Origin of the sequence: Dactylosporangium cerinum (genome assembly GCF_042653625.1) — a bacterium.
Classification (GTDB): Bacteria; Actinomycetota; Actinomycetes; order Mycobacteriales; family Micromonosporaceae; genus Dactylosporangium; species Dactylosporangium cerinum.
Genome location: NZ_JBHSIU010000002.1, coordinates 1 through 81109 on the forward strand (window position 1 = coordinate 1; position 81109 = coordinate 81109).

Annotated in this window: 3 protein-coding genes; all 3 read left to right on the forward strand. The window is 71.7% G+C overall.

Features of this window, described 5'->3' with window-relative positions; genetic code table 11:
• On the forward strand, nt 1-19222 hold a 19222-nt coding region (locus ACFPIJ_RS00485; RefSeq protein ID WP_380112504.1), incomplete at its 5' end, for a type I polyketide synthase.
• 34 nt (nt 19223-19256) lie between these two features.
• A complete protein-coding gene (locus tag ACFPIJ_RS00490; RefSeq protein ID WP_380112506.1) occupies nt 19257-43283 on the forward strand; it encodes a type I polyketide synthase in 24027 nt (8008 codons plus the stop codon).
• 195 nt (nt 43284-43478) lie between these two features.
• Nucleotides 43479-81109, forward strand: a 37631-nt coding sequence (locus ACFPIJ_RS00495; RefSeq protein ID WP_380112507.1) for a type I polyketide synthase, incomplete at its 3' end; no start/stop codon positions are given.

The window sequence follows — 81109 nt, forward strand, 5'->3', positions numbered from 1 at the left end:
CCCACGCGAAGCCCTCGCCATGGACCCCCAACAACGCCTCCTCCTCGAAGCATCCTGGGAGGTGCTCGAGCGGTCCGGGATGAGCCCCGACGCCCTGCGCGGGCAGCCCGTGGGCGTGTTCATCGGCGCCTCGACCTCCGGCTACGGCGTCGGTGGGCAGATCCAGGCCGGCACCGAGGGACACCTGCTCACCGGCAGCGCGCCGAGCATCATCTCCGGCCGGGTCGCCTACACGTTCGGCCTCGAAGGCCCCGCCGTCACCGTCGACACCGCCTGCTCCTCCTCACTCGTCGCGCTGCACCTGGCGGCCCAGGCGGTCCGGCAGGGCGAGTGCACGATGGCGCTTGCCGGCGGCGTCACCGTCCTGGCCGGACCCGACATCTTCGCGGAGTTCTCCCGGCAGGGCGGCCTCGCCGCTGACGGGCGCTGCAAGGCGTTCGGTGACGGCGCGGACGGCACCGGCTGGTCGGAAGGCGTCGGCGTCCTGCTTGTCGAGCGTCTCTCCGACGCCCGGCGCAACGGTCACGAGGTGCTGGCTGTCGTGCGAGGCAGCGCGGTGAATCAGGACGGTGCCTCGAATGGCCTTACCGCGCCGAACGGTCCGTCGCAGGAGCGGGTGATCCTGCGGACCCTGGCCAATGCCCGTCTGGCACCGTCCGATGTGGATGTCGTGGAGGCACACGGCACGGGCACGAGGCTGGGTGACCCGATCGAGGCGCAGGCGTTGCTGGCCACATATGGGCAGGGCCGCCCGGCCGATCGTCCGTTGTGGTTGGGTTCGGTCAAGTCGAACATCGGCCACAGCCAGGCGGCTGCTGGTGTCGCGGGTGTCATCAAGATGGTCATGGCGTTGCGGCACGACACCATGCCACCGAGCCTGCACGCCGATTCGCTTTCCCCGCACGTCGACTGGTCGGCCGGGGCCGTCAGCCTGCTCACGGAGGCCCGCCCCTGGCACCGCGGCGATGTTGCCCGCCGGGCTGGCGTGTCGTCGTTCGGGGTCAGCGGGACCAACGCCCACGTCATCATCGAGGAGGCTCCAGCGCCGGCCGAGCCGGTGACCGCCCTGCGGCCCGTGGTCGCCGCGCCGGCGTCCGTGCCGTGGCTGCTGTCGGCGAAGACGGCCGAGGCGCTGGCCGGTCAGGCGGCCCGGCTGCGTGCGGCGCTGGAGCACGGCGCCCTTCCCGGGGCCGTCGACGTCGGGCACTCGCTCGCGCACACCCGCGCCAGGCTCGAGCACCGCGCTGTCGTGTTCTCCGCGAGCGCCGCGGATGCCCTCGTCGCGGTCGAGCGCGGTTCGGGTTCGGCCGATGCCATGCTCGGTGCTACCGCCCCCGGGCGTCTCGCACTGCTGTTCACGGGCCAGGGCGCGCAACGCGCCGGGATGGGCCGCGAGCTGTGCGCCCAGTTCCCGGTCTTCGGCGAGGTATACGACGGGATCCGCGCCAGTTTTGACGCGGTGCTGGACGTGCCGCTGAGCGAGGCGGACGTGCACCAGACCGTGTATACGCAGGCGTCGTTGTTCGCGTTCGAGGTGGCGCTGTTCCGGCTGCTGGAGTCGTTCGGGGTCAAACCGGCCTTCCTGCTGGGTCACTCGATCGGTGAGCTGGCCGCCGCGCACGTCGCGGGGGTGCTGTCGCTGGACGACGCGGTGCAGCTGGTCGCGGCGCGGGGCCGGTTGATGCAGGCGTTGCCGGCTGGTGGGGCGATGCTGGCGGTGCAGGCGACCGAGGCCGAGGTCCGGGCGGCACTGGAGCCGTTCGCCGGCCGGGTCGACATCGCGGCCGTCAACGGCCCGACCTCAATCGTCATCTCCGGTGCGGCCGAGGTGATCGACGAGCTCTTCAAGGACCGGAAAACCTCCCGGTTGACGGTCTCCCACGCGTTCCATTCGCCGCTGATGGAGCCGATGCTGGACGAGTTCCGCGCCGTCGCTGCCGGCATCCGGTATCAGGCGCCGCGGATCCCGATCGTCTCCAACCTCACCGGCGAGCCGGTCGAGGAGTACACCGCGGACTACTGGGTCCGGCATGTGCGGGAGGCTGTGCGGTTCGCTGATGGGGTCGGCTGGCTGGCCGGGAACGGGGTGACCCGGTTCCTGGAGGTCGGGCCGACCGGTGTGCTCACCGCGATGGTGCAGGCGTGCCTGGCCGAGCAGGCGGGTGTGGTCGCGCTGCCCGCGGTGCGGCGTGGGCGTGCGGAGGTCGAGTCGCTGCTGCGGGCGGTTGCGCAGCTGTACGTGAACGGCGTCGACATCGACTGGACCCGGCTGTACGCCGACTGGGGCGGCCGCCGGGTCGACCTGCCGACGTATGCGTTCCAGCGGGAGCGGTACTGGCTGTACGCACCCGCGGATGGCCCAGCCGAGGGCGCGGCGGAGCGGCGTTTCTGGGACGCGGTCGAGGGCGGCGACGTCGATGCGGTGGCGGCAAGTCTCGACCTTGCTCCGGCGGATCCGTTGAGTTCGGTGTTGCCCGCGCTGTCTTCGTGGCGCCGGCAGCAGCGGGACGGTTCGGCGGTGCTGCCGTGGCGGTACACCGTCGATTGGCGTCCGTCGACTCCGGCTGGTGTCGTGTCCGGGACGTGGCTGGCGCTGATGTCCTCGTCGGACGGTTGGGGTCTGGAGGCTCTGGCGGCGGTTGCGGCGAGCGCGGATCGTCTGGTGCGGCTGGAGCTGGATGCCGCCGGCGTCGATCGGCTGACGTTGGCCGCGCGCCTGCGGGATGCGGTTGCCGGCGTGCCCGACTGTGCCGGAGTGTTGTGGCTGCCGCCGGCGGATGCCGGGTTGGACGCGACGGTTGTGGTGGTGCAGGCGCTCGGTGATGCCGGGGTGGACGCTCGCTTGTGGACGTTGACCCGGGATGCGGTTGCGGGTGTCGGGCCTGCGCAGGTGTGGGGCTTCGGTCGGGTGGCCGCGCTGGAGTATCCGCAGCGTTGGGGTGGTCTCGTTGCCGGCCCGGCGGTGTGGGACGCGGACACGCTTGCCGGTCTGACCGCGGTGTTGGGCGGCTCTGAGGATCAGGTGTCGTTGCGTTCGTCGGGGCCGCTGGCGCGTCGGTTGCGCCGTGCCCCTGAACTGCCGGCGGAGACCGGGTCGTGGCGGCCGGGCGGCACGGTGGTCGTGACTGGTGGGACCGGTGGCCTCGGTGCTGAGGTCGCCCGGTGGCTGGCCGGTCGGGGCGCGCCCGGTCTGCTGCTGCTGAGCCGGCGTGGCCTGGCCGCTCCCGGCGCTGCCGAGCTGCGCGATGAGCTGTCTGAGCTGGGCACGCAGGTCACGGTGGTCGCGTGTGATGTCGCCGACCGTGCCTCGCTGGCCGCGGCGCTGGCGACCGTGCCGGTGGAGCGTCCGGTGACCGGTGTCGTGCACGCCGCCGGCGTGGATCCGGTGTTCGCGATCGAGGACGCGACCCCTGAGCGGGTGGCGGCGGTGCTTGCCGCGAAGGTCGACGGTGCCGTGCACCTGGACGCGTTGCTGGCCGATACGCCGCTGGAGGCGTTCATCCTGTTCTCGTCGATCGCTGGTGTGTGGGGCAGCGGCCGGCAGTCTGCGTACAGCGCGGCGAATGCTGCCTTGGATGCGCTGGCGTGGCAGCGGCGGGCGCGAGGTGTGCCGGCGACGGCGGTGGCGTGGGGTCCGTGGGCGGATGCCGGGATGGCCGCCGGTGACGGTGTCGGTGAAGCGTTGCTGCGGCACGGGTTGCGGCCGATGCCGGCCCGCCTCGCCCTGATCGCACTGGGTCAGGCTGTTGATGGTGACGAGACGTGTGTGACCGTCGCCGACGTTGACTGGGACCGGTTCACCGCGACGTTCACCGCCGGCCGCCAGAGTCCCCTGCTGGAGGACCTGGCGCCGGCCGGCGCGCCCGCCGTGGTGGACGCCGTGGGCGGGGAGCTTCGTGGCCGCCTCGCCGCAGCGTCGGACTCGGAGCGTCGTCGCATGTTGTCGGACCTGGTCCGCAGCGGTGTGGCGACCACGCTCGGCTACGCCTCGGCCGGGAACGTCGAGGAGTCGCGTCCGTTCAAGAGCCTCGGGTTCGACTCACTGACCGCGGTCGAGCTGCGCAACCTGCTCAACGCGGCGACGGGCCTGGTGCTGCCGGTCGGGCTCGTGTTCGACCACCCGACCCCGCTCGCGGTCGCGAACTACCTGTTCAGCGAGCTGTGCGCCGAGGGCGCCGGCGATCCGCAGGAGACCACGGCAGAGGTTCCGGGCAGCGACCTGGAGCCGATCGCGATCGTCGGGATGAGCTGCCGCCTGCCGGGTGGGGTGTCGTCTCCGGAGGATCTGTGGCGTCTGGTCGAGGGTGGCTCGGACGCAATGGGTGGTTTCCCGACCGACCGCGGTTGGGGCGAGGTGGCTGGTGACTTCGCGCGAGTCGGCGGGTTCGTCGCTGATGCGACCGGGTTTGACGCGGGCCTGTTCGGGATCAGTCCGCGTGAGGCTGTGGCGATGGATCCGCAGCAGCGGCTGCTGTTGGAGGCTGCGTGGGAGGTGGTGGAGCGGGCCTCGGTCGATCCGCTGTCGCTGCGTGGCAGCCGCACCGGTGTCTTCGTCGGCGCCTCGACGTCGGGTTACGGGTTCGGCGGGACCGGCGAGGGTGATGGGCACCTGCTGACCGGCACGGCGAACAGTGTGATCTCGGGTCGGGTGGCGTATTCGCTGGGCTTGGAGGGCCCGGCGGTGACGGTGGACACGGCGTGTTCGTCGTCGTTGGTGGCGTTGCATCTGGCGTGCCAGGCGCTGCGAGCCAATGAGTGCACCCTGGCGGTCGCGGGTGGGGTGACGGTGATGCCCAGCCCGGCCGTGTTCGGGGAGTTCGCCCGGCAGGGTGGCCTGGCCGGTGACGGCCGGTGCAAGTCGTTCGCGGCCGGCGCGGACGGCACCGGCTGGTCTGAAGGTGTCGCGGTGCTGCTGGTCGAGCGACTGTCGGACGCGCGCCGCAACGGGCATGAGGTCCTGGCGGTGGTGCGGGGCAGCGCGGTCAATCAGGACGGTGCGTCGAACGGTCTTACCGCGCCGAACGGTCCGTCGCAGGAGCGGGTGATCCGCCAGGCCCTGGCGAACGCGCGGCTGGCCCCCGATGACGTGGACGCGGTCGAGGGCCACGGCACGGGCACGAAGCTCGGTGACCCGATCGAGGCGCACGCGCTGCACATGGCATACGGGCGGGCCCGGGAGTCCGGTCGGTCGCTGTGGTTGGGGTCGTTGAAGTCGAACATCGGGCACACGCAGGCTGCGTCTGGTGTCGCGGGTGTGATCAAGATGGTGATGGCGATGCGGCACGGGGTGTTGCCGCGGACCCTGCACATCGACGCGCCGAATCCACACGTCGACTGGTCCTCGGGTTCGGTGGAACTGCTCACCGAGGCGCGGTCATGGCCCGACGCCGGGCGTCCGCGCCGCGCCGGGGTCTCGTCGTTCGGGATCAGCGGCACCAACGTGCACACCATCATCGAGCAGGCTCCGGAGGTCGAGCCGGTCGAGCCGCCGGCGGTGGTCGTGCCGGCGTTGCTGCCGATCGTGGTGGCGGCCAGGTCAGGGGCGGCACTGCAGTCGCAGGCACGCCGGTTGCGGGAGCTGCTGGCCGAGCCGGGTCCGGACCTCGTTGACGTGGCGTGGTCGCTGATGACCACCCGGGCGGCGCTGGAACACCGGGCCGTGGTCCTGGCCGGAGACCGGGCCGAGGCGGTGCGGGGGCTTGACGCCCTCGCCGCCGGTGGTAGCGGATCGCACCTGATCACCGGCACGGTCACGCCGGGCCGCACGGCGTTCCTGTTCACCGGTCAGGGGGCCCAGCGGGCGGGGATGGGCGCCGGCCTGCACGAGCAGTTCCCGGTCTTCGCCGAGGCGTACGACGACATCTGCAGCCGTTTCGCGGCGTTGCTGGATGTGCCGCTGGGCGAGGCGGATCTGAACCAGACGGTGTACACGCAGGCTTCGCTCTTCGCGGTCGAGGTCGCCCTGTTCCGCCTGGTCGAGTCGTTCGGTCTGCGGCCGGACTTCCTGCTGGGTCACTCGATCGGTGAGCTGGCCGCCGCGCACGTCGCGGGAGTGCTGTCCCTGGACGACGCGGTGGCGCTGGTCGCCGCGCGGGGCCGGCTCATGCAGGCGCTGCCGGGCGGTGGGGCGATGCTGGCCGTGCAGGCGACCGAGGCCGAGATCCGGGCGGCATTGGAGCCGTTCGCCGGTCGGGTCGACATCGCGGCGGTCAACGGTCCGACCTCGATCGTGGTGTCCGGCGACGCCGAGGTGATCGACGGACTCTTCAAGGACCGGAAGACCTCCCGGTTGACGGTGTCGCACGCGTTCCACTCGCCGTTGATGGAGCCGATGCTGGAGGAGTTCCGCACGGTCGCCGCGGGCTTGTCGTATGCGCCGCCGCAGATTCCGGTCGTGTCGAACCTGACCGGGCGGCCGGTCGAGGAGTACACCGCCGACTACTGGGTCCGCCACGTGCGCCAGGCGGTCCGGTTCGCTGACGGCGTGGCGTGGCTTTCGGAGAACGGGGTGACCCGGTTCCTGGAGGTGGGCCCGTCCGGGGTGCTGACCGGGATGGCGCAGGGCTGCCTGACCGGCGAAGCGGTGCTGGCCGCGGCAATGCGCAAGGACCGGGACGAGCCCGCCACCCTGCTGCACGCGTTGGCCACCCTGCACGTCAACGGCACCGACGTCGGCTGGCACCCGATGCTGCCCCACGGCACCCGCGTCAGCCTGCCCACCTACGCCTTCCAGCGGGAGCGGTTCTGGCTGCAGGAGACGACCCATTCGCCGGCCGACCCGGACGAGGTGCGGTTCTGGGATGCGGTGGAGGGTCAGGATTCGGGGGCCTTGGCCGGAACGTTGGGGTTGGATGACGCCGGGGTGCTGGACTCGGTGCTGCCGGCGCTGTCGTCGTGGCGTCGCGGCCGCCGTGACCGGTCCACGGTGGATGGTTGGCGCTACGCGGTGTCGTGGGAGAGCCTGCCGCGGACCACGGCCGCCCTGGCCGGCACGTGGGTGGTCGCCGCCGAGCCGGATGCCGCCGCCGCGGATGTGGTGGAGGCGTTGCGGCAGGCCGGCGCCGACCCGGTGGAGCTGCCGCTGACCGAAGCTGATCTGGACCGTGCCGCCCTGGCCGGCCGGCTGGCCGGGGTGCAGGAGCCGGTCGGAGTCCTCGTGGTGTGCGGTGCCGGCACGGGGTCGGTGCCGCCGTTGGCGGTGTCGGCAACGGTGGTTCTCATCCAGGCGCTGGCTGATCTCGGTTCCCCGGCGAAGGTCTGGGGTGTCACTCGTGGCGCGGTTGCGGTTGATGCGAGCGAGCACGTCACGGCCGCGGCCGCGGCGCAGTTGTGGGGTCTGGGCCGGGTGGTGGCGTTGGAGCAGCCGAACCGTTGGGGTGGCCTGATCGACCTGCCGGAGCAGGTCGACGCAACGCTGGCCGGTGTGCTGGCGCAGACCGCTGAGGACCAGGTCGCGGTCCGCCGCAGCGGTGTGTTCGCCCGCCGGCTGGTTCCCGCGCCGGCACTGGACCCGTCGGCTCGCCGTGCCTGGCAACCGCGCGGAACGGTGCTGGTGACCGGTGGCACCGGCGGCCTGGGCGGTCATGTCGCGCGGTGGTTGGCCGGTGCGGGTGTGCCGCATCTGGTGTTGACCAGTCGTCGTGGCCCGGATGCGCCGGGTGTCGCGGACCTGGTGCAGGAGCTGACCGCGCTGGGTTCGCGGGTGACTGTCGCCGCCTGTGATGTGGCCGATGGTGACGCTCTGGCGGCGTTGCTCGCCGATCTGCCGGTGACGGGTGTCGTGCACGCGGCCGGGGTCGATGACGCGGCCGAGGTCGCGGATCTGGACCTGGACCGGTTCGCGGCGGTGTTGCGCGCGAAGGTTGCCGGTGCGGCGCACCTGGACCGCCTGCTCGCCGGGGTTGATCTGGACGTCTTCGTGGTGTTCTCGTCGATTGCCGGTGTGTGGGGCAGCGGCGGCCAGGGCGCCTACGCGGCCGCGAACGCGTTCCTCGACGCCCTCGTGCAGCAACGGCGGGCGCGTGGTGCGGCGGGCACGGCGTTGGCGTGGGGTCCGTGGGCTGAGGCCGGGATGCTGGTCGACGCGGGCGCGGAGTCGTATCTGCGGCGTCGTGGCCTGGTGCCGATGGCGCCGGCGCTGGCGGTGCAGGCGCTCGCGGCGGCCGTCGGGCACAACGTGAGCACTGCGGTCATCGCGGATGTGGACTGGCCGCGGTTCTGTGAGGTGTTCACCGCTGGTCGTGCCAGTCGTCTGTTCGACCTGCTGCCGGGTGTCGCGGTGCCCGCTGTCGCGTCTGATGGCGCGGATGCGGTGCTGCGGCGTCGGCTGTTGGAGGTTCCTGGGGCGCAGCAGCGTCAGGTGGTGTTGGCGGTGGTGCGCTCCGAGGTCGCCGCCGTCCTGGGCCATGCCGATGTTGCGGCGGTCGAGCCCGGCAAGCCGTTCAAGGCGTTGGGTTTCGACTCGCTCACCGCGGTGGAGCTGCGCAACCGCCTGAACACGGTGACCGGCTTGACGTTGCCGGTCGGGATGGTGTTCGACTACCCGACCCCGCTTGCCCTCGCCGAACACCTCCGCAGCACCCTGCTCGGCGAGGCAGCGGCGGCCGGCCCCGCCCAGCCGGAGCCGGCGGTTGCGCGGACCGTTGATGAGCCGATCGCGATCGTCGCGATGAGTTGCCGGTACGCCGGCGGCGTCGACAGTCCCGAGGACCTGTGGCGGCTGGTGCGTGACGGCGAGGACGGCATCACCGGGTTCCCGGCCGATCGTGGTTGGGACGTGGAGGCGTTGTACCACCCTGACCCCGACCACGCGGGCACGTCCTACACCCGTGAGGGTGGGTTCATCGACGGTGTCGCGGACTTCGACGCGGAACTGTTCGGTATCTCCCCGCGTGAAGCCCTCGCCATGGATCCGCAGCAGCGGCTGTTGCTGGAGTCGGCGTGGGAGGCGTTCGAACGCGCCGGCCTGGACCCGCGTTCCCTGGCCGGCACCCGCACCGGCGTGTTCGTCGGTTCGAACAGCCACGACTACCTGGCCCTGCTCGCCGGCGGTTCCTCCGACGCGGAGGGGTACCTCGCCACCGGCACCGCCGCCAGCGTCATCTCCGGCCGCATCGCGTACGCCTTCGGGCTGGAAGGCCCGGCCGTGAGCGTCGACACGGCGTGCTCGTCGTCGCTGGTGGCGCTGCATCTGGCGGTCCAGTCACTGCGGGCGGGGGAGTGCTCCCTGGCCGTGGCCGGTGGCGTGGCGGTCATGTCGACCCCTGGGATCTTCACCGAGTTCTCCCGCCAGCGCGGTCTGGCCACCGACGGCCGGTGCAAGGCGTTCGCGGCCACGGCGGACGGCACGGGCTGGGGCGAGGGCGTCGGCCTGCTCCTCGTGGAGCGGCTCTCGGACGCGCGGCGCAACGGTCATCAGGTCCTGGCCGTCGTGCGTGGGTCGGCCATCAACCAGGACGGTGCGTCCAACGGTCTGACCGCCCCGAACGGTCCCGCGCAGCAGCGCGTCATCCGCCAGGCCCTCGCGAGCGCCGGCCTCAACCCGGTCGACGTCGATGCGGTCGAGGCACACGGCACCGGCACGAGGCTCGGCGACCCGATCGAGGCAGAGGCGCTGCTCGCCACGTATGGGCAGGAGCGCCCAGACGATCGGCCGCTGTGGCTCGGCTCGGTCAAGTCGAACATCGGCCACACGCAGGCCGCGGCCGGCGTGGCCGGCATCATCAAGATGGTCATGGCCATGCAGCACGACCTGCTGCCGCAGACGCTGCACGTCGATGCGCCGTCGCCGCACGTGGACTGGTCCTCGGGTGCCGTGCAGCTGCTCACCGAGGCGCGGTCCTGGCCGGCAACCAACCGCCCGCGGCGTGCGGGTGTGTCGTCGTTCGGTATGAGCGGCACGAACGCGCACGTCATCGTCGAGGAAGCCGAGCCGTCGCCCGCGCCGGCGGCGTCGGTCGTGACAGGCCCGGTGCCGTGGCTGATCTCCGGAAAGTCGCCGGCGGCGGTGCGGGCGCAGGCGGCCCAGCTGGCTGCCCTCACTGAGACAGGCGTTGACGTGGTGGCGGCGGCCCGGGCACTCGCGACGACCAGGGCTGCGCTGGAGCACCGTGCGGTGGTCGTGGCCGAGGACGCGGCCGGGTTCATCGCCGGTCTGGAAACGGTCGAGCCGACCAGTGTCGTTGCGGGCGGCGACGGTGTGGTCCTGCTCTTCCCGGGACAGGGCGGCCAATGGCTGGGCATGGCGGTCGACCTCCTGGAATCCTCGCCGGTCTTCGCGGCCCGCCTGCGCGAGTGCGACGCGGCCCTGGACTTCCCGCTGATCGAGGTCCTGACCTGCGGCGAACCGCAGTGGCTGGAACAAGCCGACATCGTGCAACCGGCCCTGTGGGCGGTCATGGTCTCCCTCGCGGCGGTCTGGGAGTCGTTCGGGGTCCAGATTGCCGGGGTGGTCGGTCATTCGCAGGGCGAGATCGCGGCGGCGGTGGTGGCCGGTGCGTTGACCCTTGCCGACGGCGCGCTGATGGTCTCGGCCCGGTCGCGGCTGCTGCGGGATCTGGCCGGCACCGGTGGCATGCTGGCGGTCGGCGTCCCTGCCAACGAGCTGGGTGAGCTGCCCGACGGGGTGGGCATCGCGGCGGTCAACGGCCCGAGGCTGATCGTGGTGTCCGGTGATGTCGCAGGGTTGGACGCGGTCGCCGCACGATGTGCCGAGCGTGGCGTGTGGGCCAAGCGGGTCTCAGTGGACTACGCGTCCCACTCCGCGCATGTGGAGGCGATCCGGACGCCGATGCTCGCCGCGTTGGACGGCCTGACCGCCCAGCCGGGCCGGTTCCCGTTCTACTCGACGGTGACCGGGGAGCGCGTCGACGGGACGGCACTGGACGCGGGGTACTGGTACGAGAACCTGCGCCGCCCGGTCCGTTTCGATGACGTCATCGCCGCACTGGTCGCCGCCGGGCACACCACATTCGTCGAGGTGAGCCCGCACCCGGTCCTCACCGGCGGGGTCGGCGAACGCGCCTCCGTGGCCATCGGGACGCTGCGCCGGGATGAAGGCGGCTGGGATCAGATGCTGCGCTCCGCCGGCGAACTGTGGGCGGCCGGCGTCGAGGTCAACTGGTCGGGAGCGCTCGGCGCAGCTACCCCGATCGTGGATCTGCCGACGTATCCGTTCCAGCGGCAGCGGTACTGGCCCTCAGGTGCGGGCGAGGCACTGCTGGGCGCCGGCGTACACCTGGCGGACGGAGACGGCACAGTATTCTCCGGGCACCTGTCGCTCAGCACCCAGCCGTGGCTGGCCGACCACCGGGTCCTGGACCGGGTGCTGCTGCCGGGGACCGCGTTCGTCGAGCTCGCGTTGCATGCCGGTGCCGTTCGGGAGCTGACGATCGAGGCACCGCTGACGGTTCCGGACTCCGGCAGCGTGCAGCTGCAGGTGCGGGTCGGCGCGCCGGATGAGACCGGTGACCGGCCGGTGCGGATCTCGTCACGCGGCGAAGGCACCGACACCTGGACGCACCACGCCACCGGCCTCATCGCCGCCGAAACCACCACCCCCACCTTCGACCTGTCCGCCTGGCCCCCGTCGGGCGCTGCGCCGGTCGACCTGCACGGCTTCTACGAACGCGGCGCCGAGGCCGGCTACGGCTACGGCCCGGCATTCCAGGGCCTGCGAAAGGCCTGGCGGCACGACGGCGACGTCTACGCCGAGGTGATCCTTCCCGACGCTGCCTCCGTAGCCGGGTTCGGCGTTCACCCGGCGCTGCTCGACGCCGCTCTGCACGCGGTGAGCCTCGGCGACTTCGTGGCCCCCGGCGAGATCCGGCTCCCGTTTGCCTGGACCGGCATCAACCTGCACGCAGTCGGCGCCGCGGCCGTTCGCGTCCGAATCACCGGCGCCGGCACCGACGCCGTGAGTGTCGACGTCGCCGACACCACGGGCGCCCCCGTCGCCACCATCGACAGTTTGACGTTGCGTCCGGTGTCGCAGGCGCAGCTCTCGGCCGGCCCGGCACTGCAGGATTCGCTGTTCCATATCCAGTGGACGCCGGTGGCGGCAAAGGCGACGCCGGGTCTGCTGTCCGACGGTGTCGTCGTCGTGCCCGTGGCCGATGCGGAGGCCGGTGTTGCGGGTGTCGAGGTGCGGGTCCGTGACGGCGTGCGTCGGGTGTTGTCGCTGACGCAGGAGTGGCTGGCGCAGGAGCGCCCGGCTGAGGACCGTCTGGTGATCCTCACCCGCGGTGCGGTGGCGGTTGATGGTCCGGTCACGGATCTGGTGGGTGCGACGGTGTGGGGCCTGTTGCGTTCGGCGCAGTCGGAGAACCCGGACCGCATCGTGCTGGTCGACACCGACGGCAGCGACGACTCCGTTGCGGCGCTGCCGGGCGCGGTTGCCCTGGACGAGCCGCAGCTCGCGCTGCGCAACGGCACAGTGTCGGCGTTGCGGTTGGTGCGGGCGCTGCCGGCAACCACCCTGCTCACCCCGCAGGATGACGCGGTGCCGCATCGGGTTGAGGTGGTCGGCGGTGGCACGTTGCACAGCGTGGCGTTCGTGCCCGCTGACGAGGCCGCCGCGCCGCTCGGGCCGGGTCAGGTCCGGGTGGCGGTCCGCGCGGCCGGGGTCAACTTCCGGGACGTGGCGATCGCGTTGGGCATGGTTCCCGACCAGCAGGTGATCGGTTCGGAGGCCGCGGGTGTCGTGGTCGAGGTCGGACCGGACGTTGTCGACCTGGCGCCGGGTGACCGGGTGTTTGGCCTGTTCTCCGGCGCGTTCGGGCCCCTCGCTGTCACCGACCGCCGGGTGGTGGCGCGGATGCCGCGGTCCTGGTCGTTCACCCAGGCGGCGTCGATCCCGGTGGTATTCCTGACCGCCTACTACGCGCTTCGGGACCTGACGAACGTGCAGCCCGGCGAACGGCTCCTCGTGCACGCCGCCGCCGGCGGGGTCGGCATGGCGGCCGTGCAACTCGCGCAACACTGGGGCGTCGAGGTGTACGGCACCGCCTCACCATCCAAGTGGGACGCACTCAGGAGCCTCGGCCTCGACGACACGCGCATCGCGTCATCCCGCGACCTGGATTTCGAGGCGACGTTCCGGGCCGCCACCGGCGGTCGGGGCATGGACGTCGTCCTGAACTCGCTCGCCGGTGCGTACGTCGACGCGTCGTTGCGGCTGCTCGCCCAGGGTGGCCGGTTCTCCGAGATGGGCAAGACCGACAAGCGTGATCCCGCCGAGGTTGCCGCGGCGTACGACGGCCTGTCGTATCGCGCGTTCGACCTCGCCGAAGCCGGCCTCGATCGCATCGGCGCGATGCTCACCGAGGTCATCGCCCTGTTCGACGCCGGCGCCCTGCACCTGCCGCCGGTTGCCGCCTGGGACCTGCGCGACGCCGTCGCCGCGTTCCGGTACATGGGCCAGGCCAAGCACGTCGGCAAGATCGCCTTCACGATCCCGGCCGCGCCGCAGGGCACGGTGCTCATCACCGGTGGCACCGGTCTGCTCGGTGGCCTGTTCGCCGAACACCTCGTGCGTTCCTACAACGTTCGTGATCTGGTACTGACGAGCCGGCAGGGCATGGACGCGCCCGGCGCCACAGACCTCGTCGACCGCCTCGCCGAGCTGGGTGCCCGCGCCGAGGTCGTCGCGTGCGACGCCGCGGACCGCGACGCCCTGACCGCGGTCATCACTGGTCGGAGTTTGGCCGGTGTCGTGCACTGCGCCGGCATCTTGGACGACGGGGTGTTCGCTTCGTTGACCCCCGACCGCCTCGACGGCGTGTTGCGTCCGAAGGTGGATGCCGCGGTACACCTGCATGAGCTGACGAAACACATGGACCTGGCCTGGTTCGTGGTGTTCTCCTCAGCATCGGCGACGTTCGGGTCCGCAGGACAGGCGAACTACGCCGCCGCCAACGCGTTCCTCGACGGCCTCATGTCCTACCGGCGGAGCCTCGGCCTGCCGGGCCTGTCACTGGCCTGGGGCCTGTGGGCCGAAGCCTCAACCATGACCGGGCACCTCGACGGCCGTGACAAGACCCGCATCGGCGGCGCCCTGTCCAACGACCATGGCCTCGCCCTGTTCGACCAGGCCATCCAACTCCCACACCACCACCAGGTCCCCATCACCCTGCACCTGGCCACCCCCCGCGACAACGCCTATGTCCCGCCACTGTTCCGTGCCCTCGTCACGCCAACCCGACGCCGCGCCACCGCCGCCGGCGCAAGCCCCGACACCGGCGGCACGCTCGCCGACCGGCTGACCAACCGGCCCGCCGGCGAACAACACCAGACCCTCCTCGACCTCATCACCGGCAACGCCGCCGCTGTCCTGGGGCACACCACCACCGACACCATCACCCCCGACCGACCCTTCAAAGAACACGGCTTCGACTCCCTCACCTCCGTCGAACTGCGCAACCGACTCAACACCGCCACCGGACTCCGACTCCCCGCCACCCTCGTCTTCGACTACCCAACCCCCACCACACTCGCCCAACACCTCCGCGAAACCCTCGTCGGTGACCGCGAGGTCGACAACCGCACACTCGAGGCGGCGACGCCGGCCCGGACCGCGGCCGTTGCCGGCGATCCGATCGCGATCGTGGGGATGAGCTGCCGGTTCCCGGGCGGGGTGGACTCACCGGCCGACCTGTGGCGGCTGGTCGCCGAGGGCGGCGACGCCATCGGGCCGTTCCCGGCCGACCGTGGCTGGGACCTCGCCGCGCTCTACGGCGCCGGCGGCGCCGGGACCGGCACGTCGGCGGCCCGCGAGGGCGGGTTCGTCCACGACGCGGCCACCTTCGACGCCGGCCTGTTCGGCATCTCGCCCCGCGAGGCGCTGGCCATGGACCCGCAGCAGCGGCTGCTGCTCGAGGCGGCATGGGAGGCGTTCGAACGGGCCGGGTTCGACCCGACGTCGTTGCGCGGCACGCAGTCCGGGGTGTTCATCGGCACGGCGGCTTCGACGTACGGGATGGGCATCAACCTTCCCGACAGCGTCGAGGGACACGTGCTCACCGGCACCGCCACGAGCGTCGCCTCCGGCCGCCTGTCATACGCATTCGGCTTGGAAGGGCCGGCGGTGACCGTGGACACGGCGTGCTCGTCGTCGCTGGTGGCGCTGCACCTTGCGGCGCAGGCGCTGCGGCAGGGCGAATGCGACCTGGCCCTCGTCGGTGGTGTCACCGTCATGTCCGGTGCCGGCATCTTCACCGAGTTCTCCCGGCAGGGCGGCGTCGCCGCCGACGGCCGCTGCAAGCCGTTCTCCGCCGAGGCCGACGGCACCGGGTGGGGCGAGGGCGTGGGCATGTTGGTGGTCGAGCGGCTGTCGGATGCGCGCCGCAACGGCCACGAGGTGCTCGCGGTCGTCCGCGGCAGCGCGGTGAACCAGGACGGTGCGTCGAACGGTCTGACGGCCCCGAACGGTCCGGCGCAGCAGCGGGTGATCCGCCAGGCGCTCGCGAGCGCCGGACTGAGCCCGTCGGACGTCGACGTGGTGGAGGCGCACGGGACCGGCACGAGCCTCGGCGACCCGATCGAGGCGCAGGCGCTGCTGGCCACGTACGGGCAGAACCGCCCGGACGACCGTCCACTGTGGCTCGGCTCGGTCAAGTCGAACATCGGCCACACGCAGTCCGCCTCCGGTGTCGCCGGGGTCATCAAGATGGTCATGGCGATGCGGCACGGGGTGCTGCCGTCCTCACTGCACGCGGACGCGCCGTCGCCGCACGTGGACTGGTCCTCCGGCGCGGTGCGGCTGCTCACCGAGGCCCGCGAATGGGACACCGCCAGCCGCCCGCGGCGAGCGGCAGTCTCATCGTTCGGCATCAGCGGCACCAACGCCCACACCGTCCTCGAACAGGTCGACGCCCGCACCGACGAGCCCCCGGCGAACCCCGGACCGTCGAGCGCGCCGCTGCCGTGGCCGGTGTCCGCGAAGACCGCCGACGGCCTGCGCGCCCAGGCGCGGCGGCTCCGCGCGTTCCTCGACGCGGATCCCGGCGTCGACCCGAACGACGTCGGCCGCGCGCTCGCCACGAGCCGCGCCGCCCTCGACCACCGCGCCGTCCTGCTCGCCGGCGACCGTGACGGGTTCGCGGCAGCCCTCGACGCGCTGGCGGCCGAGGACCGCCGACCGGACGTGATCGAGGGCATGGCCCGCGACCGCCGGACCGCGTTCCTCTTCACCGGACAGGGTGCACAGCGGGCCGGGATGGGTCAGCAGTTGTCCGAGCGATTCCCCGTCTTCTCGGAGGTGTACGACGGGATCTGCGCCCGTTTCAGCGCCCTGCTGGACGTGTCGCTGCGTGACGCGGACGTGCATCAGACGGTGTACACACAGGCGTCGTTGTTCGCGGTCGAGGTGGCACTGTTCCGGCTGCTGGAGTCGTTCGGGATCCGGCCCGACTTCCTGCTGGGCCATTCGATCGGTGAGCTGGCCGCCGCACACGTCGCGGATGTGCTGTCGCTCGACGATGCGGTGCGGCTGGTCGCGGCGCGGGGCCGGCTGATGCAGGCGCTGCCGACCGGTGGGGCGATGCTGGCCGTACAGGCGACCGAAGCCGAGGTCCGGACCGCGCTGGAGCCGTTCGCCGGCCGGGTCGACATCGCCGCCGTCAACGGCCCGACGTCGATCGTGGTCTCCGGTGAGGCCGAGGTGATCGACGAACTCTTCAAGGACCGAAAGACGAAGCGGCTCACGGTGTCGCACGCGTTCCACTCGCCGTTGATGGAGCCGATGCTGGACGAGTTCCGGGCGGTCGCCGAGGACGTGTCCTATGCCCCGCCGCGGATCCCGATCGTCTCCAACCTGACCGGGCGGCTCGTCGACGAGTACACCGCGGACTACTGGGTGCGGCACGTCCGGGAGGCCGTGCGCTTCGCCGACGGGGCCGCGTGGTTGCAGGAACGGGGCGTCACCGCATATCTCGAGCTCGGTCCCGACGGCATCCTGACCGCCATGGCGGCGCAGTGCCTCCGCGAACCGGCCGCCGGTGCCCCGGCACCGGTCGTCATCGCCTGCCAGCGCCGGGACCGCGACGAGACCGACACCCTGCTCCGCGCGACCGCGCAAGCACATGTCGCCGGGATCCGGGTCGACTGGGCGAAGGTGCACGGCACCGGCGGCCGCCGGGTCGACCTGCCGACGTACGCGTTCCAGCGGGAGCGGTACTGGCTGCAGGAAGCGGCCGTCCGCGTTCCCGCGGAGAGCGCGGCGGAACAGCAGTTCTGGAACGCGGTTGAGGGCGGCGATGTCGATGCGGTGGCGGCGAGCCTGGAGCTTGCCCCGGTGGACGCGCTGAGCAGTGTGTTGCCGGCGTTGTCGTCGTGGCGTCGGCAGCAGCGGGACGGCTCTGCTGTGTTGCCGTGGCGGTACAGCGTGGAGTGGCGTCCGTCGGTTCCGGCTGGTGGTGTGTCGGGGACGTGGCTTGCGTTGGCGTCGTCGTCGGATGGTTGGGGTCTGGAGGCCCTCGCGGCGGTTGAAGCGAGCGCGGACCGTCTGCTGCGGTTGCACGTGGATGTCGCCGGCGTTGATCGGGCGGTGTTGGCGTCGCGGCTTCGGGATGCGGTTGCCGGCACTCCTGCTTTGGCTGGGGTGTTGTGGCTGGCGCCGTCCGAGGCGGCGTTGGACGCGACGGTTGCGGTGGTGCAGGCGCTCGGCGATGCCGGTGTCGACGGTCGTTTGTGGACGTTGACGCGGGACGCGGTTGAGGGCGTCGGGCATGCGCAGGTATGGGGTTTCGGTCGGGTCGCGGCGCTGGAGTATCCGCAGCGCTGGGGTGGTCTGGTCGACGGCCCCGCGGTGTGGGACGCGGGTGCCCTCACGGGCCTGACCACTGCCCTGGGTGGTGCTGAGGATCAGGTGTCGGTGCGGTCGTCGGGGGTGTTTGCGCGTCGGCTGCGGCGTGCCGCGCAGCTGCCGGCGGCGGTGCGGTCGTGGCGGCCGAGCGGCACGGTCGTGGTGACGGGCGGCACCGGTGGTCTGGGTGCTGAGGTCGCCCGGTGGCTCGCGGGCCGGGGCGCACCTGGCCTGCTGTTGCTGAGCCGCCGGGGTCTTGATGCTCCTGGTGCTGTCGAGCTGCGGGATGAGCTGTCCGCGGTGGGCACGCACGTCACCGTCGTCGCGTGCGATGTGACTGACCGGGACTCGCTGGCCGAGGCGTTGGCGGCGGTTCCTGCCGACCGGCCTGTGTGCGGGGTGGTGCATGCGGCTGGCGTGGATCCGGTGTTCGCGATCGAGGATGCCACGCCGGAGCGGATGGCGGAGGTCCTGGCCGCGAAGGTCGACGGTGCCGTGCATCTGGACGCGCTGCTGGCGGACACCGCGCTTGAGGCGTTCGTGGTGTTCTCGTCGATTGCCGGTGTGTGGGGTAGTGGCCGGCAGTCGGCGTATGGCGCGGCGAACGCTGCGTTGGACGCTCTCGCGTGGCGGCGGCGGGCTCGGGGTGTGTCGGCGACGTCGGTGTCGTGGGGTCCGTGGGCCGGTGCGGGGATGGCCGCCGGCGACGGGGTGGGCGAGGTGTTGCTGCGGCATGGGCTGCGGCCGATGCCGGCCCGCCTGGCGCTGCTCGCCCTCGGACAGGCCGTGGATGGTGACGAGACGTGCGTGACGGTCGCCGACGTGGACTGGGACCGGTTCACCGCGACGTTCACCGCCGGCCGGCCGAGCCCATTCCTGGAGGACCTGGCACCGACCGATGCGCCTACGCCTGTGGTGGAGGCCGCGGGCGAGGAGCTGCGTGGGCGACTTGCCGCGGCATCCACGGCGGAACGTCATCGCCTGTTGTCGGACCTGGTCTGTGGCGGTGTAGCCGCGACCCTCGGTTACGCCTCTGCCGGGAGCGTCGAGGAGTCGCGGCAGTTCAAGGACCTCGGGTTCGACTCGCTGACCGCGGTGGAGTTGCGGAACCTGCTGAACGCGGCGACGGGTCTGGTGTTGCCGGTCGGGTTGGTGTTCGACCACCCGACCCCCCTCGCCGTGGCCAACTACCTGCACAGCGAACTGTGCGCCGACGACACCAGCGACCCGCAGGAGACCGCGCTGCGCGCTGCGCTGGCGAAGGTGCCACTGGCCAGGTTCCGCGACGCCGGGGTGCTGGACGTACTGATGCGGCTTGCCGGACACAGCACCACCGAAGAGTCCGCAGCCGAGCAACCGGGGATCGACGCACTCGACGAGCTCGACGTCGACGCGCTCATTCAGATCGCCCTGGAGAACTGAGACTTCTGATGCACCGCCTACGTGGGAGAACCTCATGAGCGACCGCGCCGAGAAGACCGTTGAGGCACTGCGCGCCTCCCTGAAGGAGATCGAGCGCCTTCGGCAGCAGAACCGGGAGCTGCTGAACGCCGAATCGGAGCCGATCGCGATCGTCGGGATGAGCTGCCGGCTGCCGGGTGGGGTGTCCTCGCCGGAGGAGTTGTGGCGTCTCGTCGACGGTGGCGTCGACGCGATGAGTGGGTTCCCGACCGATCGCGGCTGGGAGTCCGTGGATGGGGACTTCGCCAGGGTTGGTGGGTTCGTCGCGGACGCGGCCGGGTTTGATGCGACCTTGTTTGGGATCAGTCCGCGTGAGGCTGTGGCGATGGATCCGCAGCAGCGGTTGTTGCTGGAGGCTGCGTGGGAGGTGGTGGAGCGGGCGTCGCTGGATCCGCTGTCGCTGCGCGGGACCCGCACGGGTGTGTTCGTCGGTGCGTCGACGTCCGGTTATGGGTTTGGTGGGACCGGTGAGGGCGACGGCTATCTGCTGACCGGCACCGCGAACAGTGTGATTTCGGGTCGGGTGGCGTATGCGCTGGGGTTGGAGGGCCCGGCGGTGACGGTGGACACGGCGTGTTCGTCGTCGCTGGTGGCGTTGCATCTGGCGTCGCAGGCGTTGCGGGCTGGTGAGTGCAGTCTGGCGGTGGCTGGTGGGGTGACGGTGATGCCGAGCCCGGCGGTGTTCGGGGAGTTCGCCCGGCAGGGTGGTCTGGCTGGTGACGGCCGGTGTAAGTCGTTCGCGGCTGGCGCGGACGGGACCGGCTGGTCTGAGGGCGTCGCGGTGCTGCTGGTGGAGCGGTTGTCCGACGCGCGCCGGTTGGGGCATGAGGTCCTGGCGGTGGTGCGGGGCAGCGCGGTGAACCAGGACGGTGCGTCGAACGGGTTGACGGCGCCGAACGGTCCGTCGCAGGAGCGGGTGATCCGTCAGGCGCTTGCCAATGCGCGGTTGGTGGCGGATGACGTTGACGTGGTGGAGGGGCACGGTACGGGGACGAGGCTCGGCGATCCGATCGAGGCGCACGCGTTGCACGTGGCGTATGGGCGGGCCCGGGGGTCGGGTCGGTCGTTGTGGTTGGGGTCGTTGAAGTCGAACATCGGGCACACGCAGGCTGCGTCTGGTGTGGCTGGTGTGATCAAGATGGTGATGGCGATGCGGCACGGGACGTTGCCGCAGACGCTGCACGTCGACGCGCCGAACCCGCACGTGTCGTGGGGTGTCGGTGAGCTGGAGTTGTTGACCGAGTCGCGGTCGTGGCCGGAGACGGGTCGGCCGCGTCGTGCGGCGGTGTCGTCGTTCGGGATCAGCGGCACCAACGCACACACCATCATCGAGCAGGCCCCGCCGGCGGCGGAGCCGGAGCACGCCGGTGTCACGCCGCGGATGGGTGGCGTGCTGCCGGTGGTGGTGGCGGCCCGGTCGACGGCTGCGCTGCAGGCTCAGGCGGGCCGGTTGCGGGAACTGCTGCACGCCGACCCGGAGCTGGACCTCGTTGATGTGGCATGGTCGCTGATGACCACCCGGGCCGCGCTCGAGCAGCGGGCGGTGGTCCTGGCCGATGACCGTGACAGCCTCACCGCCGCCCTCGAAACCCTGGCCGCCGGTGGCAGCGGGTCGCAGCTGGTCACCGGCTCGGTTGCGCCGGGCCGCACCGCGTTCCTGTTCACCGGTCAGGGCGCCCAGCGTGCCGGCATGGGTGCTGGTCTGTGTGAGCGGTTCCCGGTCTTTGCCGAGGTGTATGACGACATCTGCGGTCGCTTCGCGGCGTTGCTGGATGAGCCGTTGCGCGAGGCGGACCTGAATCAGACCGTCTACACGCAGGCGTCGCTGTTCGCGGTCGAGGTGGCGTTGTTCCGCCTCGTGGAGTCGTTCGGAGTCAAACCGGACTTCCTGCTGGGTCATTCGATCGGTGAGCTCGCCGCCGCGCATGTCGCGGACGTGCTGTCGCTGGATGACGCGGTGGCGCTGGTCGCGGCGCGGGGCCGGCTGATGCAGGCGCTGCCGGCCGGCGGGGCGATGCTGGCGGTGCAGGCGACCGAGGCCGAGGTGCTTTCCGCGCTGGAGCCGTTTGCCGGTCGGGTCGACATCGCCGCCGTCAACGGTCCGACGTCGATCGTGGTGTCCGGTGAGGCGTCGGCGATCGACGGGCTCTTCAAGGACCGTAAGACCTCGCGGCTCAAGGTGTCGCACGCGTTCCACTCGCCGCTGATGGAACCGATGCTGGACGAGTTCCGCGCCGTCGCCGCCGGCCTCACCTATGCCCCGCCGCGCATTCCCATCATCTCCAACCTGACCGGCCTGCCGGTCGAGGTGCACTCCGCCGACTACTGGATCCGGCACGTGCGCGAAGCCGTCCGGTTCGCCGACGGCGTCGCGTGGCTGGAATCCAACGGCGTCACGAGGTTCCTGGAGGTCGGGCCGTCCGGGGTGCTGACCGCGATGGCGCAGCAGTGTCTGACCGGTGACGTCGTGCTGGCCGCGGCGTTGCGCAAGGACCGCGACGAACCCACCACCTTCCTGCACGCACTGGGCACGCTCCACGTCAGCGGCACGGGTGTGGACTGGGCCGGGGTTGTGCCTCAGGGCCGGGTCGTGGGTCTGCCGACGTATGCGTTCCAGCGGGAGCGGTACTGGCTGCAGGAGGCGGTTGTCGCGTCTGTTGATCCGGATGAGGTCCGGTTCTGGGATGCGGTGGAGGGTCAGGATTCGGGTGCGGTGGCTGGGGCGTTGGGGTTGGACGACGCTGGGTTGCTGGATTCGGTGTTGCCGGCGTTGTCGTCGTGGCGGCGGGGTCGTCGTGACCGGTCCACGGTGGATGGTTGGCGGTACGTCGTCTCGTGGGAGGGTCTGCCCCGGACGATGTCAGCCCTGGCGGGCACGTGGGTTGTTGCGACCGGCCCGGGTGACGCTGCTGGGGATGTGGCGGAGGCGTTGCGGCTGGCTGGCGCCGACCCGGTGGAGCTGCCGTTGACCGACGCCGATCTGGACCGTGCTGCCCTGGCTCGCCGGCTGGGGGCGTTGCCGCAACCGGCCGGAGTCGTTGTGGTGTGCGGTTCTGATCTGGAGCCGGTGATGCCGTTGGCGGTGTCGGCGACGGTGGTGCTGGTTCAGGCGCTGGCTGATCTGGGGTCGTCGGCGAAGGTGTGGGGCGTGACGCGGGGCGCGGTCGCCGTGGATGCGAGCGAGCGGGTCTCGGCTGTGGCTGCGGCGCAGCTTTGGGGTTTGGGTCGTGTGGTCGCCCTGGAGCAGCCGCATCGCTGGGGTGGCCTGGTTGATCTGCCCGAGCGGGTCGACGCGGACCTGGCTGGTGTGCTGGCTGGCGTTCTTGCTCAGGCTGGTGAGGATCAGGTTGCGGTGCGCCGGTCTGGTGTGTTCGCGCGCAGGCTTGTGACCGCCCCGGCGTTCGATGTGTCGGCTCGTCGGGTGTGGCGGCCGCGGGGAACGATCCTGGTGACGGGTGGCACCGGCGGTCTGGGCGGTCACGTCGCCCGTTGGCTGGCCGGGGTGGGTGTGCCGCATCTGGTGTTGACGAGTCGTCGTGGCCCGGACGCGCCAGGTGTTGCGGGCCTGGTGGAGGAGTTGACCGCGTTGGGTGCGCGGGTGACCGTCGCCGCCTGTGATGTGGCTGATGGTGACGCGGTCGCGGAGTTGCTCGCCGCGGTGCCGGCGGACCTGCCGTTGTCGGGTGTGGTGCACGCGGCGGGGGTGGACGACGCAGTCGAGATCGCGGATGTGGAGCTTGATCGGTTCTCCGCGGTGTTGAGCGCGAAGGTTGCCGGTGCGGCGCATCTGGACCGGTTGTTGGCCGGGGTTGAGCTGGATCTGTTTGTGGTGTTCTCGTCGATTGCCGGTGTGTGGGGTAGTGGTGGTCAGGGTGCTTATGCGGCTGCGAATGCGTTCCTGGACGCGTTGGTGCAGCAGCGCCGCGCGCGCGGCGAGGCAGGCACGGCACTGGCGTGGGGCCCGTGGGCTGAAGCCGGGATGCTGGTTGACGCTGGCGCGGAGGCATACCTGCGGCGCCGTGGTCTCGTGCCGATGCCGCCCGCGCTCGCGGTGAAGGCGCTTGCCGCGGCCGTGGAACACGCTGACGGCAGTGCCGTGGTCGCGGATGTGGACTGGTCCCGGTTCTGTGAGGTGTTCACCGCGGGCCGTGCGAGCCGCTTGTTCGACCTGCTGCCTGGTGTTGCCGTGCCCCCCGCCGCCGAGTCCGGCGGCGATGCGGCGATGCGGCGCCGCTTGCTGGAGGTTCCGGGTTCGCAGCAGCGTCAGGTGGTGTTGGCGTTGGTGCGCTCGGAGGTGGCCGCGGTGCTGGGTCACGCCGACGCTTCGGGGGTGGAGCCTGGGAAGCCGTTCAAGGCGTTGGGGTTCGATTCGCTGACCGCGGTGGAGTTGCGAAACCGATTGAGTGCGGTGACGGGGCTGACGCTGCCAGTCGGGATGGTCTTCGACTACCCCACCCCGCTCGCCCTCGCTGAGCACCTCCGTGGTGCGTTGCTGGGCGAGGCCGGTCCGGTGGAGGCGGAACCGGTGGTGCAGCGGCCGGTTGATGAGCCGATCGCGATTGTCGGGATGAGCTGCCGCTACGCGGGTGGCGTCGACAGCCCCGAAGACCTGTGGCGTCTCGTCCGCGACGGCGGCGACGGCATCACGGTATTCCCGGCCGACAGAGGTTGGGATGTGGAGGCGTTGTACCACCCCGACCCGGACAACCCGGGTACCTCCTACACGCGGGAGGGCGGGTTCATCGGCGGTGCCGCGGATTTCGACGCGGAGCTGTTCGGTATCTCGCCCCGTGAGGCCCTGGCGATGGATCCGCAGCAGCGGTTGTTGCTGGAGTCGGCGTGGGAGGCATTCGAGCGCGCCGGTCTGGACCCGCGCTCCCTGGCCGGCACCCGGACCGGCGTGTTCGTCGGTTCGAACAGCCAGGACTACCTGGCGTTGTTGGCTGGTGGTTCGTCTGATGCCGAGGGATACCTGGCCACGGGCACTGCGGCGAGTGTGATTTCGGGTCGGATCGCGTACGCGTTCGGGCTGGAGGGCCCGGCCGTCAGCGTCGACACGGCGTGTTCGTCGTCGCTGGTAGCGCTGCACCTGGCGGTGCAGTCGCTGCGGGCCGGGGAATGCTCCCTGGCGGTGGCCGGTGGTGTGGCGGTCATGTCGACGCCCGGGATCTTCACCGAGTTCTCCCGTCAGCGTGGCCTTGCCACGGACGGTCGTTGCAAGGCGTTCGCGGCCGCCGCTGACGGCACCGGCTGGGGCGAAGGCGTCGGGCTCCTCCTCATCGAACGACTGTCGGACGCCCGCCGCAACGGCCACCAGGTCCTGGCCGTGGTCCGCGGCACTGCTATCAATCAGGATGGTGCGTCCAACGGTCTGACGGCTCCGAACGGTCCGTCGCAGCAGCGGGTGATCCGGCAGGCCCTTGCCAGCGCCGGCCTGACCGCCGCCGATGTCGATGCTGTCGAGGCGCATGGCACCGGCACGAGGCTCGGCGACCCGATCGAGGCCGAGGCACTGCTGGCCACCTATGGCCAGGGCCGCCCCGAGAACAGCCCATTGTGGCTCGGCTCGATCAAGTCGAACATCGGCCACACCCAGGCCGCGGCCGGCGTGGGCGGCATCATCAAGATGGTCATGGCCATGCGGCACGACCTGCTGCCGCAAACCCTGCACGTGGACGCGCCGTCGCCGCACGTGGACTGGTCCTCGGGTGCGGTGGAACTGCTGACGGAGGCCCGGTCCTGGCCCCGTAGCGACCGCCCGCGGCGTGCGGGTGTGTCGTCGTTCGGGATGAGCGGCACGAACGCACACGTGATCGTCGAGGAACCCGAACCGTCGCCCGTGGTGGAGCCGTCGGTTGTGGCGGGTCCGGTGCCGTGGCTGATCTCCGGCAGGTCCCCGGCGGCGTTGCGGGCACAGGCGGCACAACTGGCGTCGCTCGCCGGCGCTGACGTGGTGGCGGTGGCTCGCGCTCTGGCGACGACCCGCGCCGCGCTGGAGCACCGCGCCGTGGTTGTGGCCGAGGACGCGGCCGGTTTCATCGCCGGTCTGGAGACGGTCGAGCCGGTGAACGCGGCGGCGGGTTCGACTGGTGTGGTGCTGGTCTTCCCGGGCCAGGGCGGTCAGTGGCCGGGCATGGCGGTGGAGCTGTTGGAGAGTTCGCCGGTGTTCGCGGCCCGGTTGCGGGAGTGCGACGCGGTGCTGGACTTCCCCCTGGTCGAGGTCCTGACCGGTGAAGATCAGGAGTGGCTGGAGCAGGTCGACGTCGTCCAGCCGGTGCTGTGGGCGGTGATGGTGTCCCTCGCGGCGGTGTGGGAGTCGTTCGGGGTCCAGGTCGCTGGGGTGGTCGGCCACTCGCAGGGTGAGATCGCGGCAGCGGTCGTCGCTGGTGCGTTGAGCCTGGCTGATGGTGCGTTGGTGGTGTCGGCGCGGTCGCGGTTGTTGCGGGATTTGGCCGGCACGGGCGGCATGCTGGTCGTCGGCGCCCCGGTGGACGAACTTGGTGAGTTGCCCGACGGTGTGAGTGTCGCGGCGGTCAACGGCCCGAGGCTGATTGTGGTGTCCGGCGACAACGCAGGCTTGGACACCGTCGCCGCAGCGTGTGCCGAGCGGGGTGTGTGGGCGAAGCGGGTCCCGGTGGATTACGCCTCCCATTCGGTGCATGTGGAGGCGATCCGGGAGCCGCTGCTCGCAGCTCTGGATGGGTTGACCGCGCAACAGTGCCGGTTGCCGTTCTACTCGACGGTGACGGGCGAACTGATCGACGGCAGCACGTTGGACGCCCGGTACTGGTTCGACAACCTGCGTCACCCGGTCCGGTTCGATGACGTCATCGCATCGCTGGTCGCCGACGGGCACACCGCGTTCGTCGAAGTCAGCCCGCATCCGGTGTTGACCGGCGGCGTCGGTGAACGCGCCAACGTGGTGGTCGGGACCCTGCGCCGCGATGAGGGTGGCTGGGACCGGATGCTGCGCTCCGCCGGCGAACTGTGGGCCGCGGGCATTGAGGTCGACTGGACAACGACGCTCGGCGAGAACACGGGAACCGTGGACCTGCCGACGTATCCGTTCCAGCGGCAGCGGTTCTGGCCGTCGGGCGCGGGCGAGGCATTGCTGGGCACCGCCGTACACCTGGCAGAAGGCGACGGCACAGTGTTCACCGGTCGCCTAACGCTGAGCACCCACCCGTGGCTGGCCGACCACCGGGTCCTGGACCGGGTGCTGCTGCCCGGAACCGCGTTCGTCGAACTCGCGTTGCACGCGGGTGCGGTGCGGGAACTGACGATCGAAGCACCCCTGGTCATCCCCGACACCGGCGGCGTGACCCTGCAGGTTCGGGTCGGGGCGCCGGATGAGACCGGTGATCGGCCGGTCCGGATCTCGTCCCGCAGCGAAGACTCCTGGACGCATCACGCCACCGGCCTCATCGCCGCCGAACCCACAAACGCCGCCTTCGACCTGACCGCGTGGCCCCCACCCGGCGCCGAGCCGATCGACCTGGACGGGTTCTACGAACGCGGCGCAGAAGCCGGATACGGATACGGCCCGGCATTCCAAGGCCTGCGCAAAGCATGGCGGCACGGCGAAAACGTTTACGCCGACGTGGCCCTGCCCGACCCCGCGACCGCAGCCGGGTTCGGTCTGCACCCGGCCCTGCTCGACGCCGCCCTGCACGCCGCGAGCCTCGGCGACTTCATCACCCCCGGCGAGATCCGGCTGCCGTTCGCGTGGACCGGCATCAACCTGCACGCCATCGGCGCGGCCGCCGTCCGGGTCCGGATCGCCAGCGCCGGCACCGACAGCGTGACCGTCGACATCGCCGACAACACCGGCGCCCCCGTCGCCAGCATCGACAGCCTGACCCTGCGCCCCGTGTCGGCGGACCGGCTGGGCGCACCCGAGGACGCCGCCCTGCGCGAGGCCCTGTTCACCGTGGAATGGGCGCCACAGTCGCACGACATGGCGGCGGCGACCGGTGACGCGCGGGCAGTGGTGCTCGGCGACCCCGACACCGCCGAACTCCTGGGCCTGCCGCACCTCACGGCACCCGGCGACCTGGCCGCTCCGACCACGGTCGTGCTGCCACTGCTGCGGCGGGAAACCGGACCCGACGCCGCCGCGGTCCACGCCGCCGCACGTCGGGCCCTGCAGGCGGTGCAGGAGTGGCTGGCGGACGACCGCACCGCCGGGAGCAACCTCATCGTGCTCACCGAGGGCGCGGTGCCGGCCGGCGGGCCGGTGTCCGACCTGGCCGGCGCGGCCGTCTGGGGCCTGCTGCGCTCGGCGCAGTCCGAGAACCCGGACCGCCTGACGCTGGTCGACATCGACGACACCGACGCCTCCCGGCGCCTCGTCGCCGGCGCCGGCGAACTCGGCGAGCCGCAGATCGCGCTGCGCGCAGGCCGGGCCTGGCGGCCGCGCCTCACGCGGGCGTTGCCCCCCACCGAACTGCGGCCCCCGGCCGGCAGCGACGCGTGGCGCCTCGACATCGTCGGCGACCGCACCCTTGAGCACCTCTCGCTCGTGCCCGCGCCCGACGCCACCGGGCCGCTGCTCCCGGGACAGGTCCGGGTCGCGATCCGCGCGGCCGGCATCAACTTCCGCGACGTCCTCATGGCCCTCGGGATGTATCCCGAACCGGCCCTCATGGGCTCCGAGGGTGCCGGTGTCGTCGTCGAGGTCGCACCCGACGTCACCGACCTCACCCCCGGCGACCGGGTCTTCGGCTCGCTCCATGGCACGTTCGGCCCGCTCGCGGTCACCGACCGCAACCTGCTCAGCCCGATGCCCGCCGGCTGGACGTTCGCCGAGGCCGCGTCGGTGTCGACCGCCTACCTGACCGCCTACTACGGACTGCGCGACCTGGCCGGCCTCCGTGCGGGCGACACGCTCCTCGTCCACGCCGCCGCCGGCGGGGTCGGCATGGCCGCGGTGCAGCTGGCCAGGCATTGGGGTGTCGAGGTGTACGGCACCGCGTCACCGTCGAAGTGGGACGCGCTGCGTGGTCTCGGGCTGGACGACGCGCACATCGCCTCGTCCCGGGACCTGGACTTCGAGGCGACGTTCCGGGCCGCGACCGGTGGCCGGGGCGTGGACGTGGTGCTCAACTCGCTCGCCGGGTCGTACGTCGACGCCTCGCTGCGGCTGCTCGCGCCCGGCGGCCGGTTCGTCGAGATGGGCAAGACCGACATCCGGGGCGCGGAGAGCGCCCGCCCGGACATCACCTACCGGGCGTTCGATCTGACCCAGGCCGCGTGGACCCGCGTCCGCGACATCCAGACCGAGATTGTCACGTTGTTCGAGCAGGGCGCGCTGTCGTTGTCGCCGGTGACGGTGTGGGACGTGCGCGAGGCCGCGGCGGCGTTCCGGCACATGAGCCAGGCCAAACACATCGGCAAGAACGTGTTCACCGTCCCGGCCGCGCCGCAGGGCACGGTCCTCATCACCGGTGGCACCGGTCTGCTCGGTGGCCTGTTCGCCGAACACCTCGTGCGTTCCTACAACGTCCGTGATCTGGTACTGACGAGCCGGCAGGGCATGGACGCGCCCGGCGCCACAGACCTCGTCGACCGCCTCGCCGAGCTCGGGGCCCACGCCGAGGTCGTCGCCTGCGACGCCGCCGACCGCGACGCCCTCGCCGCGGTCATCGCCGGTCGGGCGTTGGCCGGTGTCGTGCATTGTGCCGGGGTTCTGGACGACGGGGTGTTCGCTTCGTTGACCCCTGACCGGCTCGATGCGGTGCTGCGTCCGAAGGTGGATGCCGCGGTACTCCTGCATGAGCTGACGAAGGACATGGACCTGGCCTGGTTCGTGGTGTTCTCCTCAGCATCGGCGACGTTCGGGACCGCAGGACAGGCCAACTACGCCGCCGCCAACGCGTTCCTCGACGGCCTCATGTCACACCGGCGCAGCCTCGGCCTGCCCGGCCTGTCACTGGCCTGGGGACTGTGGGCCGAAGCCTCAACCATGACCGGCCACCTCGAGGACCGTGACAAGACCCGCATCGGCGGCACCCTGACCAACGACCACGGCCTCGCCCTGTTCGACCGTGCCGTCGACCACGCGAACCCGCACCTGGTGCCGATCGCCGTCGACCTGCCGGCGCTGCGCACGGCCGGCGTGCCGGTCCCCGCGCTGCTGCGTGGCCTGGTCCGGCCGCAGGTCCGCCGCGCCGCAGCGAGCACCGCCGCGGCCACGCCGTTCGCCGACCGATATGCGACGCTCGCCGCGGACGACCGGCGGCAACTGCTGCTCGACCTCGTCACCACCAACGCCGCCGCCGTCCTCGGGCACGCGGACCGGGGCGCCGTCGACGCCGACCGGGCCTTCCGCGACCTCGGCTTCGACTCCCTCACCTCCGTCGAACTGCGGAACCGGCTCGCCGCGGCCACCGGCACCCGGCTGCCGGCCACGCTCGTCTTCGACTACCCGACCCCGGCCGTCCTCGCCGCCCACCTCGACGAGCGGATCGCCGGTGCAGCGGCGTCCCCCGCCGCCCCGGTGCGCCACCGCGACGCCGGCGTCGACGACGACGCCATCGCGATCGTCGGCATGAGCTGCCGCCTCCCCGGCGGCGTGCAATCCCCCGAGGACCTGTGGGAGCTGCTCACCGCCGAGGCGGACGCCATCACACCGTTCCCGGGCGACCGTGGCTGGGCACTCGACGCGCTCTACGACCCCGACCCGGATCATCCGGGCACCTCGTATGTCCGGGAGGGCGGGTTCGTCGCCGACGCCGACGGCTTCGACGCGCGACTCTTCGGGATCTCCCCCCGCGAGGCCGTCGCCATGGACCCGCAGCAGCGGCTGCTCCTCGAGGCGTCGTGGGAGGCGTTCGAGCGCGCCGGGATCGCGCCGACCTCGGTACGCGGCAGCCAGACCGGCGTGTTCGTCGGCGGCGCGTCGTCGAGCTACGGCATCGGCGTCGACCTGCCCGACGGGGTCGAGGGGCACCTGCTCACCGGTATCGCCAGCAGCGTGATGTCCGGGCGGCTGTCATACCAGTTCGGCCTCGAAGGACCCGCGGTCACGGTCGACACCGCCTGCTCGTCGTCGCTCGTCGCGCTGCACCTCGCCGTCCAGGCGATCCGGCAGGGCGAATGCTCGCTCGCCCTCGCCGGCGGCGTCACCGTCATCACCAACCCCGGCATCTTCACCGAGTTCAGCCGCCAGCGGGGACTCGCCGGCGACGGCCGCTGCAAGCCGTTCGCCGCGGCCGCCGACGGCACGAACATGGCGGAGGGCGTCGGCATCCTCGTCCTCGAACGCGTCGCCGACGCCCGGCGCAACGGCCGCCGCATCCTCGCGGTCGTCCGTGGCAGCGCCGTCAACCAGGACGGCGCCAGCAACGGCCTGACCGCGCCGAACGGGCCCGCGCAGCAGCGGGTCATCCGGCAGGCCCTCGCCAGCGCCCGCCTCGCACCATCCGATGTGGACGCCGTCGAGGCGCACGGCACCGGCACCGAACTCGGCGACCCGATCGAAGCGCAGGCGCTGCTGGCCACGTACGGCCAGGACCGCACCGACGACCGTCCACTGTGGCTCGGCTCGGTCAAGTCGAACATCGGCCACACCCAAGCAGCCGCCGGTGTCGCCGGGATCATCAAGATGGTCCTCGCGATGCAGCACGGCGTCCTGCCGCCCTCGCTCCACGTCGACGCACCGACCCCCCACGTCGACTGGAGCGAGGGTCGGATCGAGCTGCTCACCGGCGCGGCGCCATGGCCGGAAACCGGGCGGCCGCGACGGTTCGGCGTCTCCTCGTTCGGCATCAGCGGCACGAACGCGCACGCCATCTTCGAGCAGCCGCCCGCGGATCCGGTGCCCGTGACCCCGCCCGCGACCGGCGACGCCGTTGCCTGGCTGCTGTCGGCGCGGACCGGGCCGGCGCTCGCCGCGCAGGCCGCCCGGCTGCGGGCCGTGATCACCGCGGACCCGTCGGTGTCACCCGCCGACGTCGCGGTGTCACTCGCCGCCGGCCGCGCGACGCTGGAACACCGGGCGGCCGTCGTCGCCGCCGACACCGACGCGTTCCGGGCCGGCCTCGCCGCGATCGAAGCGGAACACGGAGGCGCCGGCGTCGTGCGGGGCGTCGTCGGCACCGGCCGCACCGCGTTCCTGTTCACGGGCCAGGGTGCCCAGCGCGCCGGGATGGGTGCTGGTTTGTGTGAGCGGTTCCCGGTCTTCGCCGAGGTGTACGACGACATCCGCGGCCGATTCGCGGCGCTGCTGGACGAGCCGCTGCGGGACGCGGACGTGAACCAGACCGTGTACACGCAGGCGTCGTTGTTCGCGCTGGAGGTGGCGCTGTTCCGCCTGGTGGAGTCGTTCGGGGTCAAACCGGATTACCTGCTGGGACACTCGATCGGTGAGCTCGCGGCCGCGCACGTCGCGGGGGTGCTGTCGCTCGACGACGCGATCCAGCTCGTCGCGGCACGTGGCCGGTTGATGCAGGCGCTGCCGGCTGGTGGGGCGATGCTGGCCGTACAGGCCACCGAAGCCGAAGTCCGGACAGTGCTGGAGCCGTTCGCCGGCCGGGTCGACATCGCCGCCGTCAACGGCCCGACCTCGATCGTGGTGTCCGGTGAGGCGTCGGCGATCGACGGACTCTTCAAGGACCGAAAGACATCGCGGCTGAAGGTCTCGCATGCGTTCCACTCGCCGTTGATGGAGCCGATGCTGGAGGAGTTCCGGGCGGTCGCCGCAGGCCTCACCTATGCGCCGCCGCGGATCCCGATCGTCTCCAACCTCACCGGGCAGCCGGTGCAGGAGTACACCGCGGACTACTGGGTCCGGCACGTGCGGGACGCCGTCCGGTTCGCCGACGGCGTCGCGTGGCTGGCCGGGAACGGGGTGACCAGGTTCCTGGAGGTCGGGCCGTCCGGCGTGCTCACCGCCATGGCACAGACCTGCCTGCCCGACAGCGACCGCACGTTCGTCGCGGCCCTGCGCGCCGACCGTCACGAGCACGAAACCCTGCTGCTGGCGCTGGCGGCGCTCCACGTCGTCGGTGCGTCCGTCGACTGGGTGAGCCTCCTCGCCACGGACGGCGGCCGGACGATCGACGTGCCGACCTACGCCTTCCAGCGCGAACGCTACTGGCTCGACCCGGTGCGCCCGGGCGACCGGCCGGCCACCGGCGAGCCGGACGCCATCGAGGCGAGCTTCTGGGACGCCGTCGACCGCGAGGACCTCGAACGGCTCACCGGGGTCCTGCGCGCCGAGGACCCCGACGTGCTCGGCCCGGTCCTGCCGGTCCTGTCCTCGTGGCGGCGGCAGCACCGGGAGGCCTCCGTCGTCGACGCCTGGCGCCACCGCGCGCACTGGCGGGCGCTGACCGAACTGCCCGCCGGGCGGCTCACCGGCACCTGGCTGATCGTCGCGCCGGCCGGCTCAGACACCGGCCCGATCGCCGACGCGCTCACCCGCGCCGGTGCGACCGCGCAGCTCTTCGCCATGCCCGAGGTGGCAGCCGACCGGTACGAGCTCGCCGGCGCCCTGCTGGAGTACACCACCGGTCTGAGCGATCTCGCCGGCGTGCTCGCGCTCACCGGCCTCGCCGACGACCCGCACCCCGACCACTGCGCCGTCCCGATCGGGGTCGCCCGGACCCTGACCGTGCTGCAGGCGCTGGGCGACGCCGGCATCGACGTGCCTCTCTGGTGCGTCACGCGCGGCGCCGTCTCCATCGGCCGGGCGGATCCCCTGACCAGCCCAGCCCAGGCCCAGCTGTGGGGGCTCGGCCGGGTGGCCGCCCTCGAACTGCCGCACCGCTGGGGCGGCCTCCTGGACATTCCCGCCACCCTGAGCCCGCGGACCGGGGACCGCCTCGCCGGCGTCCTCGCGCAGCGCAGCGAGGACCAGGTCGCGATCCGACCGTCCGGCGCCTACAGCCGCCGTCTCGCCCCCGCCCCGGTCACCGGACCGGCCGCGCCGTGGCAGCCGCGTGGAACGGTACTGATCACCGGCGGCACCGGCGCACTCGGCGCGGAGGTCGCCCGCTGGGCGGCCGAACGCGGCGCCCCGCACCTGTTGCTCACCAGCCGGCGCGGCCTCGACGCACCCGGTGCCGCCGCGCTCGCCGACGAACTCACCGCGCTCGGCAGCCGCGTCACGGTCGCCGCCGTCGATGTGACCGACCGGGACGCGCTCGCCGCCGTCCTGGCCGGCGTACCGGCGGACGCGCCGCTGTCCGCCGTCGTGCACACCGCCGGCGTGACTGCCTCGGCCGAGCTCAACGACACCGACGTCGCCGCGTTCGCCGACGTCCTCGCAGCCAAGGTCGAGGGCGCACGCCACCTCGACGCGCTCGCCCCCGCCGACCTCGACGCGTTCGTCCTGTTCTCCTCCATCGCCGGTTTCTGGGGCAGCGGCGGGCAGGCGGCGTACGCGGCCGGCAACGCCTATCTCGACGCCCTCGCCGAGCAGCGCCACGCCCGCGGCGCCGCCGCGACGTCCGTCGCATGGGGTCCGTGGGCCGGCGCGGGCCTGGCCGCCGACGACACCATCCGGGACTATCTGCACAGGCGCGGCCTCGACGCCATGGCGCCGTCCCTCGCGGTGACCGCCCTCGCCCGAGCCCTCGACCACGGTGACGTCACCGTGGCGGTCGCGGATGTGGACTGGCCACGGTTCGCCGGCAGCTTCACCGCGGGCCGCCCCAGCCAGTTGCTCGCCGAGCTGCCCCAGCTTCGGGTGCGCCCGGCCGACACTGCCCCCGACACCGGCCAGGAGACGCTCATCCGGCGGCTGTCCGCACTCCGCCCGGCGGAACGGCAGCACACCCTGCTGGAGCTGGTCCGGGTCGAGGCCGCCGCGGTCCTGGGCTACGCCAGCACCGCGGACATCACGCCGACGAGCGCGTTCAAGGAGCTCGGCTTCGACTCGCTGACCGCGGTGGAACTGCGGAACCGGCTCGTCACCCACACCGGTGCGCAGCTGCCGGCGTCGCTCGTCTTCGATCACCCGACCCCGGTCGCCCTCGCCGAGCACCTGGCCGCGGCCCTGGGCCTGAACGAGACGGCCATAGCATCCGTCACCGTCCAGGCGTCTACTGTGGACGCTGATCCGATCGTGATCGTCGGCATGGGTTGCCGGTACCCGGGTGGTGTGGCCTCCCCGGAGGATCTGTGGTCGCTGGTTGAGTCCGGTGGTGACGGCATGTCGGCGTTCCCGGCCGACCGGCACTGGCGGATTCCAGCCGGCGCGAGCTACGCACAGGTCGGCGGCTTCGTCTACGAGGCGTCGCAGTTCGATGCTGCGTTGTTCGGCATTTCGCCGCGTGAGGCTCTCGCCATGGACCCGCAGCAGCGGCTGCTGCTGGAGGTGTCGTGGGAGACGTTCGAGCGGGCCGGGGTCGACCCGCGGTCGCTGCGCGGCCGTTCGGTGGGTGTCTTCGTCGGCGCGTCGAACTCCGGGTACGGCATCGGTGGCCGCCTCCCCGAAGGTGCTGAGGGGCATCTGCTGACCGGTGGTGCGAACAGTGTGATCTCGGGCCGGGTGGCGTACACGTTCGGTCTGGAAGGACCGGCCGTCACGGTCGATACGGCGTGTTCGTCGTCGCTGGTCGCGCTGCACTGGGCGGCTCAGGCGTTGCGGGCTGGTGAGTGTGAGCTGGCTCTGGTTGGTGGTGTGACGGTGATTGCTGGTCCGGAGGTGTTCGCGGAGTTCTCGCGGCAGGACGGACTCGCGTCTGACGGTCGGTGCAAGGCGTTCGCCGGCGCGGCGGACGGTACGGGTTGGGCCGAGGGTGTGGGTCTGCTGCTGGTGGAGCGCCTGTCCGACGCCGAGCGCAACGGTCATCAGGTCCTCGCCGTGGTCCGTGGGAGTGCGGTGAACCAGGACGGTGCGTCGAATGGTCTTACGGCGCCGAATGGTCCGTCGCAGCAGCGGGTGATCCGGCGGGCGCTTGCCGGTGCTGGGTTGACTGCTGCTGACGTGGATGTGGTGGAGGCGCACGGGACCGGGACCCGGTTGGGTGATCCGATCGAGGCGCAGGCGTTGCTGGCGACGTACGGGCAGGACCGGCCCGCGGACCGGCCGCTGCTGCTCGGCACCGTGAAGTCGAACATCGGCCACACGCAGGCCGCCTCCGGTGTCGCCGGGATCATCAAGATGGTGATGGCGATGCGGCATGAGTTGTTGCCGCGGACGTTGCACGTGGATGAGCCGACGCCGCAGGTGGACTGGTCGGCCGGTGCGGTGGAGTTGTTGACCGAGGCGCGGCCGTGGGTGGTGGGGGATCGCCCGCGTCGGGCGGGTGTGTCGTCGTTCGGTATCAGTGGCACGAATGTGCACACGATCATTGAGCAGGCCCCGGCGGCGGAGCATTCGACGTCCCCGGGCTGGACGGGCACGGTGCCGTGGGTGGTGTCGGCCCGTTCGGTGGAGGCGCTGCGTGGTCAGGCGGCGCGGCTGCGTGAGTTCGCGGCGGCGGATCCGTCGCTTGTTCCGGGTGTGGTGGGTGCGGCCCTCACGGTGTCTCGTGCGTCGCTGCCGCATCGTGCGGTGGTCCTCGCCGATTCGGTGGCGGGGTTCGTCGACGGTCTGGCGGCGCTGGAGCGGGACGCCGCGGCGGCCGATGTGGTGCGGGGTTCGGTAGGCGAGGGTCGCCTGGCGTTGCTGTTCACCGGTCAGGGTGCGCAGCGTTCCGATATGGGACGCGGTCTGTATGAGCGGTTCCCGGTCTTCGCCGACGCGTACGACGCGGTCTGTGCCCGGTTCGACCTGCTGCTGGACGTTCCGCTACGGGATGCGGATGTGAACCAGACCGTGTACACGCAGGCGTCGTTGTTCGCGCTGGAGGTGGCGCTGTTCCGTCTGGTGGAGTCGTTCGGTCTACGGCCGGACTTCCTGCTGGGTCACTCGATCGGTGAGCTGGCCGCCGCCCACGTTGCGGACGTGCTGTCCCTTGACGACGCGGTGGCGCTGGTCGCGGCGCGGGGCCGGTTGATGCAGGCGTTGCCGACCGGTGGGGCGATGCTGGCGGTGCAGGCGACCGAGGCGGAGGTCCGTTCCGCGTTGGAGCCGTTCGCCGGCAGGGTCGACGTCGCTGCGGTCAACGGTCCGACGTCGATCGTGGTGTCCGGTGACGCGTCGGTGATCGACGGGCTGTTCAAGGACCGTAAGACGTCGCGGTTGACGGTGTCGCATGCGTTCCATTCGCCGTTGATGGAGCCGATGCTGGAGGAGTTCCGGGCGATCGCTGCCGGCCTGACTTTTGCGCCGCCGCAGATCCCGATCGTGTCGAACCTGACCGGCCAGCTGGTTGAGGAGTACACCGCCGACTACTGGGTCCGGCATGTGCGTGAGGCGGTCCGGTTCGCTGACGGGGTCGCGTGGCTTTCGGGGAACGGGGTGAGCCGGTTCCTGGAGGTCGGGCCGTCCGGGGTGCTCTCCGCGATGGCGCAGGGCTGCCTCACCGGCGACGCCGTGCTGGCCCCGGCGCTGCGCAAGGACCGCGACGAGCCCACCAGCCTGCTGCACGCCCTGGCCGCCCTGCACGTCAACGGGGTCGGCATCGACTGGGCCCCGGCGTTGCCCGGCGGTGGGCATGTTGATCTGCCGACCTACGCGTTCCAGCGGCAGCATTACTGGATCGAACCGGCCGACGGTGTCGCTGCTGAGGCCGACCCGTGGCAGTACGAGATCGTCTGGAAGCCGCTCACCGGGCTCGACCGCGCCCAGCTCGCCGGCACCTGGCTTGTCGTTGCCCCCGGCGGCGACACCGATGTCGCCGCCGCTCTGGAACGGGCCGGGGTCGACATCGTCACGCTCACCGTCGACCCCGCGGACATCGACCGGTGGCGCCTTGCCGAAGAACTGCTGCAGCTCACCGAGGCCCGACCTGTCGCCGGTGTCCTCGCGGTTGTCCCGGACGACGACCGGGCGGTGTACCTGACCGCCGCGCTCGCCCAGGCCCTCGGCGACGCCGAGATCCCGGCCCAACTGTGGTGCCTGACCAGCGGTGCGGTCTCGACCGGCGCGGCTGACCCGTTGCGTGACGCGATCCAGGCTCAGGTCTGGGGTCTGGGCCGGGTCGCGGCGTTGGAGCTGCCGCAGCGTTGGGGTGGCCTGATCGACCTGCCCGAAACGTTGGATGGGCGGACCGGTGACCGGTTGGTCGCGGTGCTCGCGCAGCGTGTCGAGGATCAGGTGGCGGTGCGGGCCTCGGGTGTGTTCGGTCGCCGGTTGGAGCGGGTCCCGGCCGCTTCAGGCACGTCGTTCGCGGCGCCGTCGGGTGCGGTGCTGGTGACGGGTGGTACCGGCGCCCTGGGTGCGCACGTGGCGAGGTGGCTCGCCGCGGAGGGTGCCCCGGAGCTGGTGCTGACCAGCCGCCGCGGCCCGGACGCGCCCGGTGTGCCGGAGCTGGTCGAGGAACTCACCGCGTTGGGCGCGCACGTCACCGTCGTGGCGTGTGACATGGGCGATCGGGACGCGGTCGCAGCACTGTTGGCCGGTGTCGAGGACCTGGCGGGCGTGGTCCACGCCGCCGGCGTTCTCGACGATGGTGTGCTGGAGTCGTTGACTGCGGAGCAGTTCGAGGCGGTCCTGCGTGGTAAGGCTCTGGCGGCCGCGCACCTGGATGAGCTGACTGCTGGTCTGGATCTGTCGATGTTTGTGTTGTTCTCCTCGGTCGCCGGTACGGTCGGTAGTGCCGGTCAGGCGAACTACGCGGCCGCGAACGCGTTCCTGGATGCTTTGGCGCAGCAGCGTCGGGACCGGGGTCTGGTCGCGACGTCGATCGCGTGGGGTCCGTGGGCCGACGCGGGTATGGCGACCGACGACGTCGTCGCGCAGCGTCTGCGTCGTGGTGGGATGCCGCCGATGGACCCGGCCGGCGCCATCGCCGCGCTCGCGGCAGCGGCCGCCTCCGACCGGCCCGCCGTCATGGTCGCCGACGTCGACTGGACCCGCTTCGCCGCCGGTCGTGGCGGGCGGCTTCTCGCCTCGCTCACCCCTTCGCCCGTCGACGCCGAACCGGCCGCCGCGGACCCGGCAGCTGCCCTGCGTGCCCGGCTCATCGGAACGGGCGTCGCCGAACAGCGCCGCACCCTGCTCGAACTCGTCCAGACCCGGGCCGCAGCGGTCCTCGGCCACGCCACCGCACAAGCGGTCGAGCCGGGCACGGCGTTCCGTGACCTCGGCTTCGACTCGCTCACCGCGGTGGAACTGCGCAACCTCCTCACCGCCGCGACCGGCACCCAGCTTCCGGCCACCCTCGTCTTCGACCACCCCAACCCGGAGGCCCTTGCCGAACGCCTTCGCACCCTGCTGGTTCCCGACCACACCGCGATCGATGTCGTTTCTCCGTCCTTTGTGGATGGTGGGGATCCGGTGGTGATTGTGGGGATGTCGTGCCGGTTGCCGGGTGGTGTGGTGGATCCGGAGGGGTTGTGGGGTTTGCTGTCGGGTGGGGTGGATGGGTTGTCAGGGTTCCCGGTGGATCGTGGTTGGGGTGGGGGTCTACCGGTTGGGGTGGGTGGGTTTGTTGATGGTGTGACGGATTTCGATGCGGAGTTGTTCGGGGTTTCTCCGCGGGAGGCCCTCGCCATGGATCCGCAGCAGCGGGTGTTGCTGGAGCTGGTGTGGGAGGTGTTCGAGCGGGCGGGGATCGATCCTCGCGGGATGCGTGGTTCGCGGACGGGGGTGTTCGCGGGGACGAACGGTCAGGACTACGTGGGGGTGGTGGCCGGTTCGGGGGAGCGGTCGGTGGATGGGTTTGTGGGGACGGGGAATGCGGCGGCGGTGTTGTCGGGTCGGGTGTCGTATGTGTTCGGCCTGGAGGGGCCGGCGGTGACGGTCGATACGGCGTGTTCGTCGTCGTTGGTGGCGTTGCATTTGGCGGTGCAGTCGTTGCGGTTGGGTGAGTGTGGTTTGGCGGTGGTCGGTGGGGTGACGGTGATGTCGTCGCCGGGGGCCTTTGTGGAGTTCGCGCGGCAGGACGGTTTGGCTGGTGATGGCCGCTGTAAGGCGTTTGCGGCGGCGGCGGATGGGACAGGGTGGGGTGAGGGTGGTGGCGTGCTGTTGCTGGAGCGGTTGTCCGATGCGCAGCGCAATGGTCACCAGGTCCTGGCGGTGGTGCGTGGGAGTGCGGTGAATCAGGACGGTGCGTCGAATGGTCTGACGGCGCCGAATGGTCCGTCGCAGCAGCGGGTGATCCGGCAGGCTCTCGTCAATTCCGGTCTCAGTGCGTCTGATGTGGACGTGGTTGAGGCGCACGGGACGGGCACGAAGCTTGGTGATCCGATTGAGGCGCAGGCGTTGCTGGCGACGTATGGGCAGGATCGGCCGGTGGATCGTCCGTTGTGGTTGGGTTCGGTGAAGTCGAACATCGGGCACACGCAGGCCGCCGCCGGGGTGGCTGGTGTGATCAAGATGGTGTTGGCGATGCGGCATGGTGTTCTGCCGCGGACGTTGCATGTGGATGCGCCGACGCCGTTTGTGGATTGGTCGTCGGGCGCGGTGGAGCTGCTGACCGAATCTCGGCCGTGGGTGGGGTCGGGTCGGCCGCGGCGGGCGGGTGTGTCGTCGTTCGGGCTGAGCGGCACGAACGCGCACACCATCCTTGAGGCGTACGAGGACGCCGACGCGGTGGCCGATCAGGACCCGGTGACTGGCGTCGTGCCATGGACGCTGTCGGCGAAGACCGCAGAAGGTCTGCGGGGCCAGGCCGCCCGGCTGCGCCGGCACCTCGCGGTGCGGCCGGACGAACACCCCGCCGACATCGGTCGCGGACTGGTCACGGGCCGGGCGGTGCTCGAACATCGCGCCGTGATCGTCGGCGAGAACCGGGACGACCTCGCCGCGGGCCTGGCCGCCGTCGAACGTGACGAGCCCGCCCCGAACGTCGTCCGCGGCGTCGCGGGTGGCGGTCGCCTGGCGCTGTTGTTCGCCGGTCAGGGCGCCCAGCGTGCCCGCATGGGCGCCGGCTTGTACGAGCGGTACCCCGCCTTCGCCGATGCCTACGACGCGGTCTGCGCCCGGTTCGACACCCTGCTGGATCAGCCCCTGCGTGACGCCGACGTCAACCAGACCGTGTACACGCAGGCGTCGCTGTTCGCGCTGGAAGTGGCGCTGTACCGCCTCATCGAGTCGTTCGGTCTGCAGCCGGACTTCCTGCTGGGTCACTCGATCGGCGAGCTCGCCGCTGCCCACGTCGCGGACGTGCTGTCGCTCGACGACGCGGTCGCGCTGGTCGCCGCCCGTGGCCGGCTCATGCAGGCGCTGCCGACCGGCGGGGCGATGCTGGCCGTGCAGGCCACCGAAGCTGAAGTCCGGGCAGCGCTGGAGCCGTTCGCCGGCCGGGTCGACATCGCCGCCGTCAACGGCCCGACGTCGATCGTGGTGTCCGGTGAGGCCGAGGTGATCGACCAGCTCTTCACGGACCGCAAGACGTCGCGGCTGAAGGTCTCCCACGCGTTCCACTCGCCGCTGATGGAGCCGATGCTGGAGGAGTTCCGCACGGTCGCCGCCGGTCTGTCGTACGCACCGCCGCGGATCCCGATCGTGTCGAACCTGACCGGGCAGCCGGTCGAGGAGTACACCGCCGACTACTGGGTCCGGCATGTGCGCGAGGCGGTCCGGTTCGCCGACGGCGTCGCGTGGCTCGAAGCCAACGGCGTGACCCGGTTCCTGGAGGCCGGGCCGTCCGGCGTGCTCACGGGTATGGCGCAGGCCTGCCTGGCGGAGCACGACGGCGACCTCACGCTGGTGCCGTCCCTGCGTGCCGACCGCGACGAGACCACGTCCTTCCTCAACGCCCTCGGCGGCGTGCACACGGCCGGCGTCGGCGTGGACTGGCTGCGGCACTTCGGTGACCCCGGCCGCCGGGCGGACCTGCCCACGTATGCCTTCCAGCACCGCCGGTTCTGGCCCGAGTCCGTGACGAGCGGTCCGGCCGGCCCGGTCGACGGCGCCGAGGAAGACTTCTGGGAAGCGGTCGAACGCGAGGACGTCGCCGAGGTCGCCAGCAGCCTCGGCCTGGACGGCCCCGAGCGGGTCGCGCCGGTCCTGCCGGCGCTCTCGGCCTGGCGCCGCCGGCGCCGTGCCGACTCCACCGTGGACGGTTGGCGATACGAAGAAGCATGGAAGAGCATCACCGAACCGGCCGCCGCGACGCTCACCGGAACCTGGCTGCTGGTCGCCGGCGCCGACGAGCACACCGACATCGAGAAGGCACTGCACCTCGCCGGCGCGGACACCGTCCGGCTCCAGGTGCGGCCCGACGAAGACCGTGCCGCACTCTGCGACCGGCTCCGCGCCACCGCCCACCAGGCCGGCGGCCTCGCCGGCATCGTCTCGCTGCTCGCCGACGACGAAACGGGACACGGCCCGGGCGCCGTGGTGCCGGCCGGCGTCGCCGCGACGGTGCTGCTGCTGCAGGCCTTGGATGATGCGGGTCTGGGAGTGCCGGTGTGGTGTGTGACGCGTGGTGCGGTGTCGGTGGGTCGGGTGGAGTCGTTGCACAGCATGGTGCAGGCGCAGGTGTGGGGGCTGGGCCGGGTCGCGGCGCTGGAGTTCCCGCGGTGGTGGGGAGGGTTGGTTGACGTTCCGCGTCAGTTGAGCGGCGCTGCGGCCGGTCGGCTGGTGGGTGTGCTGGCTGGTGATGCCGAGGATCAGGTGGCGGTGCGTGCCTCGGGGGTGTTCGGGCGGCGGTTGGTGCGGGCGTCGGGGGTTGCGGCGCCGGCGGTGTGGGTGCCGCGGGGCAGTGTGTTGGTGACTGGTGGGACGGGGGCGTTGGGTGCGCATGTGGCGCGGTGGCTGGCTGGTCGTGGGGTGCCGCGGCTGGTGTTGACGAGTCGTCGTGGTCTGGACGCGCCGGGTGCCGCGGAGCTGGTGGATGAGTTGACGGCGTTGGGGGTGGTGGTGTCGGTGGTGGCGTGTGATGTGGCTGATCGGGATGCGCTGGCGGGGGTGTTGACGGAGATTCCGGCGGAGTACCCGCTGACCGCCGTCATCCACGCCGCCGGCGTGCCCGACACGACACCGCTGACCGACACGACCCTCGAGACCTTCGCCGAGGCGGTGCGGGCCAAGGTCGCCGGCGCCGTCCACCTCGACGCGCTGACCTCCGGCCTGGGCCTGGACGCATTCGTGGTCTTCTCATCCATCGCCGGCGTGTGGGGCAGCGGCGGCCAGGCGGCGTACGCGGCCGCCAACGCCTTCCTCGACGCGCTGATCCGGCAGCGCCGGACCCGCGGCCACGCCGGGACCGCGATCGCCTGGGGCCCGTGGGCCGGGTCCGGCATGGCCGCGACCGACGCAGCCGACGCGTACCTCCGAAGCCGCGGCCTGCTCCCGCTGGCGCCCGACCTGGCGATCGCCGCACTCGAGCGGGCCGTCGACGGCGGCGACGAGTGCATCACCGTGGCGGATGTCGCGTGGGGCCGGTTCGCCGAGACGTTCACGGCCGTCCGTCCGTCGCTGCTGTTCGCCGGCCTGCCCGAGGCGCAGCCAATCGAGGCGGCACCGTCGAACGCGCAAGCCGGCCCGGACGACGGCACCGGCCTGCGCGAGCGCATGCGGGTGCTGACCCGGCCGGAGCGGACCGACGCGCTGCTCACCCTCGTGCGCACCGAGGTCGCTGCCGTCCTCGGCCACACCTCGACCAGGGAGGTCCAGGCCGGCCGCGCATTCAAGGAGCTCGGGTTCGACTCGCTGACCGCGGTCGAGCTGCGCAACCGGCTCAACGCCGTCACCGGCCTGAAGCTGCCCACCAGCCTGATCTTCGACTACCCGAATGCGTCCGCTCTCGCGCAGTTCCTGCACGACGAGATCATCGGTGGGAACGTCAATTCGGTGGAGTCGTTCCTCAACCAGCTCGACGAGCTCGATGTGGCATTCTCCGACGCCGATCTCGACGGACTGGCCCGGGCAAAGGTCGCCGTGCGCCTGCAGTCATTGATGGCGAAATGGGCCACCGGCCAGCGCGCCGAGCAATCGTCGTCGGTCGACGAGACCCTGACGTCCGCCAGCGACGACGAACTGATCGACTTCGTCCGGCAGCAGCTGGGCGGCGCCTGAACGGCAGCTGCGATCCCGGCCCTGGCTGGGGTCAGTTTTAGGGGTGTCGACCCTGCCGCACCCGGCCATAGGCTGCCCGCAGCAGCATCTTCCGCATCCCCTCTCATTTCCTCACGCGTGCGGAAGATGCTGCGACTGATGCTGCCCACACATTGACGCGGGCCTTTTCGCCAGCCTGAGCAGGGGTGACCTCGAGTGGCAGATGAACAAAGGTACCTCGAATACCTCAAGCGGGTAACGGCCGATCTCCGGCACGCACGACGCCGTCTGCGGCTGGCGGAGGCCCGCGAGCGGGAGCCCATCGCCATCGTCGGGATGAGCTGCCGGTATCCGGGCGCGGTCGCGTCGCCGGACGACCTGTGGCAGCTCGTGGCCCGCGGCGGCGACGGCATCGGTCACTTCCCCGCGGACCGTGGCTGGGACGTCACGACCACCGACGGGCCGTACGCGCGCGAGGGCGGCTTCGTCTACAACGCCGGCGAGTTCGACGCCAACCTCTTCGGGATCTCGCCCCGCGAGGCGCTCACCATGGACCCGCAGCAGCGGCTGCTGCTGGAGTCGTGCTGGGAGGCCGTCGAACGGGCCGGCGTCGACCCGCATTCGCTGCGCGGCAACCAGGTCGGCGTCTTCATCGGCGCGTCGACCAGCGGCTACGGGCTCGGTGTCACCGACCTGCCGGAGGGCGCCGACGGGCACCTGCTCACCGGTAACGCCGCCAGCGTCGTGTCGGGCCGGGTCGCCTACGTGCTCGGACTGGAAGGCCCCGCCGTCACCATCGACACCGCCTGCTCCTCCTCACTCGTCGCGCTGCACCTCGCCTGCCAGGCACTCCGGCAGGGCGAGTGCTCGATGGCACTCGCCGGCGGCGTCACCGTCATCACCGGGCCGGGCATCTTCGCGGAGTTCTCCCGCCAGGGTGGCCTCGCCGCCGACGGGCGCTGCAAGCCGTTCTCCGCCGCCGCCGATGGCACCAACTGGTCCGAGGGCGTCGGCGTCCTGCTCGTCGAGCGCCTCTCCGACGCCCGACGCAACGGTCACCAGATCCTCGCGGTCGTGCGGGGCAGTGCGGTGAATCAGGACGGTGCCTCGAATGGTCTTACGGCGCCCAACGGTCCGTCGCAGGAGCGGGTGATTCTGCAGGCGCTTGCCAGTGCCCGTCTTGCTCCGTCCGATGTGGATGTCGTTGAGGCGCATGGCACGGGTACCCGGTTGGGTGACCCGATCGAGGCGCAGGCGCTGCTGGCGACGTACGGGCAGGGCCGCGCCGACGATCGTCCACTGTGGCTCGGGTCGGTGAAGTCGAACATCGGTCACAGCCAGGCCGCCGCTGGTGTCGCCGGTGTCATCAAGATGGTCATGGCGTTGCAGCACGACGTGATGCCGCAGAGCCTGCACGTCGACGCGCCGTCCCCGCACGTCGACTGGTCGGCCGGTGCCGTCAGTCTGCTCACCGAGGCCCGCCCCTGGCGTCGCGACGACGTCGCCCGGCGTGCGGGCGTGTCGTCGTTCGGGGTCAGCGGCACCAACGCCCACATCATCATTGAGGAAGCGCCCTCGTCCACCGACGCGGACGACCTCGCCGAGGACGAGCCGGTCGAGCCGGACACCGAACCCGCGACGCGGCCCCTGGTGACCGCGCCGGCTTCCGTGCCGTGGTTGCTGTCCGCGAAGACGGCCGGTGCGTTGGCCGGTCAGGCGGGCCGCTTGCGGGCCGCGCTTGAGCGCAGTTCCGCTCCTGGGGTTGTTGACGTCGGGTACTCGTTGGCGTCCAGCCGGGCGGTGCTTGAGCACCGTGCTGTGGTGTTCGCCGCGGACGCCGCCGGTGCTGGGGAGTCGCTTGCTGCGGTCGAGCGTGGGTCGGGTTCGGCGGATGTGGTGCTCGGCACTGCGGTGCCGGGGCGGTTGGCGTTGCTGTTCACGGGTCAGGGTGCTCAGCGTTCGGGTATGGGTCGGCAGTTGCATGCCCAGTTCCCGGTCTTCGCGGAGGTGTACGACGACGTCTGCGCCCGGTTCGATGCCCTGCTGGATGTGCCGCTGCGCGACGCGGACGTCAACCAGACGGTGTACACGCAGGCGTCGTTGTTCGCGATCGAGGTGGCGCTGTTCCGGCTGATCGAGTCGTTCGGGATCCGGCCGGACTTCCTGCTGGGTCACTCGATCGGTGAGCTGGCCGCCGCGCACGTTGCGGGGGTGCTGTCCCTGGATGATGCGGTGCGCCTGGTCGCCGCCCGTGGCCGGCTGATGCAGGCGCTGCCGGCCGGTGGAGCGATGCTGGCCGTCCAGGCTACGGAAGCCGAGGTCCGGGCGGCTTTGGAGCCGTTCGCCAGCAGGGTGGACATCGCGGCGATCAACGGTCCGACGTCGGTCGTGATCTCTGGTGAGGCCGCGGTGATCGACGGGCTGTTCAAGGACCGTAAGACGTCGCGGCTGAAGGTTTCGCACGCGTTCCATTCGCCGCTGATGGAGCCGATGCTGGAGGAGTTCCGGGCGGTCGCTGCCGGTCTGTCGTATGCGCCGCCGCAGATTCCGATCGTGTCGAACCTGACCGGTGAGCTCGTGGAGGCGTACTCCGCGGATTACTGGGTGCGGCATGTGCGTGAGGCGGTCAGGTTTGCTGATGGGGTTAGTTGGCTGGCCGGGAGTGGGGTGACCCGGTTCCTGGAGGTTGGGCCGTCTGGCGTGCTGACCGCGATGGTGCAGGATTGTGTCGCTGGGCAGGGCGGCGTGGTTGCGCTGCCGGGATTGCGTCGTGACCGGGATGAGGTCGCGTCGGTCCTGCGCGCCGTTGCGCAGCTGCATGTTGTCGGGGTCGATGTCGACTGGGTGAAGGTGTACGCCGACTGGGGTGGCCGCCGGGTCGACCTGCCGACATATGCGTTCCAGCGGGAGCGGTACTGGCTGCACGCAACGGCCGTCAGCGTGCCGAGCGAAAGTGCGGTGCTGCCGTGGCGGTACGCCGTGGAGTGGCGTCCGTCGGCTCCGGCTGGTGGTGTGTCGGGGACGTGGCTTGCGTTGGCGTCTTCCTCGGATGGTTGGGGTCTGGAGGCCCTCGCGGCGGTTGAGGCGGCCGCGGATCGTGTGGTGCGTCTTGACGTTTCCGGCGATCGGTTGGCTTTGGCGGCCCGGCTTCGGGAGACGGTTACCGAAACCCCTGGTTTGGCTGGGGTGTTGTGGCTGGCGCCGTCCGAGGCGGCGTTGGACGCGACGGTTGTGGTGGTGCAGGCGCTCGGCGATGCCGGTGTCGACGCGCCTCTGTGGACTCTTACCCGGGATGCGGTTGAGGGTGTCGGGCATGCGCTGGTGTGGGGCTTCGGCCGGGTCGCCGCCCTGGAGTATCCGCAGCGCTGGGGTGGTCTGGTCGACGGCCCCGCGGTGTGGGACGCCGGTGCGCTCGCGGGTCTGACCGCTGCGCTGGGTGGTGCTGAGGATCAGGTGTCGGTGCGGTCGTCGGGGGTGTTTGCGCGTCGGCTGCGGCGTGCCGCGCAGCTGCCGGCGGCGGTGCGGTCGTGGCGGCCGAGCGGCACGGTCGTGGTGACGGGCGGCACCGGTGGTCTGGGTGCTGAGGTCGCCCGGTGGCTCGCGGCCCGGGGCGCACCTGGCCTGCTGTTGCTGAGCCGCCGGGGTCTTGATGCTCCTGGTGCTGTCGAGCTGCGGGATGAGCTGTCCGCGGTGGGCACACACGTCACCGTCGTTGCGTGCGACGTTGCTGACCGTGACTCGCTGGCTGCCGCGCTGGCGACTGTTGCGGTGGACCGGCCGGTGTGCGGTGTCGTGCATGCGGCTGGCGTGGATCCGGTGTTTGCGATCGAGGATGCGACGCCGGAGCGGGTGGCGGACGTTCTCGCCGCCAAGGTCGACGGTGCGGTGCATCTGGATGCGCTGCTCACGGATGCGCCGCTTGAGGCGTTCATCTTGTTCTCGTCGATTGCCGGTGTGTGGGGTAGTGGCCGGCAGTCGGCGTATGGCGCGGCGAACGCTGCGTTGGACGCTCTCGCGTGGCGGCGGCGGGCTCGGGGTGTGTCGGCGACGTCGGTGTCGTGGGGTCCGTGGGCCGGTGCGGGGATGGCCGCCGGCGACGGGGTGGGCGAGGTGTTGCTGCGGCATGGGCTGCGGCCGATGCCGGCCCGCCTGGCGCTGCTCGCCCTCGGACAGGCCGTGGATGGTGACGAGACGTGCGTGACGGTCGCCGACGTGGACTGGGACCGGTTCACCGCGACGTTCACGGCGGGCCGGCCGAGTCCGCTGCTGGAGGATCTGGCCCCGACCGACGCGCCTGTAGGTGAGGCCGCGGGCGGGGACCTGCGTGCGCGTCTTGCCGCGGCTTCCACGGCGGAACGTCATCGCATGCTGTCGGACCTCGTCCGTGGCGGTGTCGCCACGACCCTCGGCTACGCCTCTGCGGGCAGTATTGAGGAGCAGCGGCCGTTCAAGGCTCTCGGGTTTGATTCGCTGACCGCGGTGGAGCTGCGGAACCTGCTCAACGCGGCGACGGGTCTGGTGCTGCCGGTCGGCCTGGTGTTCGACCACCCGACCCCCCTCGCCGTGGCCAACTACCTGCACAGCGAACTGTGCGCCGACGCCGCCGACGACCGGCAGGACCTCACCCCGGAACTGCTGGGCACCGACGCGGAGCCGATCGCGATCGTCGGGATGAGCTGCCGGCTGCCGGGTGGGGTGTCCTCGCCGGAGGAGTTGTGGCGTCTCGTCGACGGTGGCGTCGATGCGATGGGTGGGTTCCCGACTGACCGTGGCTGGGACGTTGCGGGTGGGGATTTCGCGCGGGTTGGTGGGTTCGTCGCGGACGCGGCCGGGTTCGACGCTGATCTGTTTGGGATCAGTCCGCGTGAGGCTGTGGCGATGGATCCGCAGCAGCGGTTGTTGCTTGAGGCTGCGTGGGAGGTGGTGGAGCGGGCGTCGCTGGATCCGCTGTCGCTGCGCGGAACCCGCACGGGTGTGTTCGTCGGTGCGTCGACGTCCGGGTACGGCCTCGGCGGGACCGGTGAGGGCGACGGCTATCTGCTGACCGGCACCGCGAACAGTGTGATTTCGGGTCGGGTGGCGTATGCGCTGGGGTTGGAGGGCCCGGCGGTGACGGTGGACACGGCGTGTTCGTCGTCGCTGGTGGCGTTGCATCTGGCGTCGCAGGCGTTGCGGGCTGGTGAGTGCAGCCTTGCGGTGGCTGGTGGTGTGACGGTGATGCCCAGCCCGGCCGTGTTCGGGGAGTTCGCCCGGCAGGGTGGTCTGGCTGGTGACGGCAGGTGTAAGTCGTTCGCGGCTGGTGCGGACGGCACGGGCTGGTCAGAAGGCGTCGCGGTCCTGTTGGTGGAACGACTCTCCGATGCACAACGCAACGGCCATGAGGTCCTGGCGGTGGTGCGGGGCAGCGCGGTGAACCAGGACGGTGCGTCGAACGGGTTGACGGCGCCGAACGGTCCGTCGCAGGAGCGGGTGATCCGTCAGGCGCTTGCCAATGCGCGGTTGGTGGCGGATGACGTTGACGTGGTCGAGGGACACGGTACGGGGACGAGGCTCGGCGATCCGATCGAGGCGCACGCGCTGCACGTGGCGTATGGGCGGGCCCGGGAGTCGGGTCGGTCATTGTGGTTGGGGTCGTTGAAGTCGAACATCGGGCACACGCAGGCTGCGTCTGGTGTGGCTGGTGTGATCAAGATGGTCATGGCGATGCGGCACGGGACGTTGCCGCAGACGCTGCACGTCGACGCGCCGTCGCCGCACGTGGACTGGTCTTCGGGTGCGGTCGAACTGTTGACGGAGTCGCAGGCATGGCCGGAGACGGGTCGGCCGCGTCGTGCGGCGGTGTCGTCGTTCGGGATCAGCGGCACCAACGCACACACCATCATCGAGCAGGCGCCGGCGGTCGCGGAGCCGGAGGTGGATGGTGCGCCACGGACCGATGGTGGTGTGCTGCCGGTGGTGGTGGCGGCCCGGTCGACGGCGGCGCTGCACGCCCAGGCGGGCCGGTTGCGGGAGCAGTTGCTGGCCGACCCGGACACAGGCCTGCATGATGTTGCGTGGTCGTTGGTGACCACACGAGCCGGGCTGGAACACCGGGCGGTGGTCCTGAGCAGCGACCGCGACAGCCTCACCGCAGCCCTCGAAGCCCTCGCCGCCGGTGGCAGCGGGTCGCAGCTGGTCACCGGTTCGGTCACGCCGGGCCGCACCGCGTTCCTGTTCACCGGTCAGGGTGCGCAGCGTTCCGATATGGGCGCCGGCTTGTATGAGCGGTTCCCGGTCTTCGCCGACGCCTACGACGCGGTCTGCGCCCGGTTCGACACCCTGCTGGACCAGCCCCTGCGCGACGCCGATGTGAACCAGACCGTCTACACGCAGGCTGCACTGTTCGCGGTCGAGGTGGCGCTGTTCCGCTTGCTGGAATCCTTCGGGGTCCGCCCCGACTTCCTGTTGGGTCACTCGATCGGTGAGCTCGCCGCCGCGCATGTCGCGGACGTGCTGTCGCTGGATGACGCGGTGGCGTTGGTCGCGGCGCGGGGCCGGTTGATGCAGGCGTTGCCGGCCGGTGGGGCGATGCTGGCGGTGCAGGCGACCGAGGCCGAGGTGCTTTCCGCGTTGGAGCCGTTTGCGGGTCGGGTGGACATCGCCGCCGTCAACGGCCCGACGTCGATCGTGGTGTCCGGTGACGCTGAGGTGATCGACCAGCTCTTCAAGGACCGTAAGACGTCGCGGCTGACGGTGTCGCACGCGTTCCACTCGCCGTTGATGGAGCCGATGCTGGAGGAGTTCCGGGCGGTCGCCGCCGGCCTCACCTATGCCCCGCCGCGCATTCCCATCATCTCCAACCTGACCGGGCAGCCGGTCGAGGTGCACTCCGCCGACTACTGGGTCCGGCACGTGCGCGAAGCGGTCCGGTTCGCCGACGGCGTCGCGTGGCTGGAATCCAACGGCGTCACCCGGTTCCTGGAGGTCGGGCCGTCCGGAGTGCTCACCGCCATGGCGCAGCAGTGCCTGACCGGCGAGCCGGTGCTCACCGCAGCGCTGCGCAAGGACCGCGACGAACCCACCACCCTCCTGCACGCACTGAGCACCCTGCACGTCAACGGCGCCGCCGTCGATTGGACCGCGATCCTGCCCCAGGGCCGCATTGTGGGCCTGCCGACGTATGCGTTCCAGCGGGAGCGGTACTGGCTGCAGCATGCGCCCGCGCCGTCGGCCGATCCGGTCGAGGACGGCTTCTGGGCGGCGGTCGAGCGGGAGGATGCCGACACGATCGCGGCAACCCTCGGCGTCTCCACGGCCGGAGAGCTGACGTCGTTGCTGCCTGCGCTGTCTGCGTGGCGGCGTCGGCAGCGGGCCGAGTCGGTTGTGCACGACTGGCGGTACGACGTTGCCTGGAAGCACGTCGCCGATCTGCCCGCCGCGACGCTGACCGGCACCTGGGTGGTCGCAGCGGCACCGGGCGATGGTGCCGGGGATGTGGTGGAGGCGTTGCGGTCGGCGGGTGCCGAGCCGGTGGAGCTGCCGCTGACCGACGCCGATCTGGACCGTGCTGCGTTCGCTGCCCGGTTGGGTGCGTTGGGTGAGCTGTCGGGTGTGCTGGTGGTGTGCGGTTCTGATCTGGAGCCGGTGATGCCGTTGGCGGTGTCGGCGACGGTGGTGCTGGTTCAGGCGCTGGCTGATCTGGGGTCGTCGGCGAAGGTGTGGGGCGTGACGCGGGGCGCGGTCGCCGTGGATGCGAGCGAGCGGGTCTCGGCTGTGGCTGCGGCGCAGCTTTGGGGTCTGGGTCGTGTGGTCGCCCTGGAGCAGCCACACCGTTGGGGCGGCCTGATCGACCTGGCGGATCGAGTCGACGCGGGCCTGGCTGGCGTTCTTGCTCAGGCCGGCGAGGATCAGGTTGCGGTGCGCCGGTCTGGTGTGTTCGCGCGCAGGCTTGTGACCGCCCCGGCGTTCGATGTGTCGGCTCGTCGGGTGTGGCGGCCGCGGGGAACGATCCTGGTGACGGGTGGCACCGGCGGTCTGGGCGGTCACGTCGCCCGCTGGCTGGCGGGGCTTGGTGCGCCGAGTCTCGTGCTTGCCGGTCGGCGTGGTCTGGACACGCCTGGCGTGGATGCGCTGGTGTCGGAGCTCGTCGCCCTCGGTGCCCGGGTCGATGTCGTGGCGTGTGATGTGGCTGATGGTGACGCGGTCGCGGAGTTGCTCGCCGCGGTGCCGGCGGATCTGCCGTTGTCGGGTGTGGTGCACGCGGCGGGGGTGGACGACGCGGTCGAGATCGCGGACCTGGACTTGGATCGCCTCGCAGGTGTGCTGCGGGGGAAGGTTGCCGGTGCGGCGCATCTGGACCGGTTGTTGGCTGGTGTTGAGCTGGATCTGTTTGTGGTGTTCTCGTCGATTGCCGGTGTGTGGGGTAGCGGTGGTCAGGGTGCGTATGCGGCTGCGAATGCGTTCCTGGACGCGTTGGTGCAGCAGCGCCGGGCGCGTGGTGAGGTGGGTACGGCGTTGGCGTGGGGTCCGTGGGCTGAGGCCGGGATGCTGGTGGACGCGGGTGCGGAGTCGTATCTGCGGCGTCGTGGTCTGGTGCCGATGCCGCCGGCGCTTGCTGTGAGGGCGCTTGCGGCGGCCGTGGAGCACAACGTGGGCGCGGCGGTTGTCGCGGATGTGGACTGGTCCCGGTTCTGTGAGGTGTTCACCGCGGGTCGTGCGAGCCGGTTGTTCGATCTGCTGCCTGGTGTTGTGGCGCCGGCTGTCGAGGCCGTCGGCGTGGATGGGGTGTTGCGGCGCCGGTTGCTGGAGGTTCCGGGTTCGCAGCAGCGTCAGGTGGTGTTGGCGTTGGTGCGGTCGGAGGTGGCCGCGGTGCTGGGTCATGCCGACGTTGCGGCGGTGGAGCCGGGCAAGCCGTTCAAGGCGTTGGGTTTCGATTCGTTGACTGCGGTGGAGTTGCGGAACCGGTTGGCCGCGGTGACGGGGTTGACGTTGCCGGTCGGGATGGTCTTTGACTACCCGACCCCGCTTGCGCTGGCTGAGCATCTGCGTGGTGCGCTGTTGGGCGAGGCGAGCTCCGTTGAGCTGGAGCCGGTGGTGGGGCGGCTGGTTGATGAGCCGATCGCGATTGTCGGGATGAGCTGCCGGTACGCGGGTGGCGTCGACAGCCCCGAAGACCTGTGGCGTCTCGTCCGTGATGGCGCCGATGGTGTGTCGTCGTTCCCGACGAACCGGGGCTGGAACGTCGACGCCCTCTACAACCCCGACCCGGACAACCCCGGCACGTCGACCACGGCCCAGGGTGGGTTCCTGCACGACGCCGACGCGTTCGACGCGGCCTTCTTCGGCATCTCGCCACGGGAGGCCCTCGCCATGGACCCGCAGCAGCGACTGCTGCTGGAGACGACATGGGAAGCGTTCGAACGGGCCGGCCTGGACCCCCACGCCCTGGCCGGCAGCCGGACCGGTGTGTTCGTCGGCACGAATGTCCACGACTACCTTGCACTGCTCGCCAACGGCTCGATGGACACCGAGGGGTACCTGGCAACGGGCAGCGCCGCGAGTGTGATTTCGGGTCGGATCGCGTACGCGTTCGGGTTGGAAGGCCCGGCCGTCAGCGTCGACACGGCGTGTTCGTCGTCGCTGGTAGCGCTGCACCTGGCGGTGCAGTCGCTGCGGGCCGGGGAATGCTCCCTGGCGGTGGCCGGCGGCGTGGCGGTCATGTCGACGCCCGGGATCTTCACCGAGTTCTCCCGTCAGCGTGGCCTTGCCGCCGACGGTCGTTGCAAGGCGTTCGCGGCCGCCGCTGACGGCACCGGCTGGGGCGAAGGTGTCGGGCTCCTCCTCGTGGAAAGGCTGTCGGATGCCCGCCGCAACGGCCACCAGGTCCTGGCCGTGGTCCGCGGTTCCGCGGTCAACCAGGATGGTGCGTCCAATGGTCTGACGGCCCCGAACGGTCCGTCGCAGCAGCGAGTCATCCGGCAGGCTCTCGCGATCGCCGGCCTCAACCCGGCCGATGTCGATGCTGTCGAGGCGCATGGCACCGGCACGAGGCTCGGCGACCCGATCGAGGCCGAGGCGCTGCTGGCCACCTATGGTCAGGGCCGCCCGGCGGACAGTCCATTGTGGCTGGGCTCGGTCAAGTCGAACATCGGTCACACCCAGGCGGCAGCAGGTGTCGCTGGTGTGATCAAGATGGTCATGGCGATGCAGCAGGAGGTACTGCCGCAAACCCTGCACGTGGACGCGCCGTCGCCGCACGTGGACTGGTCCTCGGGTGCGGTGGAACTGCTGACGGAGGCCCGGTCCTGGCCCCGTAGCGACCGCCCGCGGCGTGCGGGGGTGTCGTCGTTCGGGATGAGCGGCACGAACGCACACGTCATCGTCGAGGAACCCGAACCGTCGCCCGTGGTGGAGCCGTCAGCTGTGGCGGGTCCGGTGCCGTGGCTGATCTCCGGCAGGTCCCCGGCGGCGTTGCGGGCGCAGGCAGCCCAGCTCGCAGACTTCGCCGCCACCGACGTCGATGTGGCAGCGGTGGCTCGTGCCCTCGCGACGACCCGCGCCGCGCTGGAGCACCGCGCCGTGGTTGTGGCCGAGGACGCGGCCGGTTTCATCGCCGGTCTGGAGACGGTCGAGCCGGTGAACGCGGCGGCGGGTTCGACTGGTGTGGTGCTGGTCTTCCCGGGCCAGGGCGGTCAGTGGCCGGGCATGGCGGTGAACCTGTTGGAGAGTTCGCCGGTGTTCGCGGCCCGGTTGCGGGAGTGCGACGCGGTGCTGGACTTCCCGCTGGTCGAGGTGTTGACCGGCGGAGATCAGGAGTGGCTGGAGCAGGTCGACGTCGTCCAGCCGGTGCTGTGGGCCGTGATGGTGTCCCTCGCAGCGGTGTGGGAATCCTTCGGGGTCCAGGTCGCGGGGGTGGTCGGGCACTCGCAGGGCGAGATCGCGGCAGCGGTCGTCGCTGGTGCGTTGAGCCTGGCTGATGGTGCGTTGGTGGTGTCGGCACGGTCGCGGCTGCTGCGGGACCTGGCCGGCACCGGCGGCATGCTCGTCGTCGGCGCCCCGGTGGACGAACTGGGTGAACTGCCCGACGGTGTGAGTGTCGCCGCAGTCAACGGCCCGCGGCTGATCGTGGTGTCCGGCGACAACGCAGGCTTGGACGCGGTCGCCGCAGCGTGCGCCGAGCGGGGTGTGTGGGCGAAGCGAGTCCCCGTCGACTACGCCTCCCATTCGGTGCATGTGGAGGCGATCCGGGAGCCGCTGCTCGCAGCTCTGGATGGGTTGACCGCGCAACAGTGCCGGTTGCCGTTCTACTCGACGGTGACGGGCGAACTGATCGACGGCACCACGTTGGACGCCCGGTACTGGTTCGACAACCTGCGTCACCCGGTCCGGTTCGATGACGTCATCGCATCGCTGGTCGCCGACGGGCACACCGCGTTCGTTGAGGTGAGCCCGCATCCGGTGTTGACCGGTGGGGTGGGTGAACGCGCCAACGTGGTGGTCGGGACCCTGCGCCGCGATGAGGGTGGCTGGGATCGGATGCTGCGCTCCGCCGGCGAACTGTGGGCGGGCGGCATTGAGGTCGACTGGCCGCGGGTGCTCGGCGAGACCACAGGAGTCGTGGACCTGCCGACGTACCCGTTCCAGCGGCAGCGGTTCTGGCCGTCAAGTGCGGGCGAGGCACTGCTGGGTGCTGGGGTGCAGCTGGCTGATGGTGATGGCACGGTGTTCACCGGCCGCGTATCGCTGAGCACGCATCCGTGGCTGGCTGACCATCGGGTCCTGGACCGGGTGCTGCTGCCCGGGACGGCGTTCGTCGAACTCGCGCTGCACGCAGGTGCGGTGCGGGAGCTGACGATCGAAGCACCCCTGGTCATCCCCGACACCGGCAGCGTGACCCTGCAGGTTCGGGTCGGGGCGCTGGATGAGACCGGTGATCGGCCGGTCCGGATCTCGTCCCGCAGCGAAGACTCCTGGACGCATCACGCCACCGGTCTCATCGCCGCCGAAGCTGCGAACCCCACCTTCGACCTGGTCGCGTGGCCCCCGCCGGGCGCCGATCCGGTCGACCTGGACGGGTTCTACGAGCGTGGCGAGGACGCTGGGTATGGATACGGGCCAGTCTTCCAGGGTCTGCGTCGTGCCTGGCGGGTCGCTGATGACGTGTATGCCGAGGTGGTGCTGCCGGAGTCGGCGACTGCGGCCGGGTTCGGCCTGCACCCGGCGCTGCTGGACGCCGCCCTGCACGCCGTGAGCCTTGGCGACTTCGTTGCCCCTGGTGAGGTGCGGCTGCCGTTCGCCTGGACCGGCATCAACCTGCACGCCATCGGCGCGGCAGCCCTACGGGTCCGGATCGCGGCCGCGGGCACCGACGCCGTGACCGTCGACGTCGCTGACAGCACCGGCGCTCCCGTCGCGAGCATCGACAGCCTGACGCTGCTGCCAGTGTCACGGGCACAGGTAGCGACTGGCCCGGCACTGCAGGACTCGCTGTTCCACACGCAGTGGACCGCTGTCGCCGTCAAGGCTTCAGTCACCCAGCCGGCCGCGGTCGTGCTCGGCGACGCCGAGTTCGCCGATCGGCTCGGCGTCACCGCCGTAGAGACGGTGGGCGACGCCGTGGGTGTCGTCATCCTGCCCGTGACCGACGCCGATGCTGGTGTGGCGGGTGCCGACGTGCGGGTCCGTGCGGGCGTGCACCGGGTGCTGTCGCTCGTGCAGGAGTGGCTGGCGCAGGTGCGGCCGGCAGGGGACCGTCTGGTGGTCCTCACCCGTGGCGCGGTCGCCGTCGACGGCCCGGTGACAGATCTGGTTGGTGCGGCGGTGTGGGGGCTGCTGCGGTCGGCGCAGTCGGAGAACCCGGACCGCATCGTGCTGCTCGACACCGACGGCAGCGACACCTCCCTGGCGGTGCTGCTGGACACGATCGGTCTGGACGAGCCGCAGCTGGCGGTCCGTAACGGTGCCGTGTCGGCGTTGCGGCTGGTGCGGGCGCTGCCGGCAACCACCCTGCTCACCCCGCAGGATGACGCGGTGCCGCATCGGGTTGAGGTGGTCGGTGGCGGCACGTTGCACAGCGTCGGGTTCGTCCCCGCCGAGGAAGCGGCAGCACCACTGGCAGCGGGTCAGGTGCGGGTTGCGGTCCGCGCGGCCGGGATCAACTTCCGGGACGTGGCGATCGCGTTGGGCATGGTCCCCGACCAGCAGGTGATCGGTTCCGAAGCAGCCGGTGTCGTCGTCGAGGTCGGACCCGGGGTGACGGACCTGACCGTGGGTGACCGGGTGTTCGGCCTGTTCTCCGGCGCGTTCGGCCCGCTGGCGGTCACCGACCGCCGGGTCGTGGCGCCAATGCCGCAGGGGTGGACGTTCCCGCAGGCGGCGTCGGTCCCGGTGGTGTTCCTGACCGCCTACTACGCCCTGCGCGACCTCACCAGCGTCCAACCCGGCGAACGCCTCTTGGTCCACGCCGCAGCCGGCGGCGTCGGCATGGCCGCGGTGCAACTGGCCCGGCACTGGGGTGTCGAGGTGTACGGCACCGCGTCACCGGCGAAGTGGGACGCACTACGCAGCCTCGGCCTGGACGACGCGCACATCGCCTCATCGCGGGACCTGGACTTCGAAGCGACGTTCCGGACCGCTACGCAGGGTCGGGGTGTGGACGTGGTCCTCAACTCCCTCGCTGGGCAGTACATCGACGCGTCGCTGCGGCTCCTCGGCCCTGGCGGCAGGTTCTCCGAGATGGGCAAGACCGACAAACGCGACCCCGCCGTGGTCGCGGCCGCGCACGACGGTGTGTCGTATCGCGCGTTCGACCTGGCTGAGGCGGGGTTGGATCGGGTCGGGGCGATGCTGACCGAGGTCCTGGCCCTGTTCGACGCCGGGGTGTTGCAGGTGCCGCCGGTCACCGCCTGGGACCTGCGCGACGCCGCCGCCGCGTTCCGGTACATGGGCCAGGCCCGACACATCGGCAAGAACGCCTTCATCATCCCGACCACGCCGCAGGGCACGGTGCTGATCACCGGTGGCACCGGCCTGCTCGGCGGCCTGTTCGCCGAACACCTCGTGCGCACCTATGGCATCCGCGATCTGGTGTTGACCAGCCGGCAGGGCATGGACGCGCCCGGCGCAGCAGAACTTGTCGACCGCCTGGCTGAGCTCGGTGCTCACGCCGAGGTCGTCGCCTGCGACGCCGCGAACCGCGACGCCCTGGCTGCCGTCATCGCTGGCCGGACGTTGTCCGGTGTCGTGCACTGTGCCGGGGTTCTGGACGACGGGGTGTTCGCTTCGTTGACCCCCGACCGCCTCGACGGCGTGTTGCGTCCGAAGGTGGATGCTGCGGTACACCTGCATGAGCTGACGAAACACATGGACCTGGCCTGGTTCGTGGTGTTCTCCTCAGCATCGGCAACGTTCGGGTCCGCAGGACAGGCCAACTACGCCGCCGCCAACGCGTTCCTCGACGGCCTCATGTCCTACCGCCGGAGCCTCGGCCTGCCCGGCCTGTCACTGGCCTGGGGCCTGTGGGCCGAAGCCTCAACCATGACCGGCCACCTCGACGGCCGTGACAAGACCCGCATCGGCAGCACCCTGTCCAACGACCACGGCCTCGCCCTGTTCGACCAGGCCATCCAACTCCCACACCACCACCAGGTCCCCATCACCCTGCACCTGAGCACCCCCCGCGACAACGGCACCCCCGTCCCGCCACTGTTCCGGGCCCTCGTCACCCCAACCCGACGCCGCGCCACCACCAGCAGCTCCGACACCGGCGCTACTCTCGCCGACCGGCTCGCCACCCGGCCCAGCAGCGAGCAACACCAGACCCTCCTCGACCTCATCACCGGCAACGCCGCCGCTGTCCTGGGGCACACCACCACCGACACCATCACCCCCGACCGACCCTTCAAAGAACACGGCTTCGACTCCCTCACCTCCGTCGAACTGCGCAACCGACTCAACACCGCCACCGGACTCCGACTCCCCGCCACCCTCGTCTTCGACTACCCAACCCCCACCACACTCGCCCAACACCTCCGCGAAACCCTCGTCGGGGCTGCCACGGCCGACCGGCCGCTTTCCGCGGTGCCCGCGGTCCGCCAGGCCGACGACGACCTCATCGCGATCGTGGGCATGAGCTGCCGGCTGCCCGGTGGGGTGGGAAACCCGGACGACCTCTGGGACCTGGTCCTTTCCGGTGCCGACGGCGTGTCCGACTTCCCGACCGACCGCGGCTGGCAGCTCGAGCACGCCGACGTCACGTTCGCCCGGGCCGGCGGCTTCGTCTACGACGCGACCACCTTCGACGCCGGCTTCTTCGGCATCTCGCCGCGCGAGGCGTACGCCATGGACCCGCAGCAGCGGCTGCTGCTCGAAGCGTCCTGGGAGGCCCTGGAAGACGCGGGGATCGACCCGACGTCGCTGCGAGGCAGCCAGACCGGTGTCTTCGTCGGCTCGGCGGTGTCCAACTACGGCATCGGCATGCAGCTGCCGGAGGGCGCGGAAGGGATGCTGCTCACCGGCAGCGCGGGCAGCGTCGCCTCGGGACGAATCTCGTACTCGCTGGGTCTGGAAGGTCCGGCGGTGACCGTGGACACGGCGTGCTCGTCGTCGCTGGTGGCGCTGCATCTTGCTGGGCAGGCGTTGCGGGCGGGGGAGTGCACGCTGGCGTTGGCCGGTGGTGCCACGGTGTTGGCGAATCCGGGCATTTTCGCGGAGTTCTCGCGGCAGGACGGGTTGGCGTCGGATGGTCGGTGTAAGCCGTTCGCGGCTGCGGCGGACGGCACCGGTTGGGCGGAGGGTGTTGGTCTGCTCGTGGTGGAGCGGCTTTCCGACGCGCGCCGCAACGGCCATGAGGTCCTGGCCGTCGTCCGCGGCAGCGCGGTGAACCAGGACGGTGCCTCCAACGGTTTGACCGCGCCGAACGGACCGTCGCAGCAGCGGGTGATCCGCCGGGCCCTGGCCAATGCCGGGCTGAGCGCCGCCGATGTGGACGCGGTGGAGGCGCACGGCACCGGCACCACCCTCGGTGACCCGATCGAGGCGCAGGCGTTGCTGGCGACGTACGGGCAGGACCGCCCGGCGGATACTCCACTGTGGATCGGGTCGGTCAAGTCGAACATCGGTCACACCCAGGGCGCGGCAGGTGTGGCCGGGGTGATCAAGATGGTGCTGGCGATGCGGCACGGCATCCTGCCACGGACGTTGCATGTGGATGCGCCGTCGCCGCATGTGGACTGGTCCTCGGGTGCGGTGGAGTTGCTGACCGAGGCGCGGCCGTGGCCGGAGACCGGCCGTCCGCGCCGGGCCGGCGTGTCCTCGTTCGGTGTCAGCGGCACCAACGCCCACGCCATCATCGAAGCGTTCCCCGCCGCCGAACCGACCACAGCCGAACCGACCGCCGCGCCGTCCGCGCTGCCGTGGCTGCTGTCCGCCCGCACCCGCGACGGGCTGCGCGACCAGGCGGCCGCGCTGCGCCGCCGGATCGAGCGCGAGCCTGACGTTGACGGCGTGGACGTCGCCGGGTCGCTCGTGACCACCAGGGCCGCTCTGGAACACCGCGCCGTCGTGATCGGCGCCGACCGCACCGAACTCCTCGCCGGCCTCGACCTCCTTGCCGCCGGCGAGGCCGGTCACCAGCTGCTGCAGGGCGTCGTGGGCCGGGGCCGCCTGGCGCTGCTGTTCACCGGTCAGGGCGCCCAGCGCGCCAACATGGGACGCGGCCTGTATGAGCGGTTCCCGGTGTTCGCCGACGCCTATGACGCGGTCGTTACCCGCTTCGACGCGCTGCTGGACCAGCCCCTGCGCGATGCCGACGTCAATCAGACGGTGTACACGCAGGCGTCGTTGTTCGCGCTTGAGGTGGCGCTGTTCCGCCTGGTGGAGTCGTTCGGGGTCAAACCGGACTACCTGCTCGGTCACTCGATCGGTGAGCTCGCCGCCGCGCACGTCGCGGACGTGCTGTCCTTGGACGATGCGGCCGCGTTGGTCGCAGCACGGGGCCGGTTGATGCAGGCGCTGCCGACCGGTGGGGCGATGCTGGCCGTGCAGGCGACCGAGGCCGAGGTCCGGGCGGTGTTGGAGCCGTTCGCCGGCCGGGTCGACATCGCCGCCGTCAACGGCCCGACGTCGATCGTGGTCTCCGGCGAGGCCGAGGTGATCGACCAACTGTTCAAGGACCGTAAGACGTCGCGGCTGACGGTGTCGCACGCGTTCCACTCGCCGCTGATGGAGCCGATGCTGGACGAGTTCCGGACGATCGCCGCCGGCCTGACTTATGCGCTGCCGCAGATTCCGATCGTGTCGAACCTGACGGGGCTGCCGGTTGAGGAGTACTCCGCGGACTACTGGGTCCGGCACGTGCGGAATGCAGTGAGGTTCGCCGACGGGGTCGGGTGGCTTGAGAACAACGGTGTCACCAGGTTCCTGGAGGTCGGGCCGTCCGGAGTCCTGACCGCGATGGCGCAGCAGTGTCTCAGTGGTGAGGCGGTGCTGGCCGCGGCGTTGCGCAAGGACCGCGATGAGCTGGAGTCGGTGCTGCGGGCGGTTGCCGCGTTGCATGTGGCCGGTGTCGCGGTCGACTGGGCGGCGATCTGCGGCCCGTGGGGCGGGCGCCGGGTGCAGCTACCGACGTACGCGTTCCAGCGCCGCCGGTACTGGCCCGAGCCGCTCACCGCCGCCCCCGTGCTGGCGGGTCCCCTCGACGCGCAGTTCTGGGACGCGGTCGAGCACGGCGACACCGACACGCTCGCCGCCACTCTCCGCCTGGACCAGTCCGACGAGCTGCGTGGCATCATGCCCGCCCTGACGTCGTGGCGGCGCCGGTCCCGGGACGTGTCGATCGCGGACGGGTGGCGGTACCGCATCACCTGGACGCCCCTCACCGACCTGCCGGCGGCCGTCCTGCCCGGCGCGTGGTTGCTCGTCGTGCCGCTGATGGCCGACGCCGGCGACGTGGCCGACGCGATGCAGCGGGCCGGCGCCACGGTCACCGTGGTCCACGCCGCCGCAGATACGGACCGCTGGCTCCTCGCCGACCACCTTCTCGACGCCATCGCCGAGGCGTCCACCGACATCGCCGGCGTCGTGTCGCTGCTCGGCCTCGCCGAGTCCACAGTGGATGGTCTCACCGCCGTGCCCCAGGGTGTCGTCGGCTCGGCCGCCCTCATGCAGGCGCTCGGCGACGCGGGTCTGCACGCGCCGGTCTGGTGGCTCACCCGCGGCGCCGTGGCCGCCGGTCGCTCCGACCGGCTCCGCAGCGCCGTCCAGGCCGAGATCTGGGGCCTGGGCCGGGCCGCCGCGCTGGAGTACCGCCACCAATGGGGTGGCCTCATCGACCTGCCCGAGACGTTCGACGCCCGCGTCGGCGACCGGCTGGCCTCCGTGCTGGCGCAGCGCGCCGAGGACCAGGTCGCGGTCCGCGCCTCTGGGGTGTTCGGCCGCCGTCTGGAGCGGTCCGTCGCCGGAGGTGACGTGCCGTTCGTGGCGCCGTCGCGCCCGGTGCTGGTGACCGGCGGCACCGGTGCGTTGGGCGCCCACGTCGCCCGCTGGCTCGCCGCCGAAGGCGTGCCGCACCTGCTGCTCACCAGCCGGCGTGGGATTGAGGCGCCGGGTGCCGGGGACCTGGTGGAGGAGCTGACCGCGCTCGGCACGCGGGTGACGGTCGCGGCCTGTGACGTCGCCGACCGGGCCGCGCTGGCAGGGCTGCTGGATCAGGTACCGGACCTGGCCGGTGTCGTGCACACGGCTGGGGTCCTCGACGACGGCGTGTTGGAGTCGCTGACGCCGGAACAGTTCGAGACGGTGCTGCGGGGCAAGGCCCTCGCCGCGGCGCACCTGGACGAGCTGACCGCCGGCCTGGACCTGTCGATGTTCGTGCTGTTCTCGTCGCTGACCGGCACGATCGGCAGCGCGGGCCAGGCGAACTACGCGGCGGCGAACGCCTTCCTCGACGCACTCGCCGAGCAACGGCGCGACCGGGGTCTGGCGGCCACGTCGATCGCGTGGGGGCCGTGGGCCGAGGCGGGCATGGCCGTCGACGACCTCGTCGCCCAGCGCATCCGCCGCGGCGGCCTTCCCCCGATGGACCCAGCGCTCGCCGTCACCGCGCTTCGCCGGGCCGTCACCACCGCCGACCCCACCGTCATGGTCGCCGACATCGACTGGACCCGGTTCGCCCGCCCGACCGCGCTGCTGCGCAACCTCCCCGACGTCCAGCAGCTCGCCACCGTCGAGACCGGCCCGACGGAGGCCGACGAGGCATCCGCGCTGCGCGAGCGACTGGCCGGCGCGACACCGACCGAACAGGCGCGCGTGCTGCTCGACCTCGTCCGCGCCCGGGCCGCCCTCGTCCTCGGCCACGGCTCAGCGTCCGAAGTGGAGCCCGAACGGGCCTTCCGCGAGCTCGGGTTCGACTCGTTGACCGCGGTGGAGTTGCGCAACGTGCTGGAGGGTGTCACCGGTCTGCGGTTGCCTGCCTCGCTGGTCTTCGACTACCCGACCCCGGCGGTCCTCGCCGAGCACCTGGCCGGCGTCCTCGGCCTGATCGACGCCACGGGCCTCGGCACGCCCCTGCAGCCGGCGCCGTCCGCTGTGGATGGTGACCCGATCGTGATCGTCGGTATGGGTTGCCGGTACCCGGGTGGTGTCGCTTCGCCGGAGGACCTGTGGTCGTTGGTCGAGTCCGGCGGGGATGGTATGTCGGCGTTCCCGGCGGACCGTCACTGGTATGTCCCCGACGGTGCGAGTTTCGCGCAGGTCGGTGGTTTCGTCTACGAGGCGTCGCAGTTCGATCCGGACCCGTTCGGTATTTCGCCGCGTGAGGCCCTGGCGATGGATCCGCAGCAGCGGCTGCTGCTGGAGGTGTCGTGGGAAACGTTTGAGCGCGCCGGGGTCGATCCGCGGTCGCTGCGCGGCCGTTCGGTGGGCGTGTTCGTCGGCGCGTCAAACAATGGGTACGGCGTCGGCGGTCGTCTCCCGGAGGGTGCTGAGGGGCATCTGCTGACCGGTGGTGCGAACAGCGTCATCTCGGGTCGGGTCGCGTACACGTTCGGTCTGGAAGGGCCTGCCGTCACGGTTGACACGGCGTGTTCGTCGTCGCTGGTGGCGTTGCATTGGGCGGCTCAGGCGTTGCGGGCTGGTGAGTGTGAGCTGGCGTTGGTTGGTGGTGTGACGGTGATTGCTGGTCCGGAGGTGTTCGCGGAGTTCTCGCGGCAGGACGGGCTGGCGTCGGATGGTCGGTGCAAGGCGTTTGCTGGAGCGGCGGACGGCACGGGCTGGGCCGAGGGCGTGGGTCTGCTGCTGGTGGAGCGCCTCTCCGACGCGCAGCGCAACGGCCATCAGATCCTGGCGCTCGTGCGGGGCAGCGCGGTCAACCAGGACGGTGCCTCGAATGGTCTTACCGCGCCGAATGGTCCGTCGCAGCAGCGGGTGATCCGGCAGGCGCTCGCCAACGCCGGCCTCACCGCGACCGACGTCGATGCCGTTGAGGCGCACGGGACCGGGACCCGGTTGGGTGATCCGATCGAGGCGCAGGCGTTGCTGGCGACGTACGGGCAGGACCGGCCGGCGGATCGTCCACTGTGGCTGGGCTCGGTGAAGTCGAACATCGGCCACACCCAGGCCGCTGCGGGCGTCGCCGGGATCATCAAGATGGTCATGGCGATGCGGCACGAGCTGCTGCCGCGGACGTTGCACGTGGATGAGCCGACGCCGCAGGTGGACTGGTCGGCCGGCGCGGTGGAACTCTTGACCGAGGCGCGGCCGTGGGTGGTCGGGGACCGTCCGCGGCGGGCGGGTGTGTCGTCCTTCGGTATCAGTGGCACGAATGTCCACACGATCATCGAGCAGGCCCCAGCCACGGTTCCGGTGACGGCTCCGGGCTGGACGGGCACTGTGCCGTGGGTGGTGTCGGCCCGTTCGGCCGAAGCCCTGCGCGGCCAGGCATCGAAGCTGCACGACTTCATTACCGTGGACCCGAACCTGGACCCGGCGGCGATCGGCGCCGCGTTGGCGACGGCTCGCGCGTCGCTGCCGCACCGGGCGGTGGTGCTGGCCGATTCGACGGCAGGGTTCGTCGAGGGGCTGGCCGCGCTGGAGGCGGGTTCGTCCGCCGCCAACGTGGTGCGGGGTTCGGCGGGTGAGGGCCGCCTGGCGCTGCTGTTCACCGGTCAGGGTGCGCAGCGTTCCGATATGGGACGCGGCCTGTATGAGCGGTTCCCGGTGTTCGCCGACGCCTACGACGCGGTCTGCGCCCGGTTCGACACCCTGCTGGACCAGCCGTTGCGCGATGCCGACGTCAACCAGACCGTCTACACGCAGGCGTCGTTGTTCGCGCTGGAGGTGGCGCTGTTCCGTCTGGTGGAGTCGTTCGGTTTGCAGCCGGACTTCCTGCTGGGTCACTCGATCGGTGAGCTGGCCGCCGCGCACGTTGCGGACGTGTTGTCGCTGGACGACACGGTGGCGCTGGTCGCGGCGCGGGGCCGGTTGATGCAGGCGCTGCCGAGCGGTGGGGCGATGCTGGCGGTGCAGGCGACCGAGGCCGAGGTGCTTTCCGCGTTGGAGCCGTTTGCGGGTCGGGTGGACATCGCCGCCGTCAACGGCCCGACGTCGATCGTCATCTCCGGCGACGCCGAGGTGATCGACCAGCTCTTCAAGGACCGTAAGACCTCACGGCTGACGGTGTCCCACGCGTTCCATTCGCCGCTGATGGAACCGATGCTGGACGAGTTCCGCACCGTCGCCGCCGGCCTCACCTATGCCCCGCCGCGCATTCCCATCATCTCCAACCTGACCGGCCTGCCGGTCGAGGTGCACTCCGCCGACTACTGGGTCCGGCACGTCCGCGAGGCCGTCCGGTTCGCCGACGGTATCGCCTGGCTCGAGGCCAACGAGGTCACCCGGTTCCTGGAGGTCGGGCCGTCCGGAGTGCTCACCGCCATGGCGCAGCAGTGCCTGACCGGCGAGCCGGTGCTCACCGCGGCGCTGCGCAAGGACCGTGACGAACCCACCACCCTCCTGCACGCACTGAGCACCCTGCACGTCAACGGCGCCGCCGTCGATTGGACCGCGATCCTGCCCCAGGGGCCGCTCGTGGATCTGCCGACGTATGCGTTCCAGCGGCAGCATTACTGGATCGAGCCGGCGCCGCTGGCGGTGGCTGGTGTGGTGGAGCATCCCGATGATGCCGCGTTCTGGCGGGCGGTGGAGGACAACGACCTGGATGGTGTCGCGGCGTTGCTGCCCACCCAGGCCGGCCGGCGCCGGGAGCGGACGATCGACGGCTGGCAGTACCAGATCGCCTGGACACCACTGGGCAACCTCGACCCCGCCCGACTCACCGGCACCTGGCTGATCACCGCCCCGGCCGGTGTCGACACCGAACCCCTCGCCGCCGCCCTCCGTCACGCCGGCGCCGACGTCGCCGAGCTGGAAATCGACCCCGACGACGACCGGTGGGCGCTCGCGGACCACCTGCTCGACGTGACGGCCGACATCGGCGACATCGCCGGGGTCCTCGCCGTGCCCGGCCCGGACAGCCGGTCGCTCGACGGCTACGAGGCACTCCCTCGGTCCCTGGCCACCACCGCCGCCCTGGCCCAGGCGCTCGGCGACGCCGGAGTCGAGGGACGGCTGTGGGTGCTCACCCACGGTGCGGTCTCGATCGGCGCCGCTGACCGGCTGCGTGACGCGGTCCAGGCTCAGGTGTGGGGTCTGGGTCGGGTTGCGGCGTTGGAGCTGCCGCAGCGTTGGGGTGGCCTGATCGACCTGCCCGAAACCCTGGATGGGCGGACCGGTGACCGGTTGGTCGCGGTGCTCGCGCAGCGTGTCGAGGATCAGGTGGCGGTGCGGGCGTCTGGTGTGTTCGGTCGCCGGTTGGAGCGGGTCCCGGCCGCTTCAGGCACGTCGTTCGTGGTGCCGTCGGGTGCGGTGCTGGTGACGGGTGGTACCGGCGCCCTGGGTGCGCACGTGGCGAGGTGGCTCGCCGCGGAGGGTGTCCCGGAGCTGGTGCTGACCAGCCGCCGCGGCCCGGACGCGCCTGGTGTGCCGGAGCTGGTCGAGGAACTCACCGCGTTGGGCGCGAATGCCAGCGTCGTGGCGTGTGACATGGGCGATCGGGACGCGGTCGCAGCACTGTTGGCTGGCGTCCAGGACCTGGCGGGCGTGGTCCACGCGGCCGGGGTCCTGGATGACGGTGTGCTGGAGTCGCTGACCCCGGAGCAGTTCGAGACGGTCCTGCGTGGTAAGGCCCTGGCGGCGACGCATCTGGATGAGTTGACCGCTGGTCTGGACCTGTCGATGTTCGTGTTGTTCTCCTCGGTCGCGGGCACGGTCGGTAGTGCCGGTCAGGCGAACTACGCGGCCGCGAACGCGTTCCTGGATGCGCTGGCGCAGCAGCGTCGGGACCGGGGTCTGGTGGCGACGTCGATCGCGTGGGGTCCGTGGGCCGACGCCGGTATGGCGACCGACGACGTCGTCACCGAACGGCTCCGCCGCGGTGGCCTCGCCCCGATGGAACCCACGCTCGCAATCGCCGCCCTGGCGAAGGCGGTCGCCCAGCACGCCGCGCACCGCATGGTGGTCGACGCCGACTGGGCGAGCTACGCCCCCGGCCTCACCGCCGCCCGCGGCAGCGCGCTGCTGACCGGCGTACCCGAGGCCCGTGCGCTCGTCGACGCCGCCGGACACGGCCCGAGCGGCACGGACGACATCTCCGAACTGCGCCGGAGGCTGGCCGGCGGCACCCCCGACGAGCAGCACCGGATCATCCTCGACGCGGTCCGCTCGCGGGCGGCCATGGTCCTCGGGCACGGCTCGATGGAAGCGGTCGAGCCGCAGCGGGCGTTCCGTGACCTCGGCTTCGACTCGCTCACCGCGGTCGAGCTGCGCAACGTGCTCGACGCGCTCACCGGCCTGCGCCTGCCGGCGACCATCGTCTTCGACTACCCGACGCCGGACGCTCTCGCCGAGCACCTGCGCGGCGAGCTCGGCGGCACGACCGCGGCGGACCTGACAGCCGAGCCGGGTGTCGCGGCGCCCGCGGACGACGATCTGGTGGTCATCGTCGGCATGGCTTGCCGGTACCCCGGCGGCGTCAACAACCCAGAGCAACTGTGGCAGCTGGTGGTGTCCGGCACCGACGCGATGTCGGCGTTCCCGACCGACCGGGGCTGGGACATCAACAGCGGTCCCGACACCTACACGCCCGTGGGTGGGTTCCTGACCGACGCGGTGACGTTCGACGCCGACCTGTTCGGGATCTCTCCCCGCGAGGCGCTCGCCATGGACCCGCAGCAGCGGCTGCTGCTCGAAACCTGCTGGGAGGCGTTCGAGCGGGCCGGGATCGACCCCCGCACGGTGCGTGGCACCAGGACCGGGGTCTTCGCCGGCACGAACGGCCAGGACTACGCCAACGTGCTGCAGGCGGCCGGGGGCGCGCAGGCCGAAGGCCACACCGGCACCGGCAACTCCGCCGCGGTCCTGTCCGGCCGGGTCGCCTACACGTTCGGCCTGGAAGGACCGGCCGTTACCGTCGACACCGCCTGCTCCTCGTCGCTCGTCGCACTGCACTGGGCGGCGCAGTCGCTGCGCACCGGGGAATGCGCGCTGGCACTCGCCGGTGGCGTAACCGTCATGTCGACGCCGGGCGCGTTCATCGAGTTCTCTCGGCAGGACGGCCTCGCCGGCGACGGGCGCTGCAAGGCGTTCTCCTCCGACGCGGACGGCACCGGCTGGGGCGAGGGCGTCGGCATGCTGGTGCTGGAGCGGCTCTCGGACGCCCGGCGCAACGGCCACCGCGTCCTCGCAGTGGTCCGCGGCTCGGCGGTGAACCAGGACGGCGCCTCGAACGGGCTGACCGCCCCGAACGGCCCCGCCCAGCAGCGGGTCATCCGCCAGGCCCTCGCCAGCGCCGGCCTCGCACCGTCCGATGTGGACGCCGTCGAGGCGCACGGCACCGGCACGAAGCTCGGCGACCCGATCGAGGCGCAGGCGCTGCTCGCCACGTACGGCCAGCACCGCCCCGGCAACCGTCCACTGTGGCTCGGCTCGATCAAGTCGAACATCGGCCACACACAGGCAGCGGCTGGTGTGGCCGGCGTGATCAAGATGGTCATGGCGATGCGGCACGGCATCATGCCCCCCACGCTGCACGCCGGCACGCCGACGCCGCACGTCGACTGGACGCCGGGCGCCATCGAGCTCGCCGGCCACGCGCAGCCATGGGACGCGCAGGACCGCCCCCGGCGGGCGGGCGTGTCGGCATTCGGCATCAGCGGCACCAACGTCCACACCATCCTGGAGCAGGCACCGGACGAACCGCCGGCGACCGGCCCGCAGGACGACCGCAACGACCGCGCGACGCCGTGGCTGCTGTCGTCGAAGACCACCGCGGGCCTGCGCGACCAGGCCGCGGCGCTGCGCGAGTTCCTCGACACCACCGGCTCCGACCCCGCCGACGTCGCCGCGGCCCTGGAGCGCACCCGCAGCCACCTGGACCACCGCGCCGTCATCGTCGCGGCCGACCGCGACAGCCTCGCTCGCGGCCTCGACGCCCTCACCGGCGGCGAACCCGCCGCACACGTGGCACGCGGCACCTTCGCCGAGGGCCGCCTGGCGCTGCTGTTCACCGGTCAGGGTGCGCAGCGTTCCGATATGGGACGCGGCCTGTATGAGCGGTTCCCGGTGTTCGCCGACGCGTACGACGCTGTCGCTGCCCGTTTCGATCTGCTGCTGGACGTTTCGTTGCGGGATGCGGACGTGAATCAGACGGTGTACACGCAGGCGTCGTTGTTCGCGCTTGAGGTGGCGCTGTTCCGCCTGGTGGAGTCGTTCGGGGTCAAACCGGACTACCTGCTGGGCCACTCGATCGGTGAGCTCGCCGCCGCGCACGTCGCGGACGTGCTGTCGCTGGACGACGCGATCCAGCTGGTCGCAGCGCGGGGCCGGTTGATGCAGGCGCTGCCGGCTGGTGGGGCGATGCTGGCGGTGCAGGCGACCGAGGCCGAGGTCCGGGCGGTGTTGGAGCCGTTCGCCGGACGGGTCGACATCGCCGCCGTCAACGGCCCGACCTCAATTGTCATCTCCGGCGACGCCGAGGTGATCGACCAGCTCTTCAAGGACCGTAAGACCTCGCGGCTCACGGTGTCGCACGCGTTCCACTCGCCGCTGATGGAACCGATGTTGGACGAGTTCCGCACGGTCGCTGCCAGCGTGTCCTATGCCCCGCCGCGGATTCCCGTCGTGTCGAATCTGACCGGGCTGCCGGTTGAGGAGTACACCGCGGACTACTGGGTCCGGCACGTGCGGGAGGCGGTCCGGTTCGCCGACGGCGTCGCGTGGCTTGAGAGCAATGGTGTCGCGAGGTTCCTGGAGGTCGGGCCGTCCGGGGTGCTGACCGCGATGGCGCAGCAGTGCCTCACCGGGGAGGCAGTGCTGGCTCCGGCGCTGCGCAAGGACCGGGACGAGCCCACCAGCCTGTTGCACGCCCTGGGCACCCTGCACGCCAACGGGGTCGGCGTGGACTGGACCGCGGTGCTGCCCGCCGGTCGTCATGTCGACCTGCCCACCTATGCCTTCCAGCGCCAGCGCTTCTGGCCGCAGGCGGTCGCCCACGTCGGCGACGTCGCGTCCGCGGGCCTCGTGCCCGCCGGTCACCCACTGATCGCCGCGACGGTGTCCATCGCCGGCGGCGACGGTGCCCTGCTCACCGGCAGGCTGTCCACGGCGACCCACCCGTGGCTCGCGGACCACGTGGTCGCGGGCCGGGTGCTGCTGCCGGGCACCGCCTTCGTCGAGCTGGTCCTGCGCGCCGCCGAACAGGTCGGCGCGGCCCGGATCGAGGACCTCACGATCGAGGCGCCGCTGGTCCTGCCCGACAACGGCGCGGTCCAGGTCCAGGTGAGCGTCGGCGGCGCCGACGAGCGCGGCGACCGGCCCGTCGCCGTCTACTCCCGCCCCCACGACGGCGACTGGCTGCGGCACGCCTCCGGCGCCGTGTCCGAGCGGATCACCGCCGCCACGACGGACCACACCGAGTGGCCCGTGTCCGGCGCGGAGCCGATCGACCTCGACGGCTTCTACGACGGGCACATCGCCGGCGCCGGCCTGGTGTACGGACCGGCGTTCCGCGGCCTGCACCGTGCCTGGCGCGTCGGCGAGGACATCCTCGCCGAGGTCGCCCTGCCGGAGGCGGACTCCGCCGGCGCCGCTGCGTTCGGGCTCCACCCGGCGCTGCTGGACGCCGCCCTGCACGCCGTCAGCCTCGGCTCGTTCGTGACCGATGCGGGTCCGGTGCGCCTGCCGTTCGCCTGGACCGGGGTGACCCTGCACGCGACCGGCGCGTCGGTCCTGCGGGCGCGGCTGACGCCGGCCGGCCCCGACGCGGTCACCCTGCACGTCGCCGACGGTGCCGGCGCACCGGTGGCCACGATCGAAAGCCTCGCCCTGCGCCCGATCGCAGCAGGCCAGATCGACGCTGCGGCCGGCGCCGCCCGGCTGCAGGACGCGCTCTTCTCGGTCGACTGGACCGCCCTGCCCACCCCCGACGACGGCGACACCGGTCTCTTCGCGGTGCTCGGCCCGGCGGTGATCGCCGACCGGCTCGGCGCCGACACCTATCCGGATCTCGCCGCGTTCACCGAGGACGTCGACGCCGGCCGGTCGCTCCCCGACGCGGTCGTGCTGTGGGCCGGCCTGGCCGACGACCCCACCCCCGACCTCGCCGCGCAGACCCGCACCCGGGTCGACGCCGTCCTGCGCGCCGCCCAGACCTGGCTCGCCGACGACCGGTACGCCACCCTCCCGCTGATCGTCGCGACCAGCCACGCCGTCACCACCGCCCACGTCGCGCCGGCGACCGACCTGGCCGGCGCCGCGGTGTGGGGCCTGCTGCGCACCGCCCAGACGGAGAACCCCGGCCGGATCCTGCTCGTGGACCTCGACGACGAGCAGACGTCCTGGGACGCGCTGGCGGCGCTGCCGGACGACGAGCCGCAGCTCGCCGTGCGCGCCGGCACCCACCACGCGCCGCGGCTGGTCCGCGCGCTGCCGCCGACCGAGCTGACCGCGCCCGCCGGCACGGACGCGTGGAGGCTCGAAGTGCCGGGCGACGCCGGTGGCACCCTCGAAAGCATCGCGCTGGTCGGCTCGGCCGCCGGCGACGCGCCGCTCGCACCGGGCGAGGTCCGCATCGCCGTGCGCGCCGCCGGTGTCAACTTCCGCGACGTCCTGCTCGCGCTCGGCATGTACCCGGAGCCGGGCCTCATGGGGTCGGAGGGCGCCGGCGTCGTGCTCGAGGTCGGCGCGGACGTCACCGACCTCGCACCCGGCGACCGCGTCTTCGGCCTGCTGTTCGGCGGCTTCGGCCCGCGCGCCGTCGCCGACCACCGGGTGCTGGCCCGCATGCCGCGCGGCTGGACGTTCGCCCGCGCCGCGTCGGTGCCGATGGCCTACCTGACCGCGTACTACGCGCTGCGTGACCTGGCCGGGCTCCGGGCCGGCGAACGGCTCCTCGTCCACGCCGCCGCCGGTGGCGTCGGCATGTCCGCCGTCCAGCTGGCCCGGCACTGGGGGGTCGAGGTCTTCGGCACCGCGAGCTCCGGCAAGTGGGACACGCTGCGCGCCTCCGGCCTCGACGACGCCCACATCGCCTCCTCGCGCACCCTCGCGTTCGAGGACACCTTCCGCGCCGCCACCGGCGGCTACGGCGTCGACGTCGTGCTCGACTCGCTCGCCGGGGACTTCGTCGACGCGTCGCTGCGGCTGCTGGCGCCGAACGGCCGCTTCATCGAGATGGGCAAGCTCGATGTCCGCGACCCCGCCCAGGTCGCCACCGACCACGCCGGCGTGCGGTACCGCGCGTTCGACCTCTTCGAGGCGGGCCCCGCGCGGATCCGGGAGATGCTCACCGACATCGTGCGCCTGTTCGACCACGACGCGGTGGCCGCGCTGCCCGTCACCGCCTGGGACCTGCGCGCCGCCGTGCCCGCGTTCCGGCACATCAGCCAGGCCAAGCACGTGGGCAAGAACGTGTTCACCGTCCCGGCCGCCCCGCAGGGCACCGTCCTGATCACCGGTGGCACCGGCGGTCTGGGTGCGCTGCTGGCCGAGCACCTGGTCCGGACGTTCGGCGTGTGGGACCTGGTGCTGACCAGCCGCCGCGGCCCGGACGCGCCCGGTGTCGCGGACCTCGTGGACCGTCTCGCCGGGTTGGGTGCGCACGCCGAGGTTGTGGCGTGTGATGTCGCGGACCGTGATGCTCTGGCTGCGGTCGTCGCTGGTAGGGCGCTGGCTGGTGTTGTGCACTGCGCCGGTGTTCTGGACGACGGTGTGTTCGCCGCGTTGACTCCTGAGCGGCTCGACGGCGTGTTGCGTCCGAAGGTGGATGCTGCGGTACACCTGCACGAGCTGACGAAGGACCTGGACCTGGCGTGGTTCGTGGTGTTCTCCTCAGCGTCGGCGACGTTCGGGTCCGCAGGACAGGCAAACTACGCCGCGGCGAATGCGTTCCTTGACGGGCTGATGTCGTACCGGCGGAGTTTGGGGTTGCCGGGTCTGTCGTTGGGTTGGGGGTTGTGGGCTGAGGCGTCCGGGATGGCCGGTCATCTTGAGGGTCGTGACGTGGCGCGTGCTGGTGGTGGGTTGTCCACCGAGCTCGGGTTGGCGTTGTTCGACGCGGCGGTGGTCCAGGCCCGGCCGCATCTCGTGCCCATGCCGATCGACCTCGCCGCCCTGCGCGGCGGCGCCGTGCCGCCCCTGCTGCGCGGCCTCGTCCGCCCGCCGCGGCGGCGGGCGACCGGCACCGACCGGGCAGCCGGCACCACCCTCGCCGAGCGCCTCGCCCCGCTCGCCGGTCCCGACCGGCTCCGGCTCCTCACCGACCTCGTCCGCGAACAGGCCGCCGTCGTCCTCGGCCACGCCTCCGCCGACGGCGTCGAGCCGGGCCGGGCGTTCAAGGACCTCGGCTTCGACTCACTGACCTCCGTGGAGCTGCGCAACCGGTTGAACACCACGACCGGGATGCGACTGCCCGCAACCCTCGTGTTCGACTACCCGACGCCGACCGCGCTCGCCGATCACCTGCGCGACACCCTCGTCGGGGCGCCGGCCGCCGACCGGCCGCAGGCGGTCACCCCCACCGTCCGCCGCGACGACGACGACCTCATCGCGATCGTCGGCATGAGCTGCCGGTACCCGGGCAGCGTCGGCAACCCCGACGAGCTCTGGCAGCTCCTCGGCGCGGGCCTCGACGGCATGTCGCTCTTCCCGACCGACCGTGGCTGGGGCGGCGACGACCCGGGCGCCGCCTACACCCGCGAGGGCGGCTTCGTCTACGACGCGACCACCTTCGACGCCGACCTGTTCGGCATCTCCCCGCGCGAGGCCCTCGCCATGGACCCGCAGCAGCGGCTGCTGCTCGAAGCGTCCTGGGAGGCGTTCGAGGACGCGGGGATCGACCCGACGTCGCTGCGCGGCAGCCAGACCGGCGTCTTCGTCGGCGTCGCCGCGTCCAGCTACGGCGCCGGGATGCAGCTGCCGGAGGGCGTCGAGGGCATGCTGCTCACCGGCAGCGCCACCAGCGTCGCGTCCGGTCGCGTCTCCTACTCGCTGGGTCTGGAAGGTCCGGCGGTGACCGTGGACACGGCGTGCTCGTCGTCGTTGGTCGCGCTGCATCTTGCTGGGCAGGCGTTGCGGGCGGGGGAGTGCACGCTGGCGTTGGCCGGTGGTGCCACGGTGCTGGCGAATCCGGGCATCTTCGCGGAGTTCTCGCGGCAGGACGGGTTGGCGTCGGATGGTCGGTGCAAGCCGTTCGCGGCTGCGGCGGACGGCACCGGCTGGGCGGAGGGTGTCGGTCTGCTCGTGGTGGAGCGGCTTGCCGACGCGCGCCGCAACGGCCACGAGGTCCTGGCCGTTGTCCGCGGCTCGGCGATCAACCAGGACGGCGCCTCCAACGGGCTCACCGCGCCGAACGGACCCGCCCAGCAGCGGGTCATCCGCCAGGCCCTGGCCAGCGCCGGGCTCACGGCATCGGACGTCGACGCGGTGGAGGCGCACGGCACCGGCACCACCCTCGGTGACCCGATCGAGGCGCAGGCGCTGATGGCGACGTACGGGCAGGACCGCCCGGCGGACAGTCCACTGTGGATCGGGTCGGTCAAGTCGAACATCGGTCACACCCAGAGCGCCGCCGGTGTGGCTGGGGTCATCAAGATGGTCCTCGCGATGCGGCACGGCATTCTGCCGCGGACGTTGCATGTGGATGCGCCGTCGCCGCATGTGGACTGGTCCTCGGGTGCGGTGGAGTTGCTGACCGAGGCGCGGCCGTGGCCGGAGACGGGCCGCCCGCGCCGGGCCGGCGTCTCCTCGTTCGGCATCAGCGGCACCAACGCCCACGCGATCCTCGAACAGCCCCCGGCCGACGCAGCACCGGCCCGGCCGGCGGCTGCCGAACCCACCCCGCCGATCGTCCCGTGGCTGCTGTCGGCGCGTTCGGCCGACGGGCTGCGCGCCCAGGCCGCCCGCCTCCACGCCCGGCTCGACGCCACCGACCACCCTGCCCCGGCCGATGTCGCCTGGTCGCTGGTCACCGGCCGCGCCGACCTCGAACACCGCGCCGTCGTCCTGGCCGCCGACCACCAGAGCAGCCTCCGCGACCTCGCCGCCGCCGCGACCGGCGACAGCACCGCCAACGTGCTGCAGGGCGTTGCCGGCTGGGGCCGCCTGGCGCTGCTGTTCACCGGTCAGGGCGCGCAGCGTTCCGATATGGGACGCGGCCTGTACGAGCGGTTCCCGGTCTTTGCCGACGCCTACGACGCTGTCGCTGCTCGTTTCGACGCGCTGCTGGACGTTTCGTTGCGGGATGCGGACGTGAACCAGACGGTGTACACGCAGGCGTCGTTGTTCGCGCTGGAAGTGGCGCTGTTCCGTCTCGTGGAGTCGTTCGGTCTGCGGCCGGACTTCCTGCTGGGCCACTCGATCGGTGAGCTCGCCGCCGCGCACGTGGCGGAGGTGCTGTCGCTGGATGACGCTGTGGCCCTGGTCGCGGCGCGGGGCCGGTTGATGCAGGCGCTGCCGACCGGTGGGGCGATGCTGGCGGTGCAGGCGACCGAGGCGGAGGTCCGGGCGGTGTTGGAGCCGTTCGCCGGTCGGGTGGACATCGCCGCCGTCAACGGCCCGACGTCGATCGTCATCTCCGGCGACGCCGAGGTGATCGACCAGCTCTTCAAGGATCGCAAGACCTCGCGGCTCACGGTGTCGCACGCGTTCCACTCGCCGCTGATGGAACCGATGCTGGACGAGTTCCGGGCGGTCGCCGCCGGCATCACCTATGCCCCGCCGCGCATCCCGATCGTCTCCAACCTGACCGGCCAGCCGGTTGAGGAGTACACCGCGGACTACTGGGTGCGGCACGTCCGCGAGGCGGTCCGGTTCGCCGACGGCGTCGCGTGGCTGGAAGCCAACGGTGTCGCCAGGTTCCTCGAGGTCGGGCCGTCCGGGGTGCTGACCGCGATGGCGCAGCAGTGCCTCAGCGGCGAGGCAGTGCTGGCCGCGGCGTTGCGCAAGGACCGCGATGAGCTGGAGTCGGTGCTGCGGGCGGTTGCCGCGTTGCATGTGGCCGGTGTCGCGGTCGACTGGGCGGCGATCTGCGGCCCGTGGGGCGGGCGCCGGGTGCAGCTGCCGACGTACGCGTTCCAGCGCCGCCGGTACTGGCCCGAACCGCTCGTCGCGACCGCCGCCGGCGCCGACGACACCGACGCGCAATTCTGGGCCGCCGTCGAACACGGCGACCTGGCGTCGCTCAGCGACACCCTCGAGCTCGACCACAGCGCAGAGCTCCAGCAGGTCCTCCCCGCGCTCTCATCGTGGCACCGCCGGCGCCGCGAACGGTCCACCGTGGACAGCTGGCAGTACCGGATCGGCTGGCAGCCGGTCACCGAACTCCGCTCCGCGGCGCTGTCCGGGGCCTGGCTGGTCGTCTCCAGGACGAGCGCCGACGCGGCCGACGTCATGACCGCGCTGCACCGCGCCGGCGCCGACCCGGTGCCGCTGGTCCTCGACGCCGGCGACACCGACCGTGACACGCTCGCCGAACGGCTCTGGGAGGTCGCCGCGGAGGGCGGCGCCGTCAGCGGCATCATCTCGCTCGTCGCCGGCGACGAGACCGGTCACGATGGGGTCGCGCTCACCGCCACGCTCATCCAGGCCCTCGACGACGTCGACCTCACCGCGCCACTGTGGTGCCTCACCCGCGGCGCAGTGTCGGTGGGCCGGTCGGACCCGCTGCGCAGCGCCGTCCAGGCGCAGGTGTGGGGGCTCGGGCGGGTGGCGGCGCTGGAGTACCCGCAGCGATGGGGCGGCCTGATCGACCTCCCGGACCAGTTGGGTGAGCGGGACGGGCAGCGCCTGACCGCGGTCCTGTCCGGCGACAACGGCGAGGATCAGCTGGCGATCCGGGCGTCCGGCGTCTTCGTCCGGCGCCTGCGCCGGGCCGCACCGACCGCCTCGTCCACCTCGCCCACGCCGACCGGCACGGTCCTGGTCACCGGCGGCACCGGCGCGCTCGGCGCCCACGTCGCCCGCTGGCTCGCCGGCCGCGGCGTGCCGCACCTGCTCCTTACCAGTCGGCGTGGGATTGAGGCGCCGGGTGCCGGGGAGCTGGTGGAGGAGTTGACCGCGCTGGGTGTGCGGGTGACGGTCGCTGCCTGTGACGTCGCCGACCGGGCCGCGCTGGCAGGGCTGCTGGATGGGGTGCCGGACCTGTCCGGTGTCGTGCACGCCGCCGGCGTGGTGGACGACGGCGTCATCGAGTCGCTGACACCCGAACGGTTCGCGACGGTCCTGCGGTCGAAGGCGGTGGCCGCAGCCAACCTGCACCGGGCGACCGCCGGTCTCGACCTGACCATGTTCGTGCTGTTCTCGTCCGTCAGCGGCGTCCTCGGCAGCGCCGGCCAGGGCAACTACGCGGCGGCGAATGCGTACCTCGACGCGCTGGCCCACCAGCGCCGCGCCGCCGGCCTCGCCGCCACCTCGGTGGCCTGGGGCCCCTGGTCCGGCAGCGGCATGGCCGCCGACGAGGCCGTGGCGCAACGCCTGCAGCGCAGCGGCATGCCGCCCATGACCCCGCACCTCGCGATCGCCGTCCTGGACCGGCTCGTCGCCGGCGGCGAGCCCGCCGTCACCGTCGCGGACATCCGCTGGGAGCAGTTCGCCACGTCGTTCGCCGGCGCCCGGCGCAGCCCGCTCATCACCGACGTGCCCGAGGCCGCCCAGGCTCTCGCCGCCGCGTCCCCGGCCGACGAGGACCGGCCCACCGGCCTGCACGCCCGGCTCGCCGCGGCAAGCCCGGCCGAGCAGTCCCGCCACCTGCTGGAACTGGTCCGTTCCAGGGCCGCGATCGTGCTGGGCTTCGGCGCCGGCGCGCTCGTCGACGCCGAACGGGCCTTCCGCGAGCTCGGGTTCGACTCGCTGACCGCGGTGGAGTTGCGCAACGTCCTGGAGGGTGTCACCGGTCTGCGGCTGCCTGCCTCGCTGGTCTTCGACTACCCGACCCCGGCGGTCCTCGCCGAGCACCTGCGCGGCCAACTGCTCGGCGTGGCCGCGCCCGCGCCGGCCGCCGTTCAACCGTCTGCTGTGGACGGTGACCCGATCGTGATCGTCGGTATGGGGTGCCGGTACCCGGGCGGTGTGGCCTCCCCGGAGGACCTGTGGTCGCTGGTCGAGTCCGGTGGTGACGGCATGTCGGCGTTCCCGGCGGACCGCCACTGGTATGTCCCCGACGGTGCGGGCTACACGCAGGTCGGTGGTTTCGTCTACGAGGCGTCGCAGTTCGACCCGGACCCGTTCGGTATCTCACCGCGTGAGGCTCTCGCCATGGATCCGCAGCAGCGGCTGCTGCTGGAGGTGTCGTGGGAAACCTTCGAGCGGGCGGGTGTCGACCCGCGGTCGCTGCGCGGCCGTTCGGTGGGTGTCTTCGTCGGCGCCTCGAACTCCGGGTACGGCGTCGGTGGCCGCCTCCCCGAAGGTACTGAGGGGCATCTGCTGACCGGTGGTGCGAACAGCGTCATCTCGGGTCGGGTCGCGTACACGTTCGGTCTGGAAGGACCGGCCGTCACGGTCGACACGGCGTGTTCGTCGTCGCTGGTCGCGCTGCACTGGGCGACCCAGGCGTTGCGGGCTGGCGAGTGTGAGCTGGCCCTGGTTGGTGGTGTGACGGTGATCGCTGGTCCGGAGGTGTTCGCGGAGTTCTCGCGGCAGGACGGACTCGCGTCAGACGGCCGGTGCAAGGCGTTCGCCGGCGCGGCGGACGGTACCGGCTGGGCCGAAGGCGTGGGTCTGCTGCTGGTGGAGCGCCTCTCCGACGCGCAGCGCAACGGTCACCAGATCCTGGCGCTCGTGCGGGGCAGCGCGGTCAACCAGGACGGTGCGTCCAATGGTCTTACCGCGCCGAATGGTCCGTCGCAGCAGCGGGTGATCCGGCAGGCGCTCGCCAACGCCGGCCTCACCGCGACCGACGTCGATGCCGTTGAGGCGCACGGGACCGGGACCCGGTTGGGTGATCCGATCGAGGCGCAGGCGTTGCTGGCGACGTACGGGCAGGACCGGCCGGCGGATCGTCCACTGTGGCTGGGCTCGGTGAAGTCGAACATCGGCCACACGCAGGCCGCCGCCGGTGTCGCCGGGATCATCAAGATGGTGATGGCGATGCGGCACGAGCTGCTGCCGCGGACGTTGCACGTGGATGAGCCGACGCCGCAGGTGGACTGGTCGGCCAGCGCGGTGGAACTGCTGACCGAGGCGCGCCCGTGGAAGCGGAACGGGCGCCCGCGGCTGGCCGCGGTGTCGTCGTTCGGCATCAGCGGCACGAACGTCCACACCATCATCGAGCAGCCGCCGGTGGTCGAGACGACGCCTGAACCCGAGCCGGTCGGTGTGGTGCCGTGGCTGGTGTCGGCCCGCTCGGCGCAGGCCCTGCGCGGTCAGGCGACGCGGCTGCGTGAGTTCGCCGCGGCGGATCCGTCGCTCGTTCCGGGCGTGGTGGGTGCGGCGCTCGCCGTGTCCCGTGCGTCGCTGCCGCACCGGGCGGTGGTGCTGGCCGATTCGACGGCAGGGTTCGTCGAGGGGCTGGCCGCGCTGGAGGCGGGTTCGTCCGCCGCCAACGTGGTGCGGGGTCCGGCGGGTGAGGGCCGCCTGGCGCTGCTGTTCACCGGTCAGGGTGCGCAGCGTTCCGATATGGGACGCGGCCTGTATGAGCGGTTCCCGGTGTTCGCCGACGCGTACGACGCTGTCGCTGCCCGTTTCGATCTGCTGCTGGACGTTTCGTTGCGGGATGCGGACGTGAATCAGACGGTGTACACGCAGGCGTCGTTGTTCGCGCTTGAGGTGGCGCTGTTCCGTCTCACCGAGTCGTTCGGGGTCAAACCGGACTACCTGCTCGGTCACTCGATCGGTGAGCTCGCCGCCGCGCACGTTGCGGACGTGTTGTCGCTGGACGACGCGATCCAGTTGGTCGCCGCCCGTGGCCGGTTGATGCAGGCGCTCCCTGCGGGCGGGGCGATGCTGGCGGTGCAGGCGACCGAGGCCGAGGTCCGGGCGGTGTTGGAGCCGTTCGCCGGACGGGTCGACATCGCCGCCGTCAACGGCCCGACGTCGATCGTCATCTCCGGCGACGCCGAGGTGATCGACCAGCTCTTCAAGGATCGCAAGACCTCGCGGCTCACGGTGTCCCACGCGTTCCACTCGCCGCTGATGGAACCGATGCTGGACGAGTTCCGGGCGATCGCCGCCGGCATCACCTATGCCCCGCCGCAGATTCCGATCCTGTCGAACCTCACCGGCCTGCCGGTCGAGGAGTACACCGCCGACTACTGGGTCCGGCACGTCCGCGAGGCCGTCCGGTTCGCCGACGGCGTCGCGTGGCTGGAAGCCAACGGTGTCGCGAGGTTCCTGGAGGTCGGGCCGTCCGGAGTCCTCACCGCGATGGCGCAGGGCTGCCTCACCGGTGAGACCGTCCTGGCCCCGGCGCTGCGCAAGGACCGGGACGAGCCCACCAGCCTCCTGCACGCCCTGGCCACCCTGCACGTGAACGGGGTCGGTGTGGACTGGGCTGCGGTGCTGCCCGGTGGTGGGCACGTGGATCTGCCGACGTATGCGTTCCAGCGGCAGCATTACTGGATCGAGCCGGCGCCGCAGGCGGTGGCTGGTGTGGTGGAGCATCCCGATGATGCCGCGTTCTGGCGGGCGGTGGAGGACAACGACCTGGATGGTGTCGCGGCGTTGCTGCCCACCCAGGCCGGCCGGCGCCGGGAGCGGACGATCGACGGCTGGCAGTACCAGATCGCCTGGACACCACTGGGCAACCTCGACCCCGCCCGACTCACCGGCACCTGGCTGCTGGTCGTGCCCGCCGGAACCCCCGACGACGAGCTCGTCGACGCGCTCGGGCGGGGCGGCGCCGACGTGGTTCGCCTGCAGATCACCGACGACGACGCCGACCGCTGGGTGCTCGCCGACCGGCTGCTCGAGATCGACGGCGAGCACGGTCCGCTCGCCGGGGTTGTATCGCTCGCCGGGGCCGCCGGCCAGCCGCTCGACGGGTTCAGCGCGCTGCCCTTCGGCTCGGCGACCACCGCGGCCCTCGTGCAAGCCCTCGGCGACGCCGAGATCCCGGCCCAACTGTGGTGCCTGACCAGCGGTGCGGTCTCGACCGGCGCTGCTGACCGGCTGCGTGACGCGGTCCAGGCTCAGGTGTGGGGTCTGGGTCGGGTTGCGGCGTTGGAGCTGCCGCAGCGTTGGGGTGGCCTGATCGACCTGCCCGAGACCCTGGATGGGCGGACCGGTGACCGGTTGGTCGCGGTGCTCGCGCAGCGTGTCGAGGATCA

Excerpts from the sequence above, each read along its gene's own strand:
- ACFPIJ_RS00490 (WP_380112506.1), top strand. The coding sequence starts at position 19,257 with ATGAGCGACCGCGCCGAGAAGACCGTTGAGGCACTGCGCGCCTCCCTG.